The sequence below is a fragment of the Paraburkholderia sp. WC7.3g genome (genome assembly GCF_050436345.1).
GTDB classification, from domain to species: domain Bacteria; phylum Pseudomonadota; class Gammaproteobacteria; order Burkholderiales; family Burkholderiaceae; genus Paraburkholderia; species Paraburkholderia podalyriae.
Genome location: NZ_JBNDMA010000004.1, coordinates 461374 through 575721, shown reverse-complemented (window position 1 = coordinate 575721; position 114348 = coordinate 461374). Strand labels below are relative to the sequence as shown.

Here is a 114348-nt window from a genome sequence, read left to right as displayed (position 1 = left end):
GCCTCGATGAGTAGCACGGTATGGTGCCCGCTCTCCGAAAGACGATTGGCTAGCACGCAACCCGCCGCACCCGCGCCAATCACGATAAAGTCAAACTCGGTCATCTATGCGTTCTCCACCGTGCGTGCAGACCAGCGCTACCTTATTAGCCGAAGATGACGGGAATCGAATGCGGAACGCGCATCATGATCCCGTTGATCTGTGGAGCTGGCGCGGCCGGATCGAGCCGAAGATTGGGCAGGCGATCGAGAATCGCGTTGAGCGCACGCGTCATTTCCACGCGCGCCAGGTGCTGGCCGATGCACACGTGCGGGCCATAGGCGAATGCAAAGTGCCGGTGACCAGCCTTGCGATAGATGTCGAACCTGTCCGGATCGGCGAAGCGGCTGGGGTCGCGATTGGCGCTGCCCGCCAGCACGTCGAGAAATGCGCCGGCAGGAATCTCGACACCGCCGAGCGTGACATCACGCGTCGCCATACGCGACTGCATCAGCACGGGGCCGTCCCAGCGCAGAGCCTCTTCGATCGCCGCCGCGACCAGCGTGCGATCCTGGCGCACCGCTTCGAGCTGTACCGGATCGCGCAGCAACGCAAGCAACAGTACGCTGGTCGCGCGATAGGTCGTGTCGCCGCCCGCATTCACCAGCTGGCGAAGAAACGAAATGACGACCTCGTCCGGTAGCCGCTCACCGTCCACCTCCGCGGTGGCCAGCGAGCTCACCAGATCGTCGCCAGGATGACTGCGGCGCTCGTCGACAAGCCGCGCGAAATAGGTGCCCAGCTTCGTCGATGCCTCCACGCCATGCTCGACATCGATCGAAACCAGCGTCTGTGCGATTGCTAGCTTGTGAAAGATCTTCACATCCTCCGGCGGCAATGCCAGTTGCCGATAGATGATATTGAACGGGTAGTGAAGCGTGAACTCGTTGACGAGATCCGCATGTCCGCGATCCATGAATTTCGACATCAGCTCGCTCACCACCGGGTCGACCAGCGTATCGCCCCATGCCGCGACGGTATTCGGCAAAAAGGCCTTCTGGAAGATGCGGCGGTAGCGCGAGTGCTCGGGCGCATCCATCGTCGAGATACTGCGCCCGAAGCTGATGCCGAGATTGCGCTCGTACGACTTGTTCGAATACGTTGCCGGGTCGCCAAGCACCTTCGAGACCTCGTCGTATCCGAATACGGAATAGTGCGCGACGTCGGACATCGTCAGGTCCCGCGGCGCCGCCCATCAGCACACGGTAGTCACCCTGCTGAACCGCAGCCTTTTCCCGCAGTTCCGCAATGCGTGGATAAGGGTCCGCATCGGCACCGTAAGCGAGTGAATCCTCGAAAAAAGGGTTGAACTTAGCATCGTCGAAGTCCTCGAGTTGCAGCGCGCCGGCCATGGTTGCTGTCTCCATCAATCGTTTGTTTGCAGGCACCTCTGTTTTTGCGCGAGGTACCAATACTTGAACTATGTTCTATTTTGCACAGGTGTGCAAGATCGATCTATCATTCGCGGAAAGGGATGTCGCGCGCTTTCTGGCTCGCGCCCCGCCATCAAAGGGAAACCATGCCGTCCAGCACCACGCACGCCGCCAGCAGACGGGCGACTGCCATCAATGAACCGCGCGCCACGGCGCGCAGCACGACGCCAGAACGCATTCTCGATACCGCCGAGCGGCTGTTCGCGATGCACGGCTACTTCGGCACGTCGATTCGCGACATCATGCAAAGCTGTGGCATGGAGCTGAGCCTCGCGCGGTACCACTTCGGCAGCAAAGACGCGCTGTTTCAGCAGGCGATCGGCCGCCGCGCAGCGGTGATCAGCCGGCAGGTCATCGAATCGCTCGAGGCCGAACTGGCAGCGCTGCAAGGCAAGCGTCCCGACGTGGAAGCAATCGTGACCGCACTTTCCGCACCGGCCTTCGCGCATCTGGAGAGCGGCGATCCGGGGTGGCGAAATTACCTGCGCCTGCTAACCCAGATTGGCTGTCTTCTGGAGCGCCCCGATCTCACGGCGCCGTTTTATGACCAATACGCGCCTGCGGCCGCGCGCTACGGTGACGCCTTCGCCAACGCACTTCCCCGCGTCACGCGGGAGACCGTCGAACTGGTGCAGCATTTCGTCGAGTCGGTGTTTCATCTGGTGCTCAACGAGCTTTACGCGCAGGAAGCACGCTCCGGAGCGAAGGCACTCACGACAGCACATATCGAGCGCATGCGCACCTATTTGATTCGTTTCGCGGTTGGCGGCATCGAGGCGATGGTCAGCTCCGCCTCGGCCCAACGGGGTTCATGAGCATTGACAGTCGCAGCGACCGTCGTTCACAATTTAGAACATTATTCAGACTTACTGTGGCCGCAGCGAGCCTGCGGCTGTGCGAGATGGAGTTAGCCTCATGACAGCTGGAGACGCAGAGAACACCGCGCTGATCGTCGGGGCGGGTCACGCAGCGGGAGAATGCGCGACCGCGATCCGCGACCAGGGATGGACGGGACGCATCGTGATGGTGGGAGAAGAACCGCATTTGCCCTACCAACGGCCGCCGCTCTCCAAGGCATTCCTGTCGGGCGAATCGACCGCCGAGCAGCTGTACCTGAAACCGCTGTCCACGTACGACAAAGCGCGTGTCGAGTTCATCCCGAACACGCGCGTGCAGCGCATCGACCGTGACGCGAAACGGGTCACGCTGTCCAACGGCAGCGAAATCGGCTATACGAAACTGGTTCTGGCCACCGGCGGCCGCGCGCGGCGCCTCGCGTTGCCGGGTATCGAAGCGATCGAGAAGCTGCAGAATTTTCACTACCTTCGCACGCTCGATCACGTCGCGCGCATTCGAAACCAGTTTCATGCCGGCTCGCGCCTCGTGATCATCGGCGGTGGATATGTCGGGCTGGAGGTGGCTGCGGTAGCCGTGAAGCGCGGCTTGCGCGTCACCGTGCTCGAAGCGTTGCCGCGCGTCCTCGCGCGCGTCACGGCTCCCGAGCTTTCCACGTTCTACGAGGAAGTTCACCGCGAAGCCGGAGTCGACATCCGTACCAACGCGATCGTGAGTGAGTTCGAACTCGACGCATCCGGCGACGCCGTTGCCGCCGTGTGCTGCGTTGACGGCACGCGCGTCGCCGCGGATCTCGTCATCGTCGGCGTGGGACTGGAGCCCGCCACCGAACTTGCACAAGCGGCCGGCCTTGCTGTCGACAACGGCATCATGGTCGACGAACACACGCGCACGTCCGACCCGGACATTTTTGCGGTCGGGGATTGCACCAACCACCCCAACCCTTCGCTCGGTCGCCGCCTGCGTCTCGAGTCCGTCCCTAACGCGCTGGAGCAGGCCCGCACCGCCGCTGCGTCGTTGTGCGGCAAGGAGCGTGTCTACAACAGCGTGCCGTGGTTCTGGTCCGACCAATACGATCTGAAGCTCAAGATGGTCGGCTTGTCCGTCGGCTACGACGAGTTCGTGCTGCGCGGCGACCCCAAAGCCCGCTCTTTCTCGGCGTTTTATCTCAAGGACGGCGTCATGCTGGCAGCCGATACGGTCAGCCGTGTACCCGAATTCGTGCTGGCCAAGCGTTTCGTTGCCGAGAAAATACCCGTCCGCGCCGCCGATCTCGCCAACGAATCGATCCCGTTGAAAAGTCTGCTTCCCTAGTCCAACCCATTTTTCAGAGGTTCAGACATGCCGCTCATTCGATTCATCCAGCCTGACGGCAGCGAGGCCGCGGTAAGCGCCAACGTTGGCGATTCAGTCATGCAAACGGCGGTGAACAATCAGGTCCCAGGCATTCTCGGCGATTGCGGCGGCAGCTGCAGTTGCGCAACCTGTCACGCGTATGTCGACGACACCTGGAGCAGCCACATGCCGGCGGCGGAATCCTATGAAGTCGACATGCTCACCTGCGCGATGGACGTGCGCGAAAACAGCCGTCTGACATGCCAGATCTTCATGACGCCGGAACTGGACGGGCTGGTGGTGCGTCTGCCCGGTTCGGCGGGGTGAGCGCAATGGGCACAGATGCCTCCCGCACGACGCTGATCACCGGCGCTGCCTCAGGCATGGGCGCGGCGCTGGCCCGGCATCTGACGACGCTCGGCGAACGGGTGATCGGCGTCGATCTCCACGATGCGGATGTTTGCGCGGACCTCACTGTCCCGGCGGAGCGCGCGGCGCTCGTCGAGCGCGTGCAGCGCCTCACGTCGTCGATCGATGCGGTGGTCGCCTGCGCCGGAGTGTCGCCCCCCGTGTCCGGCGACACGCTGGTGTCGGTAAATTACTTCGGCGTTACCGATCTGCTGCCGCGTCTGTTGCCGCTCCTGCGTCTCGCCAGCGAGCCACGCGTCGTGGTGATCTCATCGCTCGCCTCGCTTCATCCAGTCGATGCGCGCCTCGTCGAGTTGTGCCTCGACGGCGACGAAGCCGCCGCACGCGAACGGGCTGGAAAGATCGGCGCTCAAAGCTATGCGTCATCCAAACGCGCGCTGACGCAATGGATACGGCGCACGGCGGTGCTGCCCGGGTGGGCCGACGGGGGCGTGTTGCTAAACGGCGTCGCGCCGGGCATCGTGAAGACGCCGATGGTCGCACCGCTGCTGGAAACGGCCGAGGGACGCGAGGTGCTTGCCGCCGGTGTACCCACGGCCGTGCACGACTATGCAACCGCTGAGCAGATCGTGCCGCTCCTCGCATTCCTCGCCAGTTCCGCCAATGGCTACATGGTGGGCCAAGTCCCGTTCGTCGATGGGGGTGCAGACGTGCTCTTGCGTGGGGAAGCGGCGCTGTAGCAGGCAAGAGCCAAAGACGAGACCGAGCTTACGGCACCTTCGTCAACGCGTCGATCGCGTGCTGTTCGCTCGTGCTCCAGAACGCCGCCCACGTCGGAAATCCCTGCGGAAGGCGCGGCTGATACCGGTCGCCTTCATACTTGCCGGGCCAGTGCTGGAAGCGCGGCGCACCGGGGCGAGCGAGCCAGTCCGTCGAATACCAATGCTGTTCGTCGCGACGCTCGAAGCACCACTGGCCGTCGCGCCGCACATAGTGATCGAAGTAGCAGATCGCCATCACCACCCACGCTCCATTGTCCTCGTGCTCCGCGCGACAATAGACGCTTCCCGTCGCATGGTCGGCATCGATGAAATCGACGACGTGGCCGCAGATCTGGTGAATGCTGCGATAAAAGCCGCGCAGAATATGCTCGGACCCGTAGAACGTCTTCAATGCCGCGCGCCCGACGCCCCATCGGCCGCAATTGACGTCTCCGGCGAACAGTTGCACCAGGCTGTCCAGATCGCGCGAATCGACCGCGAGCGCGTATCGGACCGGCAACTGCTGGATGGCGAACTGCGCCTCGATGCGCTCGATGCGCGCGAGCAGCGCTGAATCCATCGTCATGCCTTCCCCTTCGTAGCGTTGGCCATCGCGGCCGGGCGCGCGCGGATTTCGTCGGCATAGTAAGGCTGGTGTGAAAGCAATCCGCCATCGACGTTGAACACCTGGCCCGTGACGAACGCCGCCTCATCCGAAGCGAGGTACACCACCGCATGGGCAATGTCTTCGGGCTGCCCGAGGCGAGGCGTGAGATGGTGGCTCAGCATCATCTCTCCGGTCTCCCCCGCGTAGTACGCCTGGGTCACCGGCGTGACGATCAGGCCCGGAGCGATCGCGTTGCAGCGTATCCCTTCCTTGCCGTGCTGCGCGGCGACGTAGCGCGTCAGCGCCTCGATACCGGCCTTGCAGACGCCGTACGCGCTATACCCCAGCGCGCCCGCCTGAGCGGCACCGGAAGAGGTATTGATAATCGAACCGCCGCCTCGTGCGCGCATTAGCGGCAGCGCGCACCGCGAAGCCAGCATGGTGCCGCGAAGATTGATGCGCATCGTGTCGTCCCAGACCCCGACGTCGAGTGCCTCGACTGCCGCATCGGCAGTACTGGAAAGCGATGTGGCCGCGGCGTTGTTATGCAGGATATCGAGCCCGCCCCAAGTCTTGAGCGTCAGATCGAACAATGCATCGATCGAACTTTCGTCGCCGATATCGACCTGCGCCGGGACCGCGTGGCCCCCCGCTTCGTTAATACGACGAACCTGTTCCTGCGCGCCTTCGAGATTCAGGTCCGCCACGACGAGCAAGGCGCCCTCCTGCGCGAGCCTGGCGGCACAGGCAGCGCCGATACCGGATGCGGCCCCGGTCACGATGGCAATCTTTTGCTTCACGCGTTGCATGATCTGCTCCTCGTCTCAGCCCGTTATCGGTGTCTGGCCGCCTGCCGCAACGCGGTCGAGATGAAAGTCGATATCGCCGAACATCTTCTCCATCATCGTCATCTTGCGGAAGTAGTGGCCTATTGGGTATTCCTCGGTGAGCCCCATGCCACCGTGCAACTGGATGCCCTGCGCGCAAACGAAGCGATTGGCGCGCGCGGCAACGGCTTTGGCCGCCGAGATGACGCGGCTGCGTTCGGCCGCCGGGCCGTTCAGGTGCGCGATCCCGCAGTACAGCATCGAACGCGCCTCCTGCGTGGCGACGAACATCTCAGCCATGCGATGCTGCAACGCCTGGAACTTGCCGATAGGCTGGCCGAACTGCGAGCGTCCCTTGATGTACTCCGAAGTGATCGCCATCACGGCTTCCATCATGCCAAGGCTCTCGGCCACGCTCGCGAGACTGGCGAGTTCCGTTGCCTGCGTGAGCACCTGCAGCGAGCGTTCAGGTCCGACGATCAATGCATCTTCACTGAGCTCGACGTTGTGCAGGTCGATATCCGCGGCACGCGATCCATCGAGCAAGCGGTACGACCGGCACGTCACGCCCGCGGCCCGGCGATCGACAAGAAAAACGCCCACGCCTTGCGACGCGCCTTCGACTCGCGCGGTCACGAGCAGCTGGTCCGCCGACGCGCCGGCGATCACCAGCGTCTTCGCGCCGCTGATCAGGTAACCCGAGGCGCTCTTGAGCGCGTGCGTTTGCGCGTGGCATCCCAGCTTGTATCGGCTGCCCGCTTCGCTGTCCGCGAGCGACAGCAGCAGCGTGCCGTCGATGACGGCGGGCAGCAGCGTCTCACGCTGGCGCGGCGCATCGCCTCGTTCGACGATCGTGGCGCAAAGCAGCGCCGTCTGCACGACCGGCTCGAGCGCCATACCGCGGCCGAGCGCCTCCATCACGATCGCCGTTTCAACGAACGAGCACCCGAGACCGCCGACGTGTTCCGGCATCGTCAGCCCGAGCCAGCCAAGCTCGGCATAGGCGCGCCAATGTTCGCGGCTGAACCCCTCTTGCCCCGCCGCGATGCGCGTGCGCGCCTCGAATCCATATTCCTGCTGAACGTAGCGCTCTGCGCCGTCTTTTAGCATCAATTGTTCTTCAGAGAAGTTGAAGTCCATGGCTACAGTCCAAAAACCAGCTTGGCAATGATGTTCTTCTGCACTTCGCGCGCGCCGCCATAGATCGTGGACGCGCGAGCGATCAGATAGCCCGACGTGCGGCCGCCGATGTAGTCCGGCCAGTTTTCATCGACCGCCAGATCACCCTGCGGCTCGCCGTGGTCGTCGAAACGCATCACGCGGGGACCGAGTGCGTCCATTTGCAGCTGCGTCACGCGCTGTTGCATTTCCGACCCGCTGATCTTCAGCGCGGAGACGACCGCATCGAGATTGCGCTCGCTCTTCTCTTCCGCAAGGATGCGGAGCACCGACCATTCGAGCGCCAACAGGTCCGCTTCGACCTCCGCGACCTTGCGCGCGAACCCCGGTGTATCGATGAGCCGCACGCCGTCCACCCGCTCCTGCACCGCGATGTCTTTCGCGCGTTGCAGCTCGCGTTTGTTGAAGTACAGGAACGCGCTCGCCGTGCGCTCCTTCTCGAGGAGATACTTCGCATAGGTCCATCCCATGCCGGCCTCGCCCACGAGATGCGACTTCGGCACGCGCACATTCTCGAGGAACACTTCATTCAGGCCCTTGCCGCCCTCGATCGAAACGATCGGACGCACCGTAATGCCCGGTGTGTCCATTTTGACCAGCAGGAAGGAAATGCCTCGTTGCGGCTTGACGGTCGTATCGGTCTTGACGAGGAAGAATCCCCAATCGGCAATCGTTGCGTCGCTGGTCCAGATCTTCTGGCCGTTGATCACATACTCGTCACCGTCGAGCACGGCCGTCGTCTTCAGTCCAGCCAGATCCGAGCCCGCGTTCGGCTCCGAAAAGCCCTGGCACCAGAACTCGTCGCCACGCAGAATAGGCCCGAGAAAACGCTCCCTCTGCCAGTCCGAGCCGAACGCGATGATGACGGGTGCCACCATCTGCGTCGACTGCCAGCCATAGTCCATGGCATCGGCGTTGTACAGCTCTTCCATGAAGATATGCTTGCGCAGCGCGCTCCAGCCGGTGCCGCCATGTTCGACGGGCCAATGGGGCGCACCCCAGCCGCGCTCGTAAAGAATGCGCTGCCATCTGCGGATGTCATCGCGCGCAGGCGGATGCACGCCAACACGCCAGCGGCGTGAAATGTCGGCCGGCGCATGTTCACTGAAAAACGTTCTGACTTCCCGACGAAATGTTTCGTCTTCCTCGCTATAGCCGAAATGCATGCCTGACTCCTGAATCTCTTGCGCCCTCGTTTGTCTGCTCCGTCGCGCCACTGCGCCGCGCTCGTGCGGGTGCTCCACCTAGCGGCCTTTGAAAGCTGGGGCGCGTTTTTCTCTCGCGGCGAGCCGGCCCTCCGCCGCGTCCTCGGAGTTCACCGCGAGTGCCACCGCGTTCAGTTCCTGCGCAAGAAACTCTTCCATGCCACCAGTGTTCAACCTGAACAACTGCTTGGTCAGCCCGAGCGAGAAAGTCGGGCCGGCCGCCAGCTCGCCAGCCAGCTTTTCGACGGCCGCGTCAAGCTCGCCGTCCTCGGCGAGATGACTGGCAAGACCCATATCGAGTGCTTCCTTGCCGCTCAGCCGGCGATTCAGGTACATGATTTCCTTGGCGCGAAACTCGCCGCAATGACGCGCAAGCAGATGCACCATGCCGCCTTCAGGCAAGGTGGCGCGCATCAGGAAGGCGGGAATGAACTGCGCGGTATCGGAAACGATCAGTTGGTCCGCGCACAGCGCAAAGCTCCATGCAATTCCCACGGCAACCCCGCGCACCGCCGCGACCATTGGCTTGTTCAGGTTGTACAACCGAAGCGCGATCTTCTGATACACCGCCATCGATGCGCGCGCGTGCGCCACGCTCATCTGCGGTGGCGCGGCGCCGCTGCCCTTGATGTCGGCGCCGGCGCAAAATGCGCGGCCTGCGCCAGTGAGAATCACCGCGCGAATCTCCGGATCGTTTTCGATGCGATCGAGGTGGCCGAGAATCAAATCAAGCATTTCCGGCGTCAGCGCGTTGAGCTTCTCTGGGCGGTTCAGACACAGCGTCGCAACCGCGCCGTTCAATGTGAGTTCAACATCCATGATGTTCGGATCTTCGTTTGAGTTTGGTTCGTCCGTTCGACGGTCTGCTCAGCTGCCCCGAGCATGCAGGCGGATCATCCCGTCGCCGAACGGCTCGTCGCGGCGCTTGAGCGCTTCTTTCAGGCCAACCGCTTCCATGTCCGCCTTGAACTGCGAGCGGCGCGGCCCCTGGCTCTGGTGGGCCCGCGAGTCGTTTTCCACCGCGAGCCGCTGAAGCGTGCGCGAACCGGCCAGCTCCAGCCCGATGTTGACAATGCGCTTGTTGGCCGCAAGCAGATCGGCATCGACAAACGACAGACGGCGTGCCAACTCGCCCACCTCCGCTTCGAGCTGCTCTGCCGGCACCGCATCCATCACGAGCCCGATCTTCGCGGCGTCGCGGCCCGTCAGCGAGTCGCCAGACAGCAGCAGGCGCTTCGCCCATTGCGGGCCGACGTGATAGAACCACATATGCGCAGGCGGCGAGCCGTTCGCGCGCGTGGCGGGAAAGCCGATCCTTGCGTTGTCGGCGGCGATCACCATGTCGCACGCCAGCGCGAGATCCGTGCCGCCCGCAAGACAGTTGCCATGCACCTGCGCGATGATCGGCTTGTGGATATCGGCCATCAGATTGACCGTCTCCGACTGCCGCTCCATCGACCAGCAGTCATCGTCGAAGCTGCGAATCGTTCCACGATAGTCCCCCGGATCAGCGGCGTCCGCGACCCGATCCGAATACGTCGTCACCAGATCGTAGCCCGCGCAGAAATCGCGGCCAGCTCCCGACAGCACGATCACGTTCACCGATTTGAGGTCGTCGGCTTCGAGCAACGCCGCCTTGAGTTCCTGCAGAAGCGGATTGTTGATGGCGTTGCGCTTGTCCGGACGACTCAGCGTGATATGCGCAACGCGTTCCGCCACTTCAAACTTCACGCATTCCGAAGTTTTCAGCCATTTGGCCATGGTCGATTCTCTCCAATTGAGGCGATTGCCGTTCACTGGGCAAACTGCTTGCGCAGACTTACCTTGCTGATCTTGCCCGTCGGCAGCCTCGGCAATTCGTCGACGAATACAATCGCTTTCGGACATTTGTAGCTCGCAATCAAGCCGCGGCAGAAGTCGATCAATTCGGCTTCGCCCGCTTGCTCGCCACGGCGCAAAACGACGATCGCCTTGACGCACTCTCCCCACTTCTCGTGCGGCGCGCCGATCACCGCCACGTCGATGACTGCCGGATGCTGGAGCAGCGCATCTTCGACTTCACGGCTGTAGATGTTCTCGCCGCCGGAAATGATCATGTCCTTCTTGCGGTCGACGAGGAAAATGTAGCCGTCCTTGTCCTGGTAGCCCATGTCGCCCGAGCGATACCAGCCATCGCGCAGTGCTTCCACCGTCGCCACGCTGTTGTTCCAGTAGCCGCTCAACTGCGTCTGCGAGCGCAGCCAGACCTCGCCGGTCTGGCCTTGCGGCAGATCGTTGCCGTGATCGTCGACGATGCGCAGATCAATGCCGGGGCACGGGCGCCCCACCGATGCGAGACGCCGTACCTGTTCCAGGGACCCGAGCGGCTTGACCTCATGCGCGGGCAACCAGCAGGCGTTGCTCTCGGTCATGCCGTACTGGACCGAAAACACCGGGCCGAGCGCCTGAATGCCGCGCGACAGCAGCGGCGCAGGCACCGGCGCTGCCGCCGTGACTATGTTCTCGATGCTGGACACGTCATAGCTCGACAGTTCGGGCACATCGAGGACCGCCTGAAGCATCGCGGCAACCATGAACGTGAAGGTGATGCGTTCTTCGGCGATCGTTTCGAGCATTTGCTTCGGCTCGAACGCGCGATGTACGACCGTCGTGCCGCCCATCCAGGCCACCGAGTTAACGAAGCCAATCCCACCGACGTGGAACGCCGGCGTCGTCTGTAGCACGCGGGTATTGCCCGAAAACTCCGTCACGAGCGCGCAGCTTTCCGCAGTGACGCACATGGCATGGTGCGTGCGCACGACGCCCTTGGGACGCCCCGTGGTGCCGCTCGTGTACATCAGGTACGCGTAGTCTTCCGGTTTCGAACGGATCGGCGGCCCTTGCACTGGGCCGGCTTTCATCACCGCCTCGAATGAAACGGCCCATTCCGGCGCGTCGCCAATGCAGATGTACTGCTCGATTTCCGGCAGTTGCGAACGCAGCCCGTTCACGACGTCGGCATACTGAGCTTCGAATACGAGCGCTTTAGGCGCCGCATCCTGAAGAATATAAAGAATCTCCGCGGGAGCCAGCCTGAAATTGACGGTTGCCAGAATGAAGCCGGCCCACTCGCATGCACGGTAACTCTCGTAGTACTCCGCGCAATTCATCGCGAGGATCGCAACCCGGTCCTGGCGCCGCAGGCCGCGCTGATATAGCGCTCCCGAAAAGCGGCGTGCACGCTCCGCCAACTGACTGTGCGTCAGACGCCGGTCGGCGTATACGAGCGCCGTGTGATCGGCATGCAAGCGAGCGTTTCGCTCGATCATCTCGCCAAGGGTTCTCATCTCAATCCCGTCGTTGTTTTGTCAGATCGACTGTTAGCCAGCGAGCGTCTGCGGATCGGCCAGCACGGTTCCAATGAATGCGGCGAACCGCGCCGCGTCGGCTCCGTTGATCACGCGATGGTCGTAGCTGAGCGACAGGGGCAGCATCTTGCGCCAGCTGACGCCGCCGTCGTCCGCCGGCGCGGCTGCCAGCCGGGTTTTAGTCACGCCGAGAATCGCCACCTCCGGCGCATTGACGATAGGCGTAAAACCAGTCCCGCCAAAGCCGCCGAGCGAACTAATGGAAAAGCAACCGCCCGACATCTCTGCCATCGATAAACCCTTTTCGCGCGCCTTCTGCGAAATTGCTGCAAGTTCCACCGAGAGTTCTTCGACGCTCTTCCTGTCGCAATCGCGCAGCACCGGCACGAGCAATCCGAAGCGCGTGTCCACGGCGACCCCGATGTGGAAGTACTTCTTCAGAACGATGTTTTTGCCGTCACCGTCGAGCGACGCGTTGAATTGCGGGAACTCCTGCAACGCCCGCACCACGGCTTTGATAAGGAAGACGAGCGGCGTCAGCTTAACCGTCGTGCCCGCCTCGTTACGGGCCTTGCGATAGGTTTCGAGCGACGTAATATCAGCGTCGTCGTGGTGAGTCACATGCGGGATCGTCAGCCAGTTGCGTGACAGGAAGGCTCCTGTGAGCTTCTGGATGCGCGACACCGGCTTGATTTCCACCTCGCCAAATTCGGCGAAATCGACCTGCGGCCAAGGCGGCAGATCCGCGCCGAACGCGGGGACTGCGGCCTCGCCGGGGCCGGTATTCACATTGGACTGCGCTCGCGTAGTAACGGATTCGACACTCATCGCGGATGCCTCTTCGAACGACGGTTGGATAGCGTGACGGCCTGCGGCCAATCAGACGATTTCCGCCAGCACCGTGCCGACGGGATACACCTCGCCAACCTGGGCAACGATGCGCAGCGTGCCCGACGCGGGCGACTCGACTTCCTGAATCGATTTGTCGCTCTCGAGCGCGTAGAGAATCTGCCCTTCGCTCACGGTTGCGCCATCGTCCGCCAGCCATTCGGCTAGCGTGCCTTCGTTCATGGAAAAGCCCAGTTTGGGAAGCAGAACTTGTGTGGTCATGACCTTGCTCTATTGATGATGGAATTCCGGGTGCTCGTGCTTGTCATTTCAGTGTCGCGCGAACCGCCGATTCGATTTCGGCCACGCCCGGTACGAACGCATCTTCGAGTGGCTTCGAGAACGGCACGGGGCAGAATTGCGCGCCCACTCGCTGCACGGGCGCCTTGAGCTCGCGAAACAGGGCTTCGTAGATACGGGATGCGATTTCCGCACCCACGCCGAACGGTTTGACGGCTTCGTGCACGACAACGGCGCGCCCGGTTTTTGCAACCGAAGTCAGGATAGTGTCGGTATCCAACGGAGAGACAGTGCGCAAATCGATCACTTCGCAGGCGACACCCTCTTTCGCCAGCACTTCGGCAGCAGCCATGGCTTCCTGCACGCGGCGGCTGTAGCTGATCACCGTCACGTCGGTACCCGTGCGAATCACGTTGGCTTTGCCAAGCGGAATCGCCACGCCGCGCTCCGGCGCACTGCCCGGGTTCCAGTAGGTCGGCATGTTCTCGATGAATAGGCAGGGGTCGTCATCGCGGATGCAGGACAGCATCAGGCCATACGCATCGGCAGGATTCGACGGTGTGACGACCTTGATGCCGGCAACGTGCGCAAACCAGGCCTCGAGGTAGTCGGCATGCTGGCCACCCGTGCCGAAGCCCGCACCCGTCATGGTGCGGATGACGATCGGCACATGGGTCTGTCCGCCCGACATGAACCGCAGCTTCGCGGCGTGATTCACGATCATGTCCATCGCGACGGTCGTGAAGTTCATCAGCATGATTTCCGCCACAGGACGCATCCCGACCATCGAAGCGCCGATTGCCGCACCGATGATGGCCTGCTCCGAAATCGGCGTCGAACGCACCCGCGACGTACCGTATTTCGACGACAGTCCCTTCGTTACGCCGACAATGCCGCCTTCCTGGCCGTCGGCAACGTCTTCGCCCAGCACGATTACGTTGGCGTCGGCGGCCATCGCGTCGTCGAGCGCGAAGTTGACCGCCTGGATGGTGTTGATGTTGGTTGGCTGCTGGCTCATGCAAGCACCTCGTCCTTGAAGATGTCGCGCCGAAGCTCCGCGACATCGGGATATTCGCTCGACAGCGTGAATTCGACCGCAGCGTCGATCTGCGCCTCGTGTTCGGCTTCCATCGCAACCAGTTGCTCCTCGGTCGCATGCTTTGCATCGATGAGCCACTGACGGAACAGCGGCACCGGATCCTTCGCGACCCAGGCGGCCTTTTCGTGCTTGTCCATATAGGCGTCCGGGTCGCCGAACACGTGCCCCTGAAAGCGGAACGTGTTCGCTTCGATCAGCGTCGGGCCGCCGCCGTTGCGCGCGCGCTCGACCGCCTCACGCGCCGCTCTGTGCATCTGAATCGGATCGTTGCCGTTCACCGTCATGCCGGGCATCTGGTACGCGACGGCGCGCTGGGCGATGTTCGGCACGGACGTGCCATACGCGTATTTGGTGTGCTCGGCATAGCCGTTGTTCTGGCAGACGAAAATCACCGGCAACTTCCACACGGACGCCATGTTCAGCGACTCGTGGAAGGCGCCAATGTTTGACGCGCCGTCACCGAAGTAGGCCACGGTCACGCGCGGCTCACCACGAATCTGCGCTGCGAGCGCAAGCCCATTTGCGATCGGCATCGAACTGCCGACAATGCCTGTCGTCACCATGACGCCCGACGCGGGATGCGTGACGTGCATCGGGCCGCCCTTGCCTTTGCACGTGCCCGTTACTCGCCCTCCGAGCTCAGCCCAGAGTTCCTTGAGCGGCACACCTTTGGCGATCATGTCGTGGACGCCGCGGTAGATCGTGCAGATGTAGTCGTCGTCGGTGAGACACACCGACATCGCCGACGGAATCACTTCCTGGCCGCGCGGCGAGTAGTACGGCATCACCAGCTTGCCGGCCTTGATAACGGCACGAAAGCGCTCATCGTTTTGCTTGATGAGCGCCATGCGCCGGTAGATGTCGACCAGGACTTCGCTGCTGGGCGGCTGATAGGCATTCATTCGTCACTCTCCTGTGTCACCAGATCTTTTGCGCGCCGCTCGCATGCAGCGCCGCGATGTAACCGAATACGAACGATGCGCCGATGCTGCTGCCGGCGCCCGGATAACAGCGGCCAACCACGGATGCCGTGCAGTTGCCGGTGGCGTACAGCCCAAGGATTTGCGAACCATCGTCCTTCAGCACACGTCCGAACTCGTCGGTCACGAGACCGCCTGCGGTGCCCACATCCCCTGGATACATGCGCACGGCGTAGAACGGCCCTTCCTCGATCGGCCCGAGATTGGGGTTCGGTTTGATGGTCGGGTCCCCATGACAGCGATCGAATGCGCGCGAGCCGCGACCGTAATCTTCGTCGACGCCCGTTTCGCAGAAGCCGTTGAAGCGCTTGACGGTCTCGAGCAGCCCAGCCCGGTCGATACCGCATTTCGCGGCCAGTTCTTCGAGCGTGTCAGCCTTGATCATGTACCCACTGTCGAGCCACCTCTGCGGAATCTGACCCGGCATCGCCGTGCCCCACGGGTAGTACTTACGCTGCCGGCTGTCCATCACGACCCACGCGGGAACGGCCTTACCCGTCTGCCTGTGACGCTGGTACATGCGTTGACCGATTTCCATGTACGCTCCCGCTTCGTCGCAAAAGCGCTCGCCGTCCTGATCGACCATGATCGAAAACGGCAGCGACAGGTCGAGGTGATGCATGAACGGCAGCGGCGAGCCATCCGGCGCGCGTGCACCTTCGGGCAGTTCCTCGTTCGGACCGAGCGACGTCACGACCCACCACGCTTCCTCCATGCAGTCCACTGCGCCGCCGAGCGCGATTGCGGCTTGCAGGATTTCACCGGTATCGCCCGGATTCGCATTGGTCCAGTCCGCGGACGACGGCTGCGGCTGGTACTTGCGGCGCATTTCTGCGTTGTGTGAAAAGCCGCCGGTATTGAGCAGCACGCCCTGGCGAGCGCGCACGCGCAACTCACGGCCGCTGCGCACCGCGACGATGCCGACCACGCGCCCTTCTTCAACGATAAACTCTCGCACCGGCGTGTCCGTCCAGATCGGCACGTTCGCGCGGAGCGCCATCTGGAGCATGCGCCCCTGAATCGCCGCGCCGTTGGCCACGAGCTCCTTGCCGGTGATCTTCTGGTAGAGCATGCGGCCACCCAGTTGCATCGCCTTGCGCTTGCCGCCCCACGTCCGCTTCATCAGAAACAGTGTCGGGTACTCGTCCGAGTTGGCAGGCATCGACGGGCCCTTGTAGCGCGACAAACGCGGCGCCCACTCGCCCAGCTCCTTTACGTCGAAAAGCTTTGCCAGCAGCGAACGACCACGCGGCTCGCCGCCGGGCAGCGTGTCGTAGTAGTCGGACCAGCCGTCGGCGTACACGAACTGCATCCCCTGCTGCTCGAGAAACTCAGCCATCTTCGGCCCGGTGCGCAAGTAAGCCTCGCGTCGCGCATTCGACGTACCCGGGCCTTGATACGTTACCGCGGCGTCGAAGTACTGGCGTGCGCGCTCATATGAATCGCTTACGCCGTGGCGCTTCATCACGTGATTGTTCGGGAGCCACCAGACGCCGCCCGAATATCCGGTCGAGCCACCGACCTTCGCCTGCTTCTCGATGATGAGCACTTCCTTGCCCACCGACCTGCAAGCAAGCGCCGCACACATCGAACCGCCGCCGCTGCCGACCACCACGAAGTCGTAGGTTGCGTCCCAGCTCGTCGACATCACTCCTCCCGCGCGATGAAATCGCGCAGCGCGCGATGGAAGTTCGATACCGACGTTTCCTGCAGCGGATTCGTGCGCGAACCCTTGAAGCCGCGCGACTTCATGCCCTGCTGCACGTTGGTCATGTTCTGGAAGTCCTGCCACAGGATCAGGCCGAAGTTCTCATGTGCGTTCTCCTTCCAGTCATCCACGCCGTAATAGAACTCACGCTTTAGCGGCGGCTCCGCGCCCGGCGCGAAGCGCTGCAGCGACCAGATGTCATAGATGCACGAATCGGGGTTATCGCCATCCGGCCGTGCGCGGTAAAACAGCGCGCCGTCTGGATACGGCAGAAATATGAGGTTCGGGAAGACGTGCCAGTCCGCTCCCGCGCGACCCAGTTGCTCGAAAGAGACCTCGGGCCAGCCCGCGCCTTCCGCGATGGCCGCTTCGCGCTGAAAATCCATCGCCTTTGCGAGGACTTCGAACTGGTTACCCGATGGAGACATCTCGGTCATCAGCCGCTTCGCCGCTTCGTAGTCGCGCGCGGTATTGATCGCCTTCAGCGTTTCTTCCATGACACGGAAAAAGTTCACGAGACCCTGGCGTACGTCCTCTGGCATCGGCTTGCCGGTTCTCGGCGAAGGCGCGCCGATCATCCGCGTGGCCGTCGCGTAGCCGAACATGCCGTGACGGCCGTAGGCGAAGCTGCGCGTGACGTCGTCTCCGGCGACGTCCAGCAGTTGAGGATGGGTTGCCGCTACGTGATAACCCTCGTTGAACGCTTCGAGTGCGACCTTCCAGTTACACGGCAGACGAATCGACTTGTACCAGCGGTAGCGCATCTTCTCGAACTCGAAGCAGTTCGTGATTTCCGGCACCGGATCGAGAAATTTAGCGAGCGGCTCGGCGTTCGGATCCATGTTGACGAAAACGAAACCGCCCCACGTGTCCACCTGAACATCGGTGAGATGCAGATCACCGTCGGTCATATCCGGGCAGCCGGCCCAGTCATCGCGATCGAGCACGCGCGCCACGCTGCCATCCAGATTCCACTGCCAGCCGTGATAGGCGCAGTGAAATTTCGCGGCCTTGCCGCAGCCGTTGGTCAAGCGGCGGCCACGATGCTGGCAGACGTTGAAAAAGGCCTTGATCTGATCCGCCGCCGTTCGCACCACAATGATCGACTCGCCGGCCACGTCGAAGGTGACGTAATCGCCGGCGTTGGGAATCTCTTCCAGCCGGCAGGCAACCTGCCACACGTGCGGCCAAAGGCGCTCGTTCTCCCGCTCGAGAAATTGCTTCGACAGGTAACTGTCCTTCGGGACAAAATCGAGGCGGACAGTGTGTTCACCCGAATTGGGACCTCTGTTACCCATTGATATCTCCTTCGTGATGTGGCCGGCGTAGGCGCCGGTTCCGGCTTTTTATCTGGCGGCCGCGCGGTTGGCGGTCTATATGCAACTATATGTTCAATTTCTATGAACGGCGTTCAGATGCTAGGCTGACGCGCGGATTGCTGTCAATCCGGGCGAACGTCAATCGAGCGCAGCGGTCAGCGCCGGGACAGCGTCGAAGAGATCGGCGGTGAGACCGTAGTCGGCGACCTGAAAGATCGGTGCCTCGGCGTCCTTGTTGATCGCGACGATGACTTTCGAGTCCTTCATGCCGGCGAGGTGCTGAATGGCCCCCGATATGCCCACCGCGATATACAACTGAGGCGCGACGATCTTGCCCGTCTGACCGACCTGATAGTCGTTCGGCGCGAAGCCCGCGTCGACCGCCGCACGCGACGCTCCGACCGCGGCGCCAAGCTTGTCCGCAAGCGCGTCGAGCAGCCTGAAGTTGTCGCCGTTCTGCATGCCGCGCCCGCCCGACACCACAATGTTCGCTGCGGCAAGCTCCGGCCGGCTCGACTTCGTGAGTTCCTGCCCGACAAAACGGGCCTTGTCGAAAGCCGGTGCCGACGCAACCGCGCATAGCGGCGCGGTGGCCGAGCCGGTGGATGCGGCATCGAACGCGGTCGGACGAATCGTGATGACCTTGATCGGGTCGGAGGATTGCACCGTTGCGAGTGCATTGCCGGCATAGATCGGGCGCACGAAAATATCAGGTGCCTTGAACGCAACGACATCGGAAATCTGCGCGCTGTCGAGCAACGCGGCCACCCGGGGCATGAAGTTTTTGCCCACGGCCGTGGACGCTGCGATCACATGTGTATAGGTGCGGGCCAGTGAAACGACTAGTGCGGCGAGATTTTCCGGCAACCCGTGCGCGTATTCGGGTGCATCCGCGACGAGCACTTCGGCGACGCCGGCGACGTTCGCAGCTTGTTGCGCGACGGCCGACGCGCCGTGGCCCGCCACCAGTACATGAATCTCGCCGCCCGCTGCGCCCGCCGCCGTGATGGCGTTGAGCGTGGCGCGCTTGAGGGTTGCGTTGTCGTGTTCGGCGATTACGAGAGTCGTCATGATCAGATCACCTTCGCTTCGTTTCGAAGCTTTTCAATCAGCGCTGCAACGTCCGGAACCATCACGCCGCCCTTACGCGCCGGCGGCTCGGTCACTTCGAGAATCTTCAGTCGAGGCGCGACGTCAACGCCCAGCGCCTCGGGGCTCAGCGTCTCCAGAAGTTTCTTCTTGGCTTTCATGATGTTGGGCAGCGTCACGTAGCGCGGACTATTGAGGCGCAAATCCGTCGTGACCACGGCCGGCAGATCGAGCGCGATGCGTTCGAGCCCGCCATCGATCTCACGCGTGACGAGTAGTTGTTGACCGTCCACTTCCGTCTTGAACGCGAACGTCGCTTGCGGCCAGCCGAGGATTGCGGCGAGCTTCTGCCCGGTTTGGCCAGCGTCGTTGTCGATGGCCTGCTTGCCGAGCAACACCAGTTGCGGGGTTTCCCGTGCGGCCACGGCGGCCAGCAGCTTGGCAACTGCGAGCGGCTGCAGATCTTCATTGCTCTCCACGAGCACGGCGCGATCCGCCCCCATGGCGAGTGCGGTACGCAGTACCTCCTGTGATTGCGCGGTTCCCGCCGATACCACGACGACTTCACTCGCCACGCCCGCTTCCTTCAGGCGCACCGCCTCCTCCACCGCGATCTCGTCGAACGGGTTCATGGCCATTTTCACGTTGGCCAGATCGACGCCCGAGCCGTCTGATTTCACCCGAGGTTTCACGTTGTAGTCGATCACGCGCTTCACCGCGACCAGTATCTTCAATTTGACGCTCCGAACGCTTTGTTGAACAATGTTCCATATTCTGAACTCACCTTTTTGCCCCTGTCAACGAGAAGAATGAGGAAAGCGTCGCTCGACAAGGAATTCGACGCTCTCGTTCAACACCCTGGAGACGACAAATGAAGCTTTATCGATGCGAGCGTTTTGAAGGCATTGCGGGCCTGGCGTTATGCGAGGAACCCGATCCGGCGCCGCCCGGCGCTCATCAGGTACTGGTGCAGGTCAATGCCAGTTCGCTGAATTTCCGCGAGCTGCTGCTGATGAACGGTGCATTTCGCGACTGGATGGCACCCAACTTCATTCCGGCCTCGGACGGCGCGGGCGTCGTGCTTGCCGTCGGTCCGGGCGTACGGCGCTTCAAGCCCGGCGACCGAGTGATCGCCAATTTCGCGGAGAACTGGCACGGCGGCGCGCGCCCGCAACACGCAGATACCCTAGGCCGCGGCGCTATTGTCGAAGGTATGCTCCGCGACAAGGTCGTACTAAGCGAGGAGGAGCTGGTTGGTGCTCCGCCTCATCTTTCCGACGAGGAAGCCGCAACGCTGCCTTGCGCCGCCGTCACCGCCTGGAACGCGCTATGCCAGCATGCGCCCCTGCTGCCGGGCCAAGCCGTCCTCGTGCAAGGCTCCGGCGGCGTATCGATCTTCGCTCTGCAGTTGGCACGTCTGTTCGGCGCGCGCGTGATCGCTACCTCGTCGAGCGAAACGAAGCTCAAGCGCCTGACCGAGCTCGGTGCCGACGCCACGATCAACTACCGCGACACGCCGAATTGGGACGACGCCGTGCTGAGCCTGACCGATGGCCGTGGAGTCGATCTGGTCGTCGAGGTGGGCGGCGCGCAAACATTCGGCAACTCCGTTGCTGCCACACGGGACGGCGGGCGGATCAGCGTCGTGGGGCTGCTGACCGGCGCCCCTTCTCCCGGCGAAGGGTTCTTCACGCGCGGGGTATCGATCGCGCCGATCCGCGTCGGCTCCCGTCAGGATTTCGAATCGATGAATCGCGCAATCGCATTGCACGAACTCAGGCCGGTCATCGACTCTGCTTACGACTTTGCGCATGTGCCGGATGCGCTGCGGCACCTCGAAAGCCAGAAGCATTTCGGCAAGATCGTCATTCGCCACCAGTAATCAGCCTTCGCATGATCCACGGAGTCAGACTATGAAACTGTTTTCACTGGAAGGACAGATTGCGCTCGTCACCGGCGCGTCGCGCGGTCTCGGCTTTGCGATGGCGTCCGCGTTGGCATCAGCGGGTGCGGCCGTGATCCTCTGCGCGCGTTCGCGCACAAGCCTCGAAACCGCCGCGGAATCGATTCGCAAAGCGGGCGGCGACGTCGATATCGAACCGTTCGACCTCACCGATCGGAACGCAATCCGAAAAGGCGTTCGCAACGTCCTTGCGCGCCACGGACGCATCGACGTACTGCTCAACAACGCGGGCATTTGCGAGTGGAGCGATTTTTTCGAGTCGAACGTAGACATGTGGCAACGAACGATGGATACCAACGTCACGGCCGCATACCTGCTCGCGCAGGAAGTGGCGCGCCCCATGATCGAACGCGGACACGGACGCATCATCAACGTCGGGTCGTATGTGTCGGTGCTCGGCCGCGAGAAGCTTCAAGCGTATGTGGCGAGCAAACACGCCGTTGCCGGACTCACGAAATCGCTCGGCGCAGAGTTGGGTCGGCACGGCGTTCGTTGCAACGGCATCTGCCCCGGCTACTTCCTCACCGATATGGCCGAGCCCGTTACGTCGAATCCGCAAATGAAGGAGATCGTGCGCTCGCATATCTCCGTTGGCCGCTGGGGAAACCCCGAAGAACTCGGTGGCGTCGCCGTGTTTCTCGCCTCCGAGGCAAGCTCCTACGTGAACGGGCAAATGCTGATGGTCGACGGCGGGGTTTCGGAGATCCTGAGCTTCCCGATGTCCGTCGTGTAGAAAAGCGAGAGGCGCTCGCCCTAACGCGCCGATTGAGTTGAACACAGACTGGCCCGCTATCCCGGCGGATCGCGGGCCAGTTCTTTTGCACCGCGGACGGTGCCGCGCGCAAAGCGGCGCGCGTTACAGCATCATTACCGCAGCGTCACCTCGCCGTTACGGGCTTCGACGTTCGCGGGACCGGCCGCGGCGCTCTTCGCCACCGCCTTACGCGATATTCCTTGCAACAGGAAATGCGACAGCGCCGGAATGAGGATCAGCGCGCCGATCATGTTCCACAGGAACATGAACGTGAGCAAGATGCCCATGTCGGCCTGGAACTTGATCGGGGAGAACGCCCATGTCACGACGCCGGCAGCCAGCGTTACGCCGACCAGCGCCACGACCTTGCCGGTGAACTGCACCGCATGCCGATATGCTACGCGCAGCGGTTGCCCGGCACGCTGATACGCGAGCTGCACGCTCAGCAGATAGAGTGCATAGTCGACGCCAATCCCCACGCCCAATGCAATCACAGGCAGCGTCGCCACTTTCACGCCGATGCCGAGCTTGACCATCAGCGCCTCGCACAGCACCGAAGTGATCCCGAGCGGCACGACGGCGACCACGACCGCGCGCCAGCTGCGGAATGTGATGAAGCACAGCAAGATCACCGCCGCATACACCATGAACAGCATGGTGCGATTCGCTTTCGCGACGACCACGTTCGTCACCGCATCGATACCCGCCGAGCCGGCAACCATCAGGAACTGGTGATCGGCGTCGCTGTGGGCTTTCGCGAATTCTTCCGCGGCCTCCATGACGCGCGACAGCGTCGCGGCTTTGTGGTCGGTCAGATACGCAATGACGGGCGCCGTGCCGCAAGTTTGGCTCAGCAGATCGGGATGATCGAGCAGGATTTGCCACACAGTCTTGTTTACGATCGAAGGCACGCGGTCTATCGTGTACCACTTCGGGTAGCCCTCGTAAAAGCCCGCCGTTACCCAGCGCGCGAGACCGCCGACCGACGTCGTTGTCTGCACGCCCGGTACCCCGCGTAGCGTGGTTTCGAGTCGGTCGGCTTCGAGCACGAGCGGGAAGTTGTTGGCGTCGCAAGTGCCGTGCGACGACTTGCCGACCACGACGAAAAGATCGCTCGACAGGCCGAAATGCGCATTGGTGTACGCGTTGTCGAGGTTGTAGCGCGAGTCCGGCCTGAGTTCCGGCGCGCCCGAATCGAGGTCGCCGATCTGCAGATGCTGGCTGATCGACCAGCCGGCCACCGTGAGTGCCGCAGCGCAAACGATCGCACCCACGGCCCAGCGCCGTTCAGTGAAGCGGTCGAGCAGATTCCACAGCGCGCCCGCCGACGAGGTGCCGCGTGCGTCGTTCTGTTCGCCGCGCACACTACGTCGTGCAGCCGAGGGACTTACGCCAACATAGGAGAGTAGTACCGGCAGTAGCAGCAGATTCGTGAACACCAGCACGCCCACGCCAACGCTCGCCGTGAACGCCAGATCCTTGATCACCGGAATGTCGATGACCATCAGCACGGCGAAGCCAACCACGTCCGCGAGCAACGCCGTAAGACCGGCGAGAAAGAGCCGCCGGAACGTGTAGCGCGCCGCTACATAGCGATGCGTTCCGCGCCCAATGTCCTGCGTGATCCCGTTCATCTTCTGTGCGCCATGCGACACGCCGATAGCGAAAACGAGGAACGGCACCAGCACCGAATAGGGATCCAGCACATAGCCGAGCGTGCGAATGATGCCGAGCTGCCAGATCACCGCAATCAGCGAACACGCCACCACTAGCAGTGTGCTGCGATAGCAGCGCGTGTAGAGAAAGATCACGCCGAGGGCGATCGCCGCGGCCACGCCGAAGTACATCGCCACCAGCTTGAGACCGTGGATCAGATCGCCGATCAGCTTCGCGAAGCCCACCACGTGCACGTGCACCTCGCCGTGCCCCTCGTTCTTGATGACCTCGTCGATATGGTGTGAAAGCTTGGCGTAGTCGAGCGGTTTGCCGGTATCGGCATAATGATCGAGCAGCGGCAGCTGGATCATGCTCGAATGCAGATCATTCGATACGATGCTGCCCACGATGTTGGCGCGCGCGACGTTCGTTCGTAGCTGTCCGATAGCCTGCGCGGACGCGTCGAACCCGTCCGGCATCACCGGTCCGCCCGCAAAGCCGCGCTCGGTGACCACATTCCAGCGAACAATCGGCATCCAGATCGACTTCACGCCAGGACGATCGACGCCCGGAATCAGGAACAACGCATCATTGATACGCCGCAGCGCGGCGAGATACTTCGGATCGTAAATGTCGCCCGAGGGATTCTCGACGACGATCCGCAGCGAATTGCCGAGGCCTTTCAGGTCCGCCTTGTTGGCGAGATAGTTCCTGATGTACGGATGCGACAGCGGAATCATCTTCTCGAAGCTCGCATTCACCTCGAGCCGCAGCGCCTGAAACCCTAGCACCGCGGTGATGATCGCGCATATGAAGATGAGCCAGGGACGGCGGTTGAAGATCAACCGTTCAAGCGCGTTGCCTGACTGTGAATCGAACTGGGCAAGATCTGCCACGACGGGCATCTTGTCGAATTGGGCATTGTTACCGCCAGCCATGTCTGCTCCCCCTTAGTGCGACTTCGACAATGCGATCCGTGACAGGCCGGCCGCGCCGGCCAGCACCGCGGTGTCGCCGCGCAGCGCCATGGCGAAGATACCGCCCGGCTGGCTCGCGCCGAGTGTATGAAACGTTGCCCCCTGGTCGACGCTCTCGAGCAGCTCACCCGCTTGGGTCGCGAGAATAAGGTGACCGTTCGGCAGTTCAGCCGAAGCGAGAATGCTCGCGCCGGTCGGCAGCGTGATCTTGTCCCAAGTCGCGCCGCCGTCGGTGGAGCGATACGCGTTGCCGAGCAGACCGTAGACGATCATCGCGTTGTGCGTGGAAGCGAGACCGAAGAAGCTACCCTTCGACGGCGTAGGCACCGCGACGAAACGCTGCTTGTCGGCATCGAGCTTGAGCAGCAGCCCCTGTTCGCCCGCGATATAAAGCGTGCCGTTGATACGGCGCATCGCATGCAGGTTCAACGCGTTGGGATTGTCAACTCGATCGAACCAGGGCACCCAGCTCTTGCCACCGTCGTCGGTGTGAAAAATGATGTTGAACGAACCGATGACCCAGCCGGAACGCTCGTCATCGAACCAGACGTCGAGGAACGGACGGCCTCCATGGTCTGCTTCAAAGCGCTCGGCCTCTTCGCGCGATGCCTTGAGATCGGGTGAATCGCCCTGTTGCTTCGCGTAGTACTCGCTCATCAGCCTGGCCGCCTGCTGGCCGTCGAGTTGTCGCGCCCAGCTATTGCCACCGTCGGTGGTATGGAGCACCTCGCCGTCGTGTCCGACGGCCCAGCCCAGCGCGGCCGACTTGAACGTAACGGCCACCAGATCGGAACTCACCGGCACCTGTACCTGGCGCCAGTGCATGGCCGCGTCGTCCGATACGAGAATTGCTCCGCGCGGACCTACCGCGACCAGGCGCTGTCCGGCCTGCGCCAGCGCCATCAGCGGTTCATGCGCGGCCTGCGGGTTGATGACGGCGGGCGAGCGCATCGGGTCGGCGAATTCGGCATAGACCGACCCGCTCGCGGCGCATGCCGCGGCGGCGAGTGCCAGCCAACGAAACAGGGTCTTGCGCATTGCGTCTCCTTCACAGTAACTGGCGATCGATCACGCGAACAGTCCTGAGCTTGTTTATGAAAACTTCTTTGTGCGCCGTGCCATAGCCGGCGCGGCGCACGTGCTGCGCTCCTTCCTCGTGCCCTTAATCAACATCCGGTGCTTCTTCAAAACTGTCTCCGTTTCCAGATTGATCCAATACCAAAAGCGAACAACACTACTTTCGATGCGCACGACTCAAACCCGCCCCTGCTGGTGATGCGTCCCGCCAGGCAAGCCGGGCGGGACGCATCACTCAATACCTCATCCTCAACTCGGCGCGCAATTAGCGCACACCCGCGGATTGCATACGCTCCGGCGTGAAGTAGTCGTTCGAGAAGTTCACGTTGAAGAAAATCCCGGGCGAGTCCGCCGGATGGCTGCCGAAGATATAAATGCCGCTGTTGAAGTCGTAGAACCAGTTACCGAGCGAATACGGCACCTTGTAGTCATACGCTGGAACCGTGGTCTCAAAGCCGGCACGATAGAGCTTGCCGGACTGGTCATAGGCATCCATCATTCCCCCGCCGCCATCCTCGTCGAAGTACAGCGTCTTCTTGCTGTAGATGTGACGCGCACCCGGCTTGAGCGTCAACTCCACGACCCATACGCGGTGCAGCTCCCACCGGACATAATCGGGATTCACGAAATGCGGCGTGGTGATCTTGCTGGCCGGCGTGTCGTACTGCTGCTTGTAGTCGTTGTACGGAATGTACATTTCCTTCTTGCCGACCAGCTTCGCGTTCCAGCGATCGATCTTGCCGTAGAACAACTGGATGTCGTCCATCGTGATCGCGCCGGAATAGCCGGGGTTCGGCGTGTCGTAGGCGAGATCGGGCGCCACGCGCACGCGGCGTTGGCCTGGGTTGTATTCCCATGATTGCTGATCGTGATCGGCCGAATCCGTGAAGTACCAGAAGAGCGACGTGTCGCCAATCAGGCGGGCCGGTGACGCGTAGTCGTTATATACCTGATACCAGATCGCGAGGGGACCCTTCTTGCGAAACTCCGCTTCGTACTTCGGCTCGAAATACGGAAACTGCAGCGAGCTCTTGAACTGCGCAGCAAGAATCGGCGTGCCGCTCGAATCGACGAGCCACGTCTTCACGTTGTTTTTCTGGGCCGTTCCGACGTAGCGCATTTCCCAGTCCCACAGCGCCTCCTGTCCGTTTTTCGGCACCGGGAACGGCTTGCCGCCGAACGCCCCATCGACATAAAGGCCATTTTTTTCGAGCTTGGCACTTTCCGCGTCCTTTTCCGAGTTCTGAAGGTACCAGTCCGGATACGAAACCGAGCGGTGCGTCGGGTAAATGTCCATCCGGTAAGTCGGATAGCGCTTGAACAGCTCGATCGAGGCGGCGCTCAGTTTGTCGGTGTATTGCTGATAGTTCTGAGCCGTGATTTGCAGAACCGGCTTTTCACCAGGAAACGGGTCGGCCCATTTTCCGGAGTCGGCCTTGAACCCGGTCGGAAAGTCCTTGATGCCCCCCGTGTATGCGGGAATCGTGCCGTCCTTGTTGCCGGCAATTTCCGCTCCGAACGGCGTGGTCCCACTCTCGATTGCCAGCGTATACGGTGAGGCCCAAACCGCGGCGAGTATCGCCAGCGCCTTAAGAAGCTTTGGGAATCTTTTCACACGTGCCTCCATCATCAAAACGTTGTCTGATAGGTGATGCCGATCCACGACTTGTCGCTGTACGGTGCACCGAGCGCCGTCGCGGCTCCCGCCGTTGAGTACCCCTTCTTGTTCAGGTAGTAGGTGTAGGTAATGTCCACCTCATGCTTGTTGTAGATCGTGAAATCAAGCCCGATCACGAAGGTGTTCTGCCCCTGTGCTTCGGCCGCTGGCGCGATGACAGATGAGTAGCCCTTCAGATTCAGATTAACGAACAGTGGCATCGTCAAATCAACCCCAGGGAAAACCTGATACCACTGCGGGCTCGCACCAATGCCGATCCCGGCCCAGAAGCGCGTCGAGCAGTTGTTAAACGCGGAGTTGCCCGATGCCGAACATTGGCCCGTGGTGTCATAGCTGGAATTGGCAAAGTTCCGCGCATTCGATTGCACGCTTAGCAGCTGGTTGAACGCGAATTCCGCCTGCAGGAACATGTTGTCCCACACGGGCGTCTTGCCGAACGACTGCGTGACGTTCAGCAGGCCGTGCAGCGTGCGACCCGTCGGCGCATCATTGACGGTCGTCGTGTTGACGGCGTTCAGTGGCATGTTCCAGCGATACGACAGCTCGCCTGCCACTGCCGCGCTGCCGATCGCACTGTTGAAGCCAGCGCCGATCAGGTTCACGTCGTTGCCGTACTTCGCCGTAACACCAGGAAGGTTGGTGCCTGGGAAGAGTTCCGGTCCCGCACCCGGGAGTAGCACCGCCGCCCATGGCATCTTCATCGCGAAGTGGCGGTATGTGAATTCATAGGTCGTTGCGATCGAATCGACGCGCCACTTGCCGTCGATGCCGATATCGCCGATCTGGCCTTTGGTCGGCGCGATGCGCGGAATCGCGAATGTGCCCAGCCCCGGAATGTTTTGGTAGCTGGCGATCGGAGGGCCGTAAAGAATAGGATCCGCGCCGCCGAAATACGTGCCGCCTTCAGGCAGCCGATCGTGATTCCATTCGAACGTGTACTGTGCGCCGAGGGAGAACGTGTCGGTAATGTTCGTCGTCACATTGGCCTGAGCCGTCGGCAACACGATTTCCTTCAGCGAAGCGCTCGGGCTTTGCGTCAGTTTCATCAGGTCGAGCGGCTGCTGACCGATGGCCACCGAGTTCGCGCCCCCCAGCGTGGCAAACGCCGACTGCCCCCAGGTGACCGCAGTCCGGCCGAGCTTGACGTTGACCGAGTGACCACCGAGGTCAAACGTGTGGAACACGAACGCATCACGCAGCTCGGCGCTCGGCCCCTGGTAGTACTTCTTGACGTAGCTGGTGTACTCGTTATTCGGATAGTTCGGAGGAAATGCAGGATTGCTCGTATTGTGATTCTTGAACGTCGGGTCGTACCACGCGTCCATACTGATGCGGAAGCCGGTCGTTTCCTTGTACTTGAAATCGAATTCGCTGTAGAGGTTCAGCATCGACTGGATCGTGCTGAACTTCGGTGTCGACAGATCGCCTTCGTCGTAGGTCGGGCTGTTCGTGTAGAAGTGGCTCGGGTTCTGAAGCCGGATGTCGTAGTCCGCACGCAACGTGTTGTCCCATTCCATGTCGATGTCCGGGTTCGGCACATCGAAGTGGAAGGCGTTGGCGTTCGCGCTCCACAACCCGCACGCTGCAGCGATGCAGGTCGCGTGCACGCCAAGGCTGATCGCACTTGGCTTTAGAGTCTTCTGTTTCATGCGTCTCCTCTTGTCTTTGTCGAGCTGCCGCAGGAAGGGCCCAAGGCCGTTGGACTGCCGCAGACTTTTGCAATGAAGCGAAACCGGCCTCCCTACCTCGTCAGCATCGCGTCTCAGATCCTTCCAACCGCGTCACCAGAATGCGAATGCTGTTCGGAAAGATAAACGCTCGAAACTCGACTGTCAACGCTCGCTCACCCCTAAGTGATGCAATTTTCCGAACGACTTTCTAAATGCGGGGTAAACGTGGATTTGAGTTCGTTGATGAACTCGAAGCGGTCCGCGCATGGCCAGAATCGCACTGGTGCCCAATGCGCGCGGAGCGCGTGACGCTGACGAGACAGTGGTGACGCTTCCATTGGCGAGGTGTCCGCTTCGACTGCGCAGATTGGCGATGCAAACCATGGATGGCTTTCGGAAAACCGTCAGAGCGGATGATGAATCGATAGGCAGGCCGGACGCAGCGCGAAAGCAGGACGAATCGCGGAAGCAGCCGAAAACGCTTGTGCGATCGGATCAGTTTCCTTGGCAGTCCTTTTGTACAGGCTGGTCATGGACCGCGATCAGACGAATCCCTTATCCCGTTGCTGCGTAGAAGTGCCTTTCTGGTTTGCGGGGAGGAGGCGGGAACACGCGCCATGCCCCGTCGTCGTGCCGAAAGAAGAATATCGCGAAAGCGTTCTCAGCGGCGGACGACCGCGCAAGTACACATTTCGTCTGGCCTGAATTTGCGAAAGTGCATCGGGTGATGTGCACCGAGGTGGTTGCAGTGGGCGCAATCCACTTGTCGATCAGCGAACGCAAAGAACTTTCCCCAAGCTTCATGTCCAGCTCCTTCTACCGCCCTGTGCGCGCTGCTGACATCACAACCGCGAACGCATATTGGCGACGCTAACCAGCCAACCCCAAACCCTGCGTATTTGCTGCTTCGGCTTGCGACACAGCGGGAATGGCCGGGTTCCGACGTAATGTGTCGGTTGACTAAATACTAGTAGTCAGCCGACCCATTATCAAGCCCAGATGACACCAGGGGAAATGCTGGTATGGACAAACCTACCCTTTATTCCGGTAGGATGTGTGATGTCGCGAGTGACGTGATCAGACTTTATCTAAAAGCTAATTAGTCGGCAGACGCATATTTATTCGTCATCTGACTATCATCAGATTAATGCCGGCGCTGCCCGATCAGGATCGAACGTCGCTCGTATCACGTAGGGCATAGCCCGCAGATACACATCCCGGACTGGCAAACAAGCGCGAGGACAGCAGACGCCAAGGAGAGCACAACAGATGAAAGACCTGACCATCTCATCGGCAGACCTCGGCAACACCGCAGCAGACGGGCCCAAACGGCGCGGGAACAGAACGACCCGCGTGCCCGCCATCATCGAAGTGGCGATCGAGGTCTTCGCATCCGAAGGTAACGCTGGTTTCACTCAACGCCGCATCGCCAGCGAGGCAGGGATTCGACTGAGGACCTTGCAGCACTACTTCAGCACCCGCGAAGAACTATTGCGGGCCACGATCGAGGCATACACGGACCGCTATTTCGAGCACTATCGGACGATCGCCGAAGACAGATCCCGACCACCGGAGGCGCGACTGGATGTCATCGTCGACGAAGCGTTCTCTGTACTGACGGCAAACGGCGGAAATCGCGTTAGCGCCTTTGTGCTGGAATCCTGGAGTCTGGCAGAGCATGAGCCCTTTCTGCATGCCCTGATGGCAAAATCTACTGCGGATTTTCAGGGTCTCCTGGCGGAACTGATCGCGCAGATCAACCCAACCTTGCCGTCGGGAGAATGCACGTTGCGCGGCGCCCTACTCCTTTCACATCTGCAAGGTCTGGTCGTCTTTCTTCGCCGGTCCGACGCGGACACAGTTAATGCGGACTCATTCCGTCACGCCATGAAGGTCGTCTGGCGGGCGTTGAGCAAAGCGTCTCCATAAAACTGCAGGGCAGGTGCCTAGGCCAGGGTCGCGCCCAAATGGAGCGGTCGGCGCGCGCCATCTGACGCGCGCACCGAGCCGCTGACCGCCTTCCAGATACGCAGGTAGACGCAACGGCTCACTCAGGCCATGGCGACCGATCGTCAGCGGACCACCTCCCAGACAAGAGGCAAGTGGTACAGCGTGCCGTTCACACCTCCGTGCACGCCCGCCTTCTCGCCAGGCTTGATCTGGAAATCCGGAATGCGCTTTAGCCACTCTTGAAGGAAAACCTTCAACTCCACGCGTGCAAGGAACGAGCCGGGACAACGATGCGCACCATTGCCGAACGTCGAATGAATCGGCGTGGGGCGAGTGAAATCGACGTTCAGCGGATCGTCGAACTTTCGGTCGTCCAGACCGTGCAGCGTAGTCGGCATGATGATCATGTCGCCCGCCTTCATAGGTACGCCCTTGTACTCGAAATCGTGTGTGATTCGCCGCCCTTGATTGACCACCGGGAAACGTCGCAGAAGCTCGTCCACGGCCTTCTGCGTCAGATCGGGGTTGTCGATGAGCTGCTTGCGGTGGGCCGGGCTGCCGGCGAGGAACCGCGCGATAAAGCCCATTGCCGAGGCAACCGTGTCGAGGCCGCCGATCAGCACGAGACCACAAAGCCCGCGCACTTCTTCGTCGGTGAGCGAGCGCCCGTCTATTTTCGAATGGACGATCTTGCTGATCAGGTCGTCACCCGGGTTCGCGCGGCGTTCCGCAATCTTCACTCCCAGGTACTGGAAAATCGCACCCAGCGCCTGGAGCTTCTCGTTGGCATCGACCGGTCGGACCATCTTGTCGGCGAGGCCGAGCAAGTACTCGCGATCCTCAGCGGGCAACGCAACCATGTTCATGAAAATGCCGATCGGCAGATGCTGCGCAAAGCCCGATACGAATTCCACCTCGCCGTTGGGATAAAAGCCCTCGATCAGTTCGATCGCCATTTCGCGCGCCTTCTCCTCGAGCTTGCCGATCGCCTGCGGCATGAACGCTGGCGCGATCAGCGCGCGATAGGCAGTGTGCTGCGGAGGATCGAAGAAGATCGGCGGCAACGGTTGATGCTCGACCAGCGGCACCGTGAGCTGCTTCGACGAGAAATTCTCGTAGTCCTTGAGGATGTGATAGATGTCATCACCGCGCGTCGCGACCCAGTGTCCGCCGTTGCGGGGTGTCCACAGAATGTCGGGAATGCCTTCGGCATGCAATCGCTTGAGCGACAGATGGTAGTCGTCTTCAGCACCCGGCGGATTGTAGATATCGATGTCGAACACTCGCTCAGGCGATACGTGCGCGGGAACCGGCGTCAGCTCCGGAGTCGCGCCATGATCAGCTACTGACATCAGTTGTCTCCTTTCTTCAAATCGACCGGTATGGGCCGTCGTAACCGTTGTTCTGGTTTGCTTAACTGCAATTAGAGGAACGCGCCGTACAGCTCGATATGGTGTTCGGTGTTTCCCCAAGTCATGTCGATGCAGGTGAGCCGCTTCACGTACCACCCCACCGCCAGTTCGTCCGTCATGCCCATCCCGCCGTGCAGTTGCACCGCTTGCTGCGCGACGAAGCGTGCACTACGGCCAATCAGCGCCTTTGCGGCAGTCACAGCACGATGGGCTTCCAGCTCGTCGTCATCGCCAAGTTTCGCCGCGGCAAAGTAGACCATCGATCTCGCCTGCTCTACGGCCGTCAAAATATCGGCGGCGCGATGCTGCAGCGCCTGGAACTTGCCGATCGGCGAACCGAACTGCTTTCGCGTGCGCAGGTATTCAAAGGTCAGATCGGTCAGCCGCGACATCGCGCCCACCGCTTCCGCGCACAGCGCGAAAATGCCTTGATCGACGGTCCACTCGAGCAAGGGATAGCCCTGATCGATGGCGCCGATCACAGCCTGTGCATCGACGCGCACGCCGTCCAGCACCACCTCGGCGACACGCTGCCCGTCGAGTGCCGGAAAACCTTTGACGCTGACGCCTTGCGTTCGCGCATCGACCGCGAACAGCGTGATGCCGTGCTTGTCGGTCTGCTCGCCTGCGGTGCGCGCCGAAACCAGCAGAAGGTCCGCGCTATCGCCATGCAGTACGACGCCTTTGCGCCCATTCAGGATGAACCCGTCGGGCGTTGGCTCGGCCCTCATCGCAACATTCCACAAATCGAAACGCGCGCCCGGTTCAAGCGTCGCCAGCGCGGTCTTCAGGCTGCCGTCCGCGATACCAGCCAGCCACGCCGCCTTGCGCGCCTCGTGTCCCGCGCGCCCGATCAGCTTCGCGCCGATTACGGCCGTCGAAACGAACGGCTCCAGTACGAGTCCACGCCCGAAGGCCTCCATCACGAGCATGGTCTCGACCGGGCCCGTGTCGAGGCCGCCATGATCCTGCGGCACGTTCAGCGCCAACACGCCCATTTCGGCGAGCGTAGACCAGTGCGCAGTCGACCAGCCCTCGGGAGTGGCGGCGAGACGGCGCCTCGCCTCGAAGTCGTACTCCTTTTCGACGAAACGGCCGACGACGTCGGCCAGCATCTGTTGCTCTTCAACCAGCGTGAAGTCCATGGCGTGTCCTCAGATGCCGAGCGCCTGTTTGGCGATGATGTTTTTCTGCACTTCCGTCGAACCGCCGTAGATCGAAATCTTCCGCCAGTCCAGATAGTGCGCGGCCAGCGCGTTGAGCAGCTCGCCGTTCGCGGTTTCGCCGCGCCAGTCGGCCTCCAGCGCTTCGCTCACAAAGGGCACCGCATAGGGGCCTGCGCACTCCATGATCAACTCCGTCAACTCCTGCTGAATCTCGGACCCGCGGATCTTCAGCACCGAAGCTTCCGGTCCGATAGGGCGTCCCGCGGTCTCGGCCGAGACGACGCGCAGAAGCGACCATTCGTGAGCGATCAAATCGATTTCCACCCTGGCGATGCGATCGCGAAAGCGGAGGTCCTCGATGAGCGGCTTACCGTGCTTACGCTCGGTGCTGGCAATCTCCTTCAGACGCCGCATGAAACGCTTGCAGTTGCCAAGCCCGGCGATGTTGGTTCGCTCGTGCCCGAGCAGATACTTGGCGATCGACCAGCCGCGATGCTCTTCGCCGACGAGATTGCTCACCGGCACTTCCACATTGTCGAAGAACACTTCGTTGACGTCGTGGCCGCCATCGAGCGTGCGGATGGGTCTGACAGTGATACCCGGCGTCGCCATATCGATCAGCAGGAACGAGATACCCTCCTGTGGCCGGCCGCTGCCATCGGTGCGGACAAGGCAGAAAATCCAGTTCGCCCATTGCGCGAACGAGGTCCAGATCTTCTGGCCGTTGACGACGTAAAACGATTGACCGTCTCGCTCGACGCGGTCCGCACGCGTCTTGAGCGACGCCAGATCGGAGCCCGCTCCCGGCTCGGAGTAACCCTGACACCACCAGTCTGCCATCGAGATGATGCGCGGCAGGAACCGTTCGCGCTGTGCGTCGGTGCCGAATTTCTGGATCACGGGTCCAACCATCGAAAGGCCGAACGGCATCTGGCGCGGCGCGCCGGCGGTGAAGCATTCCTCGTCGAAAATGTTGCGCTGCGCGGCGTTCCACGCGGCGCCGCCGAACTGCGCCGGCCACGCCGGGGCGCCCCATCCGTTGTCAGCCAGAATGCGTTGCCAGCGCACATAGTCTTCGCGTGGCACATGGCGGAAGTTCAGCACCCGTTCACGAATCTCGTCGGGCAAATGTGTCGCGACGAATTCGCGCACCGTGGCGCGAAATTCCTTGTCGGCGGGACTCTCTTTCAGGTCCATCGTCAGGCTCCAGTCGCGGCCCGGCAAAGCGCATTGGCGCCGCCGGGCGCGGATTCAGGCGATTTCCACGATACCGTTGTTCAGCACTGCCACATCGCGTGCGTCGACGCGCGCGCGCAGATGCAGGCGCGTGTCACTGTCCCGCCAGAACTGAAAACGCACTTCTTCGCCCGGGTATACCGGCGAAGTCAACCGCAAGGCGAGTCGCTTCAGACGCGCTGCATCGTTGCCCGCGAACGTGCGGATCGCCGCATAACCCGCCATACCGTAGGTCGCGAGGCCGTGAAGAATGGGCCGGCTGAAGCCGGCCTTCGACGCCACCTCCGGGTCCGCATGCAACGGGTTGGCATCACCCGACAGGCGATAGATCAACGCAGCGTGGGCACCGGTCGAAAAGACGTACTCCGCATCCGGTGCGCGCTCCGGCACAGCGGGAAGCGCTTCGGGCGGCGCATCGCTCGTGCCCGACTCCGCACTGAACCCGCCGTCGCCGCGCAGAAAGGACACCTGTCGCACTTCGGCGAGTTGCTCGCCCGTCGAGGCGTCGATGATGTCACGCTTGAGCTCGACGATCGCGCCCTTGCCTGCGCCCTTGTCCGAGATGCGGCTCACGCGCGTCTTGCTGACGATGGTCGCTGCAACCGGCATCGGACGCACGAAACGAACGTCCTGCTCACCGTGCACGAGCTTCAGGTAGTCGATGCCCGTGCGCGGATCGCGCATCCACGATTTCGGCCACGCGAACGCGGCCGCGCAGGTCGGCATCGCTTGCAGGTCCTTTTCGTAGACGTAGCGCAGCTGTTCGGCGTCCAGCGGGTCTGCGCCCAGTCCGAGACCCAGCGAGTACAGCATCACGTCGCGCTCGCTGTACGTCTGCGTGACATCTTCGATAGGCCAGTTCTTGACGACTTCGTAGTTCAGCATGAGGCAGTCCTGTATGTGCTCAATAGTCGGTGAAGTTGGGCTTGCGCTTCTCCAGGAAGCTCGCCATGCCTTCCTTGTAGTCATCGCCCTGGTTGGCGATCGGCATGTCCAACCCGGCGTGCATCACCGCCTCATGGGGCGTCTGGAACGGCACCTCCCAGACCTGCTCCTTCATGATGCGCATCGAGCGCGGTGAGCAGTACTCGGCCATTTCTCGCGCGTAGGCGTAGGTCTGCTCGGCCAGCTTGTCCGCCGGAATCGCCCGATTCACGAGTCCCATCCGTTCGGCTTCGCGCCCCTTGATCTTGCGTCCCGACAGCAGCAGGTCGAGCGCATGCGCCTGGCCCACGTGGCGTGCGAGTATCCAGGCCATGCCGTACTCCGCGCTCAGACCGCGGCGCGCGAATGCTGTCGTCATGGTGGCGTCTTCCGACGCAAACCGGATGTCGCAGAAGAGCGCGTGAATCAGCCCAATGCCGACGGTCGCGCCGTTGAGCATCGCGATCACCGGCTTCGGTATGGCCGGGTAATACGAGCAGCGCGTCTGCCAGTCGGCGCGCTTGCGCATGTCGAATGGGCGCGGCAACTTCGTCATCAGCGCGGCGGGGTCGCCGCCGAAGCTGTGAATATCGCCGCCCGCGCAAAACGCCTTGCCCGCGCCGGTGAAAACGATCACGCGCACGCCATGGTCCGAGCCCGCCGCCTGCATCGCCTCGTACACTTCGGTCGCCACCTGGTCGTTCCAGGTGTTCATGTGTTCCGGACGGTTCAGCGTGATCGTCGCTACACGGTCCTGGACGTCGTACAGAATGGTCTCGAAGCGCATCAGATCCCTCCAAAGCTCAGAATGAACGCGGCAGGTCGAGCACGTGCTCGGCGACGTAGGACAGAATCAGGTTCGTCGATATCGGCGCCACCTGATAGAGCCGGGTTTCGCGGAACTTGCGCTCGACGTCGTATTCGCAGGCGAAACCGAAGCCGCCATGGGTCTGCAGACAGGCATTCGCGGCTTTCCACGAAGCCGTGGCCGCGAGGTGCTTCGCCATGTTCGCTTCCGCGCCGCACGGCTGATGATTGTCGAACAGTTCGCAGGCCTTGTAGCGCATCAGATCCGCCGCGCGCACGTCGATGTAGGCCTCGGCGATCGGGAACTGGATACCCTGGTTCATGCCGATGGGCCGGTCGAACACGATACGCTCGCTGGCGTACTTCGACGCGCGCTCGACGAACCAGTAGCCGTCGCCGATGCACTCGGCCGCGATCAGTGCGCGCTCGGCGTTGAGTCCGTCGAGGATGTACTTGAAGCCCTTGCCTTCCTCGCCGATCAGGTTCTCTTCGGGAATCTCCAGATTGTCGAAGAACAGTTCGTTCGTCTCGTGATTGACCATGTTCGGAATCGGCCGCACGGTCAGGCCATTGCCGATAGCCTGGTGCAGGTCCACGAGAAAGCACGACAGCCCATCCGACTTCTTCTTCACGTCCGACAACGGCGTGGTGCGTGCGAGCAGGATCATCATGTCCGAATGCTGCACGCGCGAAATCCATACCTTCTGGCCATTGACCACGTAGCGGCCGTCTTTCTTCACGGCAGTGGTTTTCAGCTTCGTGGTGTCTGTTCCCGTGGTCGGCTCGGTCACGCCCATCGACTGCAGGCGCAGTTCGCCGCACGCGATCCTGGGAAGGTACTTGCGCTTTTGTGCTTCCGAGCCGTTACGCAAGAGCGTATTCATGTTGTACATCTGACCGTGGCAGAACCCGGAGTTGCCGCCGTTGCGGTTGATCTCCTCCATGATCACAGACGCCTCGGTCAACCCGAGACCTGAACCGCCATACTCCTGAGGGATCAGCGCGGCCATCCAGCCGGCCTTCGTCAGCGCGTCCACAAACGCCTCGGGATAGACACGCTCGTGATCGATGCGGCGCCAGTACTCGTCGGGGTACGCCTTCGAGAGGTCACGCAAGGCGTCGCGCAGTTCCTGATATTGATCGGGTGGGGAAATTCGGCTCATGAATGGTTTCCGTTTTCTTGACTGGACGCGCGGCTCACGCTGCTGCATCGATCAGTCCGCCGGCATTGGCGAGCTGGGTCAGATGATGTTCGGTCGAACCGAACTGGATGTCGATCACGCTCAGGCGTCTCAGGTAGTGGCCAATCCTGCACTCTTCAGTCATCCCGATGCCGCCGTGCAGTTGCACGCCTTGCTGACCCACGAAGCGGCCCGAGCGTCCGATCTGCACTTTCGCCGCCGACATACTGCGATCGCGTTCGGCCGCGTCCGGCTCCTCGCTCATCATGGTCGCGAAGAGCGCCATGCTGCGCGCCTGCTCCACCATGACGAGCATGTCGACTGCACGATGCTGGAGCGCCTGGAATGATCCGATAGGCACCCCGAATTGCTTGCGGACCTTCAGGTACTCCACGGTTTCCTCGTGCGCGGCGGCCATCGCGCCCACGGCTTCCGCGCTCACTGCCGCGATCGCGTGCGCAACGACCGTTTCGATCAGCGGCAACGCAGCGCCCGCCACGCCCAGAACGTCGCTATCCGGAACGCGCACCCCCGACAACTCAACGTCGGCCGCACGCAGCCGGTCTTGCGTCGGATACGTGTGGCGCGTCACGCCCTGCGCGTCGGCCCTGACCACGAACAGCCCGATGCCGTCACGCTCGCGCCTGCCGCCGGACACGCGCGCCGACACCACCAGAACATCGGCGCTGCCGCCGTGGAGCACAACGCGCTTGGCGCCGTCGAGCACCCAGCCGGTGGCTTCGCGCCGTGCGGTGGTCGCAACGTCCGCGAGGTCGTACCGCGCCTGCGCCTCGCTGTGCGCGAACGCCATCTGCAACTCGCCTTGCGCAATCCGCGGCAGAATCGCCGCGCGTTGCGCCGCGTTGCCGCCAAGCCGCACCAAGCCGCCGCCCAGCACGACCGTCGCCAGATAGGGTTCGACCGCGAGAGCGCGGCCCAACGCCTCCATCACGATCATCGTTTCGACAGGGCCGCAGTTGCTGCCGCCGTACTCCTCGTCAAACGAAAGGCCCAACAGACCCATGTCGGCGTAACGCGCCCAAAGCTCGCGGCTGAAACCGTCCGGCTCAGTGAGATACTTCGCGCGCTGTTCGAACCCGTACTCGTCTTTGACGAGCCGCTCGACGCTGTCCTTGAGCATGCGTTGTTCATCGGTGAAATCAAAGTCCATATCTGATGGTTCTCCGCAGTTCGCCCGTCCCTCAAAGTCCGAGTACGGACTTGGCGAGAATGTTCTTCTGAATCTCGTTGGAGCCGCCCACAATCGAAACATGACGCGCGAAGTAGTGATTCGGCGCGACGGTGAGCGCCCATTCGGGTTCGCGAACCGGATCGGCGAGCCCACGCAGGAAGTCGAGATCGAGCGGTAGAGCATCCGGCCCTGCCACCTCGAGGAGCAATTCAGCCGCGAGTTGCTGCAGCTCCGAACCCTTGATCTTCAGAATCGAAGTCTTCGGGTCGGGCACGTGGCTCTGCTGCGCACTGCCCTCGGCGATCACCCGCATCTGCGTCATCTCCAAAGCCTTCAGTTCCACCTCGACGGCCGCGACACGTTCGCGAAAACGCGGGTCATCCCATAGCACACCGTCGCCACAGGGCACGCGCTTCGCCAGGTCCTTCGCGTGACGCACGCGCATCTTCGACACGCCCACGCGCGCAATCCCGCTGCGCTCGTTGCCGAGCAGATACTTCGCGTAGTCCCAACCCTTGCTTTCCTCGCCAATGCGATTCGCAACCGGCACGCGCACGTTGTCGAAGAACACCTCGTTGGTTTCATGGTGGCCGTCGATCGTGATGATCGGGCGCACGGTCAGGCCCGGTGTCTTCATGTCGATCAGCAGGTACGTGATGCCCTGCTGTTTCTTGCCGCTCGAATCCGTGCGTACGAGACAGAACATCCAGTCCGCGTGATGCGCCGTCGAAGTCCAGAGCTTCTGGCCGTTGATCACGTAGTGGTCCCCGTCGCGCACCGCCTGGGTCCGCAGCGCGGCCAGGTCCGAACCGGCGCCGGGCTCGGAGAATCCCTGGCAGAACCAGTATTCGAGGCTCGCGATACGAGGAAGGAAATCGCGCTTCTGCTGTTCGCCGCCGAACGCGATCAAAACCGGACCGATCATGTTCACATTGAATGACAGCGTCTCGGGCGCCGGGGCCATGTGCAGCTCTTCCTTGAAGATGTATTGCTGCACCGCGCTCCAGCCCGTCCCGCCCCACGCCTTGTCCCACGCTGGCGTCGCCCAGCCGCGCTCGTAGAGAATGCGTTGCCAGCGGCGCAGGTCGGCCGCCGAATAGCGCTGCCCCAAGGTGACCTTGCGTCGAATGTCGGCCGGCAGCGCTTCCTTGAAGAAGGCTCTGACCTCATTGCGGAACGCCAGCTCTTCGTCGGTATATCGCAGATCCATGAGTGTCTCGTTTCGTCTTTATGGGTCGCCTGCCGGGTGCGGCTCAGGCCAGCGTTCCCGCTTCTTTCAACTCGCCAACGCGGCCCGGTTCGAGCCATGCCGCCAGCGCGGCGTCGATCGTGGTCGCGTCGGGCGCCTCGGGCGCCGTCGGCTTCGCGGGCACGGTGGCGGAGAAGCGCGGCGCCGGCGCGGGCTGCACGATGCCGTCCACTTCGATGAACGTGCCGCGCGCCTTCAGATGCGCATGCTCGGGTGCCTCGGTCCACGACAGAACCGGCGCGAAGCACGCGTCCGTGTGCGCGAGCAACGTGGTCCATTGCTCGCGTGTGCGGTGCTTGAATTTCAGCGCGAACAGTGCGCGCGCGGCGGGCCAGTTGCTTGCGTCGAGCTGCGTACCCAGCGTTTGCGGATCGATGTCGAGCAGGCGGAGCAGTTCGAGATAGAACTTGTCCTCGATGGGACCGACCGTGATCCACTTGCCGTCCGCGCATTCATAAACGTCGTAGAAATGCGATCCCGAATCCGTGATATTCGTCCCGCGCCCGTCACGCCAGATTCCGGCAGCCTGCATGCCGAAGAACGTGGTTGCAAGGTTGGCCGTGCCGTCGACGATCGCGGCATCCACGATCTGTCCCGCGCCGCCGTTACGCGCGTGCAGGATCGCCGACAGGAGCCCCATTGCAAGATACAGCGAACCGCCCGCATAGTCGCCGATCAGATTCAGCGGTATCGACGGCGGCTGATCGCGGCGGCCAATTGCGTTGAGGACGCCGGTGATCGCGATGTAGTTCAGGTCATGCCCGGCGTACTGCGCGAGCGGACCTTCCTGGCCCCATCCCGTGATGCGTCCGTAAGCGAGCTTCAGATTGCGTTCGAGGCAGGCCTGCGGACCCAGCCCGAGTCGCTCGGTCACGCCGGGTCGGAAACCTTCTATCAGGGCATCGGCGCGCTCCACTAGCGTGAGCACGAGTTCGACGGCCGCCGGGTCTTTCAGGTCGAGCGCAATCGTCTTTCGGTTGCGCAGCAACAGGTTGTAGCGCAGCGGACGCTCGATACCGAGCTTGACCGGCTGGCGACGCTCGATGCGCAACACCGTCGCACCCAGATCGGCGAGCAGCATCGCCGCCATGGGCCCCGGGCCGATGCCGGCCAGCTCGATGATTCGAACTCCTGCAAGCGGACCCATGGTTCAACCCTTGCGAGCGTGGGCGCGCATCGCGTCCCATTGCTCGTCGGTCCAGTCCTGCATCGCGCGGAAAGCCGGGCCGCCAACCCCCTGCATCCAGCGCCCGCCGTCGATCACGATCAGGTCGCCGGTGATGTAGCCGGAGCCATTGGACGCCAGATAAGCGTAGAGATTGGCGAGTTCCGCGTGATCGCCGAAGCGCCTCAGCGGCACCGAACGCTCCTGCGGCTCGACCTGCGAGCCCGGCGGGTACAACTGCTCCCATGCGCCCGGCGTCGGGAACAGTCCGGGCGCCACCGCGTTCAGGCGAATGCCCTTCGGGCCCCACTCGACCGCCAGGCTGCGGGTCATGGCGAGAACACCGGCCTTCGCCGCGGCGGACGGCACGGTAAAGGCCGAGCCGGTCATCGTGGGCGTCGATACGGTACTGATCACGTTGCCCGGGTGACCCGCGTCGATCCAGCGCTTGCCCGCCGCGATCGTGCAATAGAAGCTGCCGTGCAGCACGATGCCGAGCACCGCATCCACCGCGCGCGCCGACAGGCTTTCGGTGCGCGCGATGAAGTTGGCCGCCGCGTTGTTCAGCAATACGTCGAGCGGACCATCCCGCCAGATCGTCTCCATCATCGAGTCGACGGACTCGGCGCTGCGCACGTCCGCCTGCACCGTCGTCACACGCGCGCCAGGCACGACGCCGCGAAACTCGTCGGCCGTCGCGTCCAGCACTTCCTTGCGGCGACCGCAGATGACGAGATCGGCGCCCAGTTCGAGGTAGCGCAGGCCGATACTCTTGCCAAGGCCAGTGCCTCCCCCGGTGATGAGGATTCGTTTGTTCTTCAGCAGGTCAGGCGTAAACATAGGCGTTGAACTTCCAGTAGAGACAGCAACGGAGAATGGCAGCGTCAGGCGCCCGTGAAAACCGGCTTGCGTTTTTCCATGAAGGCCGTCACCGCCTCCGCGTGGTCGCTCGTTTGACGGGTCAGCGGATTGAGGTCAGTTTCGAGCCGGCATGCGTCTTCGATCGAATTGCCCGCATTGACGAGGCTCGCCTTCAGGAGCGCCAGCGTCACTGGCGGATAGCTCGCGAAGCGCGCCGCGGCCTCGATCGCCGCATCGAGCGCGCCGCCGCTCGCGACCACCTCGCTGACCAGGCCGATGCGGCGCGCCGCGGCCGCGTCGATGACATCGCCTTTCAGCATCAACTCACGCGCCTTGCTGCCGCCGACCTTTTGCGGCAGCGTCCATAGAATTCCAGTGTCGGGAAGCAGTCCGACCTTGCCGAACGCACATGAGTACTTCGCCGTATCGGCACCGACCACGACGTCGCATGCAGCAGCCAGCGACAGCCCCGCTCCATAGCACGTGCCCTCCACCGCCGCGACGACCGGCTTCGTGCCCGTATAAATCAGCTTGAAGAGACGCACGCCCACCGCGATACGCTCACGAAGCGCCAGCAACTGCGCGGTGGTCGCGTGCATTTCGGACAGATCGCCGCCCGCGCAAAAATGGCCGCCCGCGCCTGTCAGAACAATGGCGCGCGTTTGCGGATCGTCGTGCATCAGCCGGTGCAAGACCTCGGTCAGCGCAACCCGCATCCTCATGGAGAACGCGTTGCGGCGCTCGGGATAGTTCATCGTGACAATGCTCACGTCGCCTTGACGGCGCACCTGCACGATCTCGTCGGCGCCCGCGGCCTGTTCCTTCTGCTCGCTACTCATCGCATTGCTCTCCACGCTCACTCACCCGTGAAGACCGGTTTGGTCTTTTCCATAAACGCCTTGCAGGCAGCCTGATGGTCTTTCGACTGACGCAGGATGGGCTGATAGTCGATCTCGGCTCGCAGCGCGCCTTCCATGGTCGTCGCCGCGTTGGTCAGCGCGTCCTTCAGCAGCGCCACGCCGAGCGGCGGCAAGTCGGCAAGCCCGCGCGCAACTTCGATTGCCTTTGCGCGCGCAGTGCCCGGCCCGACGACTTCGTTAGCAAGGTGAATCGTGCCGGCCTTGTCTCCGTCGATTTCAGTGGCGAGCGACAGCATCTCCCTCGCGCGAGCCATGCCGATGCGCTTCGGAAGCGTCCACAGAATACCGGTGTCCGGAATCAGGCCGACGCGCAGAAACGCCGCGCAAAAGCGTGCATTCGATGCAGCCACCACATAGTCGGTCGCGACCGCGAGCGACAGCCCGGCGCCGAACGCCACGCCTTCCACAGCCGCCACGACCGGCTTGGGTCCCGCCAGCATTTCACGCACTACCACGCACGACTCCGCCAGAATCTCGCGGCTTTGCAGGATCGTGCGCTTCGTCATCTCGGAGATGTCGGCGCCGGCGCAAAAGTGCTCGCCCGCGCCCGTCAGGACGATTGCTCGCGAGTCCGGATCGTCGACCATCAGCCGATGCATCGTGTCGCGCAACAACTGACGCATCTGACGTCCCATCGCGTTGCGGCGTCGGGGATTGTTTAGCGTCACGATCGCGACCGGTCCCTCGCGGGTCACCTCGATCAGCGACGTCGTATCGTTTCCCGCCGTTTCTTTTTCGCTCATGTTGGCTTCCTTCAGTCGGCCACGAACACCGGCTTGCGCTTTTCCATGAAGGCGCTCACGGCCTCCTGGTGTTCGCGGCTGCGGCGCAGGATGGGCTGCAGGTTGACTTCCGCTTCGATCGCGCCGTCGAGCGTACGGATGCCCGTCGCGAGCGCGGCCTTCAGGTGCGCAGTGGCCACCGAGGGCAGTTCCGCGTACTGTTGCGCCACCTTCGAGGCTGCGTTCAGCGCCTCGCCGGGCTCGACGACCTGATTGGCAAAACCGGTCTCGCCCGCTTCGACGCCGTTGAACTCCCGGGCACTCAGCATGAGCTCGCGTGCAAGGCCGCCGCCCACGCGCTGCGACAACGACCAATAAAGCCCCCGTATCGGGCAGCAGCCCGACCTTGACGAACGCGCTCGCATAGCGCGCGGCCGATGATGTGACGACATAATCGCAAGCAGCGGCGAGCGACAGACCCGCGCCAAACGCAAACCCTTCGACGGCGGCGACGATCGCTTTCGGGCCTTCGACCATCAGTCTGAAAATATCGAGCGGCAGTTCATTGCGCTGTCGATATTCGAGCACCTTGCGCGTCTGCATCTCCGAGATGTCCCCACCCGCGCAAAACGTATTGCCCGCGCCGGTCAGTACGATCGCACGGCAGGCTTCCTCGTGATGCATCAGGCGGTAAAGCTGCGCGTACAACGTCTCACGCATCTTTAGCGAAAACGCGTTTCGCCGTTGGGGATAGCTCAATGTGATGATCGCGATTGCACCGTCTTGCCGGACCTGTACGATCTCTGCCGCATCGTTGCTGGTCTCTTCGCTCATCTGTCCGTCTCCTGTCGATCAGAGTTAGCGCTTTAGCGCTTACTCCGATGCAATGCAAAGCTGTTGACAGTGACCCTGGCGGGCGGCGTGTCTTACAGCGTGTCTTTACAGGGTTTCCTGCGTCCCGAGAATCACCGTGGCCTGGCTCGAGAGCACACCACCGTTACCGTGCGCGATCGCCAGCTTCGCACCGGGTATCTGGCGCTCACCAGCGCGGCCCGTCAATTGCCGCATCGATTCTTCCATCAGGAACAGCCCATACATGCCGGGGTGGACGCACGACAAACCGCCGCCGTTCGTGTTGACCGCGAGCCGGCCGCCCGGCGCGATGCCGCCGTCTGAAACGAAGTGGCCCCCTTCGCCTTTAGGGCAAAAGCCGAGGTCTTCGAGAAACAGAATGGTGTTGATCGTGAAGGCGTCGTACAGCATCGCGACATCGATATCGTTCGCCTTCACGCCGGCCATTTGATACGCACGCCTGCCCGATTCCGCTGCGGCAGTCACCGTGAGATCCGGCATGCTCGCGATTTCGCGGTGCGAAGTGGCCGAAGCCGCGCCGAGCAGATACACCGGCTGGTCGGCGAGATCACGCGCCCGGTCGGCGCGCACCATGACGATCGCTGCCGCGCCATCCGTCACCAGGCAGCAATCGCGCACGGAAAGCGGGTCCGACACGAGGCGGGCGCCCATCACGTCGTCGATCGACATCGGCGTGCGCATATACGCATCCGGATTCAGTTGCGCCCACTTGCGCGCGGCTACGGCCACCTCGGCCAGATGCTCACGCTTCGTGCCGTACTGATGCATATGACGCGCCGCCGCAAGCGCATACGACGACACCGGATTCATCGGCTTATACGGGCTCTCCCACGGCGAAGGACGCGACGACTGCACCAGCTTGCCCGCCGCGCTGCGCTGATTGCTCCCATATGCAATCAACGCGACGTCGATCTGTCCCGTACACAACGCCATGGCCGCCGTGTGCGCGTAGATTTCGAACGCCGATCCGCCGCTTCGGTTGTTGTCGGTGAACTTCGGGTTAATACCGAGGTATTCCGCAAAGGTGAGACCCGACAGCATGTCGTCCGGCGTGCACACGAAAAGGCCGTCTACATCGCCAGGCGTCAGTCCCACCTGGGCGAGCGCGTCAACGGACGCGCGCGCGGCAAGGTCCAGCGACGACAAGCCAGGTGCTTCCCCCATCCCATAGGTGGCGCCTGCCACCAGTGCGGTACGCCCGCGCAAGTTGAATTCCATACGATCTACCTTTCATCGGTGTGACCGGCTGTTGACGGCCGGCTGCGGGTTAGCGGGCGTCAGGCCGGTTCGAACACAAGCAATGCCGCATCCCCTCGGTACACGATCTTCGCTTGCACGGGCATGCCAATGCTCACGGCCTCCGGCTCGATGCCCTCCACACAACTCAGCATGCGCACACCTTCTTCCAGATCGATCACTGCGACGTTGTAGCTGGGCGTGGGCGATTTCTGGCGCACCACGGTAGTGGAATAAACCGTACCCTTCCCGCAGGCTTCGACCCACTCCAGGTCGCGCATCCCGGTAACCGGCTCAGCCACCCGCGGGTAGAACACATAGCGGCCGCTGCCGCGGCTGCGCTGGATCATCAAGCGGCCCTCGGCCAGGAATTTCTGATAATCGACTTCAGGACAAAGAAAGTCCATTCCCGCTCCTCCAAATCGTTTTGCCATGGGCTCGCGCCGAATCGAGCCGCTCTGTCGGGCCAAAATGGAACAAATAACCGAACACTGTTCCAAATCTTAAACGCACAGGGAGCGCGCTGTCAACGGCGGAAAAGCCCTGCCATGCCCCGCCGCGCAAGGCTGCAACTACATCCCGACCAAATTCCCGGCGCACCTCGGACAAACCCGCGTGAGCCGGTTTCAGCGCTTGACGACCACCTGGCCCTTCGTTTAATTTATCGAACATTGTTCATAAACTTGAAGACTTCGGATGTGATCAGGGAGTGGTCGGCGGGGGCGGCGTATCCCTACTCCGGAAACGAATTCGGGGGCCGGCCCGGAAAAACCGTTAGCAAGAGAGCTCGAAGTGACATACGAACTAACAGACGACCAGCTTCAGATCCGCGACCTCATCCGACGCGTCGCAAGGGAGCGCGTGGCGCCGCGGGCCGACGAGATCGACCGTACGGCCGGGTATCCGCACGACATGTACGCACTGCTCAAGGAGCTTGGCCTCTTCACGTTGCCGTTTCCTGAAGCGTATGGCGGCGCCGGCAGCGTGATGTCGGCCTGCATCGCGGTCGAGGAGTTCGGGCGGGTTTGCTACAACACGGGCTATCTGCTGGTCGTGCAATGGACGCCCTTCGGAGCGATTCTCGAAGGCGGCACCGAAGAGCAGAAGGCTCGTCTGCTGCCGGGTCTCGCCTCCGGTGAGTTGCGCGGTGCGCTGTCCATTACCGAGGCTCAAAGCGGCTCCGACGTCTCGGGCATTCGCACGACAGCGCGCCGCAAGAACGGCGGCTATGTGCTCAACGGCTCGAAGATCTGGTGCACGAATTCGCATATCGCCGACTTCATTCTCGTCGCCGCCAGGACGCTCGACGAGGAAGGACAGGCGCTGGGGATCAATCTTTTCATCGTCGATCGCAACACGCCGGGTCTGACGATCGGCAACGAAGAAGACAAGATGGGCGCGCGCGGCGTGGCGTCGTGCCCCCTTTATTTCGACGATGCCTTGATCCGCGCGGAAGACCGTCTCGGGCCGGAAGGCGGCCAGGGGTTCAAGGTGGCCATGGAGGCGCTCAACACGAGCCGTCCCATAGTGGCCGCGCGCGCGGTTGGCATTGCACAGGGCGCGATCGATCACACCGTCAAATTCATTCAGGACCGCGTTGCATTCGGCCAGAGCATCAGCAACTTCCAGGGCGTGCGCTGGATGATCGCCGACATGGTGACCCAGACCGAAGCCGCGCGCCAACTCGTCTATCGCACGGCGTCGCTCGTCGATGCGGGCGTTAGCGGCCGTGAACTCGCCCCAATGGCGGCGATGGCGAAGATGTTCGCATCGGATGTCGCGATGAAAGTCGCGACCGACGCCGTGCAGCTATTCGGTGCCGCGGGCATCTCCAACGAGTATCCGATCAACCGTTATTTCCGCGACGCGAAGGTGGTGCAGATCATCGAAGGCACCAACCAGATTCAACGCAACATCGTCGCGGACAGCGTGCTAGGCCGCATCAAGAAGAACTGACAACGACAGCTCAGCTACCAGCCGAGCCGACAACGACAGAGGACAGGCAATGGAAGAAATCGAAACGGTTGGTCTGGGAATTCACTGGGAGGACCTGCCCGTTGGACGCAAGTTCAAGACCGTGGGCCGCACGGTGACCGAAACGGATGTCGTGAATTTCGTTTCGGTGACCGGCATGCTGGAAGTTCTGTTCACCAACACCGAGTTTCTTCGCGAGCAGTCGGCCATCAAGGGGCGCGTCGCGCCGGGCGCGCTGGTCTTCACGCTGATGGAAGGGCTGCTCACGCAGGCCACCATGCAGGGCGTCGGCTTCGCGTTCCTGAACATGGAACTCGACATCAAAGGCCCGACCTATGTGGGCGACACGATTCACGTGGAATGCGAGGTGATCGAATGCAGGCCTAGCAAGGGGCGCCCCGGACTTGGGCTGGTGCGCACCCGCAACCGCGTGATCAAGCAGGACGGCACGGAAGTGATGGTGTATACGCCGCTCAGGCTCGTTAAAGGCAATGAGTACAAGGCCTGAGCATGGAAAATCCCCAACAACCCCTCGAACCGGCGACCGGCCCGTTAGCCGGTGTCCGCGTGATCGACCTGACCATCAACGTGCTCGGTCCGGTCGCCACGCAGCTACTCGGCGACATGGGCGCGGACGTCATCAAGATCGAACCGCCCGAAGGCGACCAGAACCGCAAGAATGGCCCTGGCCGCAATCCCGACATGGCAGTGTTCTATACGATCATGAACCGCAACAAGCGCAGCGTGATCCTGAACCTGAAGCAGGCCGAATGCCGCGAAGCGCTGCTCAAGCTCGTCGAGACCGCCGACGTCATCGTGCACAGCATGCGCCCGAGTGCCGCCGAGCGCCTCGGCATCGACTATGAAACCGTGCGGGCGCGCAACCCACGCATCGTGTATGCGTCGGGTGCCGGCTATCGAATCGACGGACCCTACAAGGACCGCCCCGCTTTCGACGACGTGATTCAGGGTGAAACCGGCATTGCCGCGATGAACCGCGACGCGGACGGCTCGCCGCGGTACTTCCCCACCGTGATCGTCGACAAGTTCTGCGGCTACGTGCTGGCGTCGTCGATCGGCATGGCGCTCTATCACCGCGAGCGGACCGGTGTCGGCCAGCTCGTCCATGTGCCGATGTTCGAAACGATGCTGCAATTCAATCTTTTCGAGCATCTTTGGGAAGGTGCGCTGGGCTCCAATGACGGAACCGGCCTCGGCTATCCGCGCATGTTTTCGCCGCACCGCCGGCCCTACGCGACAAAAGACGGGCATATCTGCCTGCTCGCCGTGAATAACGAGCAATGGCGCCGCGTGCTGTGCGCAATCGATGCGGCGCATCTGCTCGACGACCCGCGCTTTCGCCACATGGCCGAGCGTATGCGCAATATCAGCGAGCTGTATCGCATCGTCGGCGACGCCATCCGCAACAAGACGACTGCGGAATGGAATGCGATCTTCGCCTCGGCGGACGTGCCGCACGGTCCCGTGCGCGACCTGAAAGACCTGATGCACGACACGTACATCAAGGAGACCGGGTTCTTCCAGCGCTTCGAGCACCCGACCGAAGGCGACATGGTCATGACCTCGATACCGGTGCACTTCTCCGAGTCGCCCGGCAACGTTCGCTATCTGCCGCCGAATCTCGGCGAGCACAGCATCGAGATTCTGGTCGAAGCGGGTTATAGCGCGGACGAAGCGAGCGCGCTCCTCGCGCGGGCCACAGGAAGGGGCGAAGCCGTATCGGAAGCGCTGAGCAAGGATTAACTGGCGCGACAGCGCCTCGCACATCACGGAGGGAATCAATGAAGGGGCTCAAGGAGAAGGTCGTCGTCGTCACTGGCGCGGCAGGTGGGATCGGAAGCGCCATCAGCAGACGATTCGGCGACGAAGGTTCGCTCGTCGCGCTGTTCGACCTGAACGAAGAAGGCGCCGCGCGTGTCGCGGCGGAAATCGAGGCGGCGGGCGGCAAGGCGCGAGCCTACCGCGTCGACATCACGGATCACGAAGGTGTGCATGCCGCGGTGGCGAGAGTCGAGGAAGAACTGGGACCGATCGAGGTTCTCGTGAACAACGCCGGCTGGGACATGGGTGCGTTCTTCCTGCAAACCGAAAAACCGTTCTGGGACAAGGTGGTGGCGATCAATCTGTACGGACCGCTGAACATGCACCATGCCGTGCTGCGACGGATGGCCGAACGTGGCCGTGGCCGCGTCGTCAACATCTCGTCGGATGCGGGACGCGTGGGCTCCTCGATGGAAGCGGTGTACTCGTTCTGCAAAGGCGGACTCATCGCTTTCACGAAGACGATGGCACGCGAAATGGCCCGCCAGATGATTCCCGTCAACGTCGTTTGCCCCGGCCCGACCGCGACCCCGCTTCTCGACAACCTCGCGCAGGGCGAGAAAGGCGAGCGCATCAAGGCCGCCCTCGTGAAGGCCGTGCCGTTCGGCCGCATGGGCGAACCTGGCGACATCCCGGGCGTGGTTGCCTTTCTCGCGAGTGACGACGCCGCGTTCATCAGCGGTCAGGTCATCAGCGTGTCGGGCGGTCTGACGATGGCCGGATAAACGGCACCGCGAACGCAATCAACCAACAACATTGGAATACGACATGGAATTCGAGGACATCAGCTATCAGGAGGCGGATGGGGTCGCGACGATCACCATCAATCGCCCGAAGGTGTACAACGCATTCAGCGCCAACACCGTTGAGGAGCTCATCAAGGCCTTCGGCCTCGCGGGATGGAACAAGGATATCGGCGTGGTGGTGCTCACGGGCGCCGGCGACAAGGCGTTCTGCACGGGCGGCGACCAGTCCGGCGACGGCTACAACGGGCGCGGCACCGTCGGTCTGCCGATCGAGGAACTGCAAAGCATCATCCGCGACATTCCGAAGCCCGTGATCGCGCGCGTGAACGGCTATGCAATCGGCGGCGGCAACGTGCTGGTGACGCTCTGCGATCTCGCCATCGCTGCCGAGACAGCGGTCTTCGGTCAGGTCGGCCCGAAGGTCGGGTCAGTCGATCCGGGCTTCGGCACCGCCTACCTCGCGCGCATCGTCGGTGAGAAGCGCGCGCGGGAAATCTGGTACCTGTGCCGCAAATACAGTGCGAAACAGGCACTCGACTGGGGTCTCATCAACGCCGTCGTGCCCGCGGAGCAACTCGACGCCGAAACAAAGAAGTGGTGCGACGAGATTCTGCAGATGAGCCCCACCGCTATTGCGCTCGCCAAGCGCTCGTTCAATATCGATACCGAGAACATCCGCGGCATCGGCGCGTTCGCGATGCAGGCGCTTGCGATGTACTACGACACGGACGAATCGAAGGAAGGTGGCAATGCGTTCCGCGAAAAGCGCAAGCCTGAGTTTCGAAAGTACGTGAAGTGACCGGCGCAAATGCCGGCGGGGCGACGCTCAGCTTCGGCGTCGCCCTTTGCGCGTACGCGCGCTGCGTTCGCGCACGAAAGCTTCGTTACACGTAACGATCGTGTGCGATATATTGAACGATGTTCGCGTTTAACACTGAACTCGGACATGCCAAAGTCGTCTGCCGAACGCGTCGCCGCTTATCGTACCCGCAAGAAGGCCGAAGGCATGGTGAGCCTGACACTGGTCGTCCCGGCGGCCGACGTCGCCCTCTTCAGCCAGTTCGCCGCGCAACGCCGCGAAAAGCTGCGCGACAACAGACATCCTGGCCAGGCCCCGCGCCAGCAGTGGCTCTCGATGCTGGCCGCGATGACGCCTGCGCTGCCCCAAACTGACGAGCCGCGCCGCAAGCGCAATGCGACCGGCGCACCGATCACACGCGCGCAGACGCTCTTCATGGCGCTGCTGAAGCACATCATCGATCTGGGATGGCCGGCAGGACTACCGCTCGGCTCCGAGCAGGAATTGATGGAGGTCCATGGAGTAAGTCGCGCTGCGTTGCGCGGAGCGATCCGCTTGCTCGAGCACCACTCGATCGTGAGGGTGCAGCGCGGCACCGGAGGCGGCGTGATCGTCGCCCAGCCGGACTTGAGCGCGACGATGCAGGCAGTCAGCGTCTATCTGGAGTACGCGGGCATCGCGCCGCGCGATATTCTCGCGACGCGCCGCACGCTCGAACTGGCCGTCCTGGATCTCGTCATTGAACGGCTCGACCATGAAGGTGAGAGACACGTGCACGAGCAGGTTCAGGCCGAGGCGCAACTCGACGGCCGTGCCTGCGCCGATGAGTTGCTGCGATTTCATTTCCTGCTCGCTGAACTTTGCGGCGATCCCGCACTGCGTCTCTTCGACGGCATCGTCCTGCAACTTGCCGATGCGCATTCCACGTTTCATCGGCGAAACCGAACGGACCGCGACCGCGTCGTAGCGAGGATCAAGGAATACCATCGCGAGATCGCGCGCGCGATCATTGCCCGCGATAAAGAGCAGGCTCGCAGGCAAATGGCCGACTACATCGCAGGTATCAGGACGTGGCTAGCGTAGCGGCCGCGCTGCACTTGCCTGCCCGCCTCAACGATCACCAATCTTGAACCGTCGCCATGCCAGCCGTCTACGTCGTCAGCCTGCTCAACCGGTTCGACGCCGCCACCGCGTCGTCGATCATCTCGTCGAAAATTGCCTCGACCTTCCTGACCGCGTCGGCAAAAACCGCAGCATGCCCATAGTCGATCATGCCCTTGCGCGTGTCGCCAGTCACGTAAGCCTGGTGCGCGAGTGCGCCCATCACGTGAGGACGGAACCGCTCGAACTCCCTCACCTGCGCGCGATCGAGTTCCATGACCGCCTCGGCGCTCTCGTTGCGCAGCACGCGGTGATGATCGCGAATCGCAGACTTGACCACGACGCTTTCGCTGCCGTCGCCCGCCACCACCTTCGCCTTGACTTCAGGATGAATCCACAACTCCTCGGCGACCATCATGCGCGTACCCATGATGACCGCGTCGGCGCCCATCGCCAGCACGCCCGCAAGCTGCCGCCCGGTGCCGATGCCGCCGCCGATCACAACCGGTAAGCCGATTTCCCGCGGCGCCTGCGCTGCCTGCACGATGCTACCGATCTGGTAGATGCCTGGATGGCCGCCGCACTCATTGCCGACGACGATCACACCGTCGACCCCCATCCGCACCGCCGTATGTGCATAGCGCACAGCGGGCACCTTGTGCAAAACTTTGATGCCCGCCTCCTTGAGCAACGGCACGACCGCTTCGGGGCTCGCACCGGCGGTCTCCACGCAGGCAACGTTCTCTTCGATCAGAATGCGGATCTGTTGCTTGACTCGCTCCACTCCGCCCGCTTGCCGCGATATGTAGAGATTGACGCCGAAGTTCTTTGCACCGGTGAGTTCACGACAGGTGCGCAACTCGCTGCGGAATTCATCGGAATCGGGAAAGCCCGCGCCGACGATAAAGCCCATGCCGCCTGCGTTGACGACTGCGGCGACATACCGTGCGTCGGACACGCGCGGCCCAAGACCGCCGCAAAGTATCGGGTGACGAATGCCGAGCAGATCGGTGATTCGCGTCCTGAACATCTGGAGGCGCACGATGTCCTTCCCTCCTGCGGGTCAGCGAAACGAGATCGTGTGGCCGCCATCCACCGCGATCGACTGGCCGTTGATATAGCCGCCCGAACGCGATGCGAGCATCACGGCTAGCCCAGCGATCTCGTCGACCTCGCCGAAGCGCTGTGATGGATTGCGACCACGGTACCATTCGACCATCGCCTGGTCCTCCCATTGCGATCGCGCCATCTCGGTCTTGAAGGTGCCAGGCGCGATGCAATTGGCGGTGACGCCCTTTGCCGCAAATTCCATCGCGAGGTTTCTCACGAGCTGCATGTCGGCGGCTTTGGTGAGACCGTAGGTTCCCGTCACGGCATCGCCGAACAGGCCGACCACGGATGCCACCGAAATAAAGCGCCCATAGCCACGCTCGGTCATGCCGGGCATGGTCATCTGCGCGAGCCAGATATTGCTCTGCACGTTGACCTGCATGAACTTGTTGAACGTTTCGTCTTGCAGGTCGAGTACCGAGCCTATCCACGGGTGAATCGCGGCATTGGCCATCACGATGTCGACCCTGCCCCACTCGCCGTTCGCCGCAGCCACGAGACCTTGCAATTCCGCTTTACGGCCGATGTTGCAGGCGAACGGCAAGGCCACCCGTGTTCCGATCTTTTCGTTGATGGCTTGCGCGGCAGTTTCGCAGGCGTCGGCGTTACGGCCGGAAACGACGACTCTGGCGCCGTGTTCCGCCATGCCGAGCGCACTGGCATAGCCGATGCCGCGACTCGATCCGGTGACGATTGCGACCTTGTCCGTGAGGTCAAAAAGCGATGAGCGCATACGTACTCCGCAGAAAAGGAGGCTTGCCGATGAAAGCAGGGTTCACCGGGCAGGATCAGGCTTGCTTGCGTTTCTGCTGGGCGCTGAACGCCGACGCGATCAGTTCTTTCGCTCGCAGCAGACCGGTGTAGAGCGGCCACGACACAGCAAGCCGTTGATTTCGGTCAGGCAAGCGATTATTTCCCCACCTGCCATGCCATGCCGCCGCTTTGCTTTCTTTGCGCCAATGCCGCCTTCTCGATCCGCAACGCCTCTTCCAGCGAAGCTAGCGCACCCTGATCGATCACCCGCTTGACCGTCGCGACGAGATCGGGGCGGCGGCTCGCAATCGTCTTCGCGAGTGACGCTGCCCGCTCCATCAGTTGATCGTGGCTGACCACCTCGTTCGCGAGGCCAATGCGCAACGCCGTGGCCGCGTCAATCGGATCGCTCGTCAAGCTGAACTGCTTCGCCCACCGCTGACCCACGATATACGGCAACCTCGCGGTCATACCGCCCCCCGCGAGCGCACCGATTTTCGTGTGCGTGTCGGCAAAGCGCGCGCGCTCGGACGCGATGATGAAATCGCACCCCATTGCAAGTTCCAGCCCGCCTGTAACGGCAGCGCCGTTGACCGCCGCGATTACCGGCTTGGTGATGCGCGGCCACATATCGATCATGTCCGCGACCCGCGTGCGCGGCGCATCGGGCGCGGAAAAATCATTCAGGTCGAGCCCAGCACAAAAGGCCGGATCGGCGCCCGTCACGATAAGGACGCGCAGGCTTTGGTCCGCTTCGAAACGATGCAATGCGTCGACCAGCGCTTCTGTCAATGCGAGGTTCAGTGCGTTGCGGGCCGCGGGCCGGTTCAGTGTCAACGTGAGAACCGCTCCGTCACTCCGCACGCCGAGCAGATCGGTTGCTTTCGCGTTCATGGCAATGCCTCGAAAGGGTTCACGCCGCCGCGGCCAATGCCTCGTGCTGAATCTGGCGTGCGTAGCGATTCAGGTGGTAGTCCGTGTTGCCGAACAATGCGTCGAGCACCAGATGACGGCGATAGTGATGGCCCACCTTGTATTCATCCGTGATGCCGTAGCCACCGTGCAACTGGATACCCTGCTGCGTGACGAACTTCGCGCTACGCGTGGTCTGTGCCTTGCAGCCCGAGATTTCCACGCTCCGGTTCTCCCTGTCCTCGCTGATGGAGAGCAACGCGCGGTGCAGTGTCGCGCGCGCCTGCATCGCTTCGATCGCCATGTCGGCCATCCGGTGTTGCAGCGCCTGGAAGCTGCCAATCGCCACGCCGAACTGTTTGCGCGTTTTCAAGTATTCCGACGCGAGCTCGATAGCGTCTTCCATATCGCCCACCAGTTCAGCACAGATCGCAACGACCGCTTCGTCGACGGCGGCCTGCAGTCCTTCGAACGCTCGCCCAGCCTCACCCAGAACATTCGATTCTGCGACGATCACACCATCGAGCAGCAAGTCGGCAGATGGCGTGCCGTCGAGCAACGCGCAAGTCTTCAGCGTCACGCCTGCCTGCTTCGGATCGACGACGAAAACCCCGATGCCGTCCGTGGCATCGGCGGCGCCCGCCGCGCGAGCGACGACGAGCAGACGGTCTGCAACGGGCGCTCCAACCACGAGCGTCTTATGGCCGTCCAGCCGCCACGCCCCGTCGTCTGTCTTCTTCGCGGTTGCAGTCACGTAGTGCACCTGACCCCGCGCTTCACGTTCACTTTGCGCGACCGCATAGACAGTCTCGCCGGAAACGATCTCGCCAAGTATGGCCTCGCGCTGCCCGTCTCGCCCGCAGCGCGTGACAAGCGACGCGGGAAACACACCACACATCACGTATGGCTCCAGCACCAGCGCGCGCCCGATCTGCTCGGCCACGATGGCGCTTTCGATCGACGAGAAACCGAGCCCGCCCAATTCATCCGGCACCGCGACACCGAGCCATCCCATTTCGCCGAACATGCGCCACGTCTCGCGCGAAAATCCGCCTCCTTGCGAAGCAAGATTGCGACGATGTTCGAACGTATAACTCTTTTGCAAGAAGCGTTGCGCGCTTTCCTGCAACATCCGCTGTTCGTCGCTCAACTCAAAGTCCATGCTGCACCCTCTTTATGCCGGCAATTGATGCGATCCCCACGTCTCGGGGACCGAAGACCGTTCGCGTCTCGACCTAACGTCAAAGATCGAACAGTGCTTTGGCGATGATGTTTCGCTGAATTTCGGCCGTCCCGCCATAGATCGAGCAAGCCCGCCGATAGAAGACTTCTGCCGCCAGGCCTGGCGCGTATTCAGGTCCGATGAACCGGGCCCCGCGCAGCTCTCGCTCTTCATTCGGATCGGGGTAGAACACGGCGCCGTAATCGCCGATCACCTCCAGCAGCATCTCTGTGAGCTTCTGATGGAGTTCGGATCCGCGCACCTTGAGCATGGATCCGATCGCCATACCGCCACTGCGCTCGTCTATCCCTTGATGCAGGATTTTCTGCACCGCCATGTCGATCGCGCGAACCTCCAATTCGTGCTGCGCGAAGCGCGCCGCAAACGTCGGATCCTGGATCAATGGCTTGCCGGCCATGTGTTCGCGCGAAGCGTAGTGCCGGATCTTGCGCAGATAGCGCTTGAGGGCAGGCGCTTCAGCGCCAAGAAATGCCCGCTCGTTAAAGAGCAGAAACTTGGTGTATCCCCACCCCTTGTTGACCTCGCCGAGAAGGTTTTCAGCGGGCACACGCACGTTGTCGTAGAAGACTTCCGCCAGGTGATGGCAGCCATCGAGCGACGCGATCGGCCGTACGGTAACGCCCGGCGACGACATGTCGAGCAGCAGGAAGGAAATGCCCTTTTGTGGCTTCGCTTCGCTATCCGTGCGGACCAGCACGAAATTCCATTGACCGTAGGCGCCGAAGCTGGTCCAGATCTTCTGTCCATTGACGATGTAGTGGTCTCCATCGCGAACCGCCGTCGTACGTAGCGATGCAAGATCGGAACCCGAGCCCGGCTCCGAAAAACCCTGTACCCAGAACACTTCACCACGCTGAATAGGGGGAAGAAAGCGCCGCTTCTGCTCTTCGTTGCCAAACTCGCAAATCACGGGTCCGACGAGCGACACGCCCGCCTGATTCTGTATCGCTGCGCCGGCCAGATAGCACTCTTCCTCGAAGATGTAACGCTGCATCGCGGTCCACCCCGTGCCGCCGTCAGCAACCGGCCAATGCGGCACTGACCACCCGCGCGTTTCGTGCAAGATGCGAGTCCAGCGCTGTGAGTCGTCGTCACCTGCCAAAAAGCCCTGCTGGCCGCGAAAGGCCAGGTCGGCCGGCAAATGCTCGTTGAGGTACGCACGAACTTCTTTGCGGAACGCGATGTCCGCGGGATCTACGCGAAAATCCATTGTTTAGCTTCCAGCGTTTTCAGTACGTTGAACCGCGGCGCGCGCCTCGATCCGCACCCGCTGCTGCGCCAGCGTTGCCGACCAGTGTGCGCGGCGTGGGGGGCATGCAATAAAGCTCGTCCACGACACCGCGCCGTCGCTCGAGCACATTGCGTTGGCTGATCGCGCTCTTTGCACTCAATTCGCCGTTATCGAGCGTCGGCTGCTCGCTTTCGAGCACGATGCGCGCAATGCGCGTAGAGCTGCCGCCAGGACGCGCGGCGAGCTGGTCGAGTCCGGTCTGGAAGAACGCGCGCACGCCGCGGCTGTTGACGATCTGGTCGGCGCCCGGCATCGGATCGTGAAGGTCGTCGCAAAGCGCACGGCACGCTTCGATGTCGGGGAAGACGAGCGCGGTCAAGTAGTCGCGGTCGTGCCCCGCAATCACGATATCCCGCGCATACGGGCCCAACACGTTCAGCGCGTACAGTCGCAACTCGGCGACGTTGACCCAAGTGCCCGAGGACAGCTTGAAATTTTCCGCGATCCGTCCGTCGAAGCGCAGTCCCAGTTCGAGGCGCTGCGGGTCGATGAACGTTGCTGCGTCACCGGAGCAGAAATAGCCTTCCTCGTCGAACGCGGCGGCGGTGCGCTCGGGATCTTTCCAGTAGCCGGGCGTCACACAGTCGCCGAGGAAGCGGATTTCCAGCTTCGCGCCGACCGGCGCCACCTTCACTTTGACGCCGGGCACGGGCAATCCCGCAATCGCTTCCCGTCGCGGATCCCAGGCCGCCGATAAGGGCGTTGGGCCCGCTTCCGTGCTGCCGATGCCCGACATGATGAGCACACGCTGGCCGATGGTACGCACCGCGAGCTCGTCAAGTTGAGCCCAGATGTATTTCGGCAGGCTTGCGCCGCCGTAGTAGATGAGCGCAAGTTTGCTAAAGAATTTCTCGCGCAGCGCCTTGTCCGCCTGCAGATGCGGAATGAGCGAGGCCAACCCTTGCGGCGTATTGAGGTAGACCGCCGGTGCGATTTCACGCAATGCCTGCACCGTCGGGCCAATTTCTTCCGGCGTTGGCTTGCCTGGGTCCAGGTAGTAAGTCCCCCCGCCGTACAGCACCATGCCGAAGTTATGCGTGCCGCCAAAAGTGTGATGCCACGGCAGCCAGTCGACGAGGTCCGATGGCCCGTCCTGAAGAAACGCGAACACCTGGGCGACTTGCTGTCGATTGCTGCACAACATGCGCTGCGGGTAGATCACGCCTTTCGGTGCGCCTGTCGTTCCCGAAGTAAACATGATCTTGCCCACCGTATCCGGGCCGACCGCCTTGAACGCCTCGTCGACGTCGGCTGTAACCGGCGTCTTCAGCCACTCCGCGACGCGCGATCCGCCACGACCCTCCGGCAACGGACCGACGACGACACATTCCACGTCGCCGAACACCTCACGCAATGCGCGGCCATACTGCGCGCCGTCCTCCGCGAAGACGAGGCCGGGCGTGCATACCGCCGCGAGTTGCTTGAGCTTCGAAAAGTCCTGCGATAACAGCGAATACGCGGGCGTCACCGGAATATAGGGAATCCCGACGTGCAATGCGGCGAGCGCGAAGAGCGCGTGTTCAAAGCTTCGATCGGAGAGAATCATCAACGGACGAGACGGCGACAATCCTCGATCGAGCAGCGCCTGCCCCAGCGCACGCGCACCGTCGAACGCCTGGCGGTAGGTCAGAGATTCCCATGACTTGCCGTCCGGCGTCTGCCGCGCAAGCAACGCGCGCTCGGGCGTGACGCTCGCCCAGTGTTCGAGCCGCTCCGTCAAGCGGACGGGATACGGTTCGAGCGGTTCCTTCAGTTCATACACCACGCTTCCGTCTGGCCTTCGCTCGACGATGGCGTCCATGCTGCCGACGCGAATCGGGCGAAACGGCACATCCATCAGGGCATCGTGCGAAGCCGTACCTGCATCCATCTGAGTCGTCCTGTTGTTATCTGGCAAGTCATGTCCCGCGAGCGCTCGCATCGCCTTCCGATACCTGGAAATGTTGCGGGCCAAGTTCAACCAATAATTGAACGTCGATCATCTTGCTGAACCAGAATAACGCGAAATCCCAGCCACGTCTATCCGTTGTCACCCACAAGAAAGGCCTGATAGCACGTACGCAATCTGGCGCGAATGACGTGCGCAATGTCCGGCGCGATTGCAGCTTTGCGCATCGCACAACGACGTGGACAGAAAACACAAAATGCGCTACTTTCTGAACGCTATTCGTATTGTTAAACATGACACCGGATCGTAACCGATTACCGGAACCAGGGAGCCATCATGTCGGAAGAGGTTGTCGTCACCGCTGCCGTTCGCACCGCTATTGGAGACTTCGGTGGCGCGCTATCGAGCATTCCGCCCACGACGCTAGGCGCAACGGTCGTTCGCGCGCTGCTCGAGCGTTCGAATCTGCCGGGTGAAGAGGTGGGCCACGTGGTGTTCGGCAACGTGATTCATACCGAGCCTCGCGACATGTATCTCGCGCGCGTCGCCGCGATGGAAGGCGGTGTCAGCGCGGACGCACCGGCACTGACGCTCAACAGGCTATGCGGCTCCGGCCTCCAGGCAATCATCTCCGCTGCACAAGCTATCGCGCTCGGCGACACGGAAATTGCGATCGGCGCGGGTGCAGAAAGCATGTCGCGCGCGGCATACGTTGCGAGCGGCGCGCGTTGGGGTTCGCGCATGGGCGACATCCGCCTGATCGACATGATGGCCGGCGCGTTGACCGATCCGTTCAGCGCTTGCCATATGGGCGTAACCGCGGAGAACGTCGCAAAGAAGTACGGCATTTCGCGCGACGACCAGGACCTGCTCGCCGTCGAATCGCACCGGCGCGCTGCGCAAGCTATTCATGACGGCAACTTCCGCGAGCAGATCGTGCCCGTAGCGCTGCGCACGAAAAAGGGCGAAACGGTTTTTGACACCGATGAGCATGTGCGGTCGGGCACGACCATCGCCGATCTCGCCAAATTGCGCCCGGCCTTCCAGAAAGACGGTACGGTCACGGCCGGCAATGCGTCGGGACTCAACGACGGCGCGGCTGCAGTCCTGCTGATGGCCCGTCGCACCGCCGAACAACGAGGCCTTCGTCCGCTTGCGCGACTCGTTTCATGGGCTCACGCGGGCGTCGATCCGCAATACATGGGCATCGGCCCGGTGCCTGCGACACGCAAGGCGCTGCAGCGCGCGGGTTTGACCGTCGCGGATCTCGATGTGATCGAAGCGAACGAGGCGTTCGCCGCTCAAGCTTGCGCCGTGGCGAAGGAGTTGGAATTCGACAGCGCAAAGGTCAACCCGAACGGATCGGGCATCTCGCTCGGTCATCCGATCGGCGCAACCGGCGCCGTCATTGCGGTCAAGGCCATTCACGAGTTGCATCGTTGCGGTGGGCGCTATGCGCTCGTGACCATGTGCATCGGCGGAGGTCAAGGCATCGCGGCCATCTTCGAGCGCATTTAGGGCTTCGCACAGCGTTATCCATTCAACCAGAGGGACAACCGTGGTACGCCCCGAACAACGACTCCACCCGCAACGGCAGCCGGTGGCACCACGCCCCGCTGCGACGATGCTGTTGCTACGCGACGCGCAATACGAGGGTTCGCGCACCATTGAAGTGCTGATGACACGACGTTCGGCGCAAGCGAGCTTCGCGCCGGGCGCGTTCGTCTTTCCTGGTGGCGCAATCGACCCGTCCGATGGACGAATCGCCGGCGGCGTACGACGGCGCCCCACGCAAGACGATACGCAAGCGGTTCAGGCCGTGGCCGCCATTCGGGAAACATTCGAAGAGCTCGGCGTGCTGCTGGCATGGCGACACGACGGCGGTTTCGTCGACGGCCACGATATTGCGAGGCTAGACCGGGCAACAGCGATCGAAGACCATTGCTCACAGCACGGCCTCACACTCGCCGCGGATCGTGTCTATCCGTTTGCGCATTGGATCACCGATCGCGATCTGCCGCGGCGCTTTGACGTGCAGTTTTTCGTGGCGCGCATGCCCGTCGGTCAAACCGCTGTCGCGGACGGCGCCGAGCAGTTCGAACCCGTGTGGGTCCGTCCCGACGAGGCACTGGCGCGCCACGCCTCGGGCGACTTCACGATGATCTTCCCGACCGTGCGAACGCTCGAACGCCTTCGCTCGTTCAACTCGGTTGAAGCACTGCTCACGGCGTGCAGGTCTGAAAGGTCGCTGTGGAGCAGTTGTCCGCGCGGTGGGTTGAGCTCAGGCAGTGTCGTGCGCTGTATGGAAGGTGACCCCTCATACGGGGAACTGCGTCTCGTGTGCCCCGACGGTCAGGTGCTCCACTCTCTGGATTGGCGATCGACGGAAACCGCCCCGCTTCTGGGAAACGTGATGCGGTTGACCGCCAGCAACAGCGGCTTGATGACGGGCCCAGGCACGAATAGCTACATCGTTGGCACGGTGGCGACCGGCTTCATCGTGATCGATCCTGGACCGGACGACCAGGCGCATCTTCAACGCATCTTCGCAGCTACGGGCGGCGATATTCGAATGATCGTCTGCACGCACTCCCACGTGGACCATGCACCCGGGGCGAGGCCACTGCAGTCCATGTGTCCGCACAAGCCGCCCGTCCTCGGTCGGTCGTCCGGGCCTGCCGACAGGGCAAGCCATCACTTCGTTCCGGACCGCGAATTGCTCGATGGCGATGTGCTGACACTTGCGCATGACGGCGACACGCATCGATTGCTCGTCGTCTCGACACCGGGGCACGCAAGCAACCACGTGTGCCTGGTCCTTCTGGAAGACGGACTGCTATTCAGCGGCGATCACATTCTGAATGGCAGCACGACCATCATCGATCCTCCCGACGGCAACATGACGGCGTACCTTACGTCACTCGACCGGTTGGACGCGATCTGCGCCGAACGTGAGATCGACTTCATTCTGCCCGCACATGGGTACGTGCTGGACCGAGCGCATGACCAGATCGCCCGCCTCAAGGCACACCGTCTCGCCCGGGAAGCGAAGATCGCCGGCGCGGTAAAGGCACTGCCGACCGGTTCGATCGACGACTGGCTGCGTCTTGCTTATACCGATGTTCCCGAAAGGCTCTGGCCAGCGGCATCCCGGTCGCTGCTGGCGCACCTCGAACGACTCGACGAACAACGTCGTCCGACTTCGCAGGCTTGATTGCGATCGAAACGCATGCATCGGCTGCCACGCTCGCTAAAACCGTGGGCGCGGGCAGCCTTGCTCGACGGTCGTCTTTTTGCGGACTCAGCTCTCTTCTACTAGCGCGGCCAGCCGGCCATGAATGAGTGCGCGCGCCTCGGCGACCATCCGACTCACGAGTTCCGCGCAGGTGGGAATATCCTCGATAAGCCCGATTGCGAGGCCAGCCGGAAACGTTCCGTCTTCGGTGTCACCCGTCTCGTACACTCGCTTACCGCGCTCACCGCTCACCAGCGGCTTGAGATCCGCAAACGTCACACCCTCTTTTTGCTCGAGTTCCAACACCTGCTCCGCTACCGAATTCCTGAAGATACGCGACGTGTTCTTCAGCGTGCGGAAGATCAACGCTGTATTGCGCTCGTCATGCTCTACGAGCCTGCGCTTGACGTTCTCGTGAATCGGCGCCTCCCGCGTCGCCATGAAACGCGTACCCATATTGATCCCATCCGCGCCGAGCGCGAGCGCGGCGACCATGCCGCGCGCATCGGCAATGCCGCCTGAAGCCAGCATCGGAATACGCAGTTTCGCGGCCGCGGCCGGCAACAGGATCAGATTGGGCACGTCGTCCTCGCCCGGATGTCCGGCGCACTCGAATCCGTCCACGCTCACGGCGTCGCAGCCCAACGCCTCCGCTTTCAGCGCGTGACGCACCGCCGTGCACTTGTGGATGACCTTGATTCCCGCAGCCTTGAATGCGGGCATATACGGCTCGGGATTGCGTCCCGCCGTCTCGACGATTTTCACACCGTTCTCCACGACCGCTTGCACGTACTCGTCGTACGGCACTGGCTTGATCGTCGGCAGAATGGTCAGGTTGACGGCGAACGGCTGATCCGTCATTGAGCGAACCCGAGCGATCTCGTTGCGCAGCGCCTCGGGCGTGGGCTGCGTCAGAGCGGTGATGGTGCCGAGCGCACCGGCGTTCGAGACGGCGGCGGCAAGTTCAGCGCGACCCACCCACATCATGCCTCCTTGAACAATGGGGTATCGAATCCCAAGCAGCTGTGTAATGCGTGTTTTCATGTGCTGATCCCTGTGTAAGTGCAACTGATTCTTCGCCCCGCAGTGCTCGAACGTCGCGTGTAAGGTTCGCGCCGGTCGTTTGTATTTACGAACATCGTGCAATTATATACACTTCCTCCACATCGCCGACACTCGTGTGCCGCACTCGCGGACGCCGATGCGATTGCACGAGGCATGAATGATCAGGAGAGTTGATGAACAAGCGAGACAATCAGATTGGCGCTGAGGAAGCGTCGATTCGCCCCACCCGGGACGAGGCGGAACAAGCCGTGCGTACGCTGATCCGATGGGCCGGTGACACTCCCGAAATGGAAGGTCTCATTCAAACTCCTGCACGGGTCGCGCGCGCGTACCGCGAGTTCTTCTCGGGCTATGACTCCGATCCGATGCAGATTCTCGCCACCACGTTTTCCGAAGTGGATGGCTACGACGAGATGGTGGTGCTAAAGGACATCCGTTTCGAGAGCTACTGCGAACACCATATGGTGCCCATCATCGGACGTGCGCACGTTGCCTACTTGCCCGAGCATCGCGTGGTCGGCATCTCCAAACTCGCGCGCCTCGTCGATGTCTATGCCAAGCGCCTGCAGATTCAGGAGAAGATGACCGTTCAGATCGCCGATGCGCTGAACACCGTGCTGCAGCCGAAGGGAGTCGCTGTCATTCTCGAAGCCGCGCATCAGTGCATGAGTACGCGAGGCGTGCATAAGCCCGGCGCATCGCTGGTGACGAGTCGAATGCTGGGCGCATTCCGTGACGATCCCTCCACCCGCCGCGAGTTTCTGTCGATTGTCGGTCACAGCACGATTGCGCCACTACCCAATAGCTGAAAGCCAACGTCGGCTTCCTGCCGACGTTGGCTCTGATGGCAAATCGATGCTGGTATCCGTGGCAAGCGTCGTTGCGGGCTTGCGTCTGGCCTTAAACCTCGCTGGGTTGGCGCGTCTTTAAAGGCCGTTCGTAAGAGACGTCTTCACGATTTCGTGCACTGACGCCATTACCCATCAGGATTTCGCGCCACGCAGTGGGCACTTCCGCAGGGGTCAGTTCGTTGATCGCTTCGGAGATGCAGACACGGGCGGCAATCGCCCATACGCCATCACGCTTTTCGAAGCGGTCGATATAGCGCCCCACCGCTAGCGTGTCTGGCTTGACGCGATTTTCTCCGAAGAAGAGCCAATACGTCTCCCCGTGCGCCTCGTCACCCCGCAATTCGACGCTGTGATTGAACACCATATGGTGGTGCGACAACTGATGCTCGGCATGGTACGCAAAGGCCCAGTCGACGAATTCCTCTGCATTCCCGACGAATGCGCCGTGGTCGTCGATTGCGTCCGGATGATACGCCGACAGCGTCAATTCCCGGTCCATGCGATCGACGCCGCGGCAATAGCGGTGCACGCATTCGAGTATGTCCTGCTTATCCAACAGTGCTTCGACGCGCGTGCTCAACTCTTCGTTCATGGTTTCTACCGTTAGATAGTCATGGCGACAAAAAAGACGACCGCACCGATCACGGCGCCAATGAAGCAATAACCCTCGCCTGTCGACAAATCAGCTTCCTGCGCTCGCGCACGGCTCGCAATCGCACATCCGATGATGCCCGCCAATGCCGTCGCCCCAAGCACGGCAAACATCATCACGACGTCGAAGAGTGCCGACCGGCCTAGCTCTTCCATGCGCAGATCGCGTTGCAGCAGCCAGACCGCCGCCGCCGAAATCGACAGCAGAATGAGCGGGAGCCATACTCTACGCGCTTCTCGAGCGCTCTCGCGAGTCAGCGTTTTCATCGCGCCCGGCCCTCCGTCCGCAGCTTGCCCAGAATACGAGGCGCCATCGTGCCCAACACGCGCGCGGCCCAATTCGATGGTTTTGCGCGAGCCGATTCGTCCGACGACGGAGCGCGCTTTTCAGCGCGCTGGCGACGATAGTCGTACGTATAGTCCGCAAGAGGACCACGTAAATCGCTGTCGAGAAAGTACATCGCATGTCTCCGATCAGGCCTATGCCTCTCGGGCGCTTGCATGGCGCCTCTTGATGGACATCCTAGGCCATGGAATATGGTTATGCAACAGGTCGTTCAATTAATGACGTCGGTGTTTTCACTACCCGACAACGCAATAGACCGATGCACATGCGCGAGCGCCCGCTACGCACATGGACGTGTGTGCGAACGGGTCGGCAATCAATCGAGGAAAGGGAATGGCAGCGCTAAGCCGCGTTCTCGACGCAGCTTAGCGATTCGAAAGTGACACGCAGACGAGCGATCAGGAGACCTGGAAGCCGCCGTCGACAGCGAGAAGCTGACCGGTGACATAGTCCGATGCCGGCGACGCGAAAAACAACACTGCCCTGGCGATATCGGACGCGACGCCGATGCGGCCGAGCGGCATTCGGCCAGGTTGGGTGATCGGCCCGTGGGCCTGATGAACCTTCGTCGATGCGGCCGCGCCCTCGGTTGCCACGCCGCCGGGCAGCACTGCGTTCACGCGAATTCCGTCTGCTGCGAATTCGAGAGCTGCCACCTTGGTGAGGTTGTTAACACCCGCCTTCGATGCGCCGTAGTCACCGTTGTCGAAAATCACCGGCTGTAGCGAAGCCACCGACGAAATATTGATAATGGAACCGCCGCTTTTGGCACCTTGCATTCGCTTGATCGCTTCGCGCATGCAGAGGAAGGTGCCGCGCAAGTTGATGCCGAGCACCTTGTCCCACTTTTCCGCCGACGTCTCGACGAATTGCGTCTTCGGATAGATGCCCGCGTTGTTCACGAGAATGTCGAGGCGCCCAAGTTTGGCCTGCACCGTTTCGTACATCGCAAGAATCGACGATTCATCGCCGATGTCCACTTTGACCGCGATAGCCTTGCCAGACGCACTTTCGATTTGTTTGGCCGTCTGCTGCGCCGCTTCCTCATTCAGGTCCGCTGCGACCACCGCCGCGCCCGCCGACGCCAGCAGCAAAGCCGTCTCACGACCGATGCCTGAGCCTGCCCCGGTTACCACCGCCACTTTCTGATCGAGATTGAAAAGACTCGCCACATTCGTGCTCATTGCTCCTCCTTTGGCTCGCCGCGCGAGCGGGTTGTTTTCTGAACGTCATTCGCAAAGATAAACACGTCACTTTGGCGTGTCAAGGTGAACGAGAAGCGGATGACGAAAGGAGCAACATGGACGAAGCTGTGGAGCAGTGCGATTGCGTATCACCCCGCCGCCGGCGACGCGATATCGCGCATGATGTCGAGCATCGAACGGTGGTAGGGCTTGTGAGGCCTATCCGCCCACACCAGCGACACCTCAGTTTCGCCTGAAGCCGGAACATCCTCGATGTCGACGAAGGCGACACCCTCGACGGGCAGGTATCGCGCCGAGTCCAGCATCAGACCGATGCCCAGTTCATGAGACACGAGGTTGAGCATCGTGTATGGATGGCGCGCTTGCTGGGTCACCCGCGGCGACAGCCCCGCCTCGCGGCGCGCTGTCTCGAACGCAGCGAACAGCGGCTGCGACATCTGCTGAGGGAACATGATGAGCGGGTATCGCGCGAGATCCGCGATACGAATTGAAGGCTGCGCCGCGACGGGCCACTTCGCCGGAACCGCGGCCACCACACGCAGACGCTCGATGACCACGCTTTCCAAACCGGAGACATCCGCCGAGCTGGTGACTACCACGCCCAGGTCGATGCTGCCGTTTTTCACGCTGGCGACGGTCAAAGCACTGCCGCGCTCGATCAACCGGACGTCAACGCCCGGCCATTGCTTGCGAAGCCCCTGGATGGCTAGCGGCATGATTCGCAGCGCACACATCGGCACGAACGCTACGCTCAGGCTCGCCAGTTCGTCGGCGGCTTGCCGCACGCGCCGCTCGGCCAGCTCCGCTTGCGCGATCAGCGGCTTCGCTTCCGCGAGCAACGCGGCTCCGGCGGGTGTGAGCGAAACGCCTCGCGGTGTACGTTCGAGCAGCTTGATACCAAGCTGCTCCTCCAGCCGCATGATCGACTGGCTGAGCGGCGGCTGCGCCATGCCCAGGCGCGCAGCCGCACGGCCAAAGTGCTGGGTCTCCGCAACCGCGACGAAGTGTCTGAGATGCCGCAATTCCATGACGTGATATGGCTTTGATATCGGGTGCCGCCAGCATATCGCCTTTGTCCCGCTGCGGTGCACTGCGGACGAACCCTGGCCATATCGGGTGCGCACTATCTTGACGTCCAACACCGTTCAACATACGCTTTAGAATGCCGTTCTACAATACGAACAATGACCGAGGCGGCTCGGATGAGCTGGAACAGGTATGGGGCAAGAGAACTTCGGGTTCGACAACATGACAAATCTCGATTACGTCGATTGATGTAATTTTTTTCATTAATTGACGATGCCCGAAATCCGAAACCTGCAGCCTTTCGTTCAGGCCGTCCGTTGCGGCAGCTTCATCGCCGCAGCCACCCGGCTCCAGGTCACACCGCCTGCCATCAGCAAGAGCATTGCCGCGCTGGAGCGTGAGCTGGGCGTGCGTCTTTTCAACCGGACCACCCGCAAGCTCAGTCTCACGAGCGAAGGGCGGCAGTTCTTTCAACGCGTGGCGCCGTTGTTGAGTCAACTGAACGAAGCCGTCGCGGATGTGCGGCGCAGCCCCGAGCATCCTGAGGGATTGATCAAAGTTTCGGTGACGCCCACGTTCGGAAGGCATTGTCTGACTCCGGTGATCGCGGAGTTTCTTCATCGCTATCCACTCGTCGAAATCGACATCAACTACGACGAAACTGCGCCAAGCCTGGTCAATGACGGTGTCGACGTCAGCATCCAGCACGCGCGGGGACGCGGGACCAACCATGTCTGCCGTCCGCTGTGTGGCTACCCTATCGTACTGGTCGCGAGCCGGGACTACCTCGAACGCAAGGGCGTGCCGCAATCACCGGATGAACTGGCGGAACATGACTTCGTCGGCATCCGGATGCCTTTTGGACTCGCAGCGCTTCATATCGAACGCTTGCCCGGAAGCACACGAAAAGGCGCCGCGCGCAGGGAAAAAACGTTCATCCATCATCCCCGCGGCCGCCTCACCGTGGCGGGTCAGCCGAATGTCAGCCTCATCGCCGCGATCAGCGGTGCCGGCATCACGCCGTCCTCGGTGCCTGTGGTGCTGCCGTATCTGCATTCCGGAGCACTCAAGATCGTCCTTCCCGAATACAGGGTGCGCGCAGACGAGGCGGACGGTGTGGGGCCACGCATTTACGTGCACTATCCGCACCGCCAGTATCTGCCCGCGAAAGTCAGGGTTTTCGTGGACTATCTCCTTGAACGCTTTCGGACAACCGATATCGGCAAAGCGGAACTCGACAAATATTCGGCCTGAACGTTGGCCGCTTTCATTCGCGATCCGTGCCGCGCCGCCGATACGCAGAAGGACTCGTCGAAACGTACTTGTGAAAGATGTTGCGAAATGCGCGCACGTCCGAATAGCCGACCATCACGGCGATCTGCTCGATGGATATCTGCGTGTTACGCAACATTCGCTTTGCAGACTCGATGCGCAGTGAGCTCGCATAGGCACGTGGCGTCATGCCCAGGCTTCGTGTAAAGCGCCGCAGCAACGTGGCGTGACTGACGGCGAGGAGGTCCGCCAGCGCGCTGATCTTGAAGTCCTGAGCGAAGCGCTGAGCGAGCCAGAATTGCGCGCTGCTCACGAGCGGATCGTCGCTCGTCAGGCGGCCTTCCTCGCGCTCGCCGTCCGTTCCTGTCGTCGATGCGAGCCATTGGGCGGTATGCGGAGATATTGCACGATCGACGAGGCGGGCCACGAGTTGCCACTCGCTTGCGGGCACGCTGCAAGTGTGCACGCCGTCGTGCTCGGCGATCGTGGAGCCAGTGTCCACGCGCACCTTTGGGAAGCGCGACCGGAACAGGCTTCTGAGCACTCGCGGGACCGCCGCTGCGCCGCCGTCGAGCAGCCCCGCCTGCGCGAGCAGCGCTCCTCCCGTGCCGCTCGCGGCCAACACCGCTCCCCGCGCACGCTGCCAGCGCAACCATTCCGTCACGGGCCCGGCGTGGTCGAGCAGCGTTGCAAGCGCCTCTTCACTGGCCACGGCGAAAGCCGGTACATAAACGATGCGGTACTCGGTATCGCCGAGCAGGTTCCCGTCACTCTCCATCCTTCGCCCGCCGGCGAACTCCAGGCTGTTTCCGTCGGCGCCCAGAAGGCGTACCTGGGTCTTCATCGTGTGCCGGTACGGGGGTGCGAACTGGGTGAATATCTGTCGTGCAATCAGCGCGAATCCGTCTACCAGCGCGCCGACGCTCGACAGATAACTGCCTGGCAGCACGAGTGCGGCAACGTCCTTCACTGGCTCGGTCGGGGCGGTGGGCTTGCGAATTTCGATCCCCCAATATGCAGATTTTGATCCTCTTTCGCCGCGATCTTAGCACGCATCATCGTCGGTATCGCCGGCGACAGGAACGGCGGGAACACGGAGTCGCATCCGCTATCAATAGCCGCGCCGCCGCGGTTAAACAGGAGACACAAATGAAGAGCCTCGAAGAAAAACTTGCCTATGGCTTAAAGGTATTCGGCGAAATCATGGGTGAAGACAAGGCAGCGGGCTTACGTGCCGCAAGCGAGTCCACCGGCTTCGGTTCCGACATTTCACGCCTTGCCATCAACTACGCGTTCGCCGATGTATGGGGCGACGACAAACTCGAGCGCAAGCAGCGCAGCCTCGTCACGCTGGGCATTCTCATCGCCAGCCGGCAGACGCTCGAACTGAAGAACCACGTCCGCATTGCCGTGCGCAACGGTCTGAGCGCACGCGAACTCGAAGGGGTGCTGATTCAGGCGCTTCCGTATGCAGGCTTCCCGGCCGTCGCCTCCGCTACCACGGCCGTTTTGGAGACGCTGCGGGAACTTGGCATCGACACCACGACCCGCACTTCGGAAGAACGCGGGTTGCTGTGAGCCGACATCAGAGCGCCCTGCGACTAAAGGAGACAATTGATGAGCACACCAAGCGTGGATATCGTGCCGACGATGCGCGACTTCAACGTTTCCAACGATCTGCTCGACGATCACGCCGCGCTGCAAGAACGCTGGAACGAAGACGGCTATCTGTTCTTTCGCGACGTTCTCGACCACGAGCCGCTGGAGCGCATGCGCGGTCTGCTAGTCGATCACCTCGACCGCAACGGCTTCGTGGACCGCAACGACCGGGACGTGCGATGGACTGGCAAAGACCGCGAAAATTTCAGCTTTTTTCCCGTGAAGGCGATGAACGAGCAGCGTGCGGCACGCACCGTGATGGCAGACCCCGCAGTTCGTGCATTCTTTCAGCGGCTCTTCGGCGTACCGCTTTATTGGGTACCTTTCACCGAATACCGCACGTCGCCGCCCGCTATCGACAAAAGCCGCACCCGCTTCGACTTCATTCATGAAGATGCGATCTACAGCGACCGCCTCGATTTCATCATCTGCTGGATTCCGCTGAGTGATATCGATGCGCAAGTCGGCGGACTGGCCGTGGCCGAAGGATTGCATAAGCTTGCGTGCCTGCACAGGAAGGACGGCGACAAAATCGTCCCCATCGATCTCGCGAGCGTGCCAGAAGACGCATGGCGCCGCACCAACTACCGCTTGGGCGACGTCCTGTTGATGAGCCGACGCACGCCGCACTCTGGTCTCAGCAATCATTCGGACCGTTTTCGTCTGTCACTCGACACGCGCATCCTGCCGCACGGCGGAAGTTTCCCGTTTGAGCCCCGCTTGCCCTATGTGGGCACGCTAACGTCGATCGCATCGGACCAGATCGTCGTGCGCGACGCGCAGGGTGAACATGTGTTGCGACTCGACGACACGAGTTATCTGCGCGGCCTCCAGGGCAACCGCCTGCGCGGAGACGAAATTGCCGGGGTTTATCAGCCGGGATCCGAGGTGATCGTGGCGCATGAAGGCGGCCTCGTTCAAACGCTGCGCCCGCAGCATTGATCGTCGTGTCAGGCGCAAAGACGAAGCTTCGTCTTTGCGCCTCGCGCCATTCGCCTTGCTCTCTGGCGTGGCAATTCCGGAGCATCGATCACCGAATCCGCTGCTCGCGGTTTTCTGAACATCGTGCTAATATCGGAACGAATGCTGGCTGGGCACGAGGCCGCGCGCCTGCAATGACTGTCACCGGGTTAGCAGCATCACGCGCAAGCTGCCCAAGCGTGACACGCCTGGCCAACGTCTAACGTTCGACCTCGGGACAAGTCATGATCGATTCATCCGGCGCGGTACTCGTCATCGGCGCCACTGGCGCACAAGGAGGCGCCGCGGCTCGCCATCTTCTTGCGGCTGGACGCAATGTACGCTTCCTGACACGAAATCCAGACTCGCCGGTTGCGCGGGCACTCGTCGAAATGGATGCGCAGGCGCTACGGGGAGATCTGGACGACCGCCACTTGCTCGCAAAAGCGATGGAGGGCGTCGGTTCCGTCTTCTCCGTTCTCCTGCCTGATTTTGATCGCAGCGACAGGGAACGCCGCCAGGGTTTTGCGCTCGTCAACGCAGCGCGCAACGCGGAGGTCCCGCAGTTCGTTCACACCTCCGTGGCGCAGGCCGGCAATCATGAGACGTTTCCTGGCTGGAGCGAGAAACGTTGGAACCGAAAATACTGGACGGACAAATGGGACGTGGAAGAGGCCGTTCGCGCCGCGGGTTTCGAATCGTGGACGGTCTTGCAACCGGCATTCATGATGGACAATCTCGCTGAGCCGAAAGCGGGCGCGATGTTTCCGCACCTGCGCGAAGGCTTGCTGCTCAGCGCGTTGCTATCCGACGCACGACTCGACTGGATTGCCGCCGACGACGTGGGCGCGCTCGCGGCCAGCGCGCTAAGCGATCCGCAACGGTGGCACGGTGAGACAGTGCCGCTGGCGTCGGAAAAGCTCACGATGTCTGAAGTTGCGCATCGCCTGAACAATGTTCTGGGCGCACAGATCAACGTTTCGCACGTGTCACCAGATGAAGCCCGAGCAAAGGGGCTCTCAACCGGATGGGTGAATGCACAGGAATGGATCAACGCGGTCGGTTATCGCGTCGATATCGATTCGCTTTCCGAACGTGGTGTTCAGCTCACCCCGATGCTGGACTGGATCGACGCGAATCGACAGCACATCGTACTCGCATAGCTGGTCTGTGGACCGCGTGTGCAAGCCTCAGGCAATGGAAAATCCGCAATGAATGACCGTGTCCCTTCATGGTTCGACCATGCCCTGGCCGAGCCGCGTCGATCTCACTTCACCGAAGGCGGCGGGGTGACTGTCCACTATGTCTCGTGGAACGCCGCAGACACCGGTAAGCCGCCACTCGTCTTCACACACGGTTTTCTCGGGCACACGCACTGGTGGGACTTCATTGCACCCTTCTTCACCGATCGCTTTCGCGTCTTTGCTCTGGATTTCAGCGGCATGGGCGACAGCGCGTACAGGCGGGAATACAGCGCCGACGTTTTCGTGCGCGACCTCGTCGCTGTGGTGGATGCAATCGGCTCTGGACCGTGCGTCGCGGTGGGCCACAGTTTCGGCGGATCGCGTCTGCTCCAGGCGTGCGCGACCTTTTCCGACCGTCTCTCGCATGCAGTCGTGCTCGATTCGTATTTCATGCTACGCGGCGAAACCTTGCCCGTAGTGGAACGACGCCCGCCGCCCCGTCCCTATCCGGACTGGCATACTGCGGTCAGTCGCTTTCGACTCATCCCGGAACAAGATTGCGAGCCGTGGCTGCTCGAGCATCTCGCGCAGACATCACTTCGTCAAACCGCAGACGGCTGGGTATGGCGCTTTGACCCGAAGTTGCGGAATCTCCAGCCGGTCGAAGGCGAAGAAGACCTGCTGAGCCGCATCGCGGTTCCCGTCAGCTACGTTCACGCCGAGTGCAGCAGCGTGGTCAGCGCCGATCGCGCGCGCCGCATCGTAGCTGCGATTCCCGGCGCGAAGGGTCCGATCACGATGCCACGCGCAGGCCATCACATGATGCTTGACCAGCCACTCGCGCTGGTGAGCCTCTTGCGAGCCTTGTTAGCATGAATTCCAATCTGCGCGAATCGAAAACTGCGCCGTGGTCGAGCGGTTTGCCTCTCGCGGCCCTGATTGCGCGCGCCGTCGAAAAGCACGGAGCGACGCCACTCCATTTTCATACCCAGGGCGGTGCCTACACTTGCACGACCGAGTCCCTGCTGCACGACGCGAAAGAGATTGGCAAGGCACTCACAGCCATCGGTCTGCGTCGAGGCGATGTGATCGCGATACAACTTCCCACACAGCGCGAGACTGCGCTTCTGTATCTGGCTGCACTGGAGATCGGTGCGGTACTCGTGCCGATCGTACACATCTACGGTCCCGCCGAAGTCGGCTTCATCCTTCGACAATCCCGCGCCCGCGTTCTGTGCGTGCCCGATTTCTGGTCCCGAACCGACTACCTGGAGCGTGTCGCCGCGCTCCGCGACACGCCCGACCTCGAGCGCGTTATCGTCGTTGGCGATCGGGCGCCCTCGAACGGCATCACGTTTGGCGCGCTGCAACGACTCGCCGCGACAACGCATGAACACCGCCCTGCTGACCCGCCAACGTCGGAAGACATCTGCCTGCTGCTGTACACGTCAGGAACGACAACGTCGCCCAAAGGCGTGCAGCACTCTCATCGCACAGTAGGCGCGGAGTGGCAGATTCCGTTCATCGATGGGCCAGGGCCGTATCTGACGCCCTTCCCTGCTGGCCATATTGCAGGCTTCAATTTTCTGTTGCGTCCATTCATTACAGGCACCGAGATGGTGTTCATGGACCGATGGGACGCCTCGCTTGCCGCGCGACTGGTCGACGAGTATCGCGTGCGCCTTTCGGGTGGCACACCGTTTCATCTGCAGGGGCTCCTCGAAGCCGCCCGCCGCGACGGGCGCAGCCTGGCGTCCCTCGCTTGTTACGGTCTGGGCGGTACGGGTGTCACGCCGGAGCACGTCGCCATGGCCGATCGGGCCGGATTCGCGGGAACCCGCGCGTACGGACTGACCGAGCATTCGACAGTGAGTGTCGGCTGGGCCGATTCGCCTTTTGACATCCGGGCCTGCACGGACGGCCGCATTCAACCCGGCTCGCAGGTGCGCGTTGTCGACGAGTTGGACAGCGACCTGCCTGCCGGACGCGACGGCGAAATTCTGCTCAAGGGACCGGAGCTGTTTGTCGGCTACACCGACCCGGCGCTCAATGCGGCCGCGTTCACTCACGACGGATGGTTCCGGACCGGCGATATCGGCCGTCTCGACGAAAACGGCTGCCTGACCATCACGGATCGAAAGAAGGACATCGTGATTCGCGGAGGAGAAAATATATCGTCGCTCGAAGTAGAGCGAGTACTTGCCACTCACCCGGCCGTGCGCGATGTCGCCGTCGTGGCGCAGCCAGACGCACGATATGGCGAAAGAGTCTGTGCGGTCGTCGTGTTGCACGAACGCACGTCGCTCGACCTGAGCGCAGTCCAGACCCACTTTGCCGCCGCGGGCGTGGCGAAGCAAAAGACGCCCGAGCAACTTTGCATCGTTGCAGAGCTGCCGCGCACGCCTTCGGGAAAGGTGCGAAAAGGCGATCTGCGCAAGCAACTTTCCGCGTAGTGGCAAATCGGCTGGTGCTTACCGAGCGGAGCCGTCCCGGCGCGACTTGAAAAACCGATCTCGTTGCCTCAACACCTGTTCGGACGAAACGAGCCGATCGTAGATCGCACGCGCCGCGGCCATGCCGGCATCGAAATCGGGCGACTCGGCTGCGGCGGCGATCGCATTCAGACACTGGCTTTCTATTGCATCGCTACAACTGAGGCGTGAGCGCGCTTCAGCGACAATGGAAACCGGATCGCGATCAGGCAATGGCAACCGGCGAATCAATGGCAACGATGTACCGCCTATCTTCTCTCGCGCAAGCTCGATCGCAAGGCGCGACATTTCCTGCTCATCGCCATTGACGATCCGGTCAAATAACGCGGTGCCCCGGAAGGTTCCCGCGCGCACGATTTGAGCACCAAGAATGAATTCGATCGACTTTGCGAAGCCCAGCACACGCGGCAAGCGCTGCGTGCCGGACAAAGGGATCACGCCGAGCTTGCATTCGGGCAGACCGATCTGCGCATTGTCGGCGACCACACGGTAGTGGCACACCAACGCGGTTTCCAGACCACCGCCAATGGCAAACCCGTGGATAGCGGCTACAACCGGCTTGTCGCTCGCCTCGATCACCGGATGAACGTGCAGCGACAACGCTGGCGAAGCTGTGGCAGCGGAAGTGCCGAACTCGCGGATATCACCTCCCGCGGAAAAGCCGCGTCCACTGCCATTGAGTACGATCGCGCGAACCCGCGCATCGCGCCGGGCCGCTTCAAACGCAGCGACGAGTCCGCGACGGATGCCTAGACCTAATCCGTTGACCGGCGGATGGCTCATCGTGACGATAGCGATTTCGTCTTCTACACGATACTCGACGTCGGCGAAGCGATGCGGCTTGCAATGCGTCATCGGTTATCCGCTGTGGCGTTCGACGATGGCGGGCACTGTGCGCCTACCTAACCGTTCTTAGCAAGCCAGCTCGGCATATCCGCCGGCCACGGATCGGCGTACACCGCGTGCACACCCATCGCGGTCGTGTAGGCCAGATTCAGTATGTTGCAAAACGCGATGAAAGCCAGCACCCGAAGCGCCGTGCGCACCGCTGGATGGCACCCGACCCGATCGACACCTCGCTCGATGGCCGTATATCCGTCTTCGTCGACGTTTAGCAGAAGGAAAGCCGACGCCACGAAAACAGACGGAAACAGCAGGAACTCATAGACCGGAAACTGGTAGTAGTGACCGCCCCAGAAGGAGACGCGCTGGAACGCACCCGGCCACGCGTCGAAGCCCATGAAGCGGCTGGCCGCGATGTCGAGCAACCCCATTGTCATCCAGATGGCGGCAAAGCCAGCGAGTGCGAGTCGCACGTTGCCCGCGCGGGGCCAACACTTATGGACCGCGCGCATCGCCCACAACGCCACTACGGCGGTGCCTGTAAAGGTATAGAAGTAGCTTGGCGCGTCGATCAGGATAGGCTCAGCGATGCGAGCATGGGACGATTGCCAGAATGGAATGAAGCGACACCAGCAGCCGTAGTTCAACGCATAGGCGTTATAGGTGAACATCGGGCGAAGAAAGTCCAGCCACGGATCAAGCCAATATGCCGAGAGCCAGCCGATCATCATCAAACGCACCGCGTCGATGCGGCGACTTTTGACGATTCCGTACACATACCAGATCGCTACGGGAATCAGGATCAGCACGCTGACCCACTGGTAATGGTCGATCGTCGCCTTCACGGATTCCGGTAGCGGATCCGCGCCCATCTCGACGGGGCGGAAGTCCTCCGAACGAATCCATGCGACGTAGGCGCGGATTTGTGCAAAAGCGAACAGCGCACCGAGCACTGCCCACGCATACACGCGGGGCCAGGTTGTGCTGCGTCGAGCGACCATTTCCGACATGCTTTGCCTCCTACATTATTCCCGGCATTCACATTCTTGAATATCGATCGTAAAACTGTACTCCTGCGGAGATGGCGGCGTCAAGTGCGTGTCGCTCGACGCCTGGTGGGTTATCGACCCATGAGGTCATGAACCTCGTGATCGAGTGCCGCCATTGCGAACCTTGGCGCAACTGCACAATTGTTGACTTCCACCTGCCACTCCACTGGATTCACGAGCCAGAAGAACAGCCCATAGACGATGTGGCGCCGGTAGGCATCTAGCGCGCTTTCAAATGACGGCGGGTCGTCGACGCCGTGAAAGGCGAGCCGCTCAAGATAGTATTCGAGCAACGCACGCTCCCATCTCGGCCGATCCGCGATATCCAGAGCCGATATCAGGAAGTACGTGACGTCATGAGCCCACGGTCCACGTCGATATGACTGCCAGTCGAGAAACCCGGGCGTGCCGTCGCGGTCGAAATACAGGTTTCCGAGGTGAACATCGCCATGGAGAAACGTCATCGGCCCGATGCGGTCGAAAGCGCGCAGATCGAGGAGCGCCCGCTCCATCCAGTCACGATCGTGAAACCGCTTAGGCACGGCCGCCCCGCGCGGCAACTGGGTATAGCTGGCGAACACCTCGGGTTTCAACTGGCCCCAGTGATAGGTGCCGGACTCGCCATCGGGCAGCGGGTCTTGCGACGCGAGCCACGCCAGTTCGCCATCGCTTTCGAGCGCAGGCGATTGCCAGAACTGCGCGTGCCACCGCGCTTGCGCGTCCAGGTTTGCCGCCGCCTGCGCAAACGTCAGCGTCCGCTGCACGCGACAGAACTCCACCTCCCGTGAACGTAGATCCTCGAGGATCACGATCGACTGCCCGCTTCGACTTTCGGTCTCTGCGTAGAAGCAGGCAGGCACATTTGCATGCAAGCAGGGATGGACTTCCCTGAAGAACTTCGCCTCGTATTCGTAGATGTAGGCGTTCAAGTTCCGATACTCGGGAACGAAACCGCCCTTGACGATCAGCGACTCCGGCAAGCCAAGCTCGCGCCCTGTTGCGTTGTAAGCAGGACGCACCCTGACTTTGGTAGCCGTGCCGTACATCACCTCGTCGATGTCCAGTGATTCGACGGCTACCCCTTCATGGCTGCGCGCGAGCGCCGACGTCAGCCACGAACGAGTGATGTCCTCAACCTGCAAAGGAAGCGTGCCGGTATCTGGCTGCGGTCGGTGCGATTCCATCTGTGCGGGGCTTCTTTTCGCAACACTCATCTTGACGCCTCCTGTGAGTTATATGGGCGTTCGCGCCGACATCATCATTGCCGGGCCGACGTTCTCCACGCGCATGTTGCGCGGCACGTCTGAAGACCCGCAACGAGGGAAATCCCGGCTGGTATTGTCGTTGCGTTTTTAGAACGGCGTACGTGTTTTCGCTCACCGTTGCGATGAGGCCCGCTAGCACGGCGCTCAGTCGCTTCATTCCTGCCGTTCGTTAGCGCGCGGATTAGTGAAACTGGCTCACTCTAATTGTTCCCCACGGTAACCATTGCGCGTCGGACGTTGTCGCTAGAATTCCTAAAAAACGACGACACATAGCTCCCTGGAGACAACTCGATGACCATATCCTTGCTAGAGCGGCTATTCGGCATCGGCGGAAAAATCGCTGTCGTGACTGACAAGGGATGCAATTCCAGCATCGATATCGCCCCTGTGCTGGCCGAGGCTGGTGCACGGGTCGTAGTCGCCGATCACAGCGCAGCGCATAGGCAATCGGTCGTCGACAAGATAGTTTCGGCGGGCGGCGAAGCAATCGCTATCGAGGCAGACGTGGAACGTGAAGCCTCCGTGATTGCGTTGTTCAATCAGGTCAGCGCAGCCTGGGGTACCCCGGACATCGTGGTCAATTGCGCGGCCATGACCAATAACGGGCCGCTTACGGAGTTCTCCGAAGCCGCCTGGGACGAAGTGATGGCGATCGACCTGAAGTCTGTGTTCTTTTGCATGCGAGAAGCGATCAGGCACATGCTCGCCGCAGGCCGGGGTGGACGCATCGTGAACGTGACGACCATGGGAGCCACGCATGCCGTACTGAATGGCAATGGCGCCTACGGTGCCGCGCGAGCCGGCGTAGCGGGTTTGGTGCGCTCCGCAGCGCTGGACTACGCCCGCGACCAGATTCTCGTCAACTGCGTGCTTCCCGGTGCAGTGCCCGGCAAGGTTCAGTTTCATCCGGATATGCAGGCTCGCCTGAAAACCGGAAAGCTCACGGGACCCGGGACCGATGCGGAGCGACGTCTGCCGCTCGGATGGGGCGATCCCGCCGATATTGCGGCCGCGGTGCTGTACCTCGCAGGGCCATCAGGCCGCTATATGACGGGCCAATCGATTACGCTCGACGGCGGATTTCTGATTAGCTGAAGACGTCCGCACCCAATCATTTTCACTGTCTGGTGAATGCCGATGAACTACAAACGATTGGGCCGCAGCGGCAAGACTTAAGCGAACCGAACAGCGCGACCTTCCTCGACACGCAAAACGGAGCATTCCATGTTTAGTGAAACCCAGATCGGCGTGCGCCTCGCGCAAATGTTCAATCTCACGGGCAAGACCGCCATAGTTACCGGCTCTGCGCAAGGTCTCGGCCGCGAGACTGCGCGACTGCTCGCCGAGGCGGGCGCCAATGTCGTGATTGCCGACTTGAACCCCGATGCCGCGTCTGCAACAGCGTCGGATGTCGATGCGGACGGCGGCATTGCGATGCCGTGCAAAGTCGACGTGGCCGATGAAGCATCCGTCAAGGCACTATTCGCAGCCGTCGATGCGAAGTTTGGCGGTGTCGACATTCTGATCAACAACGCGGCGCACCGTTCGAAGGCCGAATTCTTTGAAATGTCCGTCGAACAATGGGACCAGATGCAGGACGTCACGCTGCGGGGCACGTTCCTGTGTTGCCGCGAGGCTATCACGCGCATGAAGGCGAAGGGCGGCGGCGGCTCGATCGTCAACATCTCCTCCGTTGGCGCGCTTCGACCCACGCTGTGGGGCGTCAACGCCCATTACGACGCCGCGAAGGCCGGCGTGGACAGCATCACGCGATCACTGGCCAGCGAGTTCGCGGCCGACGGAATCCGCGTCAATTCAATCCTTCCAGGCGGCATGGCCAGCGAGGGCGGCAAGACCATCAGCGCGACATTCAAGATTCGAGGGCCGATCGTCGGCGCAGAACGGATTCCGATGGGACGAATGGCCGCCCCGATCGAGGTTGCCCAGAGCGTATTCTTTCTCGCAAGCCCTGCCTCAAGCTATGTCACCGGTCAGATCATCGCTGCGGACGGCGGCTTCATGGTCAGCTAGGCGGACAAGGTACCGCATGAACATACGAGAGCTACATCACTGATAGAGCAACGATTATCGGATGAAACTTGAAGGCGGTTCGCAACCGGGCTCTGTTCCCGGTGCTTCGGTCGTCCGCGCCGGTGCGTGACCGATGACACGCGAGCATCGGGGTGTAATATCCTGTTCACGAGCTCCTCCGTGAGCGCCGCTTCGGTACGTCCTTCAATGATCACCAATCGACGTCAATGGAGCCCATGGGGAACAGCATGAGGGGCATCCTTCTGGCATTGGCATGCGGGTGTGTGCTGTCGGTCGCCACGATGCAGAGTGTGTCTCCTGCCCCCACGCCCGCAGCCCCGGTCGACGGGAAGGACTTCCTTGCCCAGGCGAAGCGAGTGGTCGACGCCGCTACGCGACCCGCCGCACCCTGGAGTGGGCCGCGCAACGGCCCACCCGCGAAACCAGGCAAACGCATCGCCGTCGTCGCCGAGGATTTGCGCAACGGTGGCATCCTCGGTGTGGTTGACGGCGTACTGGAGGCGGCCAGAGTCATGGGCTGGAGCGTGAAGATATTCGACTCCGGCGGCGCGGCAGACCTGCGGCTGAAGATGCTTGCGAATGCGCTGGCAAGCAGCCCCGACGGTCTGATCATCGCCGGCGGCGATGCACGCGTGCTGCTGCCGGGGCTGCGGCCGTTTGCCGAGCGAAGCACTCCGATCGTCGGCTGGCATGTCGCGACCCAGCCCGGACCCGTGCCAGGTACGCCCGTCGCGATGAACGTGTCGACGGACCCGCTCGAGGTCGCGCGCGTGACCGCACTGGCGGCCATCGTGCAGTCCGGCGGGCATGCGGGCGTCGTCATCTTCACCGATAGCAGTTTCCGGATTGCACGGGACAAGGCCGATACGATGGCTGCCATCGTGCGCGCATGCAGCGGCTGCACCTTGCTTGAAGTGCGCGACATGCCCATTTCACACAGCCAGGAACTGATGCCTGGCGCGACACGCGCCCTGCTCGCGCGTTACGGCCCGCGCTGGACCTGTGCGCTGGCGATCAACGACATTTACTTTGACTATGCCGTCCCCGTGCTGACCCAGGCGGGAATGCCAAACGATGCAATGATCATGCTGTCGGCCGGCGACGGCAGCGAGTCTGCCTTCCTGCGCATCCGCACGGGCACGTTCCAGACGGGCACCGTGGCTGACCCCCTGAATCTGCACGGATGGCAGCTGGTCGACGAAATGAACAGACTTTTCGCCGGGGAAAGCGTCACGCGTTACGTGAGCCCGGTGCATCTGGTGACCGCGGACAACATTGCCCGGGACGGCGGCAATCGTCTACTCTACGACCCTGACAACGACTATCGCGACATCTACCGTCGGATCTGGCAACGCCCGTGAAACTCCCGCTCCCACAGTCGCTCACCGCGCAGTTCGCGCTCGTGGTTTCGTGCCTGGCCGCGCTGGTGGTCCTGGTCGGTGCCACGACGATTTACTCATTGGCCGGTTCGGCACACTCGATCCGCCAGTTGGCCGGAGAGCGGCTGGCGCGCCTCGCGGATGCGCAGGATCTGGCGCAGCGCACGCTGACGATCGAACGCCTCGCGTTGCAGTTGTCGCGTGACGATACGGTCGAGGCCGTGCGCGAAACGCATCGGCATGTGCTTGAACAGCTGGCGTCGTTCGACAGCCTGGTGGACCGCCTGGCCTCCGCGACCGCAAGCGACGAACCAGGTGTCGACGCGCTGGCGCTATATCGGTCGAGCCAGCGCTTTCGCAACATCGTCAACATCGAGGCGCAGGTGCGCGAGACCGCGCTCGACGCCCGAACTGGGCCGGCGTCCGCGCAACGGCCAGGCGTGTCGTTGGCCAGCCTCGACGGCGATCTGCGTCGCGCGGCCGACGGCCTCGCCGTCGCGTCTCATCAGCAGTCGGACTATTTGACGCGCGACTACCGCGAAGCAGTCCAGCGTCTGGCCGATCAGGCAGATCGCACCCGCAGATGGGTGAGCGTCGGAGTCGGGGTGAGCCTGCTGCTCGCCTGGCTGATTGCCCGCGAATTCCTGGGGCGCCATGTCGTGACGCGGCTGCGCCGGGTTAGTCACTTCCTGCGGCATGGCGATTCCGGAAGTACACAAGCAGGGGTCCCCGTGCAAGGCGGCGACGAGATTGCCGACATGGCGCGCGCCGTCGAGCAGTTTCTCGAAGACCGGCGCCGGCGCCGCCAGGCCGAGGACGCACTGAAGGAACTCAACGCCGGACTCGAGGCGCGCGTCGCGCAGCGCACGGCTGAACTCAGCACGGCACTGGCGGGCCAGGCGGCCGAGATCGCCGAACGCCAGCACGCGGAAGAGGCCGTCAGGGAGAGCGAGAACTTTCTGAACAACATCGTCGAAAACATCCCGGACACGGTCTTCGTCAAGGAGGCGTCGACCCTGCAGTTCGTGCGCTTCAACAAGGCTGCGGAACAACTGCTCGGCTACCGGCGGGAGGAACTCATCGGCCGGTCCGTTCACGACCTGTTTCCCGCGGACGAGGCTGAATTCTTCGCGCTGAAGGATCGAGCCGTGCTGGAGTCGCGACAGATGGTCGATGTGCCGGAGGAGCGGGTTCATACGCGCGATGGACTGCGCGTGGTGCACACGATGAAGATCCCGATCTTCGATATGCGCGGCGAGCCGCAGTACCTGCTCGGGATCTCACGCGACATCACGGAGCAAAAGCGTGCGGAAGAGGAATTGCGGCGCTATCGCGAGCACCTCGAAGACATGATCTGTGAACGAACGGTGGAACTGGCCGTTGCCAAGGACCATGCCGATGCGGCCAACCAGGCAAAGAGTGACTTTCTCGCGCACATGAGCCACGAACTGCGCACGCCGCTCAACGGGATTCTCGGTTACGCACAAATCCTCAGACGCGACAAGAGCCTCGATCAACGCCAGATCGACGGGCTCACGGTAATCCAGCGCAGCGGCGAACATCTGCTTACGCTGATCGACGATATCCTCGATATGGCCAAAATCGAGGCCGGAAGAATGGAGCTCAATCTGTCCGACGTTTCGCTCGAACGCTTCATCTACTTCATCGCCGAGACGATTCGGGTGAAGGCAACGGAGAAGGGCCTCGCCTTCGCTTGCGAGATGGCGCACGATCTGCCCGCGGGTGTGCTGGTGGACGAAATACGGCTGCGCCAGGTGCTGCTCAACCTGCTCTCCAATGCAATCAGATTTACCGACCAGGGCAGCGTGCGTCTTAGCGTCGGATTCATGCCGCCCGCGCGGCTCCGTTTCGAAGTCCAGGACACCGGCATCGGCATAGACGAAGTGCGCCTGGAGGCGATCTTCAGACCTTTCGAGCAAGTGAGCGACGCCCGCCACCGGTTGGGCGGCACGGGGCTCGGCCTCGCTATCAGCCGGCAACTCGTGCGCCTGATGGGCGGCGAGATCCGTGTCGAGAGCCGCCGCGATACCGGCAGCGTCTTCTCGTTTGAACTGAACGTCCAGGTGGTGGCGCCTCCGGCGGCTGTCGCCGCGTCCGAACGGCTCGTCAGCGGCTACAAGGGGCCGCGCAAGACCGTGCTGATCGTGGATGACGTGGCGGAGAATCGTGCGTTGATGGTCGATATGCTTGGCCCGCTCGGATTCGTCATCGCCCAGGCCGCGAGCGGATCGGAAGCTCTGGAGAAAACCAGAGCCTTGCATCCTGCGCTGGTCCTGATGGATGTCGTGATGCCCGGGATGGACGGGCTCGAAGCCACGCGTCGCTTGCGCCAGATGCTGGAGTTCCGGGAGCTGCCGATCATCGCCGTCTCCGCACGCGCGTCGGGGACCGATGCCGCACAAAGCCTGGCGGCGGGGGCGAATGCCTTTCTCGCCAAACCGATCGACCTCAGTGCGCTATTGACACAGGTCGCGGCTCTGCTAAATGTCGAGTGGAGCGACGAAGCCCCAGCTGCAAGACCGGGCCAAACGGCTGCAACCGCTACCGCTCCTTTTACCGGGACCTTGATCGCGCCGCCGCCGCAGGAGATGGAAGCGCTGCACCACCTGGCGCGACTCGGCGACATGCGTGCCATCGTGCAATACGCCACACATGTGACCGAGCTTGACGAACGCTATCGTCCTTTCGCAGACCACCTTTGCCGGCTGGCGAAGGGTTATCGGTCCAAGGCGGTCCTCAACTTCGTCGAGCAATATCTGGACTCGAGCCAAACTCGATGATTCGAGCCGGGGAAGCCGAACCCACGGAATGCTCCTGATACCGGATTCCGTCCCGCATCGCACCGGGCAAGTCTCGTTCTACTCGGTGATCAATCCGTGCCGGATCGCGTAGCGGATCATCTCCGCATTGTTTGAAAGCCCGAGTTTCTGCATCAGCCGCATCTTGTGCGTACTGATCGTTTTCGCGCTGAGCGCACATGTATCGGCGATTTCGTTGATGCTCTTACCCGCCGCGAGCATTTGCAACACCTGAAATTCGCGGTCCGACAGCACTTCATGCGGCGACAGGTCGCCGCGCGGTGTTTCGAAGACCATCGCATCGACCAGCTTCGGATCGATGAAGCGGCCGCCGTCCATCAGCTTGCGGATCGCGGCGAGCAGCACTTCGGGGTCGCTGTCCTTGGTCAGATAGCCGGTTGCACCCGCGCGCAGAGCGCGCGACGCGACCTGGGCCTCGTCGTGAATGCTCAGCACGAGCACGGGCAGCGAGGGCTGCTCGGCCCGCACACGCCGGATCAGGTCGACGCCGCTGATGCCGGGCATCGTCATGTCGAGCAGCAGCAGATCGACGGCGCACGAGCGCAGCTTGTCGAGCACTTCCGACCCTTGTGCCGCTTCGGCCGCGACGATGATATCGCTCGTGGTTGCGATGATCTGCCGGAGTCCGCCACGGACAATCGCATGATCGTCGGCAATGAGTACCCTGATCATGTTCGAGGTCCCCCATCGAGCGGAATGTTGATCGAAACCGTGGTGCCCGCGCCCGGCGCACTGTCGATCGAAAGCGATCCGCCGATCGTCCGCGCCCGCTCGTTCATGCCGAGCAAGCCGTACGAATAATCGCGGCGAGCCGTCTGCAGATCGAAGCCGCGCCCGTCGTCGCGCACGTGCAGTTCGAGCTTCGCCGCCGTCGAGGTCAGCATCACTTCCACGCGCGTGGCCTCGGCGTGGCGCGCGACGTTGGTCAGCGACGCCTGCACGATGCGGAACACGGCCGTCGCATGTGCGTCCGACAGAGCGGGTTCACCGCCTTCGATGCGCAACTTGCAGGTAATGGCATTGCGCCGGTTGAATTCATCGACGAGCCATTCCAGCGCCGACACGATACCGAAGTTGAGCGCGGCCGGTCGCAAGTGGCTCGCGACATTGCGCACCATCGAGATCGTGGCTTCGACCAGTTCGCGCATGTCGTCGGCTTTTTTTATCGCTTCCGGGTCGTCCGCGATGCGCATCTTCAGCAGCGACACGTCCATCTTCAGCGCAGTCAGCAACTGGCCCAGTTCGTCGTGAATCTCCATCGCAATCCGCTTTCTCTCCTCTTCGCGGATCGCCTCCATGTACGCGGACAGTTCACGCTGCTGCTCGCGCGATTCGACGAGCTCCTGTTCCATCTGCTTGCGCTGCGTGATGTCGTTCAGGCCCACGTATATCGCGGGGGAGTCGTCGTAGGTCGCCACGCGCGCCGTCGCCATCGCCCAGAACTGCGTGCCGTCGGTGCGCCGGAACTGCACCTCCAGATTACGCAGGCTGCCTTCCGTCCTCAGATGTTGGATCAGGTCTTCGCGCTCGCCCGGGTCGGCGTAGAAATCCGCGATATTGGCCGACATGCCTTCTTTCATGCCGAACAGTTCGCGCAGCGGCTCGTTCGTGTACAGGATGCGTCCGTCCGGCATCGACGTGATGCATAGCGGCACCGGACTCGATTCGACAATCGCGCGAAAGCGTGCCTCGCTTGCCTGCAGGCGCGCCTCCGCGCGCCGCCGCTCGTCGATCTGCGCTTGCAGGTTCGCGTTGGCGCGCTCCAGTTCTTCGGTGCGCAACGCGACACGCCGTTCGAGATCGTCGCGCGCTTGCGAGAGCGCGGCCTCCGTTTCCTTGCGCACAGCGACTTCCGCGAGCAGTTGCCGGTTTTGCGCGAGAACCTGCTTGTGCATCACGCGTAGTTCGAGGTGGACGCCAACGCGCGCCAACATCTCGTCGACGCGCAACGGCTTGGTTACATAATCGACGCCGCCCGCCGAAAAGCCTTCGACCCGATCTTCGTTGCCCGTTAGCGAAGTCATGAAAATGACGGCGATATCGCGCGTGCGCTCATCGCGCTTCAGTCGCCGACAGGTCTCGAAGCCGTCGATGCCCGGCATCTTCACGTCGAGCAGGATCACGTCGGGCTGCGAGAAGGCCGCGCGCTCCAACGCTTCGATACCGTCGAGCGCCACCAGCACGCGAATGCCGCGCGCTTCCAGACTGTCGACGACTACGCCGACATTTGCCGGCGTATCGTCGACGATCAGGATCGTTCCCGTATGCGCAACTGGAGCGGCGAGACGGCTCATGATGCGGTGTTCCTTTCAAGGTACCGCTCAACGAGTTGCACGATCGCCGCCGACCGATGTTCCGTCAGCATCAGCGTGATCGCGCAGCTAAAGACGGGCACCGCCGCGTGCAGCCGCAGCTCCACGTTGCGCCGCACGTACCGGAGTCCGCTACTCCATGCGTAGAAGCTGTCGACAGTCATATCTCCCCGCGAGTGCCAACGTTGTGGGTGTCCTATTCTGCACTCGATGCCAAACCCCGGTCTACCGCGTCCTCACCGGGTTTTAAACGTCCGATGAAACACCGCGCGCTCCGGCCTCACAGCCATTGCGCGCTGCCTGCATGCTTTTCTTTGCTTTTGCCTGCGCTATCCGTTCGCTATTCCGGCACTTCGCCCACGCGCACCAGCCGGACCGTGCGCGCCGGACGCCCGACCAGCTCGTCGATCAGATCTGCCATTTCACAGAGCGTGCGAAAGCCGCGTTCGTCGAGTTGATCCGCGTGATGGCGCCGCAAATCGCGCATTGTTTCGCCCAGGTGTCTGAGCGCGTTGGGCGTGCTGTCGATCAACGGCCAACAGTGCATCAAATACGCAAGCGATGTCACGTTGCGCGTCTCGCACCAGGTATCGAACAGCCGCAGACAGATCGCGTTGACTTGTTCGATGAGGTTCTCCCGCTCCGACAGATAGGCCATCATGTTGCATTGGGGTTGACACTTCGTTTCGACCACACATCATCCGCCAGCGGAGTTTCGGTCGCATTCAGCGAGTGCTGGAAAACTGGGGTGTGACATTCTGATTCGCGCGTCAGGAAATCCTTAATGCGATCCACGCGAGAGAAGCCCCCGCTGGGCGAAAACCCTTGTGTGCCGTTCTTCATGCTGCTTTCGGCTCAGGAAATCCTGACGGCCGAAATCAGCGCTTCCTGAGACGACATTCCGCCGCCGCCGATTGGGCGCGCGCACGGATCGCCATAGCATAGGGTCATCGTGCATCGCGGGGAAAGTCATGGCGGGCAATAGATCGCTGCGTTCTCAGGTCGAAAAACTGATTGGCTCGACGCGGGGCCAGGCGGTGTGCGTGCGCCTGTTGGACCGCACCCGCTCGGGCGGCACACGCCGGGTATGCATTCAGATCGACCGGCCGACCGGGTCATTTTCACTCTTCTTCTTTCGCCATGCCGACGGCGCCTGGCACGTATTTCCGCCGGGCCAGCACCGTCCGGCGATGGGAATAGACCGCAAGGCGGCCTGATCGCTCAACAAGCCGACGGAGACGCACATGCTCGATGATGCTTCGGACGCACTGCCGCAGTACGTGATTGAACTGCGCGCGTGGCTCAGCGACTGGTACGACCATGCGTTCAGGGTCGGCTACGTGTATCCACCCTTCACGCTCGACACGGCGATTGCTGACCGGCTCGAAGGCTATTTCAAGGCGGGACTGACGCCAGCCGAAGGCGCGACTGCATTCTTCGGCCTCGTGCATTGAGATGCGAGCGATGCAAAGTAGTGCTTCTGTTGGAACACTGTACCGCTCACAGGGACGGCCAATCCTGATGACTCGCCTGGTGCGTGGTTGTCATCACTGGGTTCGATGCGGAACATCGTCCGGGAAGGGATACGGTGCGTGTGGACCCGGCCATTCCGGCGCGGGCGGTCCGCTCAACGCATCGCAACCGCCCAGGCCAAAGAGCACCATCCCGGCGAGCAGACCGGTCGCAATGCCGCGCAGCATCGCTCGAGTGTTCATGTTGCACCTCCACGCACATCACTCTCGTCCGGTTGGACTTTAAATTGCCGCACAGGTTGCACTACCAGATCGTGCGACCCGTCATGCGCACGCGAGCGAAAGTGTGGGAACTGGCTCAGGCCGCTCCCCGGTTCGCAGGCTGGCAGAGGCGAGCGGCTCTGTCATCCGGAACACCGCGACCGCGCCGTCGAGCGCGCCCGCCTGCTCTTCCCAGCGACGCCGCAGCAGCCGCGGCCTGCTCGACCAGCGCGGCATTCTGCTGGGTCGCCTTGTCCATGTGCGTCACCGCGCGGCTGATCTGCTCGATGCCCCGCGACTGTTCTTCCGAAGCCACGCTGATTTCGCTCACGATCCGCGTCACGTTGCGCGCAGCGCTCACGATCTCCGCCATCGTCGCACCGGCGCGAATCGCGAATTCCGATCCCTTCTCGACCTTCTCCACCGAACTGACGATCAGTTCCCTGATCTCCTTCGCCGCAGCCGCCGAGCGCTGCGCCAACGCACGCACTTCACCCGCCACCACGGCGAATCCGCGTCCTTCGTCGCCGGCACGCGCTGCTTCCACGGCCGCATTCAGTGCAAGTATGTTGGTCTGAAAAGCAATACCTTCGATCGCACCAATGATGTCGACGATCCTGTTCGAGCCCGACGACATCTCGGCGATGACGTCGATGACCTGATCGACCACTTCGCCGCCACGCGCAGCGGTATGCGACGCGTTTTCGGCGAGCGCGTTGGCCTCGCGCGCGTTGTCGGCGTTCTGCCTGACCGTCGCCGTCAATTCCTCCATGCTCGCGGCGGTCTCCTGCAGCGTCGCGGCCTGCTGTTCGGTGCGCGTCGACAGATCGGCATTGCCGCTCGCGATCTCGCGCACGCCCTGCGCGATTGCCGCCGTGCCGGAACGAACCTGACTGACTGCGGCAACGAGACTCTCCTGCATGCGGGCAAGCGCGCCCATCAGCCGACCCATTTCGTTGGCGCGCACGCCGGCGATCCGCCCCGTGAGGTCGCCGGCCGCGATTCGTTCGAAGTGCTGGATTACCGCGTTGATCGGCCGAACAATCGATGCCTTCACCATGAAGCGCGTGAACAGGCCAAGCACCAGCGCGACAAGCCCGATTGCGGCGAACACCCAGCACAGCAGGCGAAAATGCTGCTGGGCCGATTTGAAGCGGGTTTCCTCGCGCTGCATCTGAAGGTTCTGCAGCGCAGATTCGGCACGTTTATAGTCGCTGAACACCGCATCGGGCGCCTGGCGTTCCGTCGTCCGGAACGTGATGAAATCGTTCTGATCGAGCGCCGCGACTTCGGGCAGAAGCACCTGTTTCATCAACTGCTCGCGCTTTGCGCGCAGCGCGTCGGTCAGCGCCTTCTCGTCGTCGTTCGACGCAGGCTGCGTGAGATAGGCCGCCAGTTCGCGATCGCTGTCCGCAAGCCCGGCATGGACGCGCGCGAGCACCGCATCAGTGGGCTTTCCCTGCGCGACGAGCGTTTCGTAGGCGCCGAGATCGACACGCACGTTCAACAGTGCCTCGCCGCTCGCGGCGATGTGGCGCATCGCAACGGTCTCTTCGCTGAACATCTTTTCGAGCGCCGCGTTGGTGGTCTTTAAACCAGCGACGGATATTGCAATCACGAACATCAACGCGGCTGTATAGCCGGCGATGGTCACCGTGAGCGCGGTTCTGATAGTCGTGTTGTTGAACATGCCTCTCCCTCGCCTGCTGAAAAGAAAAAGCGGCCGCGGAATGGTCCGCGGCCGCAAGCTGGAGAACATCGTTGAAACGGATGCGCTGCGAGGCTGTGTTCCCGATCAGAATCGGGTACGCACACCCGTGGTCAGTTCGAGCTGGTTCGTCGCGCCGAACGTGGTGCCGACCGTATAGCCGCCGTGCAGCCTCATGTAGTCGCCGGCCAGATACACTTCAGTGCGCTTGGACAGGTGATAAAACGCGGACCAGTAGAGCGTTTCCTTGTAACCGTTGTGCAAGCCCGAGGTCGGATCGAAGGCGCCGATGTTCGCGTTCGGAATATCGCCGTCGGTGTTGTACGCGGCATTCTTCACACGCATCTGCTGATAGCCGAGCTGGTAATCGAGCGGACCTTTCGGCGACAGCTTGAGCGACACCGTCCAAGCGTTATCCTGACGCTGACCCAGCGCGCCCTGATTGCCGAGGTAGCGGAAGTACCCTGCATTGGCGCGCAGAATACCGAACGTATAGTTGCCGCCGACCGAGAACGACTGGTTCGTGTTGCCTTCGCGGTTCACGTGGCTATAGAAGCCCGACACGTTGAACGGGCCGCCGTTATAGCCCAGCGCAGCCTGATAGTTGGCGTTGGAGCCGAAACTCGTCGAGTTGCCGAATGCGTAGCCTGCGCTGGCGAAGATGCCATTGCTGAACAGTTTCTTCCACGCGACGCCGTTGCTATAACGCGTGCCGGTCGCGCTGGCCGCGTAGAAAATCATCTGCTTGAAGTTGTTCGAGTTCGTCCAGCCGCCCTCTTCGTACCTCAGCTTCGCGCTGCCATACGGGTCGCCGTAGATCGCCGCTGCATCGCGTGCAATGGTGTTCTGAAAGCCTGCCGTAATCTTGCCGAACGTGTCGTTCTCAATACCGACCCATGCGTCACGGTCGAAAATCTGACCCGGATCTTCCATTTGGCCGTTGGCCACGACGAATTCGCTCTCGAGCCGGAAGATGATCTTGGAACCACCGCCGATGTCCTCTGCACCCTGCATGCCCCAGCGGCTGCCGCTGAACCAGGGCTCGCCGTCGTTGCCCATGCCGATGACGTGATTGCCGTTCGCATCAGCATGCGTCCGATAAGTCGGGAAGCTCAGGTCCATCAGGCCGTAAAGCTGCACGCTCGACTGCGCGTGTGCGCCCCCTGCCCCGAGTGCGCTGACCGCGACAGCCAGCGAAAGATACTTCTTCTTCAAGATCGTCTCCTCAAACTACTGCGTTGAAATTGTGTTTTCCCTACTCACGGTTGCGTCCGTTTCAAGGTCCCGGCAACCGGTTCGGTATGCGAATATTCGTCATGCTAGTCACCCCAATCCTTCACGCTCCTTTCCCGTGTCATTTATACAACTCAGTGACTCTACTGATATACGCAATGACGCTTGCACCACTTATTCGGAATACTTCTGTCCGCGCGACATCAACGACCTATTTCGAGCCGACAAACTCGTTCGTATACGTTTTCCCCAACTCGACCTGCTTGCCCTTGACCGACGGATTGAACGCCGACAGCACCTTGAGCACCGTGGTCGGACCGTCGGCCGGCATCTTGCCGTCCGCTGTGTACATCGGCAGCGACGCCTTCAGCGCGCTCACGTAGAGCGGCTTGTCTTTCTGATAATCATCGGGCATCTTCGCAGCGATTTCTTCAGCGCTATGCGTATGGATGAACTGCATCGTGCGAACGAATGCATGCGCGAGCTTCGTTGCCTCGGCCTTGTGCGAATCGGCCCATGCAGCCTGCACGTAGAGACTCGACGCCGGATAGGTGCCCCCCAGCGCGGCCTTCGTGCCTTCGACCGAACGCATGTCGACGAGCACCTTCGCGTCGCCGGACTTCTGCAAGGCCGAGACGGTCGGTTCAGTCGTCATGCCGGCGTCGATGCGACCTTGTTTGATCGCCGCGATGAAGCTGGCGTCAGCGCCCACCGGCAGCATCGTGTATTCAGTGGACTGAATGCCGTGCTGTCCGGCGAGGTATTGCGTAAGGAAGCTAGTCGAAGAACCAAGGCCGGTCACACCAAGCGTCTTGCCCTTCACGTCCGCCATCGATTTGACGGTTTCAGCCGCTTTGGTCGATACCATTTCGACCTCACCCGGCACTTGCCCGAACACGACGATTGCCTTGACGTCCTTGCCTTTGGTTTGCAGATCGATCGTATGGTCGTAGAACCCGACGACAGCCTGAACGGCACCGGCTAGCAGTTCATTTTCAGCATCGACGCCCGCAGGCTGCGACAGCAGTTCAACGTCGAGCCCCTCGTCCTTGAAGTACCCGAGCTGTTCGGTCAGGCGAGCCGGCAGGTAGATCAGCTTGGTGATGCCGCCCACCATGATCGTGATCTTGCTGCTATCCGCGGCTGACGCGTGCTGTGAGGCAAGGCTGAACAACAGGCTGGAAGCAACAGCAATATGACGAAACGTACTGAACTTCGGTTGCATCGAGAGTCTCCATTATTGTCGGCGGCGAAATGCCACCTGTCTGCATCGATGGCGCGATTGTGGGAGCGCGAATCCTTCTCTCGGCTTTCACGGCGAGCACCTTTATTTAGGGGATTTCCATCAGAGAGCCTCGCTATGCGCGCAAGCACGACAGCGGTCCGTGCCGGGGTCACTGTGGAATACGGCAGGTTCTCTCATGGAAAACCCCCATCGGAACGTGCAGTGGCTGAAAGCGTTCAGAAGGTTGCGCTCTCCTAGAATTCCATCATCGATCGCGGTGCCCATCGTGCTTTCAGCGCCCACCATCGGTGCAATCGCGGCGTGACGTCGCAGTGCAAGCAAGGCAAAGGATCGGATGCATGGGTTGCCGGTCCAACTGTCGCGACCGTTGCTACAGAGCCAAGCGGCGGGTGCGACGGCCAGGAGAAGGTTGATGGAAACACTCACTGAAGTGCGGTACACATACGCGTGCGCAGCATGCGGATACCGTGCACGCGTAGTTCGTCCGGATGCGTCACATGCGAGAAAGCTCGCCGTTTGCGCGCGGTGCGACGGACAGGTGTGGCTCAGCGTTGAAGATGCAAGCGGTCGGGGGGAAGCTTCCGCGGTATTTTCGGCGCGAAGACTCTCAGCACGCACAAGACGCGGATGATGCAGAAGCTCTGCATTGCGAACAATTCCGAGTTGATCCGTTATTCGATCCGGCACCGCGTAGTGCCCGGGTAAGCTCGCGGGCGCCTTTCAGCCTGCAGTATCAAACCATTGCCGCAGGGCACGTCGATGACTGAGGTACGGGACGCGGATGCGTCATCCCGGTGCCGTTCACCCGTCGGATCCCACTTCAACTGTATCGAAACGCGAGGCCGGCATGCACTGCCGGCGCGCTCAATCAAGGAGACATGCTGTGTCCACCACTTCATCTACGCCGGAGCACTCACCGGCGGCGCCCGCTCAGCGGTCCGAAAACGCCACCCGATTCTGGCCCGAAGGCTGGTGGAAGCTGATGGAATACCGGATCGGCATCATCCCGTTGCCGGTCTATTTCATTCTGCTTGCGCTAATCACGGGGTTCGCGGTGACGGGCAAGCTGCCGGGCGAGATTTCCATGGCGATCGCCGTGCTCGCGTTCTTCGGCTTCACCTGCGCCGAGTTGGGTAAGCGCCTGCCGCTTCTGCGCAATATCGGCGCGGCCGCGATCTGCGCGACGTTCGTGCCTTCCGCGCTGACTTACTATCACCTGTTGCCCAAGCCGATTCTCGGCCTCACGACCGAGTTCACGAAGCAGAGCAATTTCCTTTATCTGTTCATCGCGTCGATCATCGTCGGCAGTATTCTCAGCATGGACCGGCGCGTGCTGATCAAGGGCTTCCTCAAGATCTTCGTACCGCTCGCGCTGGGCTCGCTGGCCGCATGCATCGTCGGAATCGCAGTCGGCTCGGCATTCGGGCTTGGCGCGCGTCATACGCTGCTTTATATCGTCGTGCCGATCATGGCGGGGGGTGTCGGTGAAGGCGCGATTCCGCTGTCGGTGGGCTATTCCGAAATCATGCATCTGCCGCAGGGCGAGCTTTTTGCACAGGTCTTGCCGCCGGTGATGCTCGGCAGCCTCACCGCCATCGTTCTGGCCGGGGCGCTCGACATGCTCGGCAAACGCTTTCCTCATCTCACCGGCGAGGGGCGCCTGCAACCCGGCGAGAGCGACGAAATGGACCCTGTCCAGGAGGAGATTCGCGGTCATATCGACGTGACGCATATCGCGGCGGCCGGCATCACGGCGATCACGCTGTACCTGCTCGGCTTGATGTGCCGCAATCTTTTCGGTCTGCCCGCCCCGGTTGCCATGCTGTTTCTCGCGGTGCTGGTCAAGCTGGCGCGCGCAGTCTCGCCGCAGTTACAGGAGGGCGCATTCGTCGTCTATAAGTTCTTTTCGACCGCGGTGACGTATCCGCTGCTGTTTGCGATCGGCGTCGCGATGACGCCATGGGACAAGTTGATCGCTGCGTTCACGTTCGCCAATATCGTGACGATCGTCGCGACCGTGACGACACTGATGGGCACCGGCTTTCTGGTTGCGCGCCGGCTCAAGCTCTACCCTATCGATACGGCGATCGTGAATGCATGCCATAGCGGCCAGGGGGGCACAGGCGACGTCGCGATCCTGACGGCGGCGAACCGGATGCAACTGATGCCCTTCGCGCAGATCGCCACGCGCATCGGCGGCGCGATCGTCGTTACGCTGACGCTGATCGTGCTCGCGCATATCGGATGATGCGTTACTGGGCATGGGCGCGCGACGGCCTGCGTGCTGAGCATCTCGCCGCCCTACCTGGCACCCGTTTCCAAACCTTGCTTCAGTCGCGCGACTGCCTCGTCTGATTCCTGCTGGATTCGCGCGCGCACGAATATGACATTCACCGCCTCAAACCAAAGTGATGGTGCGCGGTACACGAACTCACGCTCGAATCGCGTCCCGGATGCTGCGGGCGCCAGCGTGTAGCTCACTGTGCCGGCGGACTTGCCATCTATGGTGCCGACAATGACCCATTTGCGCGGACGGTCCCGCGCCGCCACCGTCCACACGACGCTCCCCCGCCGACCCGCGACGCGAAATTCTTCCGTAACCTGTTCGCCAACGCTTAACGAGTGATCGGTCGCCCCTGTTACCGATAGCGACGATGGGTGCCAATCGGGCCAGTGCGAGGGTGTCGTCACGTAGTCGAAAACGACCGCGTCCGGTCGCTCGATCGAGATGCCGGTGACAATCTTCGTCGTAAGGTTGACGAACTCAGGCAGCCGCAGGGCAAGCAGCGCGATGACCACAAAGGCTGCCAGGATCGCACCGATCCATCGCAAGGGCGATTTCATCTACGACTCTGTGAAGTACCGAGCACACGGAGACAGGCGTGCCGCTAACAAGCGGGACGCACCCCGGATCGCGACCGCCCGCGAACGCAGCACGCCCAACGAGAACAGGTCATCTCAATCCGTCGCCCCTGCACCGGTCAACGTACCCGTGCAAGCGCACGCAACACGGCATCGCCACGCGGCGTCACGCGAGGAAAGCGCAAGCCCGAGTCGACTGGCTCGTTCGCTATCAACTGCAGTGCGCGGAGCGCGCCAAGCTCTGCACGGTCCGAATCAATCCGTTCAGGCGCATCCTTCAACAGCAACAACGTGGCCACTTCGTGCGGGCTCAACATGTCGTTTACCTCCCGGCTGGAACGAAGAACGCGAAACCAGATCCGGTCACGGCTGCATCGGCAGGACGCGAAAACCGAACCCGGCAGGTTGTGTGGAAGGTTGTCGCCTATCGGGTCGACGAGCGACGCGCACGCGGCGGACTTCGGCGTTTCGGCGTATCAGGGGTCGGCTTTGCGACGCGCGCGAGAATGTCACGGACCATTGCCCGTACGTGAGGCTCGGCGACAGACTCGTCATCGGGCTGCACCTCCAGCGGCACGCCCGTTGTGCAGGCCGACATGCGAGCGGGCGTGGTGTCCGCCTGGGGCTCATGCGCATCGTCGTGATTGCGGCCGGAGTGGCGCGGCCTGGTCATTTCCGACGCGATGTCCATCCAACCGCGCGTGTATCCGGCGAACTGCAGGGCAAGCCAGGGCATCACATCGGCCTGACGTCTGACGAACTGTTCAGGCGTCTGGGCGCGCAATACGCTTTCCCAATGCAGCGCGGCACTTGTGGCCGCGGAACTGCACGTATCGACGTTCAGCCGTATCAGCGCGCAAAGGCCGGCAACGAACTGGTCGGGCAGTTGCGACACGGTGGTCGGAACAGATACGGCAAATAGCATCTCTTGAGTGGTGCTCACGTGATCTCTCTCAGGTTCTCGCTGACACGGCGGCCGCTGCCACTGCAATTCGAACGGTGTTTCCACACCGGGCCGTTGGCCGGACGGACGGTCTTACGCCGCCTAGAGCAGTTATTCTAACTTTGTTAAGTCCGATTATCAGTTCTAAGAGCCAGGGATTTTCCCCAATATATGGGAAATGGACGCCTGTGTTGAGTGGGCTCCGCGCGCGAGCGGCCGAGCGACAGGCGTAGGCAGGCGTGTGACTTATCGGATGCTTCGATTATGATGTTGATCCGATGATGTTGACGATCGACGGGAATGGCGATGAAGCCCATCAAATTGCGAGTGCCGTGCGACGAAGCTGGCGACCTGCTAGACGATCTGACTGTCTGGGCGAGCACCAGCGGCATTGACCCAGGGCTTTCCATGTTCGGTGAGTCCGGTACCGGGTCGAAGACGAGTACGCCCATCCTCTATCAGGTCTATGTGAGCGAAAGCTTCTTCGAGCAGTTCCCGGAGTGGCGCATGTTCATCGAGCAGTAGCGACGAAATGCCCCGGCGTCACACCGACCGCGCGCCGGAAATGTCGGCCAAGGTGACTCTGATCGAAAAACCCGACTTCGGCAGCGACCTCGCACGGCGGGACGCCGTCGCGCAATAGCCGTTTAGCGTGTCGGATCCGCACCATACACACGTAGCGATGCGGCGAGATGCCGACCTCTTTGCGGAACAGCGTCGCGAAGCGCGAGACACTCAAGCCGGCCGTCGCCGCGAGCGTCGCAAGACTGACCGGCTGCGCGAACGAGCTTTCGATAAAGGCCACAGCCCGCCTGATCGCGCGCGACATCACCACTGTCGTATCGCTGGCGGCGTAGTCGAAGACTCCAGTCATGTCGTATCCCTTCGGGCCACCATGTCAGGCGCCCCGCTCCGACGACACGGATTCGGCGACGCAGATGCCGTCATCGCGGTATGGCCGGCAAGCACGACACGGTAGACATCGCATAGCGCGAGTTCGGTATCAGACTCGCAGCGTCACAGACTGAGCGAGCCGGCCCGCCGCCGTGGCGCCGTCGGGCGGCCCGTTCTGGTATTGCTCCAGTTCCGCTTCGCTGCGATGGCACAGCACCTGCGCGCCGCTCGCGAGCGTGCGCGCGACCGGCGGCGTGAGATTGCAGACACCATCGACGCGCAGCGGGCATCGCGCGAGAAACGTGCACAGCTGCGGCTCGTGAGCCTGCTCGCCGATCGGCGGCAGCGTCTGATGACAGCGCTCGCCCGCTTCTTCGAGCCAGCCGGCGCGCAGTTCCGGCGCGGACGACACCAGCAGATGCGAGTACGGATGGTACGGCGGCGCCGACAACGCGTCGCGGTTGCCCGCCTCGACGCGGTGCCCCGCGTACAGCACGACGATGTCGTCGCTGATCGCACGCACCTTGGCGATGTCGTGCGTGATGAACAGATACGACACGCCGAGCTTTTTCTGCAGATCGCGCAGCAGTTCGAGAATGGCCGCGCCGACCACCGTATCGAGCGCGGACGTGACTTCGTCGCAAAGGATCAACTTGGGTTCGGCGGCCAGCGCCCGCGCGAGATTCACGCGCTGTTTCTGCCCGCCCGACAGCTCCCCGGTACGCCGTTGCGCCAGTTCGGCAGGCAGGCGAACCAGCCCAAGCAGTTCGGCGACGCGGCGTCGCGCGGCCTCGCCCTTCATGCCGTGATAGAACTTCAACGGGCGCGCCAGCGTGCGCTCGACGGAATGCGTCGGGTTGAGCGCGGTGTCGGCGTTCTGGAACACGATCTGGATACAGCGAAACTGTTCGCGGCTGCGGCGGCTCAGGTTCGCGGCAAGCGGCTCACCGTCGAGCAGCAGAGTGCCGCGCGCCATCGGCACGAGCCCCGCGATCACCTTCGCGAGCGTCGTTTTGCCCGAACCCGATTCGCCGATCACGCCCACCGTCCGGCCACGGCCGATCGCGAGGTCGACGTCGCGCAGAATGACCTTGTGCGGCCAGCCCTTCGCGTCCGTGCCGCCGTAGCCGGCCGTCAGGCCGCGCAGTTCGAGCAGCGGGGCCGCGTCCCACTGCGATGCGCCCGGCACGGCCGCGGTCGATGCAGCGGGGGCGACGGGCGTCACCGCAGCAATCAGGCTTTGCGTATAAGGATGGGCCGGCGCATGCAGGATCTGCTCGGTGCGGCCCGTTTCGCGAATTTCACCGTTGCTCAGCACCACGATGCGATCCGCCATCTGCGCAACCACCGCCAGATCGTGGGACACGTACACGGCGGTCATCCCGCATTGCCGGATTACCCCGCGAAACGCTTGCAGCACGTCGATCTGCGTGGTGACGTCGAGCGCCGTGGTCGGTTCATCGAGGATCACGAGTGCGGGGTCGGTGATCAGCGCCATTGCCGCCATCAGCCGCTGCAGTTGGCCGCCCGACACCTGGTGCGGATAGCGCCGGCCGATCGTGCGCGGGTCCGGCAACGCGAGCGCGCCAAACAGTTCGACCGCTTTGGCCTGCGCGGCGCGCTTGCCGAGCGTACCGTGAATCAGCGCGCCTTCGATCACCTGGTCCATGATCGTGCGCGCCGGATTGAACGCGGCCGCCGCGCTTTGCGCGATATAGGCGACCTTGCGGCCACGCAATCGCTCCAGCGCTTTCGGCGAGAGCCCGAGCACGTCGGTGTCGGCGACCCGGATCGCGCCTCCCGCGATGCGGCAGCCACTGCGGGCATGGCCCATCAGCGACAGCGCGATCGTGGTCTTGCCCGAGCCCGATTCGCCGATCAAGGCGAGCACCTCGCCGCGCGCGATCTCGAAGTCGATGTCATGCACGATCGTCGTATCAGGCTCGCCGGGACGGCTTCCCACCACGCGCAGACCCCGGACTTCGACCAGATTGGACGACGGTAGCGGCGCGGTCTCCGGGACGGCAGTCAAGGCCGCATCGGCGCGTCTGAAAAGAGCTGCCTTCATCAATGACCTCCATCGGCGTCAGGCATGCTCTTGCGGCGGCCCCGATGCGGCAGTCCGTCGATCAGCAGGTTCACGCCGACCGTGAGCACCGCGATCGCGATCGCGGGCAGAATCACCACGGGCACGCCGTCACCGAGGCCGGCCATGTTCTCGCGCACCAGCGAACCGAGATCGGCATACGGCGGCTGCACACCGAGACCGAGAAAACTCAGGCTGCTCAGAAGCAGCACGACGAACGTGAAACGCAGTCCGGTGTCGGCGAGCATCGGGTGAAGCATGTTCGGCAGCATCTCGAAGCACGCGATGTAGAACGCGTTTTCGCCGCGCGCCCGGGCCACCTGCACGTATTCGAGCGTGCCGATATTGACCGCGAGCGAGCGGGCGATCCGGTATGAGCCCGGCATGTAGCTGACGGCCGCCGTGCCGATCAGCAACGGCAGCGACGAGCCGAACGCGGCCACGATCATCAGCGCGAACATCTTCGACGGAATCGACGTGACCGCATCGAGCAGCCGGCTCATGGTTTCGTCGAGACGGCGGCCGGCCACGGCCGCGAGCAGCCCCAGCATCGTGCCCGTCAGCGCCGCGAGCAGCGCCGCCGCAAGCGCCAGCACGACCGTCAGCCGCATGCCGTAGATGATGCGGCTCAGCATGTCGCGGCCAAGGTAATCGGAGCCGAGCGGCAGCTTCGCGCTGAAGCCAGCGAATACGTCGGGCGTGACGATCGCGCCGACCGGGTGCGGCGCGATCCACGGCGCGAACGCCGCGACGAACAGCGCACTCGTCACCATCGCCAGGCCGATCCAGCCGCCGGTCGACAGATTCATGCGTTGCGCGACGCTGCGACGGCGCGCCGGCCGAGGCGCCGGGCTGCCTCCGCCGCGCCACGATCTTGGCGGCTCCGCGCCCTGCGGTAACGTGCTGTTGCGCTGCACCGGTTCGAGCGCGCCGAGCCGCTGGGACGAATCGGAAGAAGGTCGAAGAATCGTCATGTCCGCAGCCTCGGGTTCGAGATGATGGCGCACAGGTCGGCTAGCAGCACGAGCAGCAGGTAGCCGAGGCAGAACAGCAGCGTACAGGCCTGTACGAGCGGGAAGTCGCGGTTGCTGACCGCGTCGACCATCAGGCTGGCGAGGCCCGGATAGTTGAAGATGGTCTCGACGACAATCACGCCGCCAAGCAGATAAGACAAGCTCAGCGCGATCGCGTTGGCGATCGGCCCGATCGCATTCGGCAGTGCGTGGCGCAATACCACGCGTGCGGGGCTCGCGCCCTTCAGCATCGCCATTTCCACATACGAGGAACTGAGCTGCTCGATCACCGCGGCGCGCGTCATGCGCGCCATCTGCGCAATCACGACCGCGCACAGCGTGACGACCGGCATCGCATACGCGCGCAGAAAGTCGTGAAGGTTGTCGATGTCACCGCTGTACGACAGCGCGGACAGCCAGTGCAGCTTGACGGCCAGCACCAGCACCGCGAGCGTCGCGATCAGGAACTCGGGTGTGGCAACGAGCGACAGCGTACCGAGGCTCACGATACGGTCGATCAGCGACTCGCGTTTGACTGCCGCGAGAATGCCCGCCGACACCGCGATCGGTACCGACACCGCGGTGGTGATCGCCGCGAGGGTCAGCGACTTCGGCAAGCGCCCTTCGATCAGTTCGGAGACCGGAAGATTGTTCGACAGCGACACACCGAAGTTCGCGTGCAGCAGACCGACGAGCCAATGGAAGTACCGCAGGTAAGCCGGCTGATCGAGACCGAACTGCTGGCGCAGCGCCGCGACCGTTTCGGCCGTCGCCGACTGGCCGAGTGCGGCCTGCGCGGCATCGCCGGGCAACAGGTTGGTGATCACGAAAATGATGATCGAGACGATCACCAACGTCAGCGCAGTGACGGCGACACGCCGGCCGATCAACTGGGCGATATTCCCGTTCATTGGCATGACCTCCTCGGTTGAGGGTTGGGGGCACGACGGCTCGTTGCCGCGCCGTGCCGCTCATCGCCGTCGCGGCTGCCCGCGGCGAGCGGCGCGGGCCGCCCGGCGCGTGCGCGCGCTTCAGTGGGTTACGCGTTCCACCACACGTACTCGGCGAAGTTAAAGCCCATCATCGCGCCGGTGGGCACGGGTTGGAGCCCTTGCAGGTGCTTGTCGTTCGCATCGAGCAGGCTCAGGAAGGTCGGAATGCCGATGCCGCCCTGCTCCGATACCAGCACCTGCATGTCGCCGTACATCTGCTTGCGCTTCGCATCGTCGGTTTCCGAGCGGGCGGCGGCCAGCAACTGGTCGAACTTCGGGTTGTTCCAGCCCGACTCGTTCCACGGCGCGTCTGACTTGAAGAACTGCGTGAACAGCACATCGGCGCTCGAACGCGGGTTGACGTTACCGAACCCGAGCGGATGCTTCATCCAGTGCGTCGACCAGTAACCGTCCGCCGGCACGCGGTTGATGTTCAGGTTCACGCCGATCTTCGCGGCGGACTGCTGCAGCAGCACACCCATCTCGACCGAGCCGTTCGCATCAGTGGTCGCATAGATCGGCGGCAGCGTCGTACCGATCGCTCCGGCTTTCTGGAAGTGGAACTTCGCCTTGTCCGGATCGTGCGGGCGCTGCGGCAGCGACGCATTGAAGTAGCGGTGTCCGGGCGGAATCGGCTGATCGTTGCCGATCACCGCATAATCGCGAAACACCGCGGTGCGGATCTGGTCACGGTCGAACAGATACTTCATTGCCTGCACGAAATCGGGGTTGCCGGTCAGCGGATTGTCGCGGCGCATGATCAGATCGGTATAGAGACCCGACTTGGTCTCGCGCACCTCATAGCCCGGCGTCGCGGCAATGCGCTGCGTCGCGCGCGGATCGACGGAATTGATCAGGTGAACATCGCCGGACAGCAGCGCGTTCACCCGTGCCGCGTTATCGCCGATACCGATCAGCTCGATCTGGTCGAGGTAAGGGCCGCCGCCGGTCTTCCAGAAACTGTCGTTGCGGATGCCGACGGTCGAGACGCCGGGCTTGAACGTCTTCAGCTTGTACGGGCCGGTGCCGACGGCCGTCGTGAAGTCCGTCGTGCCGTCCTTGACGATCACGAATTGCGGCGTGGCGAGAATCACGGGCAGGTCCGCGTTGGCGGACGCGAGCGTGAGCGTGACTTCGTTGGGGCCGGTCTGCTTCGCCTCTACGAACTGCTCGGCCAGCGTCTTCACCTTCGAAGCCGTTGCCGGATCCTTGTGACGCATCAGCGAGTAGACGACATCGGCGGGCGCGAGCGCCTTGCCGTCGTGGAAGGTCACGCCCTTGCGCAGCTTGATCACCCACACCTTCGCATCGCTGCTGTCGACCGCTTCGGCGAGATTCATCCTCGGCGTCAGCGATCCGTCGAGTTGCGTCAGGCTGCTGTAAAACATGAAGAAGCGGATGTAATCGGCGCCTGCCGAACCCTTGGCCGGGTCGAGCGTGTCAGCGGTCGACGAGGCGTCGTTGGCCACCCGGATCTTGCCGCCTTTCTTCGGCGTGGCTGCCGCGAGTGCCGGGCGAGCGCCCGCAAGCAGGCCCCCCGCGCCGGTGGCGAGCATGCCGCCGGCGGCCAGCAAACGCATCATGTCGCGGCGGCTGAAACCGCCCGTTCTGATTTCGTCGTCGTACATGCTAACTGCTCCTCACTCGTGATTGACCGCGGGATATCCAGCATTGGTGTTCGACGGCGCTCCGCGTGCTGGTCGCGGCGCGGCGGCACTGAATGAATCGATTTAAGCACTGCCAAAAATGGCGTTGATCGCGTATCGGTGGATTCGACCATTCGAAAACATGGTTTTGAGTGGTCCAAACAGCATGATTTGCCGCCCCTGGCGTTGACCCTGATTCGCGAACCCGGCGCAGCGGCACTTCTGCGGTGCGCGGCACGCCCGACGATGAGAAGTTCGTGCTATTCAATGGGCGAACAACGTGCAACAGTCGCGGCACGGCCGACTAATCACGGAGCGCCCCGTGTCCGACTCAACCACGCACGCACTTTTCACCTACCGACGCCTGACAGCCGACGACCTTCCCGCTGCCCAACGGCTGTCCGCCGCGATCGGCTGGTCGCACCGCCGTGAAGACTGGGGGTTCTCCGCGCACACCGGAATCGGTTTCGTCGCCGAGACGGCAGGCGCGCTGATCGGCACCGTGGTGTGCTGGAAGTTCGGCGCGGATCAGGCGACGCTCGGCATGCTGATCGTCGCGCCGGAGCATCGCGGCGTGGGTATCGGCCGCACGCTGCTCGCGCACGCGCTCGACGAGCTTGGCAAGCGCGACATCACGCTCTATGCGACCGAGGCTGCGCGGCCATTGTGCGACGCGCTCGGCTTCGAGGTCTGCGGCGCACTCGACCAGATGCAGGGCGCGGCGTTCCGTCCGCCGCTCGTCGCGCTGGCCGCCAACGAGCGGCTGCGCCCGCTCGGCGCGAGCGATGCCGGGCAACTGGTCGCGCTGGCATCGCGCGCGAGCGGTCTCGACCGCAGCCACGTGCTGCCACCGCTGCTCGAACTGGCCGACGGTATCGCGCTCGATCGCGACGGCGAACTTCTCGGCTTCTCGCTGTTCCGCCGCTTCGGACGCGGTTTCCTGATCGGCCCCGTGGTCGCCGGTACGAGCCCGGACGGCGTGCACGCCAAGGCGCTGATCCGCCATTGGCTCGCGCTGAACGAAGGCGCGCTGGTGCGCATCGACGTGCCGCACGGGCACGGCCTGCGAACCTGGCTAACCGGCCTCGGTCTCGCACGTTCGGACACGGTCGTCAGGATGCGGCGGATCGCATCCGCTCAGCCCATTTCCGAGCCCGAGCCCGAGCGCGCCGACGACTCGCTGCATCAGTTTGCGGTGATCACGCAGTCGCTGACCTGACGCGGGCAAAACTGCACGCGATAAAAAACAACCGCGATGCAACGCCTTTCGTCGAGTCTCACGCGGCCGCGAACGTACGGCTGAATTCCCGTTTGCGCCGCTATTAAGCACGTGCGGCAGAAAATGCTGTCTGTGGGGTCAAAAACGCTGCGCCTACGCTCTTTGGGCTTTTTTTTGGCGGAACGGCTTGCACGCGGCTGTCGCTACTATCAGGGGGTGACGCTCACCTGATCGCAACCCGCGGGGAAATACCATCATGTCAAAATCATCGCTCATCGACGCCGACCGCAAGCATCTGATTCACCCGGTCATCAACTACCGCGCGCACGAAGCGCGGGGTACCACCGTACTCGAATCCGGACAAGGCGCGTATCTGCGCGACATCGACGGCAACGAGCTGCTCGACGCGTTCGCGGGCCTGTGGTGCGTGAACGTGGGTTACGGTCAGCAGAGCATCGTCGAAGCGGCGACGCGGCAGATGACGAAGCTACCTTACGCGACCACCTACTTCCACTTCTCGTCGGAACCTGCCATCGAGCTGGCCGAACAACTGGTTGCGCTGTCCCCCGCTTCGCTGCGGCACGTCTATTTCACGCTCGGCGGCTCCGATGCGGTCGACTCGGCGGTGCGCTTCATCACCCATTACTTCAACGCGACGGGGCGTCCGGCGAAAAAGCAGATGATCGCGCTCGAGCGCGGCTATCACGGCTCGTCGAGCGTCGGCGCGGGGCTCACCGCGCTGCCCGCGTTCCACCGCAACTTCGACCTGCCGCTGCCGCACCAGCACCACCTGCCGTCGCCCTATGCGTACCGTCAGCCGCAAGGCGAAGACGCGCAGACGCTGATCGCCGCGTCCGTCGCCGCGCTCGAAGCGAAAGTGGCGTCACTCGGCGCGCAGAACGTCGCCGCGTTCTTCTGCGAGCCGATCCAGGGGTCGGGCGGCGTGATCGTGCCGCCGGTCGGCTGGCTCAAGGCGATGCGCGACGCGTGCCGCCGTCTCGACATTCTGTTCGTCGCCGACGAAGTCATCACGGGCTTCGGTCGTACCGGTCCGCTATTCGCATGCGAGGCGGAACAGGTCGAGCCGGATCTGATGACGGTTGCGAAGGGGCTGACCTCGGGTTATGCGCCGATGGGCGCGGTGCTGATGTCCGACGAAATCTACCAGGGCATTGCAGGCGACGCGCGCGATACCTCGGTCGTCGGTCACGGCCAGACCTACTCCGCGCATCCGGTGAGCGCCGCGATCGGACTCGAAGTGCTGCGCCTTTATCACGAGGGCGGTCTGCTCGCGAACGGTATCGCGCAGGCGCCGCGTTTTGCCGCCGGGCTCGACGCGCTGCTCGATCATCCGTTGGTCGGCGACTCGCGTCATCGTGGCCTGCTCGGCGCGCTCGAACTCGTCGCCGACAAGGATTCGCGCGCACGCTTCGATCCGTCGCTGAAGCTGCCGGACAGGATCGCGGCAGCGGCCTACCGCAACCGCCTCGTGTTCCGCGCATTCGGCGACAGCATCCTCGGTTTCGCACCCGCGCTTTGCTTCGGCGAAGCGGAGTTCGAACAACTTTTCAGCCGTTTGCGGCGCACGCTCGACGAGGTGCTCGACCATGCGGAGGTGCGCGCCGCGTTGCGCGGCGCGAGCCGCGCAGCCGCCTGAGCGCGTGATAACATCGGCCTGCGCGGCGCCTGGCTCAGGCGAAGCGCGATAAAGCGAAAAGCAGAACCTTCGACGGGCAGACCGATACATGACGACAAGCGGCGACACGAAGCTGGACCGGATCGACCTGCGTATTCTTTCGCAACTGCAGAAAAAAGGCCGTATCACGAACGTCGAGCTTGCGGACGCTGTGGGGCTCTCGCCGAGCCCCTGTCTGATTCGCGTGAAAAGGCTTGAAAAGGCCGGCTATATCGTCGGCTACGGCGCACACATCCAGCTCCAGAAACTCGGCGACGTGCAGATCGTGTTCACCGAGGTCACCCTTGCCGACCATCGCCGCGAGGACTTCGCCAAGTTCGAGGCGGCGATCCGGCCTGTGGACGAAATCATCGAATGCCATCTGGCGAGCGGCGGATACGATTACCTGCTGAAGTTCGTCACGCGCAGCGTCAATCACTATCAGAGCGTGATCGAAGGACTGCTGGAGCGCGACATCGGCATCGAAAAGTATTTCAGCTACGTCATCATCAAGACGCCGTTCGTGAAATCCGAATACCCGCTGGAAGCGCTGTTCTCGCAACAGCATCAATGAAGCGGTCGCCGCAGCCAGCCGGTGACTGTCAGCTGTTGGCGCTCAGCCACTCACCCGGCGTTGTGCCAAGTACGCGTTTGAAGTGCCGGCATAGATGGCTTTGATCGAAGAAGCCCACCTCGGCCGCGACGATCGACGGACGCAAGCCGCGCCGCAGCAGGCGCTGCGCGTGCCGTACGCGCACTAGCCTCACATATTGCTGCGGCGACACGCCCATCTCCGCGCTGAAGCGCACCGCAAACCTCGAAATGCTCAACTCCGCGACTGCCGCCAGTTCGGACAGGCTGATCGGCTCGGCGAAACACGCATCGATGAAGTTGACCGCACGCTGGACGGCGCGGCTCACGCGATCCGGCGCGCGTGTCGTATGACGGTTCGCGCCCGCGAACTCGGGCGTGGATGATGATGATGAGGCTGGGCTCGGGCTCAGCATCGACGCTGCGCTCACGCAACGCGCGACGGGGGCGCAGCCGACGGTGCCGCATCGCGACTGGCCGCGAAGCGGCGGATGTCGAACGGCTCGAGCGGCGTGGTGGTGGCGCCGGTGTCGATCAGTTCGGCCATCGTGTCGCCAACGCCCGGACCCAGCTGGAACCCATGGCCGCAAAAACCGAACGCATAGAACAGGCCGCTGGTCGTACCGCTCGCGCCCATGATCGGCTTGTCGTCGGGCATATAGCCTTCGACGCCGCTCCATACCCGGATGATGTTCAGCTTGCGCAGCATCGGCGCGACGCGCTGCAGTTGCCTGAACTGCAGCAACGTGCTTTGCGGGAGGACCTTCGCGCGACGTTCGTCGAGATACGCTGGCGCACGCGCGCAGCCGCCGATCACGATGTTGCCGCGCGCGACCTGGCGGAAGTACACCACCTCCTCGATCCGCGGCGACGACACGCCGACCACCGGCTGGATAGCATATGGCACGGGTTCGGTAACGGCCATTTGCGGACCGTTGACGGCGATCGGCACCGCTTCGCCAAACTGCTCCGATAGCAGATTGCCCCACGCACCCGCGGTGATCAGCAGCACGGGGGCATGGAACGTACGGCCGTCGGCGCTGGTCGCGCGAAACTCGGCGCCCTCTTTTTCCACTGTCACGACATCGCAGTTTTCGACGATCTGCGCGCCGAGCCGTGCCGCCGCGCGGGCAAACGCGGGCGCCGCGAGCCGCGGATTCGCGTGCCCGTCCATTTGCGAATACGAGCCCGCCAGCACCTCGGGACCGAGAAACGGAAACCGCGCGCGCAGCGCGTCGCCGCGCAGCAGATCGAGCTTGAGACCGTAGTGCGCGGCCTCCTTCGCGTAGGTTTCGAACTGGTCGGCCTGCTCTTCGCGATAGCAGACGCGGACATGGCCTGACATCAGAAACTCGGCGTCGTGCTGGATCAGTTCGGGCAGACGCCCCCAGATTTCGCGCGAACGGTTCGCAAGCGGCAACTGCGGCAGAAAACGCCCCTGCCGGCGCACGTTGCCGAAGTTGGTACCGCTCGCCTGCTGGCCAACCAGCTGGCGCTCGAGCAGGATCACCGAGCGGCCCCGTTGCCTTAGAAAAAATGCGGCGGAGGCACCCATGAAGCCGCCGCCCACGATCAGAACATCGGCTTGTGCGCGGTTCATTCGGTCTCCTCCACGGTTGCGATGGCGAGCGGCTTCACGGGTGCCTGCCCGCGCAGCCGGCCAACCTGCTCGAGCGGCACGTGCGCCGCCGCCGCGATCACCTCCGCGCCCGCATGGCCGCAGTAACGTCCCTGGCAGCGTCCCATGCCGACGCGGCTAAACGCTTTTGCGCGGTTCGCTTCCTGCGCGCCTTCGTCGCGCACCACGCGGCGCAGTTCGCCCGCGGTGATGCCTTCGCACCGGCACACGATCGTATCGTCGGACAGTCGGGCCGCCTGCTCGGCAGGCCAGCCAAACGCCTCGGCGAGACCGAGCCGGAAGCGATCCATTTTGCGCTGTTCGCGCATCAACGTGTCGAGCGTCGTGGCCGGAACCGCGCGCCCGAGATCGCTCAACGCAGCATACGCGGCGAGCCGTCCGGCGAACTCCGCGCCGTCCGCACCGAGCACGCGCGCGCCATCACCCGCGATATAGACGCCTTTTTCGGTACTGCGGCCGAGTTCATCGATTTGCGGCACCCATTGCCGCGACAGCGCATCGAAACGGAAAGCGCAGCGCGCGAGATCGGCAAGCTGAGTCTCCGGACGCAGGTGATAGCCGAGACCCACCGCGTCGCAATCGACCTGCGCGACGTTGCCGCGCGCATCGCGAAAGCGTACGCCAAGCACGCCGTCGTCCGCATTGCCGAGAATCTCGAGCGGCTCGATGCCGTTTTCGACCCGCACGCCCGAGCGCTTCAGCGCCGCGACGAGCGCGCGGCCCTTGAGCAATACGTCGACGCGCGACAGCAGTTTGGGCAGCGCGCGCAGGCGCGCACCGCTCTTCGACGTGTCGAGTACCGCTGCTACGTTGGCGCCCGCCTGCACATACTGGTTCGCGACCAGATACAGCAATGGGCCGGTCCCCATGAACACGACCTGGCGGCCAATCGCGCAGGCCTGCGACTTCAGCGCGATCTGCGCGGCACCGAGGCTGTAGGTGCCGGCGAACTGCCAGCCTTTGACCGGCATCAGGCGATCCGTCGCGCCGGGGCACAGGATCAGCGCATCGTAGCCCAACGCGCTAGCGTGTCCTTCATGCACGATATGCAGCTTGCCTTGCGCGACGTTCCACGCCAGCGTCTGCGCACGGTAATCGATCTGCGGGCGCAGTCGTTCGAAGGTGCGATGCAGGTCTGCCGCGCGCGCGGCTTCGGTGCCGTACAGCTTCGCGTACGGCCGCGTGAAGCCTTCGGGCTGTCGCCGGTAGATCTGGCCGCCATCGCGTCTGCCTTCATCGACGACGATCGGGCGGATGCCGCCCGCCAGCAGGGTTTCCGCGCAGCGCACGCCTGCAGGCCCTGCGCCGACGATTACGATGCGAGGTTCGCCCATTGCGCCTCCGGTTGCGTCGTGACGACGCGCATGCCTGCTTCGACGACGGTGGTGCAGGCGCGCAGCCGCTCGCCGTCCGCGGTCCATACCCAGCAATCCTGACACGCGCCCATCAGGCAAAAGCCGGCGCGCTTTTCATCACCGAATTCGGACTGCCGCACCTGCCGCACCGAGCACAGCATCGCGGTGAGCAGCGTGTCGCCGGCCAGCGCCTGGACCGTCTCGCCGTTGATCGTCAGCTCGACTTTGGCGCGAGCCGTCTCGCCTACGCGTACGAATCTGCCGTTCATGCCGCGGCTCCCGCGATACCGTCCGGTGACACGTGAGCGTCGCTGCGATTGGTCAGCACGTGACGCAGGAATTCGCGGGTGCGCACCTCGCGCGGCGAACCCAGCACCTGCTGCGCGGTGCCCTCCTCGATGATGAGTCCAGCGTGCAGAAAGCACACCCGGTCTGCCACTTCGCGCGCGAAGCCCATTTCGTGAGTGACGACCAGCATCGTCATGCCTTCGCGTGCAAGGGTGCGCATCACGCCGAGCACTTCGCCGACCAGTTCGGGATCGAGCGCGGAGGTCGGCTCGTCGAACAGCATCGCCTTCGGCTTCATCGCGAGCGAGCGAGCAATCGCCACCCGTTGCTGCTGCCCGCCCGAAAGCTGGTGAGGATAGGCGTGCAGCTTGTGGCCGAGCCCCACCTTGTCGAGCAGTTCCGACGCTTCGCGTTGCGCGTCCGCGCGCGCCTGGCGTTTGACATGCACGGGCCCTTCCATCACGTTCTCGAGCGCGGTACGGTGCGGAAACAGGTTAAAGCGCTGAAACACCATGCCGACCTGGGAGCGCAACTGGTTGATATTGCGCGCGCGCTGTTCGACGCGCTCGCCGAGCAGGCGAATTTCGCCTTCGTCGTATGCTTCCAGCGCGTTAATGCAGCGCAGCAGGGTCGACTTTCCAGAGCCCGACGCGCCGATCAGGCAGACCACTTCGCCGTGGCGGACGTTTAGCGAAATGCCCTTGAGAACGGGTACGGCGCCAAAACTCTTGTGCACATTCGTGATTTCGATCATCGCATCCTCACTTCGCACTTATCTGGCCTTGTGCCGACCGAAACGTCGCTCAAGCGTACGGGTCATGCTCATCAACGGCATGCTCATCGCCAGATAGCCGAGCGCGACGAGTGTGTATACCGTCAGATTCTGAAACGTCGACGACGCGATCAGTTGGCCTTCGCGCGTCATTTCGGCGACCGTGATGGTGGACGCAAGCGATGAGTCCTTCAGCATCATCACGAGCGTGTTGCTGTACGGTGGCAGCGCGACCTTGATCGCCTGCGGCAGGATCACCCGTATCATCGTCTTCACGCGCCCCATGCCGATCGACTGCGCGGCTTCGTACTGGCCCGGATCGACCGCCTCGATGCCCGCCCGGAAGATCTCCGCGATGTAAGTCGAATAACCGAAACCAAGCCCGATGATGCTAGCTTGCAGCGCCGACACCTGGATGTGGATTTCCGGCAGCACGAAGTAGATGTAGAACAGCAGCACGATCATCGGCAGACCGCGCACGACGTTGATCATCGTGCTCACCCCGCGTACGACGAGCGGATAGCGCGACATCTTCAGCAACGCCCAGGTCAGGCCGAGCGCGGTGCTCAACAGCAGACAACCCAGCGTGATGACGATGCTCATCACCGCGCCTTCCAGCAAAATCGGTACAAAGTCGGCTATATCTTGCCAGTGCATGTCGTGCCTTCCGTTGCTCTTTGCATTCGTTCAGTCCGCTGCCCCGCCGGGCGGCGGACATCGCAGGGCGGGTCCCGCCTCGCAGCGGGCACGCCTCTTGTCACGACAGGCGGGTCAGCTCGTGAGGTGCCACTTCTTCAGGATCGCGTCGAGCGTGCCGTCGGCCTTCATCTTCGTCAGCGCGTCGTTGATCTTCACCATCAGCGCGCTGTTGCCCTTCTTGACCGCGATCGCGATGTCGAATTTTTCCATCGGCACGTAGGCGTCGTCGACCCGCGTTCCGGCCATCGCGCCCGCTGCCTCCTGGGCCTTCAGGATCGGATAGTCGTTGAAGCCCGCGACGATGCGGCCAAGCGCGACATCGCGCGTCATGTCGGCGGGACTGTCATACATCTTCACTTCGGTGAAGATGCCGAGTTTCTTCAACTGATCGCCGTAGTCGGTACCGGTCGGCGCGCCGACCGTCATGCCCTTCATGTCCTGCACCGAGTGATAGACGGCCTTGTTCGTGTCCTTCACGATGATGCCTTCGCCAAACGCCGTCACCGGCTGCGAGAAATCGACCACTTCGGCGCGCTTCGGCGTCGGCGTCATGCCGGCGACGATGATGTCGATCTTGCCGGATACCACCGACTGGATCAACGCCGAGAACGGCACCGCGCCGTACGACACGTTAAAGCCCTCGCGCTTGCCGATCTCCTTGACGACATCCGGCATCAGACCTTCGATCTTCTGCGTCTTCACGTCCATGAACGTGGTCGGTGCGCTCGACGGCGGCGAGCCCGCGGTGAGCGTCGCCGTCTCGGCGGCGTGGGCGGCGCCCAACATCATCGTCATCGCGAGGCCCGCGCCTGCGGCAAAGCGTTGAACCGTGTTGAAACGGACGGCGGAAGCAGGCTGGAACATGAAACGCAACATGGGGATTTCCTCTGGGAATAGTGATTTTTCAATCTGCGCGCTGCCCTGCCATCTGGCAGTAGCGGTCAGTCGATCCATTCAATGCAGTACATCCTGCAACCTGTAATACGCGCCAACGAGCGGCAGAAACCACGCGCGTCCAAAATGTCCTGGAATCGCGGGCCATTCGAGCGTTCGCCACGGATTGCGCGAGGCGGCGCCGAACATCACGTCGGCCATCAGTCGGCCCATGTGCACGGACATCTGCACACCGTGGCCGCTGTAGCCCATCGAATAAAACAGTCCTTCATGCTGGCCTGCGCGCGGCAGGCGGTCGGCCGTCATGTCGACGAGGCCGCCCCAGCAGTAGTCGATGCGCACGTCGGCCAGCTCCGGGAAATAACGTGCGAGCGCGTCACGCAGAATCCGCCCGCTTTTCTCGTCCGAACGCGGATTCGACATCGCAAAGCGCGCGCGGCCGCCGAACAGCAGACGCTCGTCAGGCGTCGCACGAAAATAGTTGCCGATGTTCAGCGTCGTCACATACGAGCGGCGCGTCGGCAACAGCGTGTCGAGGTGTGCCTTGCCGAGCGGCTCGGTCGCGACGATGAAGCTGCCGACCGGCGCGATGCGGCGGCGGAACCATTGCAGCGGACCGACCTGCGACGTGCCCGTGGCGATCAACACTCGCTCGGCGCGTACCGTGCCGAGCGGACACTGCACGTCGAACGCGTGGCCGCCGAGCGGCTTCAGGTCCCTCACAGGCGCGTTCTCGTAGATCCGCGCGCCGCGGCGTGCCGCCGCCTCGCCAAGACCCACGCCGAATTTGCCCATGTGCATCTGCATGCCGTTGCGCTGCACCAGTCCGCCGAAAAAACCGTCCGATGCGATCTCCTTGTGAATCTGCTCGGGCGGCACGAGTTCGACATCGGGATCGACTTCGCGCCGCAACACCTCGTACGACTTCGCGAGCGACGCGAAATGGTGCGGCTTCGCCGCGAGCTTGATCTTTCCGGAATGGCGCAAATCGCAATCGATCTGCTCGTCGGCGATGATCGATTTCACCGTCTCGACGGCGCCCGCATACGCGCGGTAGAACTCCGCCGCGCGCTCGCTGCCGATGCGTGCGGACAGAGCGGCATAGTCTTGCGCGACGCCCGTATTGCAATGGCCGCCGTTACGGCCCGATGCCTGCGCCGCGAGCCGGCCCGCCTCGAACACGATCACCGACCTGCCGCGTTTGGCGAGCTCCAACGCAGCCGACAATCCGGTGAAGCCGCCGCCGACCACCGCAACGTCCACCCGCTGCGGCAGCGGACTCTCCGCGCCGTGGGCAAAGCGCGGCGCGGTGTCGAGCCAGTAGGAGTCGAGCTTCATCGTGATCCATTCCTGTCGGTTGGTTGCGCCGCTCTCGCCGGCGCGCGCGAAGCAATGTCGGGAGAAGGCCGGTGCTGTGGATCAGAGGCCGAGCAGCGACGCCAGTTGCGGAATGCCCGACACTTCGTTGACGCCGTAGTACGGGTTCAGCGGCTCGTGGCCACGGTTGACGAACGCCTTGTGCTTGATGCCCATGTCGTACGCGGTCATCAGGTCATAGCGGAAGCT

At 62.4% G+C, this 114348-nt stretch carries 111 protein-coding genes and 1 pseudogene (2 of these 112 cut by a window edge); 33 read left to right on the top strand and 79 right to left on the bottom strand.

All coding sequences use genetic code 11. The features are described from left to right. Together OKW43_RS36010 and OKW43_RS36005 are read right to left on the bottom strand one after the other, a co-directional pair. On the bottom strand, positions 1 to 104 hold the 5' end (the start) of the coding sequence (locus OKW43_RS36010) for a GMC family oxidoreductase (RefSeq protein WP_429453247.1). 1498 nt of this gene lie to the left of the window's left edge; the window shows 104 of its 1602 coding nt (coding positions 1-104); its start codon is at positions 102 to 104; its stop codon lies off the left edge, out of view. 41 nt (positions 105 to 145) lie between these two features. Beyond that, positions 146 to 1210, bottom strand: coding sequence for a cytochrome P450 (locus OKW43_RS36005; RefSeq protein ID WP_429453245.1), 1065 nt, complete (start codon positions 1208 to 1210; stop codon positions 146 to 148). A 207-nt stretch (positions 1211 to 1417) separates the two neighbouring features. Between OKW43_RS36005 and OKW43_RS36000 the strand changes: the two genes are divergently transcribed. The 4 genes from OKW43_RS36000 to OKW43_RS35985 all read left to right on the top strand — a co-directional run bounded on the left by OKW43_RS36000 (position 1418) and on the right by OKW43_RS35985 (position 4771). Continuing rightward, positions 1418 to 2287 carry a TetR/AcrR family transcriptional regulator gene (locus tag OKW43_RS36000; protein ID WP_429453243.1) on the top strand — a complete coding sequence of 290 codons (870 nt, stop codon included), beginning with the start codon at positions 1418 to 1420 and terminating at the stop codon, positions 2285 to 2287. A 100-nt stretch (positions 2288 to 2387) separates the two neighbouring features. Continuing rightward, positions 2388 to 3641: an NAD(P)/FAD-dependent oxidoreductase gene (locus tag OKW43_RS35995; RefSeq protein ID WP_429453241.1), complete on the top strand. Its 1254-nt coding sequence runs from the start codon at positions 2388 to 2390 to the stop codon at positions 3639 to 3641. Between the two features lie 27 nt (positions 3642 to 3668). Next, entirely contained in the window at positions 3669 to 3989 is a 321-nt protein-coding gene (locus OKW43_RS35990; RefSeq protein WP_429453239.1) for a 2Fe-2S iron-sulfur cluster-binding protein, read from the top strand. Positions 3990 to 3994: 5 nt separating this feature from the next. After that, a complete protein-coding gene (locus OKW43_RS35985) occupies positions 3995 to 4771 on the top strand; it encodes an SDR family oxidoreductase (protein ID WP_429453237.1) in 777 nt (258 codons plus the stop codon). 28 nt (positions 4772 to 4799) lie between these two features. Here OKW43_RS35985 and OKW43_RS35980 read toward each other — a convergent pair whose 3' ends face one another. From OKW43_RS35980 to OKW43_RS35910, 15 genes are all read right to left on the bottom strand, one after another. Beyond that, complete coding sequence (locus tag OKW43_RS35980) at positions 4800 to 5378, bottom strand: nuclear transport factor 2 family protein (protein ID WP_429453235.1); 579 nt, start codon at positions 5376 to 5378, stop codon at positions 4800 to 4802. Next, positions 5375 to 6208 (bottom strand): SDR family oxidoreductase, encoded by an 834-nt coding sequence (locus tag OKW43_RS35975; protein ID WP_429292152.1) that lies wholly within the window; start codon positions 6206 to 6208, stop codon positions 5375 to 5377. Before OKW43_RS35975 ends, OKW43_RS35980 begins: the two co-directional genes overlap by 4 nt. Positions 6209 to 6223: 15 nt before the next feature. Then, positions 6224 to 7366 carry an acyl-CoA dehydrogenase family protein gene (locus OKW43_RS35970; protein WP_429453233.1) on the bottom strand — a complete coding sequence of 381 codons (1143 nt, stop codon included), beginning with the start codon at positions 7364 to 7366 and terminating at the stop codon, positions 6224 to 6226. A gap of 2 nt (positions 7367 to 7368) precedes the next feature. Beyond that, entirely contained in the window at positions 7369 to 8571 is a 1203-nt protein-coding gene (locus OKW43_RS35965) for an acyl-CoA dehydrogenase family protein (RefSeq protein ID WP_429453231.1), read from the bottom strand. Positions 8572 to 8649: 78 nt separating this feature from the next. After that, a complete protein-coding gene (locus OKW43_RS35960) occupies positions 8650 to 9429 on the bottom strand; it encodes an enoyl-CoA hydratase/isomerase family protein (protein WP_429453229.1) in 780 nt (259 codons plus the stop codon). A gap of 48 nt (positions 9430 to 9477) precedes the next feature. Then, a complete protein-coding gene (locus OKW43_RS35955; protein WP_429453227.1) occupies positions 9478 to 10371 on the bottom strand; it encodes a crotonase/enoyl-CoA hydratase family protein in 894 nt (297 codons plus the stop codon). Between the two features lie 32 nt (positions 10372 to 10403). Then, entirely contained in the window at positions 10404 to 11936 is a 1533-nt protein-coding gene (locus OKW43_RS35950) for a class I adenylate-forming enzyme family protein (RefSeq protein ID WP_429453225.1), read from the bottom strand. 33 nt (positions 11937 to 11969) lie between these two features. After that, positions 11970 to 12785 carry a 2-oxo acid dehydrogenase subunit E2 gene (locus OKW43_RS35945; protein ID WP_429453223.1) on the bottom strand — a complete coding sequence of 272 codons (816 nt, stop codon included), beginning with the start codon at positions 12783 to 12785 and terminating at the stop codon, positions 11970 to 11972. A gap of 51 nt (positions 12786 to 12836) precedes the next feature. Next, positions 12837 to 13067, bottom strand: a complete 231-nt coding sequence (locus OKW43_RS35940; protein WP_018425497.1) for a biotin/lipoyl-containing protein — start codon at positions 13065 to 13067, stop codon at positions 12837 to 12839. 43 nt (positions 13068 to 13110) lie between these two features. Continuing rightward, complete coding sequence (locus tag OKW43_RS35935) at positions 13111 to 14103, bottom strand: alpha-ketoacid dehydrogenase subunit beta (protein WP_429453221.1); 993 nt, start codon at positions 14101 to 14103, stop codon at positions 13111 to 13113. Further along, on the bottom strand, positions 14100 to 15086 hold the full coding sequence (locus tag OKW43_RS35930) for a thiamine pyrophosphate-dependent dehydrogenase E1 component subunit alpha (protein WP_429453219.1): 987 nt from the start codon (positions 15084 to 15086) through the stop codon (positions 14100 to 14102). The genes OKW43_RS35935 and OKW43_RS35930 overlap by 4 nt, the downstream gene beginning before the upstream one ends. A gap of 16 nt (positions 15087 to 15102) precedes the next feature. Further along, positions 15103 to 16812 (bottom strand): FAD-binding protein, encoded by a 1710-nt coding sequence (locus OKW43_RS35925; protein WP_429453217.1) that lies wholly within the window; start codon positions 16810 to 16812, stop codon positions 15103 to 15105. Then, a complete protein-coding gene (locus tag OKW43_RS35920) occupies positions 16812 to 18170 on the bottom strand; it encodes an aromatic ring-hydroxylating oxygenase subunit alpha (protein ID WP_429453215.1) in 1359 nt (452 codons plus the stop codon). Before OKW43_RS35920 ends, OKW43_RS35925 begins: the two co-directional genes overlap by 1 nt. Before the next feature lie 159 nt (positions 18171 to 18329). Continuing rightward, the gene (locus OKW43_RS35915) at positions 18330 to 19262 is read right to left on the bottom strand and encodes an electron transfer flavoprotein subunit alpha/FixB family protein (RefSeq protein ID WP_429453213.1); all 933 of its coding nucleotides are present in this window, start codon (positions 19260 to 19262) and stop codon (positions 18330 to 18332) included. A gap of 2 nt (positions 19263 to 19264) precedes the next feature. Beyond that, a complete protein-coding gene (locus OKW43_RS35910) occupies positions 19265 to 20014 on the bottom strand; it encodes an electron transfer flavoprotein subunit beta/FixA family protein (protein WP_429453211.1) in 750 nt (249 codons plus the stop codon). 137 nt (positions 20015 to 20151) lie between these two features. On the opposite strand from OKW43_RS35910, the gene OKW43_RS35905 reads away from it, so the two are divergent. Together OKW43_RS35905 and OKW43_RS35900 are read left to right on the top strand one after the other, a co-directional pair. Further along, complete coding sequence (locus tag OKW43_RS35905) at positions 20152 to 21162, top strand: zinc-dependent alcohol dehydrogenase family protein (protein WP_429453209.1); 1011 nt, start codon at positions 20152 to 20154, stop codon at positions 21160 to 21162. A 31-nt stretch (positions 21163 to 21193) separates the two neighbouring features. Beyond that, positions 21194 to 21976, top strand: a complete 783-nt coding sequence (locus tag OKW43_RS35900; RefSeq protein ID WP_429453207.1) for a glucose 1-dehydrogenase — start codon at positions 21194 to 21196, stop codon at positions 21974 to 21976. 134 nt (positions 21977 to 22110) lie between these two features. Here OKW43_RS35900 and OKW43_RS35895 read toward each other — a convergent pair whose 3' ends face one another. The 4 genes from OKW43_RS35895 to OKW43_RS35880 form a co-directional block, all read right to left on the bottom strand. Next, on the bottom strand, positions 22111 to 24591 hold the full coding sequence (locus OKW43_RS35895) for an efflux RND transporter permease subunit (protein ID WP_429453205.1): 2481 nt from the start codon (positions 24589 to 24591) through the stop codon (positions 22111 to 22113). A 12-nt stretch (positions 24592 to 24603) separates the two neighbouring features. Beyond that, positions 24604 to 25668: a WD40/YVTN/BNR-like repeat-containing protein gene (locus tag OKW43_RS35890; protein ID WP_429453203.1), complete on the bottom strand. Its 1065-nt coding sequence runs from the start codon at positions 25666 to 25668 to the stop codon at positions 24604 to 24606. Positions 25669 to 25972: 304 nt separating this feature from the next. Beyond that, positions 25973 to 27322 carry a DUF1329 domain-containing protein gene (locus tag OKW43_RS35885; protein WP_312892538.1) on the bottom strand — a complete coding sequence of 450 codons (1350 nt, stop codon included), beginning with the start codon at positions 27320 to 27322 and terminating at the stop codon, positions 25973 to 25975. A 14-nt stretch (positions 27323 to 27336) separates the two neighbouring features. Further along, positions 27337 to 29034 (bottom strand): DUF1302 domain-containing protein, encoded by a 1698-nt coding sequence (locus tag OKW43_RS35880; protein WP_429453200.1) that lies wholly within the window; start codon positions 29032 to 29034, stop codon positions 27337 to 27339. 1290 nt (positions 29035 to 30324) lie between these two features. Between OKW43_RS35880 and OKW43_RS35875 the strand changes: the two genes are divergently transcribed. After that, on the top strand, positions 30325 to 30984 hold the full coding sequence (locus OKW43_RS35875; RefSeq protein ID WP_429453198.1) for a TetR/AcrR family transcriptional regulator: 660 nt from the start codon (positions 30325 to 30327) through the stop codon (positions 30982 to 30984). 143 nt (positions 30985 to 31127) lie between these two features. Here OKW43_RS35875 and OKW43_RS35870 read toward each other — a convergent pair whose 3' ends face one another. The 16 genes and pseudogenes from OKW43_RS35870 to OKW43_RS35795 form a co-directional block, all read right to left on the bottom strand. Beyond that, positions 31128 to 32357, bottom strand: a complete 1230-nt coding sequence (locus OKW43_RS35870; protein WP_429453196.1) for a cytochrome P450 — start codon at positions 32355 to 32357, stop codon at positions 31128 to 31130. A gap of 71 nt (positions 32358 to 32428) precedes the next feature. After that, the gene (locus OKW43_RS35865) at positions 32429 to 33562 is read right to left on the bottom strand and encodes an acyl-CoA dehydrogenase family protein (protein ID WP_187633588.1); all 1134 of its coding nucleotides are present in this window, start codon (positions 33560 to 33562) and stop codon (positions 32429 to 32431) included. Positions 33563 to 33571: 9 nt separating this feature from the next. Further along, positions 33572 to 34780: an acyl-CoA dehydrogenase family protein gene (locus OKW43_RS35860; protein WP_429453194.1), complete on the bottom strand. Its 1209-nt coding sequence runs from the start codon at positions 34778 to 34780 to the stop codon at positions 33572 to 33574. 54 nt (positions 34781 to 34834) lie between these two features. Next, positions 34835 to 35704 (bottom strand): MaoC/PaaZ C-terminal domain-containing protein, encoded by an 870-nt coding sequence (locus OKW43_RS35855; protein ID WP_187633590.1) that lies wholly within the window; start codon positions 35702 to 35704, stop codon positions 34835 to 34837. A 19-nt stretch (positions 35705 to 35723) separates the two neighbouring features. Then, positions 35724 to 36530 carry an enoyl-CoA hydratase gene (locus OKW43_RS35850; RefSeq protein ID WP_429453191.1) on the bottom strand — a complete coding sequence of 269 codons (807 nt, stop codon included), beginning with the start codon at positions 36528 to 36530 and terminating at the stop codon, positions 35724 to 35726. A gap of 16 nt (positions 36531 to 36546) precedes the next feature. After that, positions 36547 to 37713, bottom strand: a complete 1167-nt coding sequence (locus tag OKW43_RS35845) for an acyl-CoA dehydrogenase family protein (protein ID WP_429453189.1) — start codon at positions 37711 to 37713, stop codon at positions 36547 to 36549. A 34-nt stretch (positions 37714 to 37747) separates the two neighbouring features. After that, on the bottom strand, positions 37748 to 38902 hold the full coding sequence (locus OKW43_RS35840; protein WP_429453187.1) for an acyl-CoA dehydrogenase family protein: 1155 nt from the start codon (positions 38900 to 38902) through the stop codon (positions 37748 to 37750). 31 nt (positions 38903 to 38933) lie between these two features. Beyond that, entirely contained in the window at positions 38934 to 40133 is a 1200-nt protein-coding gene (locus OKW43_RS35835; protein WP_429453185.1) for an acyl-CoA dehydrogenase family protein, read from the bottom strand. A 43-nt stretch (positions 40134 to 40176) separates the two neighbouring features. Beyond that, complete coding sequence (locus tag OKW43_RS35830) at positions 40177 to 41319, bottom strand: CaiB/BaiF CoA transferase family protein (RefSeq protein WP_429453183.1); 1143 nt, start codon at positions 41317 to 41319, stop codon at positions 40177 to 40179. A 3-nt stretch (positions 41320 to 41322) separates the two neighbouring features. Then, positions 41323 to 42177, bottom strand: a complete 855-nt coding sequence (locus tag OKW43_RS35825; protein ID WP_429453181.1) for an SDR family oxidoreductase — start codon at positions 42175 to 42177, stop codon at positions 41323 to 41325. A 44-nt stretch (positions 42178 to 42221) separates the two neighbouring features. After that, on the bottom strand, positions 42222 to 43037 hold the full coding sequence (locus OKW43_RS35820) for an enoyl-CoA hydratase/isomerase family protein (protein ID WP_429453179.1): 816 nt from the start codon (positions 43035 to 43037) through the stop codon (positions 42222 to 42224). 17 nt (positions 43038 to 43054) lie between these two features. After that, positions 43055 to 43861, bottom strand: coding sequence for an enoyl-CoA hydratase/isomerase family protein (locus OKW43_RS35815; protein WP_429454730.1), 807 nt, complete (start codon positions 43859 to 43861; stop codon positions 43055 to 43057). Between the two features lie 11 nt (positions 43862 to 43872). Continuing rightward, positions 43873 to 44265: an enoyl-CoA hydratase/isomerase family protein gene (locus OKW43_RS35810; RefSeq protein WP_429454729.1), complete on the bottom strand. Its 393-nt coding sequence runs from the start codon at positions 44263 to 44265 to the stop codon at positions 43873 to 43875. Beyond that, a pseudogene (locus OKW43_RS35805) lies at positions 44246 to 44674 on the bottom strand (enoyl-CoA hydratase/isomerase family protein); the annotation flags it as partial. The gene OKW43_RS35810 and the pseudogene OKW43_RS35805, both read right to left, overlap by 20 nt. A gap of 105 nt (positions 44675 to 44779) precedes the next feature. Further along, a complete protein-coding gene (locus tag OKW43_RS35800) occupies positions 44780 to 45931 on the bottom strand; it encodes a thiolase (protein WP_429453177.1) in 1152 nt (383 codons plus the stop codon). A gap of 59 nt (positions 45932 to 45990) precedes the next feature. Beyond that, positions 45991 to 46356 (bottom strand): Zn-ribbon domain-containing OB-fold protein, encoded by a 366-nt coding sequence (locus OKW43_RS35795; protein WP_187633601.1) that lies wholly within the window; start codon positions 46354 to 46356, stop codon positions 45991 to 45993. 385 nt (positions 46357 to 46741) lie between these two features. Here OKW43_RS35795 and OKW43_RS35790 point away from each other — a divergent pair, with 385 nt between their 5' ends. From OKW43_RS35790 to OKW43_RS35765, 6 genes are all read left to right on the top strand, one after another. Further along, positions 46742 to 47905 (top strand): acyl-CoA dehydrogenase family protein, encoded by a 1164-nt coding sequence (locus OKW43_RS35790; protein WP_429453175.1) that lies wholly within the window; start codon positions 46742 to 46744, stop codon positions 47903 to 47905. Between the two features lie 49 nt (positions 47906 to 47954). After that, complete coding sequence (locus OKW43_RS35785) at positions 47955 to 48431, top strand: MaoC family dehydratase (protein ID WP_429453173.1); 477 nt, start codon at positions 47955 to 47957, stop codon at positions 48429 to 48431. A 2-nt stretch (positions 48432 to 48433) separates the two neighbouring features. Then, positions 48434 to 49687, top strand: a complete 1254-nt coding sequence (locus tag OKW43_RS35780) for a CaiB/BaiF CoA transferase family protein (RefSeq protein WP_429453171.1) — start codon at positions 48434 to 48436, stop codon at positions 49685 to 49687. 38 nt (positions 49688 to 49725) lie between these two features. Then, positions 49726 to 50490, top strand: a complete 765-nt coding sequence (locus OKW43_RS35775; protein ID WP_429453168.1) for a glucose 1-dehydrogenase — start codon at positions 49726 to 49728, stop codon at positions 50488 to 50490. Between the two features lie 43 nt (positions 50491 to 50533). Continuing rightward, positions 50534 to 51310 carry an enoyl-CoA hydratase-related protein gene (locus OKW43_RS35770; RefSeq protein WP_429453166.1) on the top strand — a complete coding sequence of 259 codons (777 nt, stop codon included), beginning with the start codon at positions 50534 to 50536 and terminating at the stop codon, positions 51308 to 51310. A gap of 147 nt (positions 51311 to 51457) precedes the next feature. After that, positions 51458 to 52393, top strand: a complete 936-nt coding sequence (locus tag OKW43_RS35765) for a FadR/GntR family transcriptional regulator (RefSeq protein WP_429453164.1) — start codon at positions 51458 to 51460, stop codon at positions 52391 to 52393. A gap of 67 nt (positions 52394 to 52460) precedes the next feature. Here OKW43_RS35765 and OKW43_RS35760 read toward each other — a convergent pair whose 3' ends face one another. From OKW43_RS35760 to OKW43_RS35735, 6 genes are all read right to left on the bottom strand, one after another. Continuing rightward, the gene (locus tag OKW43_RS35760; RefSeq protein WP_429453162.1) at positions 52461 to 53453 is read right to left on the bottom strand and encodes an NAD(P)H-dependent flavin oxidoreductase; all 993 of its coding nucleotides are present in this window, start codon (positions 53451 to 53453) and stop codon (positions 52461 to 52463) included. Positions 53454 to 53474: 21 nt separating this feature from the next. Next, a complete protein-coding gene (locus OKW43_RS35755) occupies positions 53475 to 54254 on the bottom strand; it encodes an SDR family NAD(P)-dependent oxidoreductase (protein WP_429453160.1) in 780 nt (259 codons plus the stop codon). A gap of 176 nt (positions 54255 to 54430) precedes the next feature. Beyond that, the gene (locus OKW43_RS35750; protein WP_187633609.1) at positions 54431 to 55168 is read right to left on the bottom strand and encodes an enoyl-CoA hydratase; all 738 of its coding nucleotides are present in this window, start codon (positions 55166 to 55168) and stop codon (positions 54431 to 54433) included. A gap of 19 nt (positions 55169 to 55187) precedes the next feature. Beyond that, positions 55188 to 56348 (bottom strand): acyl-CoA dehydrogenase family protein, encoded by a 1161-nt coding sequence (locus OKW43_RS35745; RefSeq protein WP_429453158.1) that lies wholly within the window; start codon positions 56346 to 56348, stop codon positions 55188 to 55190. A gap of 79 nt (positions 56349 to 56427) precedes the next feature. After that, positions 56428 to 57639, bottom strand: a complete 1212-nt coding sequence (locus OKW43_RS35740) for an acyl-CoA dehydrogenase family protein (RefSeq protein WP_429453156.1) — start codon at positions 57637 to 57639, stop codon at positions 56428 to 56430. 19 nt (positions 57640 to 57658) lie between these two features. Next, complete coding sequence (locus OKW43_RS35735) at positions 57659 to 59590, bottom strand: AMP-binding protein (protein WP_429453154.1); 1932 nt, start codon at positions 59588 to 59590, stop codon at positions 57659 to 57661. A gap of 354 nt (positions 59591 to 59944) precedes the next feature. On the opposite strand from OKW43_RS35735, the gene bktB reads away from it, so the two are divergent. Together bktB and OKW43_RS35725 are read left to right on the top strand one after the other, a co-directional pair. After that, positions 59945 to 61126 carry a beta-ketothiolase BktB gene (gene bktB / locus OKW43_RS35730; RefSeq protein WP_429453152.1) on the top strand — a complete coding sequence of 394 codons (1182 nt, stop codon included), beginning with the start codon at positions 59945 to 59947 and terminating at the stop codon, positions 61124 to 61126. Between the two features lie 40 nt (positions 61127 to 61166). Further along, positions 61167 to 62822 (top strand): MBL fold metallo-hydrolase, encoded by a 1656-nt coding sequence (locus OKW43_RS35725; protein WP_429453150.1) that lies wholly within the window; start codon positions 61167 to 61169, stop codon positions 62820 to 62822. An 87-nt stretch (positions 62823 to 62909) separates the two neighbouring features. Here the strand turns inward: OKW43_RS35725 and OKW43_RS35720 are convergent, their stop codons facing one another. Beyond that, a complete protein-coding gene (locus OKW43_RS35720; protein WP_429453148.1) occupies positions 62910 to 63887 on the bottom strand; it encodes an NAD(P)H-dependent flavin oxidoreductase in 978 nt (325 codons plus the stop codon). 194 nt (positions 63888 to 64081) lie between these two features. On the opposite strand from OKW43_RS35720, the gene folE reads away from it, so the two are divergent. Further along, positions 64082 to 64717, top strand: a complete 636-nt coding sequence (gene folE, locus OKW43_RS35715) for a GTP cyclohydrolase I FolE (RefSeq protein WP_429453146.1) — start codon at positions 64082 to 64084, stop codon at positions 64715 to 64717. A 91-nt stretch (positions 64718 to 64808) separates the two neighbouring features. Here folE and OKW43_RS35710 read toward each other — a convergent pair whose 3' ends face one another. From OKW43_RS35710 to OKW43_RS35690, 5 genes are all read right to left on the bottom strand, one after another. Continuing rightward, entirely contained in the window at positions 64809 to 65339 is a 531-nt protein-coding gene (locus OKW43_RS35710) for a nuclear transport factor 2 family protein (RefSeq protein ID WP_429453145.1), read from the bottom strand. 23 nt (positions 65340 to 65362) lie between these two features. Then, positions 65363 to 65677, bottom strand: coding sequence for a hypothetical protein (locus OKW43_RS35705; protein WP_429453143.1), 315 nt, complete (start codon positions 65675 to 65677; stop codon positions 65363 to 65365). Beyond that, positions 65674 to 65871, bottom strand: a complete 198-nt coding sequence (locus OKW43_RS35700) for a hypothetical protein (RefSeq protein ID WP_187633618.1) — start codon at positions 65869 to 65871, stop codon at positions 65674 to 65676. Before OKW43_RS35700 ends, OKW43_RS35705 begins: the two co-directional genes overlap by 4 nt. Positions 65872 to 66154: 283 nt before the next feature. Then, positions 66155 to 66940, bottom strand: coding sequence for an SDR family NAD(P)-dependent oxidoreductase (locus tag OKW43_RS35695; RefSeq protein WP_429453140.1), 786 nt, complete (start codon positions 66938 to 66940; stop codon positions 66155 to 66157). A 149-nt stretch (positions 66941 to 67089) separates the two neighbouring features. Continuing rightward, complete coding sequence (locus OKW43_RS35690) at positions 67090 to 67989, bottom strand: LysR family transcriptional regulator (protein ID WP_429453138.1); 900 nt, start codon at positions 67987 to 67989, stop codon at positions 67090 to 67092. A 271-nt stretch (positions 67990 to 68260) separates the two neighbouring features. Between OKW43_RS35690 and OKW43_RS35685 the strand changes: the two genes are divergently transcribed. Further along, positions 68261 to 69241 (top strand): LysR family transcriptional regulator, encoded by a 981-nt coding sequence (locus tag OKW43_RS35685; protein ID WP_429453136.1) that lies wholly within the window; start codon positions 68261 to 68263, stop codon positions 69239 to 69241. 13 nt (positions 69242 to 69254) lie between these two features. Here OKW43_RS35685 and OKW43_RS35680 read toward each other — a convergent pair whose 3' ends face one another. Continuing rightward, a complete protein-coding gene (locus OKW43_RS35680; protein ID WP_312892546.1) occupies positions 69255 to 70229 on the bottom strand; it encodes a GlxA family transcriptional regulator in 975 nt (324 codons plus the stop codon). 179 nt (positions 70230 to 70408) lie between these two features. Here OKW43_RS35680 and OKW43_RS35675 point away from each other — a divergent pair, with 179 nt between their 5' ends. From OKW43_RS35675 to OKW43_RS35655, 5 genes are all read left to right on the top strand, one after another. Further along, positions 70409 to 70837, top strand: coding sequence for a carboxymuconolactone decarboxylase family protein (locus tag OKW43_RS35675; protein ID WP_008917662.1), 429 nt, complete (start codon positions 70409 to 70411; stop codon positions 70835 to 70837). A 39-nt stretch (positions 70838 to 70876) separates the two neighbouring features. Then, positions 70877 to 71860: a phytanoyl-CoA dioxygenase family protein gene (locus OKW43_RS35670; protein ID WP_187633622.1), complete on the top strand. Its 984-nt coding sequence runs from the start codon at positions 70877 to 70879 to the stop codon at positions 71858 to 71860. Positions 71861 to 72123: 263 nt separating this feature from the next. Further along, on the top strand, positions 72124 to 73041 hold the full coding sequence (locus OKW43_RS35665) for an NmrA family NAD(P)-binding protein (RefSeq protein WP_187633623.1): 918 nt from the start codon (positions 72124 to 72126) through the stop codon (positions 73039 to 73041). Between the two features lie 18 nt (positions 73042 to 73059). After that, a complete protein-coding gene (locus OKW43_RS35660) occupies positions 73060 to 73938 on the top strand; it encodes an alpha/beta fold hydrolase (protein ID WP_429453133.1) in 879 nt (292 codons plus the stop codon). Continuing rightward, the gene (locus OKW43_RS35655) at positions 73935 to 75515 is read left to right on the top strand and encodes an AMP-binding protein (RefSeq protein WP_429453131.1); all 1581 of its coding nucleotides are present in this window, start codon (positions 73935 to 73937) and stop codon (positions 75513 to 75515) included. The genes OKW43_RS35660 and OKW43_RS35655 overlap by 4 nt, the downstream gene beginning before the upstream one ends. Positions 75516 to 75533: 18 nt before the next feature. On the opposite strand, the gene OKW43_RS35650 is transcribed toward OKW43_RS35655, so the two are convergent. The 3 genes from OKW43_RS35650 to OKW43_RS35640 form a co-directional block, all read right to left on the bottom strand. Beyond that, positions 75534 to 76409 (bottom strand): enoyl-CoA hydratase-related protein, encoded by an 876-nt coding sequence (locus OKW43_RS35650; RefSeq protein ID WP_429453129.1) that lies wholly within the window; start codon positions 76407 to 76409, stop codon positions 75534 to 75536. Between the two features lie 47 nt (positions 76410 to 76456). Next, the gene (locus OKW43_RS35645) at positions 76457 to 77350 is read right to left on the bottom strand and encodes a spirocyclase AveC family protein (RefSeq protein ID WP_429453127.1); all 894 of its coding nucleotides are present in this window, start codon (positions 77348 to 77350) and stop codon (positions 76457 to 76459) included. A 167-nt stretch (positions 77351 to 77517) separates the two neighbouring features. Then, the gene (locus tag OKW43_RS35640) at positions 77518 to 78660 is read right to left on the bottom strand and encodes a phosphotransferase (protein ID WP_429453125.1); all 1143 of its coding nucleotides are present in this window, start codon (positions 78658 to 78660) and stop codon (positions 77518 to 77520) included. Between the two features lie 342 nt (positions 78661 to 79002). Here OKW43_RS35640 and OKW43_RS35635 point away from each other — a divergent pair, with 342 nt between their 5' ends. The 4 genes from OKW43_RS35635 to OKW43_RS35620 all read left to right on the top strand — a co-directional run bounded on the left by OKW43_RS35635 (position 79003) and on the right by OKW43_RS35620 (position 84943). Further along, complete coding sequence (locus OKW43_RS35635; RefSeq protein ID WP_429453123.1) at positions 79003 to 79806, top strand: SDR family NAD(P)-dependent oxidoreductase; 804 nt, start codon at positions 79003 to 79005, stop codon at positions 79804 to 79806. 129 nt (positions 79807 to 79935) lie between these two features. Next, positions 79936 to 80742, top strand: a complete 807-nt coding sequence (locus OKW43_RS35630) for an SDR family NAD(P)-dependent oxidoreductase (RefSeq protein ID WP_429453121.1) — start codon at positions 79936 to 79938, stop codon at positions 80740 to 80742. A 248-nt stretch (positions 80743 to 80990) separates the two neighbouring features. Continuing rightward, entirely contained in the window at positions 80991 to 82124 is a 1134-nt protein-coding gene (locus OKW43_RS35625) for a substrate-binding domain-containing protein (RefSeq protein WP_429454728.1), read from the top strand. Continuing rightward, entirely contained in the window at positions 82121 to 84943 is a 2823-nt protein-coding gene (locus OKW43_RS35620) for an ATP-binding protein (RefSeq protein ID WP_429453119.1), read from the top strand. The genes OKW43_RS35625 and OKW43_RS35620 overlap by 4 nt, the downstream gene beginning before the upstream one ends. A gap of 78 nt (positions 84944 to 85021) precedes the next feature. On the opposite strand, the gene OKW43_RS35615 is transcribed toward OKW43_RS35620, so the two are convergent. The 5 genes from OKW43_RS35615 to OKW43_RS35595 form a co-directional block, all read right to left on the bottom strand. Continuing rightward, a complete protein-coding gene (locus OKW43_RS35615) occupies positions 85022 to 85654 on the bottom strand; it encodes a response regulator (RefSeq protein ID WP_187633632.1) in 633 nt (210 codons plus the stop codon). Continuing rightward, entirely contained in the window at positions 85651 to 87276 is a 1626-nt protein-coding gene (locus OKW43_RS35610; protein WP_429453117.1) for a response regulator, read from the bottom strand. Before OKW43_RS35610 ends, OKW43_RS35615 begins: the two co-directional genes overlap by 4 nt. After that, a complete protein-coding gene (locus OKW43_RS35605; protein ID WP_187633634.1) occupies positions 87273 to 87458 on the bottom strand; it encodes a hypothetical protein in 186 nt (61 codons plus the stop codon). The genes OKW43_RS35610 and OKW43_RS35605 overlap by 4 nt, the downstream gene beginning before the upstream one ends. 176 nt (positions 87459 to 87634) lie before the next feature. Continuing rightward, the gene (locus OKW43_RS35600) at positions 87635 to 87955 is read right to left on the bottom strand and encodes a hypothetical protein (RefSeq protein WP_187633635.1); all 321 of its coding nucleotides are present in this window, start codon (positions 87953 to 87955) and stop codon (positions 87635 to 87637) included. After that, on the bottom strand, positions 87952 to 88137 hold the full coding sequence (locus OKW43_RS35595) for a hypothetical protein (protein ID WP_187633636.1): 186 nt from the start codon (positions 88135 to 88137) through the stop codon (positions 87952 to 87954). Before OKW43_RS35595 ends, OKW43_RS35600 begins: the two co-directional genes overlap by 4 nt. A 128-nt stretch (positions 88138 to 88265) precedes the next feature. On the opposite strand from OKW43_RS35595, the gene OKW43_RS35590 reads away from it, so the two are divergent. Further along, on the top strand, positions 88266 to 88511 hold the full coding sequence (locus OKW43_RS35590) for a hypothetical protein (RefSeq protein ID WP_187633637.1): 246 nt from the start codon (positions 88266 to 88268) through the stop codon (positions 88509 to 88511). A gap of 27 nt (positions 88512 to 88538) precedes the next feature. Then, positions 88539 to 88748, top strand: a complete 210-nt coding sequence (locus tag OKW43_RS35585; RefSeq protein ID WP_187633638.1) for a hypothetical protein — start codon at positions 88539 to 88541, stop codon at positions 88746 to 88748. Positions 88749 to 88841: 93 nt separating this feature from the next. On the opposite strand, the gene OKW43_RS35580 is transcribed toward OKW43_RS35585, so the two are convergent. The 4 genes from OKW43_RS35580 to OKW43_RS35565 all read right to left on the bottom strand — a co-directional run bounded on the left by OKW43_RS35580 (position 88842) and on the right by OKW43_RS35565 (position 93193). Further along, positions 88842 to 89009 carry a hypothetical protein gene (locus OKW43_RS35580; RefSeq protein WP_187633639.1) on the bottom strand — a complete coding sequence of 56 codons (168 nt, stop codon included), beginning with the start codon at positions 89007 to 89009 and terminating at the stop codon, positions 88842 to 88844. A 115-nt stretch (positions 89010 to 89124) separates the two neighbouring features. Further along, positions 89125 to 90717, bottom strand: a complete 1593-nt coding sequence (locus tag OKW43_RS35575; RefSeq protein ID WP_429453113.1) for a methyl-accepting chemotaxis protein — start codon at positions 90715 to 90717, stop codon at positions 89125 to 89127. 105 nt (positions 90718 to 90822) lie between these two features. Then, positions 90823 to 91950 carry a porin gene (locus OKW43_RS35570; RefSeq protein ID WP_429453111.1) on the bottom strand — a complete coding sequence of 376 codons (1128 nt, stop codon included), beginning with the start codon at positions 91948 to 91950 and terminating at the stop codon, positions 90823 to 90825. A gap of 229 nt (positions 91951 to 92179) precedes the next feature. Continuing rightward, positions 92180 to 93193, bottom strand: a complete 1014-nt coding sequence (locus OKW43_RS35565) for an ABC transporter substrate-binding protein (protein ID WP_429453109.1) — start codon at positions 93191 to 93193, stop codon at positions 92180 to 92182. Between the two features lie 904 nt (positions 93194 to 94097). Between OKW43_RS35565 and OKW43_RS35560 the strand changes: the two genes are divergently transcribed. Beyond that, complete coding sequence (locus OKW43_RS35560; RefSeq protein WP_429453107.1) at positions 94098 to 95462, top strand: 2-hydroxycarboxylate transporter family protein; 1365 nt, start codon at positions 94098 to 94100, stop codon at positions 95460 to 95462. 53 nt (positions 95463 to 95515) lie between these two features. On the opposite strand, the gene OKW43_RS35555 is transcribed toward OKW43_RS35560, so the two are convergent. The 3 genes from OKW43_RS35555 to OKW43_RS35545 all read right to left on the bottom strand — a co-directional run bounded on the left by OKW43_RS35555 (position 95516) and on the right by OKW43_RS35545 (position 97019). Next, positions 95516 to 96058: an SRPBCC family protein gene (locus OKW43_RS35555; protein WP_429453105.1), complete on the bottom strand. Its 543-nt coding sequence runs from the start codon at positions 96056 to 96058 to the stop codon at positions 95516 to 95518. A 137-nt stretch (positions 96059 to 96195) separates the two neighbouring features. Continuing rightward, positions 96196 to 96393, bottom strand: coding sequence for a hypothetical protein (locus OKW43_RS35550; protein WP_429453104.1), 198 nt, complete (start codon positions 96391 to 96393; stop codon positions 96196 to 96198). 107 nt (positions 96394 to 96500) lie between these two features. Then, on the bottom strand, positions 96501 to 97019 hold the full coding sequence (locus OKW43_RS35545) for a phasin family protein (protein ID WP_429453102.1): 519 nt from the start codon (positions 97017 to 97019) through the stop codon (positions 96501 to 96503). A gap of 306 nt (positions 97020 to 97325) precedes the next feature. Here OKW43_RS35545 and OKW43_RS35540 point away from each other — a divergent pair, with 306 nt between their 5' ends. After that, on the top strand, positions 97326 to 97544 hold the full coding sequence (locus OKW43_RS35540) for a hypothetical protein (RefSeq protein ID WP_429453100.1): 219 nt from the start codon (positions 97326 to 97328) through the stop codon (positions 97542 to 97544). On the opposite strand, the gene OKW43_RS35535 is transcribed toward OKW43_RS35540, so the two are convergent. From OKW43_RS35535 to OKW43_RS35515, 5 genes are all read right to left on the bottom strand, one after another. Beyond that, a complete protein-coding gene (locus tag OKW43_RS35535; RefSeq protein ID WP_187633647.1) occupies positions 97531 to 97893 on the bottom strand; it encodes a helix-turn-helix domain-containing protein in 363 nt (120 codons plus the stop codon). The genes OKW43_RS35540 and OKW43_RS35535 overlap by 14 nt on opposite strands. Before the next feature lie 129 nt (positions 97894 to 98022). Beyond that, positions 98023 to 99981, bottom strand: coding sequence for an ABC transporter ATP-binding protein (locus tag OKW43_RS35530; RefSeq protein WP_429453098.1), 1959 nt, complete (start codon positions 99979 to 99981; stop codon positions 98023 to 98025). Next, entirely contained in the window at positions 99981 to 100973 is a 993-nt protein-coding gene (locus tag OKW43_RS35525) for an ABC transporter permease (RefSeq protein WP_429453096.1), read from the bottom strand. The genes OKW43_RS35530 and OKW43_RS35525 overlap by 1 nt, the downstream gene beginning before the upstream one ends. Further along, a complete protein-coding gene (locus tag OKW43_RS35520) occupies positions 100970 to 101923 on the bottom strand; it encodes an ABC transporter permease (protein ID WP_429453094.1) in 954 nt (317 codons plus the stop codon). Before OKW43_RS35520 ends, OKW43_RS35525 begins: the two co-directional genes overlap by 4 nt. A gap of 128 nt (positions 101924 to 102051) precedes the next feature. Next, a complete protein-coding gene (locus OKW43_RS35515) occupies positions 102052 to 103632 on the bottom strand; it encodes an ABC transporter substrate-binding protein (protein WP_429453092.1) in 1581 nt (526 codons plus the stop codon). Between the two features lie 340 nt (positions 103633 to 103972). Between OKW43_RS35515 and OKW43_RS35510 the strand changes: the two genes are divergently transcribed. The 3 genes from OKW43_RS35510 (at position 103973) to OKW43_RS35500 (ending at position 107118) form a co-directional block, all read left to right on the top strand. Continuing rightward, a complete protein-coding gene (locus OKW43_RS35510; RefSeq protein ID WP_187633651.1) occupies positions 103973 to 104869 on the top strand; it encodes a GNAT family N-acetyltransferase in 897 nt (298 codons plus the stop codon). 256 nt (positions 104870 to 105125) lie between these two features. Further along, positions 105126 to 106526 carry an aspartate aminotransferase family protein gene (locus OKW43_RS35505; protein ID WP_429453090.1) on the top strand — a complete coding sequence of 467 codons (1401 nt, stop codon included), beginning with the start codon at positions 105126 to 105128 and terminating at the stop codon, positions 106524 to 106526. A gap of 88 nt (positions 106527 to 106614) precedes the next feature. After that, positions 106615 to 107118: an Lrp/AsnC family transcriptional regulator gene (locus OKW43_RS35500; RefSeq protein WP_027194400.1), complete on the top strand. Its 504-nt coding sequence runs from the start codon at positions 106615 to 106617 to the stop codon at positions 107116 to 107118. A gap of 28 nt (positions 107119 to 107146) precedes the next feature. Here OKW43_RS35500 and OKW43_RS35495 read toward each other — a convergent pair whose 3' ends face one another. From OKW43_RS35495 to OKW43_RS35455, 9 genes are all read right to left on the bottom strand, one after another. Beyond that, positions 107147 to 107551 carry a helix-turn-helix domain-containing protein gene (locus tag OKW43_RS35495; protein ID WP_429453087.1) on the bottom strand — a complete coding sequence of 135 codons (405 nt, stop codon included), beginning with the start codon at positions 107549 to 107551 and terminating at the stop codon, positions 107147 to 107149. 11 nt (positions 107552 to 107562) lie between these two features. Next, a complete protein-coding gene (locus OKW43_RS35490; RefSeq protein WP_429453085.1) occupies positions 107563 to 108735 on the bottom strand; it encodes an NAD(P)/FAD-dependent oxidoreductase in 1173 nt (390 codons plus the stop codon). Continuing rightward, entirely contained in the window at positions 108732 to 110108 is a 1377-nt protein-coding gene (locus OKW43_RS35485) for an FAD-dependent oxidoreductase (RefSeq protein WP_429453083.1), read from the bottom strand. Before OKW43_RS35485 ends, OKW43_RS35490 begins: the two co-directional genes overlap by 4 nt. Further along, the gene (locus OKW43_RS35480) at positions 110087 to 110398 is read right to left on the bottom strand and encodes a (2Fe-2S)-binding protein (protein ID WP_187633656.1); all 312 of its coding nucleotides are present in this window, start codon (positions 110396 to 110398) and stop codon (positions 110087 to 110089) included. The genes OKW43_RS35485 and OKW43_RS35480 overlap by 22 nt, the downstream gene beginning before the upstream one ends. Further along, the gene (locus tag OKW43_RS35475; protein WP_429453081.1) at positions 110395 to 111171 is read right to left on the bottom strand and encodes an amino acid ABC transporter ATP-binding protein; all 777 of its coding nucleotides are present in this window, start codon (positions 111169 to 111171) and stop codon (positions 110395 to 110397) included. Before OKW43_RS35475 ends, OKW43_RS35480 begins: the two co-directional genes overlap by 4 nt. An 18-nt stretch (positions 111172 to 111189) precedes the next feature. Further along, positions 111190 to 111846 (bottom strand): amino acid ABC transporter permease, encoded by a 657-nt coding sequence (locus tag OKW43_RS35470; RefSeq protein WP_429453079.1) that lies wholly within the window; start codon positions 111844 to 111846, stop codon positions 111190 to 111192. Between the two features lie 114 nt (positions 111847 to 111960). Beyond that, on the bottom strand, positions 111961 to 112764 hold the full coding sequence (locus tag OKW43_RS35465) for an ABC transporter substrate-binding protein (RefSeq protein WP_187633659.1): 804 nt from the start codon (positions 112762 to 112764) through the stop codon (positions 111961 to 111963). A 78-nt stretch (positions 112765 to 112842) separates the two neighbouring features. After that, positions 112843 to 114120 (bottom strand): NAD(P)/FAD-dependent oxidoreductase, encoded by a 1278-nt coding sequence (locus OKW43_RS35460; RefSeq protein WP_429453077.1) that lies wholly within the window; start codon positions 114118 to 114120, stop codon positions 112843 to 112845. An 81-nt stretch (positions 114121 to 114201) separates the two neighbouring features. Continuing rightward, positions 114202 to 114348: the 3' portion of a haloacid dehalogenase type II gene (locus OKW43_RS35455; protein WP_429453075.1), read on the bottom strand. The gene runs 522 nt beyond the window's last position; only the last 147 of its 669 coding nucleotides appear in the window; the start codon falls outside the window, past its right edge; its stop codon occupies positions 114202 to 114204.

Coding starts and splice junctions, on each gene's coding strand:
- OKW43_RS36005 (WP_429453245.1), bottom strand. CDS start 1,210: ATGTCCGACGTCGCGCACTATTCCGTATTCGGATACGACGAGGTCTCG.
- OKW43_RS35995 (WP_429453241.1), top strand. CDS start 2,388: ATGACAGCTGGAGACGCAGAGAACACCGCGCTGATCGTCGGGGCGGGT.
- OKW43_RS35990 (WP_429453239.1), top strand. CDS start 3,669: ATGCCGCTCATTCGATTCATCCAGCCTGACGGCAGCGAGGCCGCGGTA.
- OKW43_RS35985 (WP_429453237.1), top strand. CDS start 3,995: ATGGGCACAGATGCCTCCCGCACGACGCTGATCACCGGCGCTGCCTCA.
- OKW43_RS35980 (WP_429453235.1), bottom strand. CDS start 5,378: ATGACGATGGATTCAGCGCTGCTCGCGCGCATCGAGCGCATCGAGGCG.
- OKW43_RS35975 (WP_429292152.1), bottom strand. CDS start 6,208: ATGCAACGCGTGAAGCAAAAGATTGCCATCGTGACCGGGGCCGCATCC.
- OKW43_RS35970 (WP_429453233.1), bottom strand. CDS start 7,366: ATGGACTTCAACTTCTCTGAAGAACAATTGATGCTAAAAGACGGCGCA.
- OKW43_RS35965 (WP_429453231.1), bottom strand. CDS start 8,571: ATGCATTTCGGCTATAGCGAGGAAGACGAAACATTTCGTCGGGAAGTC.
- OKW43_RS35960 (WP_429453229.1), bottom strand. CDS start 9,429: ATGGATGTTGAACTCACATTGAACGGCGCGGTTGCGACGCTGTGTCTG.
- OKW43_RS35955 (WP_429453227.1), bottom strand. CDS start 10,371: ATGGCCAAATGGCTGAAAACTTCGGAATGCGTGAAGTTTGAAGTGGCG.
- OKW43_RS35950 (WP_429453225.1), bottom strand. CDS start 11,936: ATGAGAACCCTTGGCGAGATGATCGAGCGAAACGCTCGCTTGCATGCC.
- OKW43_RS35945 (WP_429453223.1), bottom strand. CDS start 12,785: ATGAGTGTCGAATCCGTTACTACGCGAGCGCAGTCCAATGTGAATACC.
- OKW43_RS35940 (WP_018425497.1), bottom strand. CDS start 13,067: ATGACCACACAAGTTCTGCTTCCCAAACTGGGCTTTTCCATGAACGAA.
- OKW43_RS35935 (WP_429453221.1), bottom strand. CDS start 14,103: ATGAGCCAGCAGCCAACCAACATCAACACCATCCAGGCGGTCAACTTC.
- OKW43_RS35930 (WP_429453219.1), bottom strand. CDS start 15,086: ATGAATGCCTATCAGCCGCCCAGCAGCGAAGTCCTGGTCGACATCTAC.
- OKW43_RS35925 (WP_429453217.1), bottom strand. CDS start 16,812: ATGTCGACGAGCTGGGACGCAACCTACGACTTCGTGGTGGTCGGCAGC.
- OKW43_RS35920 (WP_429453215.1), bottom strand. CDS start 18,170: ATGGGTAACAGAGGTCCCAATTCGGGTGAACACACTGTCCGCCTCGAT.
- OKW43_RS35915 (WP_429453213.1), bottom strand. CDS start 19,262: ATGACGACTCTCGTAATCGCCGAACACGACAACGCAACCCTCAAGCGC.
- OKW43_RS35905 (WP_429453209.1), top strand. CDS start 20,152: ATGAAGCTTTATCGATGCGAGCGTTTTGAAGGCATTGCGGGCCTGGCG.
- OKW43_RS35900 (WP_429453207.1), top strand. CDS start 21,194: ATGAAACTGTTTTCACTGGAAGGACAGATTGCGCTCGTCACCGGCGCG.
- OKW43_RS35895 (WP_429453205.1), bottom strand. CDS start 24,591: ATGGCTGGCGGTAACAATGCCCAATTCGACAAGATGCCCGTCGTGGCA.
- OKW43_RS35890 (WP_429453203.1), bottom strand. CDS start 25,668: ATGCGCAAGACCCTGTTTCGTTGGCTGGCACTCGCCGCCGCGGCATGC.
- OKW43_RS35880 (WP_429453200.1), bottom strand. CDS start 29,034: ATGAAACAGAAGACTCTAAAGCCAAGTGCGATCAGCCTTGGCGTGCAC.
- OKW43_RS35875 (WP_429453198.1), top strand. CDS start 30,325: ATGAAAGACCTGACCATCTCATCGGCAGACCTCGGCAACACCGCAGCA.
- OKW43_RS35870 (WP_429453196.1), bottom strand. CDS start 32,357: ATGTCAGTAGCTGATCATGGCGCGACTCCGGAGCTGACGCCGGTTCCC.
- OKW43_RS35865 (WP_187633588.1), bottom strand. CDS start 33,562: ATGGACTTCACGCTGGTTGAAGAGCAACAGATGCTGGCCGACGTCGTC.
- OKW43_RS35860 (WP_429453194.1), bottom strand. CDS start 34,780: ATGGACCTGAAAGAGAGTCCCGCCGACAAGGAATTTCGCGCCACGGTG.
- OKW43_RS35855 (WP_187633590.1), bottom strand. CDS start 35,704: ATGCTGAACTACGAAGTCGTCAAGAACTGGCCTATCGAAGATGTCACG.
- OKW43_RS35850 (WP_429453191.1), bottom strand. CDS start 36,530: ATGCGCTTCGAGACCATTCTGTACGACGTCCAGGACCGTGTAGCGACG.
- OKW43_RS35845 (WP_429453189.1), bottom strand. CDS start 37,713: ATGAGCCGAATTTCCCCACCCGATCAATATCAGGAACTGCGCGACGCC.
- OKW43_RS35840 (WP_429453187.1), bottom strand. CDS start 38,902: ATGGACTTTGATTTCACCGATGAACAACGCATGCTCAAGGACAGCGTC.
- OKW43_RS35835 (WP_429453185.1), bottom strand. CDS start 40,133: ATGGATCTGCGATATACCGACGAAGAGCTGGCGTTCCGCAATGAGGTC.
- OKW43_RS35830 (WP_429453183.1), bottom strand. CDS start 41,319: ATGGGTCCGCTTGCAGGAGTTCGAATCATCGAGCTGGCCGGCATCGGC.
- OKW43_RS35825 (WP_429453181.1), bottom strand. CDS start 42,177: ATGTTTACGCCTGACCTGCTGAAGAACAAACGAATCCTCATCACCGGG.
- OKW43_RS35820 (WP_429453179.1), bottom strand. CDS start 43,037: ATGAGTAGCGAGCAGAAGGAACAGGCCGCGGGCGCCGACGAGATCGTG.
- OKW43_RS35815 (WP_429454730.1), bottom strand. CDS start 43,861: ATGAGCGAAAAAGAAACGGCGGGAAACGATACGACGTCGCTGATCGAG.
- OKW43_RS35810 (WP_429454729.1), bottom strand. CDS start 44,265: ATGCGAGCGCGTTCGTCAAGGTCGGGCTGCTGCCCGATACGGGGGCTT.
- OKW43_RS35800 (WP_429453177.1), bottom strand. CDS start 45,931: ATGGAATTCAACTTGCGCGGGCGTACCGCACTGGTGGCAGGCGCCACC.
- OKW43_RS35795 (WP_187633601.1), bottom strand. CDS start 46,356: ATGGACTTTCTTTGTCCTGAAGTCGATTATCAGAAATTCCTGGCCGAG.
- OKW43_RS35785 (WP_429453173.1), top strand. CDS start 47,955: ATGGAAGAAATCGAAACGGTTGGTCTGGGAATTCACTGGGAGGACCTG.
- OKW43_RS35780 (WP_429453171.1), top strand. CDS start 48,434: ATGGAAAATCCCCAACAACCCCTCGAACCGGCGACCGGCCCGTTAGCC.
- OKW43_RS35775 (WP_429453168.1), top strand. CDS start 49,726: ATGAAGGGGCTCAAGGAGAAGGTCGTCGTCGTCACTGGCGCGGCAGGT.
- OKW43_RS35770 (WP_429453166.1), top strand. CDS start 50,534: ATGGAATTCGAGGACATCAGCTATCAGGAGGCGGATGGGGTCGCGACG.
- OKW43_RS35765 (WP_429453164.1), top strand. CDS start 51,458: ATGCCAAAGTCGTCTGCCGAACGCGTCGCCGCTTATCGTACCCGCAAG.
- OKW43_RS35755 (WP_429453160.1), bottom strand. CDS start 54,254: ATGCGCTCATCGCTTTTTGACCTCACGGACAAGGTCGCAATCGTCACC.
- OKW43_RS35750 (WP_187633609.1), bottom strand. CDS start 55,168: ATGAACGCGAAAGCAACCGATCTGCTCGGCGTGCGGAGTGACGGAGCG.
- OKW43_RS35745 (WP_429453158.1), bottom strand. CDS start 56,348: ATGGACTTTGAGTTGAGCGACGAACAGCGGATGTTGCAGGAAAGCGCG.
- OKW43_RS35740 (WP_429453156.1), bottom strand. CDS start 57,639: ATGGATTTTCGCGTAGATCCCGCGGACATCGCGTTCCGCAAAGAAGTT.
- OKW43_RS35735 (WP_429453154.1), bottom strand. CDS start 59,590: ATGGATGCAGGTACGGCTTCGCACGATGCCCTGATGGATGTGCCGTTT.
- bktB (WP_429453152.1), top strand. CDS start 59,945: ATGTCGGAAGAGGTTGTCGTCACCGCTGCCGTTCGCACCGCTATTGGA.
- OKW43_RS35720 (WP_429453148.1), bottom strand. CDS start 63,887: ATGAAAACACGCATTACACAGCTGCTTGGGATTCGATACCCCATTGTT.
- folE (WP_429453146.1), top strand. CDS start 64,082: ATGAACAAGCGAGACAATCAGATTGGCGCTGAGGAAGCGTCGATTCGC.
- OKW43_RS35705 (WP_429453143.1), bottom strand. CDS start 65,677: ATGAAAACGCTGACTCGCGAGAGCGCTCGAGAAGCGCGTAGAGTATGG.
- OKW43_RS35700 (WP_187633618.1), bottom strand. CDS start 65,871: ATGTACTTTCTCGACAGCGATTTACGTGGTCCTCTTGCGGACTATACG.
- OKW43_RS35695 (WP_429453140.1), bottom strand. CDS start 66,940: ATGAGCACGAATGTGGCGAGTCTTTTCAATCTCGATCAGAAAGTGGCG.
- OKW43_RS35690 (WP_429453138.1), bottom strand. CDS start 67,989: ATGGAATTGCGGCATCTCAGACACTTCGTCGCGGTTGCGGAGACCCAG.
- OKW43_RS35685 (WP_429453136.1), top strand. CDS start 68,261: ATGCCCGAAATCCGAAACCTGCAGCCTTTCGTTCAGGCCGTCCGTTGC.
- OKW43_RS35675 (WP_008917662.1), top strand. CDS start 70,409: ATGAAGAGCCTCGAAGAAAAACTTGCCTATGGCTTAAAGGTATTCGGC.
- OKW43_RS35670 (WP_187633622.1), top strand. CDS start 70,877: ATGAGCACACCAAGCGTGGATATCGTGCCGACGATGCGCGACTTCAAC.
- OKW43_RS35665 (WP_187633623.1), top strand. CDS start 72,124: ATGATCGATTCATCCGGCGCGGTACTCGTCATCGGCGCCACTGGCGCA.
- OKW43_RS35655 (WP_429453131.1), top strand. CDS start 73,935: ATGAATTCCAATCTGCGCGAATCGAAAACTGCGCCGTGGTCGAGCGGT.
- OKW43_RS35650 (WP_429453129.1), bottom strand. CDS start 76,409: ATGACGCATTGCAAGCCGCATCGCTTCGCCGACGTCGAGTATCGTGTA.
- OKW43_RS35640 (WP_429453125.1), bottom strand. CDS start 78,660: ATGAGTGTTGCGAAAAGAAGCCCCGCACAGATGGAATCGCACCGACCG.
- OKW43_RS35635 (WP_429453123.1), top strand. CDS start 79,003: ATGACCATATCCTTGCTAGAGCGGCTATTCGGCATCGGCGGAAAAATC.
- OKW43_RS35630 (WP_429453121.1), top strand. CDS start 79,936: ATGTTTAGTGAAACCCAGATCGGCGTGCGCCTCGCGCAAATGTTCAAT.
- OKW43_RS35625 (WP_429454728.1), top strand. CDS start 80,991: ATGAGGGGCATCCTTCTGGCATTGGCATGCGGGTGTGTGCTGTCGGTC.
- OKW43_RS35615 (WP_187633632.1), bottom strand. CDS start 85,654: ATGATCAGGGTACTCATTGCCGACGATCATGCGATTGTCCGTGGCGGA.
- OKW43_RS35610 (WP_429453117.1), bottom strand. CDS start 87,276: ATGAGCCGTCTCGCCGCTCCAGTTGCGCATACGGGAACGATCCTGATC.
- OKW43_RS35605 (WP_187633634.1), bottom strand. CDS start 87,458: ATGACTGTCGACAGCTTCTACGCATGGAGTAGCGGACTCCGGTACGTG.
- OKW43_RS35600 (WP_187633635.1), bottom strand. CDS start 87,955: ATGATGGCCTATCTGTCGGAGCGGGAGAACCTCATCGAACAAGTCAAC.
- OKW43_RS35595 (WP_187633636.1), bottom strand. CDS start 88,137: ATGAAGAACGGCACACAAGGGTTTTCGCCCAGCGGGGGCTTCTCTCGC.
- OKW43_RS35590 (WP_187633637.1), top strand. CDS start 88,266: ATGGCGGGCAATAGATCGCTGCGTTCTCAGGTCGAAAAACTGATTGGC.
- OKW43_RS35585 (WP_187633638.1), top strand. CDS start 88,539: ATGCTCGATGATGCTTCGGACGCACTGCCGCAGTACGTGATTGAACTG.
- OKW43_RS35580 (WP_187633639.1), bottom strand. CDS start 89,009: ATGAACACTCGAGCGATGCTGCGCGGCATTGCGACCGGTCTGCTCGCC.
- OKW43_RS35575 (WP_429453113.1), bottom strand. CDS start 90,717: ATGTTCAACAACACGACTATCAGAACCGCGCTCACGGTGACCATCGCC.
- OKW43_RS35565 (WP_429453109.1), bottom strand. CDS start 93,193: ATGCAACCGAAGTTCAGTACGTTTCGTCATATTGCTGTTGCTTCCAGC.
- OKW43_RS35555 (WP_429453105.1), bottom strand. CDS start 96,058: ATGAAATCGCCCTTGCGATGGATCGGTGCGATCCTGGCAGCCTTTGTG.
- OKW43_RS35550 (WP_429453104.1), bottom strand. CDS start 96,393: ATGTTGAGCCCGCACGAAGTGGCCACGTTGTTGCTGTTGAAGGATGCG.
- OKW43_RS35540 (WP_429453100.1), top strand. CDS start 97,326: ATGAAGCCCATCAAATTGCGAGTGCCGTGCGACGAAGCTGGCGACCTG.
- OKW43_RS35535 (WP_187633647.1), bottom strand. CDS start 97,893: ATGACTGGAGTCTTCGACTACGCCGCCAGCGATACGACAGTGGTGATG.
- OKW43_RS35530 (WP_429453098.1), bottom strand. CDS start 99,981: ATGAAGGCAGCTCTTTTCAGACGCGCCGATGCGGCCTTGACTGCCGTC.
- OKW43_RS35525 (WP_429453096.1), bottom strand. CDS start 100,973: ATGACGATTCTTCGACCTTCTTCCGATTCGTCCCAGCGGCTCGGCGCG.
- OKW43_RS35520 (WP_429453094.1), bottom strand. CDS start 101,923: ATGAACGGGAATATCGCCCAGTTGATCGGCCGGCGTGTCGCCGTCACT.
- OKW43_RS35515 (WP_429453092.1), bottom strand. CDS start 103,632: ATGTACGACGACGAAATCAGAACGGGCGGTTTCAGCCGCCGCGACATG.
- OKW43_RS35505 (WP_429453090.1), top strand. CDS start 105,126: ATGTCAAAATCATCGCTCATCGACGCCGACCGCAAGCATCTGATTCAC.
- OKW43_RS35500 (WP_027194400.1), top strand. CDS start 106,615: ATGACGACAAGCGGCGACACGAAGCTGGACCGGATCGACCTGCGTATT.
- OKW43_RS35495 (WP_429453087.1), bottom strand. CDS start 107,551: ATGCTGAGCCCGAGCCCAGCCTCATCATCATCATCCACGCCCGAGTTC.
- OKW43_RS35490 (WP_429453085.1), bottom strand. CDS start 108,735: ATGAACCGCGCACAAGCCGATGTTCTGATCGTGGGCGGCGGCTTCATG.
- OKW43_RS35485 (WP_429453083.1), bottom strand. CDS start 110,108: ATGGGCGAACCTCGCATCGTAATCGTCGGCGCAGGGCCTGCAGGCGTG.
- OKW43_RS35480 (WP_187633656.1), bottom strand. CDS start 110,398: ATGAACGGCAGATTCGTACGCGTAGGCGAGACGGCTCGCGCCAAAGTC.
- OKW43_RS35475 (WP_429453081.1), bottom strand. CDS start 111,171: ATGATCGAAATCACGAATGTGCACAAGAGTTTTGGCGCCGTACCCGTT.
- OKW43_RS35470 (WP_429453079.1), bottom strand. CDS start 111,846: ATGCACTGGCAAGATATAGCCGACTTTGTACCGATTTTGCTGGAAGGC.
- OKW43_RS35465 (WP_187633659.1), bottom strand. CDS start 112,764: ATGTTGCGTTTCATGTTCCAGCCTGCTTCCGCCGTCCGTTTCAACACG.
- OKW43_RS35460 (WP_429453077.1), bottom strand. CDS start 114,120: ATGAAGCTCGACTCCTACTGGCTCGACACCGCGCCGCGCTTTGCCCAC.